Consider the following 113366-nt stretch of genomic DNA (forward strand, 5'->3'; position numbering starts at 1 on the left):
GGGGCCCCCCCCCGGGCGGGGGGCGGGGGGGCGCGGGCCTTCCGTCCCCACCCCGCCCGCTGTGGGTGGTCCCAACCCCCCCTAAACTTGGGGCGGCGCCCCCCCGGGCCCCCCCCGACTTCTTAAAGCGTTTCTTCGCTGGGCTGGTTCAGGTGACCAGAAAAGACGATGCGGTAATCGACAGATGCGGAGAGAGGCTCGCGAAATGGATCTGGTTTGCGCCTCCGACGCCGTCGCTGTCGAAAGAAAGAGCTCCCGTCGAACTGTTGTAGATAATGTGATCGGAACTGTCATGCGCGGCTTTGCCGGCAAAGAAAGCGTCCGACGAGAGGCCCCCCTGATCGAGACCGGCAAAGATGGAATGATCGAGGTGGATTTTGTCCTGGGCTTTGTTGAAATCAGTGATCTTGTCGACGTTTCCAGCACCAAGGGCGGTACTGAACACGAAGGCATCTCTGCCCCCACGCCCGCTCAACGTATCGGCTCCGCCGCCGCCGTCGATCTTGTTGCTACCGGCATTGCCTTGAATGGTCTGTCCGAATTCGTTGCCGGTCAGATTGATGGCGGCCTTGCTGGATGCCTTGGTGGTTGCGAGTTGCTCGATATGCGAGCCAGCCGAAAGAGCGAAGCTCACCGAGGCAAGAACCTTATCGGCGCCGCTTCCTCTCTGCTCCACCACCTTGTCGTGGGCATTGTCGACGTAATAGGTGTCATTGCCGCCATAGCCGGTCATCTTGTCGGCGCCACCGCCACCATTGATCTTGTTGGCGCCGCCATTCCCATAGATGGCTTGACCGAATTCGTTGCCGGTCAGGTTGATGGACGCCCTGCCACCCGAACTGGCGGTGGAGAGCTGCTCGATATGTGAGCCCGCCGTAAGAGCGTAACTCACCGAGGCCACGACCTTGTCGACCCCGCCGCTTGGCGCTTCCATCACCTTGTCATGGGCATTGTTGACGAGATATTTGTCATTGCCCGTGGTCGCGTGAAAAACGTCTGCGCCGCGCGTGCCATGGAATATATGATCGCTGTCCGACGGGGCCGGCGCGGCGGGAGCAGGGGCGCCGGCGTCGCTTGGCGGCGTGGTCGGGGTATCGATCGGATCGCTTGCTGGAGGGGCGGCAGAGCCACCGGTGCTTTGGAGGTTGTGCTGCTGGAAGAAGGCCTGCAGTGCCGGCGAATTCTCCAGAGCTGTGTCTCCGTTCTGCGAGCCCCAGGCATAGGCATAATCGAAGGCAGGCGACGGAACCAGTGCTGCCCAATGATCTATCATCGTTTGCATCTGTTCCGTCGTTGGCATCTGATGCTTCCCGCCCGTGTCGGTCGTCCAGTTGCCACCGCCAAAAGTCTGGTAGACCGGAATGATCTTGTCGATCGGGATGCCGGACTTCACTGCCGCGCCCACGGCCCTGTCGATCATGTTGTAGTCGACCGTGCTCACGTCATCGCGCACCGGGTACGGGTCCAACCCGTAATAGTCGATGCCTGTATTGGCCGGATTATAGGTGTTGGAAAAATCCGGATTTGTAGGAGACCCCATATTCATCATGGTGACGAAGGTCTTGGCGCCCGGAAAATGGGAATGGATCCAATCCGATTCCGCTTTCAGGTTTTCGGCAGTTGCATATGTGCCCCACCTGCCGGTGGGATCTGGCTCGTCCATCAGGAAAAATCCGAACACCTTCGGGTTGTTCAGAAATGGTGTAACTTTTTCAATGAAGGAGGAGGTGACGCCGTCATGCGCGCCGAGATAGACGAGGCCTTTCATGCCGTCCGGCAAAGCATTGACCTGCGAGAGATATTGAACATCGACCAGGTTGAACCCGGCGGTTGCGACTTCGGTGGCTGATCCACCGGACGCATAATGGAGTGTCATCCAATGATCCTTTGGTTGATTCGATTTATGCCCCGCGTCTGCTTAGGTGATTGCTACATTAGGATGAAATCAAATACGAAACACAGCGAGATAGAATGTTTGATTGATCTAAGTTGTTGCTCAGTAGCAGGTATTTTGCTCAGCCGACTGTGGCACCTTTGAAAGTGTTTGGGAGCAAGGACATACGCCTCTTTTGCCGGCTCCGTTCTGACCAGTTCCTTTAGCGAAAATCGTCATTTTTCGTGAAGTTATCCCCAGACAGGGAGACGTCGGCGGCCGCGTTTCGCCGGTTCATGCCACGAATCCGCTGCATTTTCCTCAAAGTCGACGTATGTAAGCAGAGCGTAATAAGGGGGGCGACGGATAGCGGCTGCTATGCGCATCAAGAAAGGTTTGAGCCATCACAACTTACGGAAGTAACGGCGCGGCAGTGTCGCGCGAACGACCGCTGGTCATGAAAACATCGGGGGCTGGTTCTCCCGAGCTACGTTCCGCCATTCTCGCCTGCATGCCTGGGCTGCTTGGCGTGGCGCTGTTCTCGGCAGTGATAAACATTCTCGCTCTGACCGGTTCGGTCTATATGTTGCAGATTTACGATCGCGTTCTGCCGTCGCAGAGCGTTCCCACCCTGGTGGGGTTCACGATCGGCATGCTGGGTCTGTATGCGGTCCATGGGCTTCTGGATTTCGTGCGGCTTCGCGTGTTGGTCCGCATCGGCAGCCGTCTCTATAGGAATTTGCAGCAAAAGGTGTTCTCCATCTCCCTGTCCTTGCCGCTCAAGGCAGGGCGTGATGCGGACCGTCTGCAGCCTTTGCACGATCTTGACCGACTGCGCGGCTTTCTCTCCGGAACGGGACCGACGGTCATCTTCGACGCCCCGTGGATCCCCTTTTATCTGCTGATCATTTATTTGCTCCATCCTTCGCTCGGCCTGCTGGCGACGGTCGGCGCGATCGCTGTGGTCCTCATAACAGCGATCGCGGAAGTGTTTAGCCGAGGCCCCGCCGCGCGTGCCTCGGAGGAGCTGCTGTCGCAGCGGGCGCTTGCCGATTCCGGCCGGCGCAACGCCGAAGTCGTTCACGCAATGGGGCTGTCTGGTCGACTGGCTCGACGCTGGAGCGACGTCAGCCGAGCCTATCTCGCCCAGCAGGAACGTCTCTCTGACGTCGTTGGTGGCGCCAGTTCGCTGTCGAAGGCCCTGCGGATGGCGTTGCAGTCCTGTGTTCTCGGTCTCGGCGCTTACCTGGTGATCGGCGGCGAGGCTTCACCTGGGGTGATCATCGCATCTTCCATTTTGCTTGGCCGCGCCTTGGCCCCGGTGGATGCTGCGATCGCAAACTGGAGAGGCTTTCTGTCGGCCCGGCGCAGCTATTCCGAGCTGGCAGCGGTCATGGCGGCATTCGGCCGCCAGGACGAGCCAATGGAGTTGCCTCGGCCGCAGGCGCGGTTTGCGGTCGAGCAATTGACCATTGCGCCGCCCGGCTTGCCAAAGCCAACCGTGGTGAATGTGAGCTTCCATCTGTCGAGAGGCGCTGGGATGGCCGTAATCGGCCCAAGCGGTTCCGGCAAGACAACTTTGGTGCGTTCGTTGGTCGGAGTGTGGAAGCCGCTCCATGGCTCGGTGAGATTGGACGGCGCCTCTCTCGATCAATGGAACTCGGAACAGCTCGGCGCCCATATCGGCTACATGCCGCAGGATGTGGAGTTGTTTGACGGCACGGTAGCAGACAACATTTCGAGGTTCCGAGGCAAGACGGATCCAAAAGGCGTCCTTGCGGCGGCAAGAGCAGCCGGCGTCGAGAAAATGATAATGCAATTCCCTCAGGGATTTCAGACCCGCATAGGCGAGGGCGGAGCGGCCCTGTCGGCAGGGCAGAGGCAACTCGTGGGTCTCGCCCGAGCACTTTATGGCGAGCCGTTTCTTGTCGTGCTCGACGAACCGAACTCGAACCTCGACGTGGACGGAGACGCTGCCCTGGCCGGCGCCATACGGACAGTGCGTCAGCGCGGGGGCATCGTCATTGTCGTTGCGCATCGTCCTTCGGCACTCGCGAATATCGATCAGGTGCTGGTTATGTCGAATGGGACGGTTCATGCCTTTGGCTCGCGCGAGCAGGTCTTGGCGAACGTGCTCCGACCTTCACCGCCTGTTTCACCTCGGCCATCTTCTTTGGCGCCGATACCGGGTGTTGCCGGACATGCATGAAGCTCTGCTCGAAACATTCGTCGCTTTCTCATCGTATGCTCGGACCCTTCGTGGCAGCAAACGGGCTGCCGTGAGCGCGCCAGATCTGTCGGACGGTATACGGGCCAACCTGATATTCGGTTTGGTGATTACAGGTCTGCTGGTCCTTGGCGGCGGCCTGTGGCTGGGGTTGACCAACATCGCCGGCGCTGTGGTTGCACCGGCCACCGTGGTGGTGGAAACCAACGTCAAGAAGGTCCAGCATCAAACCGGAGGCACAGTGGGCGGGATCTTCGCGCAGGACGGAGATCATGTACGAGCCGGCGACGTGCTGGTCAGACTGGATGACACGCTGACTCGCGCGAACCTGCAAATCATCAGTGAGGATCTCGATCGCGCGACCGTCCGGCTCGCTCGGCTGGAGGCTGAGCGAACGGGCCTGGCGGAAATGCAACTGCCGGTCGGCCTGAAGGCGCGAATGAACCAGCCGGAGCTGGCTGCGCTCGTCAATGGCGAGCGCGCGCTCTTTGAAACGCGCGCTTCGGCTTTGGCTGGACAGAAGGCACAGTTGAGAAGCCAATCCCAGCAACTTGAACGTCAGATCGACGGCCTCAAAGCGCAACAGAGCGCGGTGGATGAATCGGTTGCTCTGCTGAATAAGGATTTCGCCGACGTTGATTCCCTCTACGCCAAAAAACTCGTCTCCAAGGAGAGGGTGAGCAACATCAGGCTGGATGCCACCCGGGCCAGGGGAGAATCGGGGCGCCTCGCTGCCGCAGTAGCTGAAGCGCAGGCGCGCATTAGCGAAACGGGGTTGCAGATGCTGCAGCTGGATGACCAAAGGCGCACTGACGTGACGACCGAACTCCGCGAGACGGAAGCCAAGCAGACCGAACTCAACGAACGGAGGATTGTGGCCCAGGATGAATTGACCAAGACAACGATCCGCGCGCCGCAGTCCGGAACAATACAGGAATCGGCTGTCCATACCGTCGGCGGCGTTATCGCGCCTGGCGAGATGCTCATGACCATCGTGCCTGATGCCGACGATCTTGTGGTGGACGCGCTGATCCCTCCGTCGCGGGTCGACGACGTCCGGCCAGGGCAGCCGGTATCGATCCGTTTTCCGGCGTTCGACGTGGGAACCACTCCGGTCTGCCAAGGGTCAGTGAAACACATCTCGGCAGATCTGATTAAAGATCCGCAACGTCAGCTTTCCTATTTCTCGGCGCGGATCAAGGTCGAAAGCAAATCGAATTGCCTGACCGAAGCGAAGGTGCTGAGGCCAGGTATGCCCGCCGAGGTTCATATCCGCACCGATGAACGCAATGTCTGGTCTTATCTGTTGAAACCCTTTGCGGATCAGATGTCCAAGGCGTTTACGCAGTGATGGCGAGGAGGCGAGGCGAGTAGGATATCGGGATTTCTGGCGGCCCGACGGCTTTTTGGGGGCGGGCGGCCGTCGAGCCTAACCGGCGGCGCGGGGATGAAGCGCCTCCGGCTGGAGGAAACATGCGCGTTATGTGCCGCTACCGCATCATTCGAATAGCGAGGCAGTTTGTCCGCTGTCGGTAGTTTTTTGCCCAATGAAATAAACGAACGCGAATGGCGGATGGCGGGCGAGCGGAACCGCAACATTACCCATCAAAGATCAATGTTGCTGTGGTGCGAATTGCGGGGGCGGCCAATCCCCGTGGGCGTCGTGCTGGCAGGAGCTTGCGCAGCCATCGAGCATCACTGGACGGTGGCCTGAGGCGAGTTTGCCAGCCGTGATCTTGCAAAGACTTTTCTATCCCCGTCCAAAATATGCCTGGTACCACTCGACGAACCGCCCCACCCCTTCGGTCACTGTCGTCGTCGGGCGGTAGCCGACCGCCTGCTCCAGCGCCGAGGTGTCGGCGAAGGTATCGGGCACGTCGCCGGGCTGCAGCGGCAAGAGTTCGACGATGGCTTTGCGGCCCAGCGCGTTTTCCAGCGCCTCGACATAGGCGGTCAGCTTCACCGGGTTGTTGTTGCCGATGTTGAAGATGCGCCAGGGGGCGCTGCTTGTGGCCGGATCGGGACGGCTGGAGTCCCAGGCGGCATTGCCCGTGGCCGGGCTGTCGCTGGCGCGGATCACGCCTTCGGCGATGTCATCGACATAGGTGAAGTCGCGCGTGTGATTGCCGTTGTTGAACAGCTTGATCGGCGCACCGGCCAGGATGTTCCTGGTGAACAGGAACAGCGCCATGTCCGGGCGACCCCAGGGACCATACACCGTGAAGAAGCGAAGCCCGGTCGTCGGCAATCGGAACAGATGGCTGTAGCTGTGCGCCATCAGCTCGTTGGCGCGCTTGGTCGCGGCGTAGAACTGCAGCGGATGGTCGGCCGGACGATGTTCGGAAAACGGCATGTCGGTGTTGGCGCCGTAGACACTCGACGTGCTGGCATAGGTCAGGTGCGCGACGGCGCTGTTGCGGCAGGCCTCCAGCATGTTGGTGTAGGCGATGATGTTGCTTTCGACATAGGCATGCGGGTTTTCCAGGCTGTAGCGAACCCCGGCCTGGGCGGCGAGATGGATCACCCGGTCGAATGCATGGTCGGCAAAGCAGGCGTCGACCACGCTCTTGTCGGCGAGATTGCCGCGGATGAAATGATAGCCGGCATTGGTCTTGCGGCTCGCCTCGTCCAGGAGCCGCAGCCTCGCCTCCTTGATCTGCGGATCGTAGTAGTCGTTGACGTTGTCGATGCCGACGACCTCGTCACCGCGCTCCAGCAGCCGCTTGGCTACGTGATACCCTATGAAGCCGGCCGCGCCGGTGACCAGAACCCTCATCAGAAGCGCCCATCCGTAACATGCCTGGGGAACAGACCCTTGATGTCGTAGATGACGCCCGGGGTCTTGGAGGACATTAGCTGATCTGGTCGCGCGGAGTTACCCTCGCCGTGAGGTGAAGGCAAACCGGTGATAGGAGGCTCAACCAAGATCGATATTCGCACTTACAAACCTTCGGTCTCTTCGTCGTCGAGCATCTGTCACCTCAGCGCACCCTTGTCTGCGCGTGTGGGACGCCGGCTTTGTACCCAACCGAATACAGGCACGGGAGTTCCATTCCTGCACGGAATGGGGTGGGAGAGCCGCACTTCATTGCTGGCGATGCTGAATAGGCGCCATGAACCAGCTTCGCTGATCCTGGCGCTCACCGGCGTGCCCTTCAGCTCCTCAAATCGGGATCCCGTTCGGGAAAAACGAGACTGGCCAATGGACGCCCGATCGTCTCGCTGCTCCAAACGTCCGCTCCTGGCTCTTGGAGCTGTAAGGGGTGCCATGTCGGCTGGATTACCGCCCCCAGACGACGGCATTCTCGTGCCGTTTGATGATGTGCTTCAGATTCTCGAAGGCGGTCGTGACGTGGCCGGCGAAGCGCTCTGCCGCCGGCGAGCGCGGTCCGCTGACCCGGCGCAGGATGCCGAGTGAGCGGCTGGGCTGCGGAATTTCATAGGGCAGCACCGTCACCCGGTTTTCCTTGCGCTGCGCGAAGACCACGGAGAATGGCAGCACCGCCAGCGCATCGGTTTCGGCAAGGAAGTTGATCACGCTCATCAGCGAGCCTCCCGAATAGCGGACGTTGAGGTCCGACATGCCGATGCTCATCAGGATCATCTGCAGGTCCGACATCAGCGGAGAGCCGGGTAGGGGGGCTACCCAGGGAAAGCTGGTCAGGTCATGCGCCCTGAGGCGGCGATTTCGCAGCAGGGGATGGTCGGGCCGGCAAGCCACGACGTTGCGTCCGGGCAGGATTTCGGTGAATTCGAAGCCGGGTCCCAGGTCGAGCACGCCGATCGGCACGATCCCGAGATCGATCTGGTTGCTCTCCAGCGCCGCGACCATCTCGGGCAGGTTCATATAGCTTTGCTGAACGGTGACCTCGGGTTCGAGCTTCTGGAATTCTCCGATCATCCGGCTGATCATCGCATCCATGAAGAAGGGCACGCCGCCGACACGGACGACGCCCTTCGTGCCTTTCATGAAGCCCTGGACCGCATCCGACGCCTTGCGCGACGCGGTGATGATCGTGCGGCCCTGCGCCGCCAACTGGAAGCCGAGCGGTGTCGCCTGCAGCGGCCGGCGACCCTTGAGGAAAAGCGGCTCGCCCACCCGCGCCTCCAGCATGGCCAGCGATCGACTGACCGCCGGCTGGGTCAGGCCCAGCATAGCGGCTCCTTCCGACACGCCGCCGGCATCCAGCACCGCGGCGAGCTGCATGAGGTGGCGCTCGTTCAGCTTCATAGCAAAACGCTATACAAGGGACGCCACATCTCATCAAGCATCGCGTCGGGCCGTGCTATCCCGCTTGGCAAGGGGAAGGGAGGCCCCGGCGGAATGCACGGCCAGCACGACCCGAAGCGAGATGAATTCCCCAAGGCGATCTCGACGCAGGCCGAGGAATTCTCACGGCGCCTGACGGCAATGGGCCAGTCCCGCCTGGCGGCGGCGGCGCAGGCAGCCGTCGACGGTTTGCACGCGCTGATCGTCGAGCTGCGACCCTCGGGCGAGGAGTTCCGTCAGGCGATCGATTTTCTGACCGAGGTTGGCCACTACGCCGATGCGCGGCGCCAGGAATGGGTGCTGTTCGCCGACGTCCTGGGCGTGTCGTCGCTGATCGAGGATCAGAACAGCCCGCGCCCTGTTGGGGCGACCCCAAACACCCTGGCCGGCCCCTTCTACCGGGCCGACGTGCCGGTGATGCCGCTCGGCGCGAACATCTCGCGCGATCACAAGGGCGAGCCGCTGGAGGTTGCGGGCCGGATCGTCGCGCTCGACGGCGATGCGATCGGCGATGCGATGGTCGAGATCTGGCAGGCCAATGCCGAGGGTCTCTACGAGAACCAGGAACCCGACAGGCAGCCGGAATTCAATTTGCGTGGACGGTTCCGCACCGATCCGCAGGGACGCTTCGTCTTCGTGACGGTGAAGCCGAAGGGCTACACGCTGCCATCGGACGGACCGGTCGGTCAATTGATGTCGGCGCTTGGCCTTGGCCTCGAGCGGCCGGCCCATATCCATTTTCGCGTCTCGGCGGAGGGCTTCGAGACGCTGACGACCCACATCTTCGACCGGTCGGACCCTGCGATCGGCCGGGATGCCATCTTCGGGGTCAAACCCGAACTCATGGCCGAGTTCCGCGCGCTGCCGCCCAACGGAGGAAAACGGAAGCACGCGCTCGACCTCAACCTCGTGCTCTGTCCACAGCGGCGGGGCGAAACCGAAACCTCTGGGAGGAGATGACCGATGGCACGTGTCAGCGGCTACCACCATTTGACGCTCTCGACCGACAGCGCTCAGGAAGATTTTGATTTCTATACCAAGGCACTGGGCCTGCATTCGGTGAAGCGCACCGTCTTGTTCGACGGCGTCATCCCTGTCTATCACCTCTATTACGGCTCGCCCAACGGCGATGCCTCGACGATCATCACCACCTTCCCGTTCCGCAAGCCAGGCGTCTATGGCCGCCGCGGGTCCAACCAGTCGCGCACCATCATGCAGTCGATTCCCAAGGGGGCCGCGGATTTCTGGGTCGACCGGTTGAACGCGCGCGGCATCGAGGCCATCAAGATCACTCGTTTTGGCGCCGACCGTGCGGCTTTCGCACATCCCTGCGGCATTCCGCACGAGCTGGTGGAAAGCGACAGGGATACGCGCGCGCCGATCACCAACGAGGCGCAGGGCATCGGCAAGGCGCACGGCATCAAGGGAATATACGGCGCCGTGGTGGCGGTGATGGACCGCACTGCGATGGACGACTTCCTGACCATCGCGTTGCCGCTGGAGAAAGAGGCTGACGACCATGAGGGACTGGTGTTCCGCGTGCCCGACGCGACCGGCGTCGCTCAGCGCGTGGAGGTCATTGTCGACCGCGACAGCCCGCAGGGCACCTGGACGCTGGCGGGCGGTACGATCCACCACCTCGCCCTCAACACCGGCGACGAAGAGAACCAGCTGAAACTGCGCGCTCATATCGAGGGTCTCGGCTTCACGGATATATCGGAGCAGAAGGACCGCAACTACTTCAAGTCCTGCTATGTCCGCTCGCCCGGCGGCGCGCTGTTCGAAATTGCCTGGACCACGCCGGAAGGCTGGGCCAAGGACGAGCCTCCGGGCCAGATCGGCAAGACGCTGGTCTTCCCGCCGTGGTTCAAAGATCGTGAGAGCGAATTGCAGGTCGGCCTGGAAGAGGCGGACTTCACGTGAGTTCAGGCAGCGGTCCGCTCCGGCTTGGGCCAAGAGGCCCGGAGGCGAAGGCGATCTGCGTCTTCGTCCACGGCCGTGGCCAATCGCCCGAAGAGATGCAGTCCCATGTGCTGTCGCGGCTTTCCGCAACCGCCGTGGCCTTTATCCTGCCGCGTGCACCACACGGCATGTGGTGGGAGGCGCGTGCCGTCGACCCGTTGACGCCGGTCGCCCGGGCGCAGCTTTCCGACGCGCTCGACCACCTTGCGGCCGCAATGGTCGCGGCGCGGGCCGAACTGCCCGGACTGCCGCTTCTTCTCGCGGGCTTCTCGCAAGGGGCGTGTCTGTCGATCGAATACCTCTGCGCGGGGCTGCCGCCGCCGGATGCTTTGGCGGCCTTCACGGGCTGCCGTGTCGGCGTTCCGGCGGACGAAAGATCCGAGGCCGCGCCGGCCGGAATGCCGATCTATCTTTCCGGCGGCGATGCCGATCCCTGGATACCAGTCTCGGCGTTTGCCGATGCCGCGCAGTCGCTGGGCCGCATTGGCGCGAGCCTGCGGGCCGATCTCTTCCCGGGACGGGGCCATGAGGTCTCGGACGCCGAGATCGTCATGCTGGGCACGATCCTCGACGACCTCGCGGCCGGGCGCGGCCCGCGCATGGAGGCGGCGCGATGATGGACAGCTTCACCTTTCCGGGCCTGACGACACGGGTGGTCTTCGGTGCCGGCACCATAGCTCGCGTCGAAGAGGAAGTCCGGCGGCTCGGCCATGACAAGGTGATGGTGCTTTCGACACCGCATCAGATGGGCGATGCGGAAAGACTGGCCGTAAGCCTTGGTGGCCTCGCCGCCGGGATCTTTGCCGGCGCGGTCATGCATACCCCTGTCGAGGTCACGGAAAAGGCCGTCGGTGCCTTCCGCGGCAGCGGCGCTTCGGCGGTCGTCAGCCTCGGCGGCGGCTCGACCACCGGGCTCGGCAAGGCCATTGCCGTGCGCACGGGCGCCGACCAGGTGGTCATTCCCACCACCTATGCCGGCTCGGAAATGACCGACATCCTCGGCGAGACGGCGGCCGGCGAGAAGACTACCCGCCGCTCGCCGGACATTCGCCCCGAGACGGTGATCTACGACGTCGATCTGACACTGAGCCTGCCGGTAAGTCTCACCGTCACCTCGGCGATGAACGCGATCGCTCATGCGATGGAGGCCTTGTATGCCCCCGATCGCAACCCGGTGATCGTGCTCATGTGCAGGGATGCCATGATTGCCTTCAAGGACGGCATTCCAAGGCTGATCCGCGACCCGCAGGATCGCGCGGCGCGGACGCAGGCGCTCTATGCGGCCTGGTGCTGCTCGACCGCGCTCGGCTATGTCTCGATGGCGCTGCATCACAAGCTGGCGCATGTCTTCGGCGGCTCGTTCGATACGCCGCATGCCGAGACCCACGCCATCCTGCTGCCGTACACGACCGCCTTCAACGAAACGGCGGTGCCTGATCTGTTGCGTCCGATCACTAGGGCATTCGGTGGTGGCTCGGCGGGCGGCGGGCTCTGGGATTTCGCACAGTCGGTCGGCTCCCCGCTGAGCCTGAAGGCGATCGGCATCGAGGAGGCCGATCTCGACCGCGCGGCGGCGATCGCGGTCAAGAATGCCTATGCGAATCCGAGGCCAATCGATCCAGGATCGATAAGGGAACTCCTTCAGGCGGCGTGGGAGGGACGCCGTCCGGGGGCTTGAGAATAAAACAAGAGGGAGGAACTACACATGATCACAAGACGTAGCCTACTGAAAGCCTCGGCGGCGACAGGCCTGGCGCTGGCCGGTTCGCGCCTGGCGACGCCGGCCATCGCGCAAGGCGCCAAGATCCGCCTGGGCTATGTTTCGCCGCAGACCGGGCCGCTTGCCGGCTTCGCGGAGAGCGATGCCTACAACATCAAGGCCTTCCTCGCTTCCGAGGCAGGCAAGAACTTCGAGGTCATCGTCAAGGACAGCCAGTCGAACCCCAATCGCGCGGCCGAGGTGGCGAAGAGCCTGATCGTCGATGACGAGATCAACCTGATGCTCGTCGGCTCGACGCCCGAGAACACCAACCCAGTGGCCACCACCTGCGAGGCGGAGGGCGTGCCGGTCATCTCGACGATGGCGCCGTGGCAGCCCTGGTTCATCGGCCAGCAGGGCAGTCCGGCCGATCCGGCCTCGTGGAAGCCTTTCAACTTCGGCTATCATTATTTCTGGGGTCTCGAAGACATCATCGCCGTCTACACCGGCATGTGGAAGCAGCTTTCCACCAACGGCAAGGTGGGCGGGCTGTTCCCCAACGATGCCGACGGCAATGCCTGGGGCGACCCGAAGAATGGGTTGAAGCCCGGCCTCGACGCCGCCGGCTTCAGCCTTGCCGATCCTGGCCGCTATCAGAACCTTTCGGACGATTTCACCGCGCAGGTCAACGCCTTCAAAGCCGCCAATGCCGAGATCGTTACCGGGGTGGTCATTCCGCCCGACTTCACCACCTTCTGGAACCAGGCCCGCCAGCAGGGCTTCAAGCCCAAGGCGGTGACGGTGGCCAAGGCGATCCTTTTCCCGCAATCGGTCGAGACGCTCGGCGACGCCGGCCACAACCTCTCGTCCGAGGTCTGGTGGTCGGCCTCGCATCCGTTCAAATCGTCGCTGACGGGCGAGAGTTCGGCCGAACTCGCTGCGGATTTCACCGCCAAGACCGGCCGTCCCTGGACCCAGCCGATCGGTTTTGTCCATTCGCTGTTCGAGGTGGCGGCCAATGTCATGGGCCGCGTGTCGGATCCAACCAATGCCGAGGCGATCGCGGCGGCGATAGCGGCCACCGACATGACGACGGTAGTGGGCAAGGTGGCCTGGAGCGGTGCGGGATTGCCACCTTTCGCCGCGAAGAACGTCTGCAAGACGCCGCTCGTTGGCGGGCAGTGGCGCAAGAAGGCCGGTGGCGGCTTCGATCTGGTGATCGTCGAAAACGCCGGCGCCTCCCAGATACCCACCGCCGGCAAGATGGAAGCCCTGGCCTGACGCTGCCGAGGGCGGCTGATACCGCCGCCCTCGTTCGGCGCGACCCAAGGATGACAGTGATGATACTCAGGCTGGAAAACGTTTCGAAGTCCTTCGGCGCCTTGAAGGTTGCGGATTCCGTGACCGTCAGCGTGCCGCGCGGCGAAGCGCTGGGCATTATCGGCCCGAACGGCGCCGGAAAATCGACGCTCTTCAACCTGATCACCGGCAACTTGTTTGCAAATGAGGGTCGCATCGAATTGCTCGGCCGCGACGTGACCCGTGCTCCGGCGATGGAGCGGGTGCGCATGGGCGTTGGCCGCAGCTTCCAGATTCCGCAGCCTTTCGAGGGGCTGACCGTGTTCGAAAATCTCTTGACCGCTGCCGCCTTCGGCCGCGGCGCACGCGAGGCCGAGATGGTCGACGATTGCGCTGGTATCCTCGAGGAGACGGAGCTTCTCAGGAAGGCCAATTTCGTGGCCGGCTCGCTGAGCCTTCTCGACCGCAAGCGCCTCGAACTCGCCCGCGCCCTGGCGACAGGCCCTGAGCTTCTGCTCCTGGACGAGATCGCCGGCGGTCTGACGGAGGGCGAATGCAAGGCCCTGGTCGCGACGATCAAGGCGATCCACGCCAGGGGCACGACAATCATCTGGATCGAGCATGTGCTGCACGCCCTGAATTCGGTGGTCGAGCGGCTTCTCGTGCTGGATTTTGGGCGTGTGATCGGGATCGGTGCGCCTGATGAGATCATGGCCTCGAAGGCGGTTCGCGAAATCTATCTGGGGCTCGAGGTCTGATGCTGGAAACGCGCGGCCTCACCGCGAATTACGGCCAGTTCCGGGCGCTGTTCGGTGTGGATATCAGCGTGGCCGCGGGCGAATGCGTGGCGATCATCGGCGCCAATGGCGCCGGAAAATCCACGCTGATGCGCTCGATCACGGGCGTGATCGGCAACGAGCCCGGCATGGTGCTGCACAGGGGCGAGCCGATTGGCGCGCTGTCTTCGGCCGAGATCATGAAGCGCGGCATTGCCATGGTGCCGGAGGGGCGCCGACTGTTCCCTTCGCTGACCGTCGAGGAAAACCTGCTGGTCGGCGGGCAAGCGCGCAAGGTGCCGGGGCCGTGGAACCTCGACGCCGTCTATGACCTTTTCCCGATCCTGCGCGAGCGGCGCAAGAGCCCCAGCACCGCGCTCTCGGGCGGCCAGCAGCAGATGGTGGCGATCGGCCGGGCGCTGATGTCGAACCCCCAATTGCTGCTCTGCGACGAGATCAGCCTCGGCCTCGCGCCGGTCGTCATCCGCGATATCTACGCAGCCCTTCCCAGGATCCGCGAAGGCGGCGCCGCGATCGTGCTGGTGGAGCAGGATATCGGCAAGGCGCTGGCGGTGGCCGATCGCGTCTACTGCATGATGGAGGGTCGCGTCACGCTGGCCGCCAGGGCGGCTGAGGTCACGCGCGAAGACATCCATTCCGCCTATTTCGGAGTGGCGGCATGACGCGGCAACCGAGGCTCTGTCATCTGCTCGCGCAGCGCTCTTATGGCCTGATCGAGGTGGCGCGGCGATGATCTGGCTGGACACCCTCGTGCAAGGGATTCTGCTGGGCGGGCTCTATGCCTTGTTCGCAGCGGGATTGAGCCTCGTCTTCGGTATCATGCGGCTGGTGAACCTCGCCCATGGCGACCTCATCATTCTTGCCGCCTATCTGGTTTTGATGGGCGTCACGCTGCTCGGCCTGTCGCCCTGGATTGCCGCTCTGGTCGCCATGCCGGTGATGTTCGCGCTCGGCTGGCTGCTGCAGACCGCCGTTCTGAACCGCGTGCTGGGCAAGGACATCCTGCCGCCGCTTTTGGTCACCTTCGGCCTGTCGGTCGCCCTGCAGAACGGCCTGCTCGAGGCCTTCTCCGCCGACAGCCGCCGCATCCCGGTGGGCGCGTTGGAAGGGGCATCGCTCGATCTCGGGCTGGTCACGGTGGGGATCATGCCGCTGATGACCTTTGCCTCGGCGATCGTGATGATCATTGCGCTCAACGCGCTCTTCTACCACACCGCCCTCGGCCGTGCCTTCCGCGCCACCTCGGACGACGTCGTGACGGCGGGGCTGATGGGGATAGAGCCGAAGCGGATCTTCGCGATCGCCACCGGGATCGCCATGGTCGTCGTGACGCTGGCGGCACTCTATCTCGGCATGCGGGCGAACTTCGATCCTTCGATCGGACCGGCGCGGCTGATCTATGCCTTCGAGGCGGTGATCATCGGCGGCCTCGGCAGCCTGTGGGGGACGCTCGCGGGCGGGATCATCATCGGCGTGGCGCAGACGTTTGGCGCCGCGCTGAATCCGGAATGGCAGATCCTGGCCGGCCACATCGCCTTCCTGGCCGTGATGCTGCTCAAGCCGCGCGGGCTTTTTCCGCGCGCAGTGGATTGAGGGCGGCATGTATCGACTGACAACCCGCACCCGCGCCGGAACCGTGACCGCGATCATCGTGCCGATCTTCATCGTCGCCGCGCTCGCGCTGCCTGCCGTGGCCTCGCGTGGCGTCATACAGGATCTCTTCTTCATCCTCACCATGCTGACGCTGGCGCAGATATGGAACCTGCTGGCGGGCTATGGCGGCCTGGTGTCGGTGGGCCAGCAGGCTTTCGTTGGCATCGGCGCCTATGCGATGTTCGCCGGCGTGATCCTGCTCGGCTGGAATCCGGTCCTGGCGATCCCGCTGGGCGGCCTTGCCGCTCTGGTGCTGGCGGTTCCGACGGCCTTCTTCGCGTTCCGTTTGCAGGGCGCCTATTTCGCCATCGGCACCTGGGTGATCGCCGAAGTGACGCGACTGCTGGTCGCGCAGTGGAAGGCGCTCGGTGGCGGCACCGGCACCTCGCTGCCGCGCGAGGCGACGAGCAGTATCCTGGGCACCGATGCGGTCCGGGCGCTGTTCGGGGTCCGCGAGGCCGCGGCACGCGATGTTATGGCCTACTGGCTGGCTTTGGCGCTGCTCGTGGCCGTGACGGGAGGCATTTATTGGCTGCTGCGCAGTCGCCTCGGGCTGGCGCTGGCGGCCGTGCGCGACAATGTCGACGCGGCGCAATCGGTGGGCGTCGATACCGGCCGGCTCAGATGGGCGGTCTTTCTGATCGCCGCGGCCGCCACCGGGCTGACCGGCGCGCTGATCTTCCTGCAGACGGCCCGCATCTCGCCGAGCGCGGCCTTTGCCGTCACCGACTGGACCGCCAACGTCATCTTCATTGTCGTCATCGGCGGCATCGGCACCATCGAGGGGCCGATCCTCGGCGTGCTGGTCTTCTTTGCGCTGCGTTCGGCGCTGGCCGACTACGGCAGCTGGTACTTGATGACGCTCGGCCTCATCGCCGTCGTCGTGATGCTTTTTGCACCAAAGGGGCTGTGGGGCCTGATCGCGTCCCGCAATGGCCTGCACCTGTTTCCGGTTCGCCGCAGGCTGACCGGTCCGAAGATCGAGGGAGGAATTTGATGGCGGATATCGAAACCGACGTGCTGATCATCGGCACGGGCCCAGCCGGCTCGGCCACGGCGGCACTTCTGTCCAGCTACGGCGTGGCCAACATGATCGTCAATCGCTACCGCTGGTTGTCGAACACGCCGCGTGCCCACATCACCAACCAGCGCACCATGGAAGTGCTGCGCGACCTCGGTCCGGATGTCGAGGCGGAGGCCATGATGCACGCCTCGCCGCAGGAGCTGATGGGCGAGAACGTGTTCTGCGAAAGCCTGGCCGGCGAGGAGATCGGCCGCATGAAGAGCTGGGGCATCCACCCGCTCTCGAAGGCCGAACATCTCCTGTCGTCTCCCTGCTTCATGAACGATCTGCCGCAGACCTTCATGGAGCCGATCCTGTTCAAGTCGGCCTGCGCCCGCGGGACGCAGGCACGCATGAGCACGGAATATGTCAGCCATGTCCAGGATGCGGACGGCGTGACGACGACCTGCCACGATCGGCTGTCGGGCAAGGATTTCACCGTGCGGTCGAAGTTCCTCGTCGGTGCCGACGGCGGCAACTCGCTGGTGGCCGAGCATCTGGGCCTGCCGCTCGAAGGCAAGATGGGCGTCGGCGGCTCGATGAACATCCTGTTCAGGGCCGATCTCTCGAAGTATGTCGCCCACCGGCCAAGCGTCCTCTACTGGGTCATGCAGCCCGGCGCCGACGTCGGCGGCATCGGCATGGGCCTCGTTCGCATGGTGCGGCCCTGGACCGAGTGGCTGATCGTCTGGGGCTACGACATCAACCAGCCGCCGCCGGACGTGACGCCGGAACTGGCCACCAGCGTCGCGCGTCAACTGGTCGGAGATCCCGCGCTCGAGATCGAGCTCCTGGGCGCGAACACCTGGACCGTGAACAACTGCTTCGCCACGCACATGCAGAAGGGGCGGGTGTTTATCATGGGCGATGCCGCGCACCGGCATCCGCCCTCGAACGGGCTCGGCTCGAACACATCGATCCAGGACGGGTTCAACCTCGCCTGGAAGCTTGCCAAGGTCATCAAGGGGCAGGCGGGGGTCGGGCTTCTGGACAGCTTCTCGGCCGAGCGCGCACCGATCGCGCGCCAGATCGTGACACGGGCGAACCAGTCCATCGCCGAATTCGGACCGATCTTCGAGGCGCTCGGCATGGACGGCGGCGTGGATCACGACAAGATCCAGAGGAACATGGAGGCTCGCGCCGATGCGACGCCCGTCGCCGAAGCGCAGCGCGAGGCGCTCCGCAAGGCCATCGCCTTCAAGAAGTACGAGTTCGACGCCCATGGCGTCGAGATGAACCAGCGCTATGCGTCGGGCGCGGTGGTGACCGACGGCCAGCGCGAGCCGGCCTTCGAGAAGGATCGCGAGCTGCACTATGCGCCGACAACCTGGCCGGGCGCGCGCTTGCCGCATGTCTGGGTCTTCGAGCGCTCGGGCAGGAAGGTCTCGACGCTCGATCTTTGCGGGCATGGCGAGTTCACGCTGTTGACCGGCATTGGCGGAGAGGCGTGGGTCGCCGCGGCGGAGACGGTGGGCGCGGAGCTCGGTCTGCCGATCCGCAGCCATGTGATCGGCCCGCGCCGCGCGATCGAGGATCATACCGGCGACTGGGCCGGCGCACGGGAGATCCGCGACACCGGCTGCCTGATCGTCCGTCCCGACCACCACGTCGCCTGGCGCTCCGAAACGCTGGCGGCCGAGCCGGCGGCCGAACTGCGCCGGATCTTCAAATCCGTTCTGGCGCGCTGAGGAGGATCGCATGATCGACGAACACGAATCCGGCTATTTCACCGAAGCGAACTCGGCCGAGGTCGTGGTGGCGCGGAACAGGAACGCCAAGGACGAGCGGCTCAAAGAGGTGATGGAGGTCATCACCCGCAAGCTGCACGAGGCGGTGAAAGAGATCGAGCCGACACAGGAGGAATGGTTCGGCGCGATCATGTTCCTGACGCGGACAGGCCAGATCTGCAACGAGTGGCGGCAGGAATACATCCTGGTGTCGGATGTTCTCGGTATCTCGATGCTGGTCGATGCGATCAACAACCGCAAGCCGTCGGGCGCCTCGGAATCGACGGTGCTGGGACCCTTCCACGTCGCCGACGCCCCCGAACTGCCGATGGGCTCCAACATCTGCCTCGACCAGAAGGGCGAGCCCATGTTCGTGCATGGCCGCATCCTCGATACCGAGGGCAAGCCGATCGCAGGCGCCAAGATCGACGTCTGGCAGGCCAATGACGAGGGCTTCTACGACGTGCAGCAGAAGGGCATCCAGCCCGACTTCAACTTGCGCGGCGTCTTTCGCACCGGCACGGACGGGCGCTACTGGTTTCGCGGCGTGAAGCCCAAATACTACCCGATCCCGGATGATGGCCCGGTCGGCAAGCTGCTGGGCGCGCTGGGGCGTCACCCCAATCGTCCGGCGCATCTCCACTACATCGTCGAGGCCGAGGGCTTCGAAGCGCTGACCACGCACATCTTCGACCCGGACGACCCGTACATCGATTCAGATGCCGTCTTCGGCGTGAAGAAGAGCCTGCTCGCCGAATTCCGCAAGGTCGAGAACGCCGAAGCTGCCGCCAGGGTCGAGGTTGCGGCCCCGTTCTACGACGTGGAGTTCGATTTCGTGCTGTCGCACAAAGGAGGAAACTGATGGCCGCACTTGAGAAGATGTTCGATGTCAGAGGCAAGTCGGTGATCGTCACCGGCGGCGCCGGCGGCATCGGGCAGGCCTATGCCGAGATCATGGCCGAGCACGGGGCGAAGGTCTGCATCTTCGACCTGAACCCTGCCGGGCTTGACACGACCGTGGCCGCGATCAGGGCGGTGGGTGGCGATGTCTGGGGCCAGGTTGTCGACGTCGGTGACCGTGCGGCCATGGCCGCAGCCTTCGACAAGGTCGCCGGGAAGGCGGGCTCGATCGATGTCGTGTTCGCCAATGCCGGGATCGATGCCGGGCCGGGCTTCAACACCCCGACGGGCGAAAGGAACCCCGAGGGCGCCATCGAGAACCTGCCCGACGAGCACTGGGACAAGGTGATCGAGATCAACCTGACCTCGGTCTACACCACGATCAAACATGCCGTCCGGCACATGAAGCCGAATGGCGGCGGCCAGATCATCGTCACGTCGTCCATTGCATCGCTGATCAACGAGAGCATCGTGGGCACGCCCTACATGCCCGCCAAGGCCGCGGTGAACCATCTCGTTCGCCACATGGCGATGGAGCTTGGCGCCTACAACATCCGCATCAATGCCATCCTGCCCGGACCGTTCATCACCAACATCGCCGGCGGTCGGCTGCGCAATCCGGCGGACCGCGAGGCCTTCGAGGCCCAGTCGCTGCTCGGTCGGATCGGCGACCCGGAAGAGATCAAGGGCCTGGCGCTTTATCTGGCGTCGCCTGCCGCTTCCTACGTGACGGGCTCTCTGATCGTCATCGATGGCGGCTCGCTGCTGCGGATGACCTGAACACGCTTTGAACTGAGACCGGTCCCGTGGGCCGGAGAAACTTAACCCAGGGAGGAACCGACGATGAGCTACTACAACAGACTGGTGAAATCGGGCTTGCGGCCCAGCCGTCGAAGCGTGCTGAAGGGGATTGGAGCCGGCGTTGCCGCCAGCACGCTTGGCATGCCGGCCTATGTGCGCGCCGCGACCGCCGGGAAGATCAAGCTGGGTTACCTCAGCCCGACGACCGGACCGCTCGCCCTTTTTGGTGAAACGGATGGCTACACCTTGCAGAAGATCCGCGCCCTGCTCGGCGGCCAGCTGCAATGCGCCGACGGCAATACTTACGAAATCGAGATCCTCGACCGCGACAGCCAGTCCAATCCGAACAAGGCATCGGAAATCGCCGGCAATCTGATCCTGAACGACGAGGTTCATCTGCTCGTGCCGGCCTCGACCACCGACACGATCCTGCCCGCGGCCGAGCAGGCCGAACTTTATGAAACGCCCTGTATTTCCTCGGGCGCTCCCTGGCAAGCGGTGATCATGCCGCGCGGCGGCGGCAAGCAGACCTTCGACTGGACCTATCATTTCTTCTGGGGCCTCGACGAGGCGTTGAACACCTTCGTCGGGCTCTGGAACCATTTGGAGACCAACAAGAAGGTCGGGATGCTGTTCCCGCAGAACATCGACGGCGAGACCTGGGGCAACGACGAATATGGCTTGCCAGCGCCGACCCGCAAGGCCGGCTACGAGGTCGTGGTGCCCGGCTATTTCCAGCCCCGCACCAATGATTTTTCCGCACAGATCGCCGAGTTCAAGAAGCAGGGCTGCGAGATCATCGGCGGCATCACCTATCCCGACGATCTGAAGACCTTCGTCACCCAGTGCAACCAGCAGGGCTTCAAGCCGAAGGCGGTCACGGTGGCGGCGGCGCTGCTGTTTCCAGGCGGCGTCGAGGCGATGGGTCCTCTGGGCAACGGCATGTCCTCGGAGGTCTGGTGGACGCCGGCCTTCCCGTTCAAGTCGTCGCTGACCGGGCAGGTCAGCAGCGACATCGCCAGCCAATGGGAAGTCGATTCGAAGCGCCAGTGGACGCAGCCGTTGGGCTATTCGCATGCCTTGCTCGAGGTTGCGCTCGACATCCTGAAGCGCTCTTCCAATCCGCTTGACCGTACGGCCAACCGTGACGCTCTGGTCGCTACCGATCTGCAGACCCTGGTCGGTCATATCAAGTTCGACGGCTCGCCCCACAAGAACATCTGCAAGACGCCGATCTTCGGCGGCCAGTGGGTGAAGGGCGAGAAATGGCCCTATGACCTGAAGATCGTCGACAACACGGTCAATCAGCTTTTCGCACCCCAGCAGGCTATTCAGCCGATCGCCTGGTGACATGAGCGGGGACGCGGGCAGAGCTATGGATAGAGAAATCCTGCTGAAAGCGCACGGCGTGTCGAAGTCTTTCGGTGCTGTCCGCGTCCTGCATGAGGTGAGTTTCGACGTACATCGGGGCGAGGTGCTGGGCATCCTCGGCCCGAACGGGGCGGGCAAGACGACGCTGTTCAACATGATCAGCGGCGATTTGAAGGCGTCCGGCGGCGAGATCCAGCTCGGCGACACGGCGCTCCGTGGCGAGCCGCCCTTCCGGCGCTGCCAGATGGGGATCGGGCGGACCTATCAGATCCCGCGTCCCTATTCCGGCATGACCACCTTCGAAAACCTGCTGGTCGCCGCTGCTTTCGGCGGCGGCCGGTCCGAGAAGCAAAGCTATGCTTTCTGCGCCCAGGTCCTGCGCGATTGCGAGCTCTCCGACAAAGCCAATGTCTCGGCCGGCGCTCTGACGCTGCTCGACCGCAAACGGCTGGAGCTGGCGCGCGCGCTGGCGTCGGATCCGAAGCTGCTGCTGCTGGACGAGATCGCGGGCGGGCTGACCGACGATGAATCGAAGGCGCTGGTGGCGCTGGTGCGCCGCATCCGCGACCGCGGCATCACCATCGTGTGGATCGAGCATGTGCTGCACGCACTGCTGGCGGTGGCCGACCGGCTGCTGGTGCTGAACTTCGGCGAGAAGATCGCCGAAGGCGTGCCCGCCGAAGTGATCGCGCTGCCCGAGGTCCAGCGCGTCTACATGGGGATCGAGGTATGACGGCTGTTCTTTCCACCCACGGGCTCTTGGCCCGCTATGGCGACTTCCAGGCGCTCTACGGCGTCGACATCGAGCTGCACCAGGGTGAGGCCGTGGCTCTGATCGGCGCCAACGGGGCTGGAAAATCCACCCTCCTGCGTTCGATCATGGGCCTGCTCCCGGTTGGGCGCGAGATGGTGCTGCTGCACGGCGAGCCGGTCGGCGGCACCGCCACCGACCGCATGGTGCAGAAGGGCGTCGCTATCGTGCCGGAGGGCCGCCGCCTCTTCACCGGCATGTCGGTCGAGGACAATCTTCGCGTCGCCATCGACCAGGCCGCGCGCATGGGCGCCAAGGGCGGATGGACGCTGCCGCGGTTGCATCAGCTGTTCCCGATCCTCAAGGAGAAGGCCCGCACGCAGGTGCAGAGCCTCTCGGGCGGGCAGCAGCAGATGGTGGCCATCGGCCGCGCGCTGCTCTGCCAGCCGCGCGTGCTGCTCTGCGACGGATCAGCCTCGGTCTTGCGCCCAAGGTGATCCGCGAGATCTATGCCGCCTTGCCCGAAATCCGCGCCACTGGAACGGCGATGATCGTGGTCGAGCAGGATGTCGGTCTCGCCCGAACCGCCTCGGACCGCCTCTACTGCATGCTGGAGGGGCGCGTGACCCTGACCGGCAAGTCCGCCGAGATCACGCGCGAGCAGATCGGCAAAGCCTATTTTGGAGCGGGCCATGGAGTGGTTTGACGCCTTGGTGCAGGGGATCCTGCTGGGCGGCATGTATGCCCAGTATGCGCTCGGCATGGCGCTGATGTTCGGCGTCATGCGGATCGTCAACATCAGCCACGGCGATCTGGTGATCCTTTTGTCGCTGATCGGCATTTCGATCGCCACGGCCTGGGGTCTGGGACCGCTGCCTGTGCTGATCGTGCTGGTGCCGCTCGCGGTGCTGATGGGCTGGGTGCTGCAGAAGGCCGTGCTGAACCGCGTGGTGGGCAGCGATCCGCTGCCCTCGCTGATCGCGACCTTCGGACTGTCGATCGCGCTGCAGAACCTGATGCTCCAGATATGGTCCGCGAACAGCCGGTCGTTGCCGGGCCACGGGATCGAGAGCCAGTCCATCGAGATCGGCGGTATCTATATCGGCCTCCTGCCGCTGATCGTGCTGGCGGTCGCCACGGGACTGACATGGGGCCTCGACCTGACGCTGAAGCGCACGCGCTTCGGCCGGGCGCTCCGCGCCGCGTCGGCCGATGTCGAGGCGGCGGCGATGACCGGCATCAACCCGCGCGCCGTCTATGCGATGGCGACAGCGGCGGCGGTCGGCATCCTCGGCTTTGCCGCCGTCTTCCAGGCGCTGCGGTCGACCGTTGCGCCGGCCGATGGACCTGCCCAGCTTATCTACGCGTTCGAAGCGGTGATCATCGGCGGCATGGGTACGGTATGGGGCGCCTTCGCCGGCTCGATGGTCCTCGGCATCTCTCAGGCCATCGGCTTCCGCATCGATCCGGGCTTCGGCGTGCTTGCCGGACATATCGTCTTCCTGGTCGTGCTGGCGACCCGCCCGCAGGGTCTGTTCGGAAAGGCATTGTCATGAGTGCGATCCCCTATGTGGCAACAACCGAGGTGCCCGAGGTCCTGGTCCAGCGCCAGACCCGGTCCGGTCGCATCGCGATGACGCTGGCGGTGCTGGCGATGATCGGTGTTGCTGCCATGCCGTGGTGGGCCTCGACCGGCACCATCCGGTCGATTCTGGTGCTGTGCTCCTACATCGCCGTCGCGCAGATGTGGAACCTGCTCGCCGGCTATGCCGGCCTCGTCTCGGTGGGCCAGCACGCTTTCATGGGTGCGGCCGGCTATGCGCTTTTCGTGCTGGCGCAGACTTACGGCATCAATCCGTTTGTGGCGGTCTTCCTTTCGCTTCTGGTGCCGGCCGCGCTGGCCGTGCCGATCTACCTGCTGCTGCACCGCCTGGATGGCCCCTATTTTTCGATCGGCACATGGGTTGTGGCCGAGGTTTTTCGGCTGACCGCCTCGAACCTGCCGCTCGTCAATTCCGGCGCGGGCATGTCGCTTCGCGTGATGAAGGACTATTCGGCCTTCGAGCGGAATGTCGCCATGTCGCTGCTCTGCGCGGGGATGCTGCTCGTCACGCTGGGCGGCAGCTACTGGCTGCTTCGCTCGCGCTTCGGCCTTGCGCTGATCGCCATGCGCGACAATCCGGGCGCGGCCGCGAGCCAGGGCGTGAATGTCGTCAAGCTGCGCTTCCTGATCTACGTCGCGTCGGCGGTCGGCTGCGGTCTTGCTGGGGCGATCTATTTCATGGCGCAGCTCCGCATCACCCCGGGTTCGGCCTTTGATCCGATGTGGGCGAACGTCGCGATCTTCATCGTCATGGTCGGTGGAATCGGCTCCATCGAGGGCGTTCTGATCGGATCCCTGATTTTCTTCATCGCGGACCGCTGGTTCGGCGAATACGGCGCGACCTATTTCGTTGTCCTCGGCCTGATGACGCTTCTGGTCGCGCTCTACGCCCGGACGGGCATCTGGGGCCTGATCACGAAACGGTGGGATGCACCATGGTTCCCGATCCGACGCAAGCTTGTTGACCCGAACCGCTGACGAGGAGGATTCATGAAAGCCGCCATCTTCGATAGGGTCGGCGTCCCGCTGCGGATCGGCACGGTGCCGGACCCGACGCCGGCACCGGACGAGGTCGTCTTGCGTGTCGCCGCCTGCGGCATCTGCGGCAGCGATCTGCATATCACCGAGGATCCCGTGCCTTTCGGCATCGAGGCAGGCTTCGTGCTCGGCCATGAATTCTCTGGGGACATCGTCGCGGTCGGATCGGAGGCAACAGGCCTTCGGATCGGTGACCGTGTCGCCGTCGCGCCGATGCGCGGTTGTGGACACTGCGAGGCCTGTGAGCGAGGCGATCCGGCGCGCTGTCGCGAGATGGAGCTGATCGGCGGCGGCTATGCGCAATACGCGACTGTGGCCGCACGCCAGTGTCATATCCTGCCCGGCGATGTGGCGCTCGAGGATGGCGCGCTGGCCGAGCCGCTCTCGGTTGCGCTGCATTGCATCGTCCGCTCGGGCATGAAGCCGGGGGATCGGGTTGCCATCCTGGGCGCTGGGCCGATCGGGCTGCTCGTCGCCTTCTGGGCGCGGCGGATGGGCGCGTCGCGTGTCGTCGTCGCCGACATTCACGGCCATCAGCGCGAGCGTGCGCTTGCTCTCGGCGCGACCGGCTTCGCGCTTTCCGGCGAAAAGCTGGCGGAGAATCTCGCCGACCTCTGCGGCGGGGCGCCCGATATCGTCTTCGAATGCGTTGGCAAGCGCGGCCTCATCGGCGCGGCGGTCGAAGCGGTACGGCTGCAGGGCACGGTGGTCGGGGTCGGCCTCTGCCTTGGCGGAGACCAGTGGGACCCGTTCATTGCGCTGACCAAGGAGGTGAACCTGCTGTTCTCGGTCTTCTTCCATAAGCGAAACGAATTCGGCGTCGCCCTCGATGCGCTGCGCGGCGGACCTTTCGCACCGCAGGCGCTGATCACCGATCGGATCGATCTCTCACCGGTTCCGCAGATATTCGAGAGCCTTCGCCGCCGCACAACGCAATGCAAAGTGCTGATCCAGCCGGACCTTGTTTGAGGAGGAATAAAATGGCCGTTCAATTCGAAACGCTCAAATACGATGTCGCTGGCACCAAAACGGTGGTGAAGGCCATTGGTGAGGGAAAGCCCGTGCTGTTCCTGCACGGCGCCTCGACGCTTGAAGGTTTCGACTTCGCCGAAGGCCTCGCCGACCGTTTCCGCGTGCTTTGCGCGAGCCATCCGGGCTTCGGCTTTTCGGGCGCTGCGCCGCATGTGACCGGGATGTCCGACATGGTTCTGCACTACCTGAACCTGCTCGATGTTCTGAACCTGCCGGAGAAGCCTCATCTCATCGGCTTTTCCATGGGCGGCTGGATGGCGACGGAGCTCGCCGGCCTTGCGCGCGAGCGTTTCGACAAGGTGGTGCTGATCGCGCCGGCAGGGCTCAACGACCCCGCGCATCCGGCCACCGATCTGGGCGCGGTCGCGCCGCAGGAGCTGCCGGCCTATCTGGCGCATGACGTCTCGGTGGCGCTGCGCTATTTCCCGGACGGCTCGGATCCCGCCTTTGCGGAGGCCTTCGGCGCCGATCGCGCCCGCGAAGGAGAGACGCTCGGCCGGTTGCTGGCGCCGTTCGGCATGGGCCATCCGAACCTGCGGCGCTTCCTGGCGCGCATCGCCAATCCGACGCTGGTCGTCTGGGGCACCAGGGACCGTCTGCTGCCAGCTGGCCAGGCGCCGCTCTTCGTCGAAGCCCTGCCCGACGCACGCCTGATCCTGGTCGAGGATGCCGGCCATTTCGTCATGCAGGAGAAACCCGAAACACTCAGGAAGATCGGCGATTTCCTCGCCGGCTGACCGCATTTGAAAAGGAGGAGAAGACAATGAACAAACCCATCAAGCACGGCTCGTGGGGGACGACCACCGACTATCGCGACTTGCTCAGCAAGATCGCGGAGATCGGGCCGGCCCTGGAAGCCAACGCCACCACCGATGAGGAGAATGGCGAACTGACTGCGGCCACGTTCGAGCTGCTGAAGCCGCTGCGCATGTCGCATATCTTCGCCGCGGAGAGCCTCGGCGGTGCGCAGCTGCGACCCACCCAGGGTCTCGAACTGCTGGCGGCGATCACCTGGCACTCCGGGGCGGCCGGCTGGGTTTCAATGGTGCATTGCTGCATCGGTGCGATGTCGGCGGCCTTTCTGCCGGATAGCGCGGTCGAGCGGCTGTTCGCACCGGGCACCGACAACCGTTTCTCGGGGCAGGGCGCGCCGCTCGGCATGCTGAAGAAGGTCGACGGTGGTTACCGGCTGAACGGCAAGTGGAGCTATGGCAGCGGCTTCAGCCACGCCACCTATAGCCACAGTGCCGCCTTCGTCGACGACGGCACCGGCAAGCCCGCCAAGGACGACAAGGGCAATTTGATTATCATGTGCGCCCATGCCCCGATCTCCCAGCACAAGCAGCTCGGCAATTGGGACGTTCTGGGCCTCGGCGGTACCGGCAGCATCGACTATGCGGCCGAGGATGTCTTCATCGCCGACGATCTCGTCTTCCCGATCCTGACCGCACCACCGCTGCGCCAGAAGGAGTTCTTCAGTCTCGGGGTCGTTGGCCTCGCCGCCATCGGTCATACCGGCTGGGCGCTCGGCACCGGGCGGCGGATGCTGGACGAGATCGCCAAGTTCGCCCGCTCGAAGTCAGGCCGGGCCGGACTGATCGGCGAAAGCGAGAAGTTCTGGCACGACTATGGCCGCGCCGAAGCCCGCTATCGCGCTGCCCGCGCCTTTGTCTTCGAAGTCTGGCGCGACATCGAGGCGACGGTCGAAGCCGGCAACAGCGTATCGACGCGGCAGATCAGCCTTGTCCATCTGGCCAAATCCGAGATTCACGAGGTTGGCGTCGATATCTGCAACTTCGCCTACCGCGCCGGCGGCGGCGCGTCGCTGCGCGCCGGCGTGATCCAGCGCACCTTCCGCGAGATGATGGTGGCGGCCAACCATTTCACGATCGCGCCGTCGATCGTCACCTCGGCCGGTCGCGACATCGGCGGCCTGTGGAGCGATCGCACCTGGCAGTTCTACGACCTGATCGAGAAGAAGTAGCCCGCAAGGGCCGGACGGCGGACGCCGTCCGGCCCTTATTCACGCTGCAGAAGAGAGACGTCGATGAGCTTCCCGCATCCGATGACCAACGCCTTCCGCGAAGCCTTTCGCCACCATCCGGCCGGTGTTGCCGTGATCACGGCCGATCCCGGCGACAGGCCGGTGGCGATGACCGTATCCTCGCTGATCTCGGTAAGTGCTGCGCCGCCGGTCGTCGCTTTCTCGCTCTCCATGAAATCGACTTCGTCCGAGCCCTTGCTACGGGCCGAGACCATGGTGATCCACCTGCTGCGCTTCACTGATATCGACCTGGCGCAGCTCTGCGCGTCGAGCGGCGCGGAACGTTTCCCGCCGGGAGGCGCCTGGGCGCGGCTGCCTACGGGCGAACCCCGCTATATCGGCGTTTCGACCTGGTTCCGCGCCCGTCGGCTCGGCATCCTGCCGATCGAGGGCGCGACGCTGGTCGCGGCCGAACTCCTTGACGGCGAGGTGCAGCCGGACGAGGTCCCCCCGGAGGCGCATTCGCTTGTTTATCTCGACCGTCGCTGGCATCGCCTGCACAAGGAACTGGACGGGGTGGCTGAGCTTCTTGAGTCGTCGCGTTTTCTTTGAACGGCGCCGAAGCGCGGGTTGTCCGGTCGTTGCGCACGGAACTTGCAAAGCCAGTCGAAGCGCGTTCGGCGTCAGTCGTACCGCGCTCCCTGGCTCGCCGCGCAGGGTTGAGGGTCATCCGGCCAGTTGGGCATTGGCCGGAACTTCGTCCCGCATCGGATGCGGTACGAGTGGATGGCAATTTTTGTCGCAGATGACGTCAGACTTTTCCGCAAAATATCTCACATGTTGACGTTAACTTAACATGCTATTATGGTCTGTTTACCGCGTCGGATGCGTCGCTTTTGTATCACCGTTGCTCGTTGATTGTCGTCATGACTGTCCTCCCTATCCCAACCTGCAGGTTTGCCTTGCAGCGCCCTTCACCAGTTGCTGAAAGCGGCGGCGCCCATGCCCAGTTTGCTCGGAATCGATAACGGTCTCACGGTCACCAAGGCGGTGATCTTTGATGCCGATGGCACGCAGTTGTCGGTGTCGCGTCGGCGGGTTCCGCAATTGATGCCCCATGCGCGCTGGGTGGAGCGCGACATGGCAAGGCTATGGCAAGCCACCGCCGATGCCATCCGCGAAGCGATCGCATTGTGCGGCCGGCCCGCCAACGATATCAAGGCGGTGGCGGCGACCGCACACGGCGATGGTCTCTATTTGCTCGACAAGGATCGCCGGCCGCTAGGCCCCGGTATCCTGTCGCTTGACAGCCGCGCCGGCGAGATTGTCGAACAATGGTCGGCGGACGGGGTCTTCCAAAATGCGTTGGCGCGCACCGGACAGGCGCCGCACGTTTCGGCTCCGTCGGCGCTGCTGGCCTGGATCAGGAAGAACCAACCCGACCGCTATGGCCGCATCGGGCATATACTGGCCTGCAAGGACTGGCTGCGCTTTTGCCTGACCGGCACGATCGGCACCGACCGTACCGAGGCCAGCACCTCATTCACGGATTTCCGCACGCAGGATTACGCGCTGGAAGCGATGCGCATCTTCGAACTGGACGATCTTTTCGACGCGCTGCCGCCGATGGCGCATTCGGCCGAGATCGCCGGCCACGTTACCGCCGAGGCCGCCGACATGACCGGCCTTGCCAAGGGGACACCGGTCGCGAGCGGCCTGCATGACGTAACTGGCTCCGCACTTGGCATGGGCGGCCATGAGGAGGGCGTGCTCGCCATTGTCGCCGGGACCTATTCCATCAACGAAGTAGTCTCTTCGCAACCGCGCGTCGATCCGCGTTGGCTCTGTCGCAACGCCATCGACGCCGGCCGCTGGAACAACATGGCGATATCGCCGGCCTCGACCGCGAACTACGATTGGTTTCTCGACACGTTCTGCCGCTCGGAACAGGAGAGGGCATCGGTCGGTGGTGGCTCGATCCACGAGTTTCTGGCAGGCGAGATCGACGCGGCGCTGAAAAAGCGGTCGACCATCCTGTTTCATCCCTATCTGTTCGGCTCCCCCTTTGGCGATGTCGCCAGCGCCAGCTTTGTCGGCCTTCACGGCTGGCACGATCGCGGCGATATGCTCAAGGCGGTCCTGGAGGGCATTGCTTTCAATCATCGTACCCATGTCGAAGCCTTGCGCGACGGCTTTGCTATCAGCGAGATCCGCCTGACCGGCGGCGGCTCGCGCAATCCGGCCTTCGTCCAGATGTTTGCCGATGTGCTGAACGCCCCGGTCATCGTCACCTCGACCGACGAGGCCGCGGCCTTTGGCGCTGCCCTTTGCGCGGGTGCCGCGGTTGGCATCTTCGCGACGCCGCAACAGGGCGCCAGGCAGGTCGGCATGACGGCACGCCAATACGAGCCGAAGGCGGCCTCAAGTGCTGTGTTCAACGAGCGCTTTTCCCTCTATGGCCGCATAGCCGGTGCGCTCGAACCGCATTGGCCGGAGATCGAGAAGCTGGCGCGGCAAGACACTGGGGGAACCGCATGATCAAGGCCGACGAACGACGCGAAGAGATCGCCGACTATGTGATCAAGCTCGGCCAGGTGCGCATCGACAATCTGGTCGAGCATTTCGGCGTATCGCGCATGACCATCCACCGGCACATCGACCGGCTGGCGCAGCAGGGTGTGCTGCGCAAGCTGCACGGTGCGGTGACGGTTCAGCCGTCCGGCCTCTACGAAAGCGCTTTCCGCTACCGGGTGACGGTCAACCGGGCCGAGAAGGATGCCTTGGCGCGGGCAGCGCTCGATTATGTCGAGGCCGGCCAAGTGGTGATGCTGGACGATTCCTCGACGGCAAACGCCGTCGCGACGCTGTTGCTCGACATCAAGCCGTTGACCGTCATCACCAACTCCGTGGCGACGGCATCACTGCTGACCAATGTCGACGAACTCGACTTCATCTGTCTCGGCGGCCAGTACCACAACACCTACAACGCCTATATCGGCATCGTCTGCGAGAACGCCGTGGCGCAGTTGCGCGCCAATGTGCTGATCTGTTCGGCTTCGGCCATCACCGGAACCACGGCCTTCATCCAGGATCCCAATGTCGTGCGGGTCAAGCAGGCGATGATGGCCGCATCGGTGAAGCGCATCCTTCTGATCGACCATGCCAAGTTCGACAGGATCGCACTGCATGTGTTCGACGATCTGACCAGCTTCGACGTCGTCCTGGCGACCGAAGGCCTGGGCGATGCGCGGGCGCGAGTCCTCGAACGGGCCGGCGTGAAGCTGCGCATCGTCAAGACGAAAGCGCCATGAGCTCAAGCGAAGCAACATTTACGGAAAATCCCGCCGGGCGGTTGGCCGCCATGGCCGGGACGGGCGAGGTCGACGTCGTCATTCTCGGCGCCGGCATCAACGGGGCGGGCCTGTTCCGCGATCTGTGCGCGCAAGGCGTCAGCTGCCTGATCGTCGACAAGAGCGACTTCGGCTCGGGCACCAGCGCCGCGCCGTCGCGGCTCATTCATGGTGGCCTGAAATATCTCGAAACAGGCGAGTTCGGTCTCGTGGCGCAGTCGACGCTCGAACGCAACTTGCTTCTGAAAAACGCACCGCACTATGTCAGTCCGTTGCCGACCGTCATCCCGATCTTCTCCTGGAGCAAAGGCATGCTGGCGGCGCTGCGGACGCTGTTCGGCTCGACCAGCGCGCCGCGCAGCCGCGGCGCCATCCTGATCAAGATCGGCCTGATGATCTATGATTTCTACGGCTCGCGAAACCAGGTCATGCCGCGCCACCGCATGGTCGGGCGGCGCCAGGCGCTCAGCAAGATGCCGGCGCTCAACCCCTCGATCGTCGCCACCGGCACCTATTACGACGCCAAGATAAGCCATCCCGAAAGGCTGGTGCTCGAACTGATCCTCGATGGGCTGCAGGCAAATACGGCCTCGGCCAGCGCGAACTACACGGCGCTGGCGAAGTCCGCCGATGGCGTGCTGACCTTCCAGCCGAAAAAAAACGGCGCGGCCTTTTCGGTGCGGCCGAAGCTGGTGGTCAATGCCGCCGGTCCATGGATCGACGATGTCAACGATTTGCTAGGCGCGCCGTCGAAGATGATCGGCGGTACCAAGGGCTCGCACATCCTGCTGAAGCATGACGAGCTGGTCAAAAGCCTTGCCGGGCGCATGCTCTATTTCGAGGCCGATGACGGCCGCATCTGCCTTGTCTACGACTATCTCGGCCTGGCGCTGGTCGGCTCTACCGACATCAAGGCCGACAATCCCGACGCGGTACGCTGCGAGCCTGACGAAGTGGAGTACCTGCTCGACAGCGTACGCACGCTGCTGCCGGGGATGGCGTTCGAACGCGACCAGATCGTCTATGCCTATAGCGGCATCCGGCCGCTGCCGGCCTCGGATGCATCGGTGCCCGGCTTAATCAGCCGTGACCACTCGGCGCCAGTCGCCGAGCCGGATGGGAACAGACCTTTCGCAGTCATCTCGCTGATCGGCGGCAAGTGGACGACCTTTCGCGGCTTCGCCGAGGAAGTCGCCGACACCGTGCTCGGCCGCCTGCAGCGCAGCCGCAAGGTGACGACGCAGGCCATGCCGATCGGCGGCGGCAGGGATTTCCCGGCCGATGCCGCAGCGCGAGCAAGTTGGCTGGCTCTGGCTCACTCGGAAACGGGCGCTGGAGGACGGCGTCTCGAGGCGCTGCTGTCGCGATATGGCACCAGAGCCACGCAGATCGCCACGCATGGGTCGGGTGATGAGGGTCGGCTGCCGGATTCAGAAAGCTACAGCAAATCGGAAATCGACTACATCGTCCGCACCGAGTTCGTCGAACATCTGGCCGATATCGTCATGCGCCGCAGCACCCTGGCGATATCAGGGTCACTGACGGGCCGGGATCTGCAGGAGATTGCGACGATTGCCGGACGGGCGCTGGGCTGGAGCGCCGGGCGCCTCGCAGAGGAAGTCGAGGCCGCCGCCCTGGAACTCGAGGACCGGAACCTGATGCGGCTGGGCTGATCATTCCGTCGCCGATGCTCTTTCCCAAGGCAATCCGGTCGGTTTGCCTAAGGATGCGCCGCATCCCCAATCGCTCAACTCACAGGCGGGTTGGGATTTTGCGATATTAGATATTATTATTGAGAAACAGTTAGTTAGCAAAAAATTGGATAGCCGATGGCTGTGCAATTCTACTGGCTCAGACACGAAATAACACAGATTGACGTTAAATTAACATAGCCGTATGATCAAGTGACATGCTCACCTCCTAATAGGTCGATGTTGCCCGCCGAAATGCCGGCAGACCGGCGTTTCGGGAAGGGCGAGAACTGTGAATTCCCCGTATGTGCATGCGCCAAATCCGGCGAGGGATTGACAGCGATGCAGGGATGTGAAAATTTTTGCACACAAAGATAATAATATCATCCTGGGGAGGAGATGGCTTGAAATCCGGCGGAACCGCTAACCGCGACCATGAGTCCAGCCTCGCCACGCGCGCGGCCTGGCTTCACTATGCCGGGGGGCTCACACAGGCCCAGGTGGCCAAGCGGCTCGGCCTGACCAGCCTCAAGGCGCATCGGCTCATCACCCGGGCCACCCAGGATGGCCTTGTCAGGGTAATCATCGACGGCGATGTCGGCGAATGCATCGACCTCGAGCAGCAGCTGATCAATGCTTACGGGCTGGATTACTGCGAGGTCGTTCCTGATCTCGATCAGGACGAGCTGCCGCTGAAGGCCCTTGGCATCGCCGGCGCTCAGTTTCTGAAGCGGGAGATCGATCGCGGCGAGGACATGCTGATCGGCGTCGGCCATGGCCGTACCCTTGCCGCAAGCGTCGAGTATCTGACGCGCACCGCCGCTGCCCATATCCGTTTCGTCTCGCTGCTTGGCGGCGTGACGCGCAAATTCGCGGCCAACCCGCACGATGTCATGCATCGGCTGGCCGAGCGGACCGGCGCGCAGGCCTATGTGATGCCGGTGCCTTTCGTCGCCAACACCGCCGAGGACCGTGAAGTGCTGCTTGGCCAGCGCGGCATCAGCGATGTCTTCGACCTCGCAAGCCGGTCCGACCTGATGTTCGTCGGCATAGGCACCGCCGAACGGGAAGCCTCGCTGGTCGCTACCGCCATGATCGAACATTCCGAAATCGATGAGGTCAAACGGGATGGCGGCGTCGGCGAGCTGCTCGCCCACTTCTTCGACGACAAGGGACGCCCGGTGGAAACGGCGCTGTCGGACAGAATCCTGGCGCTTCCGCGGGACCAGTTGAAGGGCCGTCGGATCGTCGCAGTCGCCGGCGGCAAGGTGAAAATACGCGCCATCAAGGCGGTGCTCGAAAGCCGCTATCTGAGCGGGCTGATCACTGACGAGTCCACCGCCCGTGCCCTTGTCGAACAGAACAAACCCAATGGTGCGAAGCGCCATGTGAACGGAGGATCGTCAAATGCGTGACAAGCGCGGATCAGCCTTGCCGGCGGTTGCGTCATGAGCGCGAAGGCCGCCCCCGCACCAACCAGGCCGGCTTCGCCCGGCTTGCGTCGGGTACTTGCCGGCGCTGCGGTTGTCGTCCTGCTCGGCGCCATGGCGCTCGACACCAACGTGGTCAGGATCGGCTCTGCCGGCGATGTCCGCAGCGCCGTCTTTTCCGCCGCCGACTACGGCAAGTCGGAGTTTCCCAAGGTGCAGGCCGATGTCGAAGCGCGTGCCGCCGACGCGGCAACGGTGGCGACGGCGATCACCAAGGACAGGGCAACGGCGGAAAAGGAATACGGCGTGCCGGCGGGCGTTGGGCCGGTCATCTCGGTGAAGTTCACCGGCGTCGTCGGCGAAGGAAAATCGGGCATCTACAAAGTCGCCGTCGAAGGTGTGCCGGACACGCTGATGATCCGCGTGCAGACGGGACCGGCGATCAACGGCACCGAGCTTCGCGACGCCACCGGCAAGATCACATTCGGCCAGTTCACCAACCAGATCGAATACCAGGACGCCGGTTCGGCGCTGAACAACGAGATGAAGAAGGAAATCCTGGCCAAGGTCGATACGAGCACCTTGACCGGCAAGACCATATCGGTGGTCGGCGCATTCAAGCTGGTCAACCCGAAGAGCTGGCTGGTCACTCCGGTGAGGCTGGAGGTCAAATGAGCGCGGCTGCCGACACCGGACCCGCGAATGGCGACGCCGTGCTTTCGGCGCGCAACATCGTCATGTCGTATGGCGGCGTCCATGCACTCAAGGGCGTCAATTTCGACATCCATCGCGGCAAGGTCACCACGCTGTTCGGAGAAAATGGCGCCGGCAAGTCGACGCTGATGAAGATCCTCTCCGGCGTGGTCACGCCGACATCCGGCGACATCGTGCTCGACGGCAATCTCGTCAGTTTTTCCTCATCCTCGGACGCACGCGATCGCGGCATCTCGATCATTCACCAGGAACTGAGCCTGGCGCCCAATCTCAGCGTTCGCGACAACATCTTCATGGGCCGCGAACTGCGCACCAGGACCGGCCTCGACTTCGCCGAAGAATCGCGCCAGGCGCGCGCGCTGATGGCTGATCTCGAAGAGGACATCGACCCGATGACCCTGGTCGAGGATCTGCGCCTGGGCCAACAGCAGATCGTCGAGATCGCGCGGGCGCTGTCGGTCGATTCGCGCATCCTGATCATGGACGAGCCGACCTCGGCGCTCAGCGCCACAGAGGTGGAGGTGCTGTTCAAGGTGATCCGCGATTTGACCAGCCGCGGCGTTTCCATCGTCTACATCTCACATCACCTCGAAGAGGCGCTGCAGATCACCGACTACGCCGTTGTCCTGCGCGACGGGGCGATAACGGCGACGGCTGAAGCCAGAAACATCGACCTCGAGTGGATCGTCCGCAACATGGTCGGCGAGAACTTCGATCTCGGCTCGCCGCCGACCGGCCATGCGTTCGGTGAGGTCGCCCTGTCGATCGAGGATGTCAGCGTCGTCGACACTTCGGGCTCGGGCTATTCCGTCGTCGACCACCTGTCGCTGGATGTCCGGGCAGGCGAGATCGTCTGCATCTATGGGCTGATGGGCGCCGGGCGCACGGAATTGCTGGAAGCCGTCGCCGGACGGGTGCCGATGGCGGGCGGCCGCGCGCTTCTGGAAGGCGAGGACGTTTCGGGACTGAGCATTGCCCAGCGCATCTCCAGAGGTCTTGTGCTGGTCCCCGAGGACCGCCAGCGCGACGGGCTGGTGCAGACGATGACCGTCGGCCGCAATCTCTCGCTGGCCAGCATCGAGGCGTTCGCCAAGGGGCTGTTTCTGTCCCGTTCCAAGGAGCGTGGGCTGGTCGAGGATTCGATCCGCAAGGTGACCATAAAGACCGCAGGCGGCAATGCCATGATCGGATCGCTGTCGGGCGGCAATCAGCAGAAGGTCGTCATCGGCAAGATGCTGACGACCAACCCAAAAGTCATCCTTCTCGACGAACCGAGCCGTGGCATCGATGTCGGCGCCAAGGCCGAGGTCTTCCGCTTGCTGAGCGAACGCGCCGCGCAAGGGCTTGCGGTCGTCTTCTCGACCTCTGAGGTCAACGAATGCCTCAGCATTGCCCACCGCATCGTCGTCATGCGGCGTGGCAGGATTTCAGCTGAATTCGGCGCCAACGCCACCAAAGAGCAGATCATGGCCGCCTCTGGCGAAGCCGTGGTCGCCTGATCACCAGAATTTCGGAGCCCAGACCAATGACCGACGTCAGCCAGGCCAGAAAACAGTCCAGTCCAAGCGCGGGCGGCGAAGGCTTCGATCTCGCCAAGCTGCTGCTCGAGGGTCGCGCTTTCTTTGCCCTGATCGTCATCATCGTCGTGTTCTCGATCCTGTCGCCCTACTATCTCTCGGTGGCGAATTTCCTGACCATGGCCTCGCATGTCGCCATCTTCGGAATCCTCGCGATCGGCATGCTGCTCGTCATCCTCAATGGCGGTATCGACCTGTCGGTGGGGTCGACGCTGGGCTTGGCCGGTGTCGTTGCCGGGTTCCTGATGCAAGGCGTGACGCTGACCTGGCTGGGTGTCGTTCTCTATCCGCCGGTCTGGGTGGTCGCGGTGTTGGCCTGCATGCTCGGCGCCGTCGTCGGACTGATCAACGGCGTGCTCATCGCGCGCTTCAAGGTTCCGGCTTTCGTCGCCACGCTCGGCGTCATGTACATGGCACGCGGCCTGGCGCTGCTGATGACCAGCGGCCTGACCTATAACAATCTCGGCGGCAAGCCCGAGCTCGGAAACACCGGCTTCGATGCGCTTGGCTTCAACCGCCTGTTCGGCGTGCCGACGGGCGTCGTGGTTCTCGTGGTCATCGCGCTCATTGGCAGCATCGTCTTGAACCGCACCGCTTTCGGGCGCTGGCTCTACGCCTCGGGCGGCAACGAGCGCGCGGCCGAACTCTCCGGCGTTCCGGTCAAGACGGTGCAGATTTCCGTCTATGTGCTGTCGGGCATCTGTGCCGCCATCGCCGGCCTGATCCTGTCCTCGCAGTTGACGTCGGCTGGACCGACCGCCGGCACCACCTACGAACTGACGGCCATCGCGGCCGTCGTCATCGGCGGCGCGGCACTGACCGGCGGGCGCGGCAACATCCGCGGAACCCTGCTTGGGGCCTTCGTCATCGGCTTCCTGTCCGACGGTCTGGTGATCATCGGCATCTCATCCTACTGGCAGACAGTGTTCACGGGCGCGGTCATCGTGCTCGCCGTGCTCCTCAATGCCGTTCAGTATCGCCGCCGTAGCAAGCTCCCAAGCGCGTCAGGTGGCCAACCGACTTCTCAGAAACGGGGGAAGGCCGAACCGGCCAATCCTGCCCAAGGGAAGACTGCCAGGTGAACTGGCAGCAACACCGCGTAATCATTGGAGGAATGTACATGAAAACCATGCTGAAAAGTCTGCTCGCCGCCGCGATGGTCGTCGGGTTCACGGCCGCCGCGTCAGCCGCGGGCCTGATCTCGATCATCGTCAACGATCCGGCCAACCCCTACTGGCTGACCGAGGGCAACGTCGCCAAGGCCGAGGCTGAAAAGCTTGGCTATACGGCCAATGTCGGTGCCCACAAGGGCGATACCAATACCGAAAGCAATTTGATCGACACCGCCATCACCAACAAGTCGGTGGCGATCATCCTCGATCCGGCCAACGCCGACGGCTCTGTCGGTGCGGTGAAGAAGGCGATTGCAGCCAACATCCCGGTGTTCCTCGTCAATGCCGAGATCAATCAGGAAGGCCTCGCCAAGGGTCAGCTCGTTTCCAATAACGCGCAGGGTGCTGCTCTCGGTGCCCAGCAGTGGGTGCAGGCCGTCGGCGAAAAGGGCAAATATGTCGAACTGCTCGGCGCCCCGTCTGACAACAACGCCGCCACGCGCTCGAACGGGTACGCGACTGTGCTGAGCCAGTACCCGGATCTCGAAAAGGCTGCTTCGCAGGTCGCCAACTGGGATCGTACCCAGGGCCACGACAAGATGCAGAGCATGCTGCAGGCCAATCCCGACATCATCGCCGTGATCAGCGGCAATGACGAGATGGCGCTTGGCGCGGTTGCGGCGCTGAAGGAAGCCGGCAAGCTCGCCGGCATCAAGGTCGGTGGCTTCGACGGCTCCCCGGATGCGGTTGCGGCGATCAAGTCCGGCGAACTGCAGTACACCGTGCTTCAGCCGGTCGCCATCTTCTCGGCCAAGGCCGTGCAGCAGGCGGATTCGTTTATCAAGACGGGTGCCACCGGTGCGGCGACCGAGAAGCAGCTGTTCGATTGCCTTCTCATCACCAAGGACAATGTCGACAAGTACACCGCACCCTTCGTGTTGTCTGAGTAATACCTGTACAGGGGGTGTCCTTGCGGACACTCCCTGCCTCTTCTACGAAATGACTGCCCTCGTGAACCGCCTTCGCAACCAACCGGAATTTGCGGCATGAAAGACCTGCTGATCGGCATCGACGCGGGAACGTCGGTGATCAAATCGATCGCTTTCGACCTGTCCGGGCGGCAGCTCGCCATGACGTCGGTGCCCAATAGCTTCGTCACGCTGGAAGGCGGCGGCGCCGAGCAGGACCTCGACCAGACCTGGCGCGACATGGCGCGGACCGTTCGCGATCTCGCGGCCAAGGTTCCCGACCTCGCGCAACGAACCGCGGCGGTGGCCATCACCGGGCAGGGCGACGGAACCTGGCTGATCGATGGCGACGGCTTGCCTGTCTCGCGCGCCTGGCTGTGGCTTGATGCCCGAGCTGGACATCTGGTGGACGAGATGCGCGCCGATCCCCGGGATCGCAGGCGGTTCGAGCTGACCGGCACGGGGCTGAATTCCTGCCAGCAAGGCGCCCAGCTTGCCTTCATGAAAAAGAACCATCCCGACATGCTGGAGCGGGCGGCGACCGCACTGCATTGCAAGGATTGGCTCTACTTCAAGATGACGGGCGAACGCGCCACGGATCCCTCCGAGGGAACCTTCACCTTCGGCGATTTTCGGTCGCGCAGCTATTCCGACGAAGCCCTCGACATCCTGGATCTGACGACGCATCGCCGCCTGTTGCCTCCCATGCTCGAAGGCACCACCGACCATCATCCGCTGTCGCGATCGGCGGCGGCAGAGACTGGCCTGCTCGAAGGCACGCCGGTGGTGCTGGGTTACGTCGATATGGTCATGACGGCGCTCGGAGCCGGCCTCTATGATCCCTCGGGCAATGTCGGCTGCACGGTCATCGGCTCGACCGGCATACACACACGCTTTGCCGCCACTCCCGACGATGTCGTGCTGAACGACGATGGCTCCGGCTACACGATCGCCATGCCTATTCCAGGCGCCTTTGCACAATTGCAATCCAACATGGCGGCGACGCTCAACATAGACTGGGTGCTTGGCCTTGCGCGCGACGTGCTCGCGACGGCTGGCGGCAAGCCTTCTCATGACGAGTTGCTGAAGGCCCTCGACGCTTGGGTGGAAGCATCGGAGCCTGGTTCGCTGATCTACCAGCCCTATATATCGCTGGCCGGTGAAAGAGGACCGTTCGTCGATCCTGACGCACGCGCTGGCTTCATCGGCCTTTCGGTCAAGCACGGCTTTGGCGATCTGGCACGCGGCGTCCTCGAGGGACTGGCCTTCGCCGCACGCGATTGCTACCAGGCGATGGGCGCCGTGCCGAGCGAGATCCGCCTGTCGGGCGGCGCCGCGCGCAGCCCCTCCCTACGCCGCATCATCGCGGCGGCGACCCGGGCGCAGGTGCGCACCAGCAGTCGCCAGGAAGCCGGCGCGGCAGGCGCCGCGATGATGGCGGCCGTCGGCCTCGGCGTCTATGGCTCGATGGAAGACTGCGCCGCCGAATGGGTGACGCCGCTTCTCGGCGACTGCGATGCCTATGACGAGGCGCTTTCGCATACCTACGATGCCCTCTTTCCTTCCTTCGTTGCAGCGCGTCAGGCGCTTCGGCCGGTGTGGAAGGGCATGGCGCACCGCACAGGAGCAAGATCTTGAGCAATACAACAGATGTCGTCGATCTCTTCGTGATCGGCGGCGGCGTCAATGGAGCCGGCATAGCGCGTGATGCGGCAGGTCGCGGGCTGTCCGTCATCCTGTGCGAAAAGGACGATCTCGCGCAAGGCACGAGCTCGCGCTCCGGCAAGCTGGTGCATGGCGGCCTGCGCTACCTCGAATATTATGAATTCCGGCTGGTTCGCGAAGCACTGATCGAACGCGAGGTGCTGCTCGAGGCAGCGCCGCACATCATCTGGCCGATGCGCTTCGTTCTTCCGCACAGCCCGCAAGACAGGCCGGCATGGCTGGTCCGGCTCGGGCTGTTTCTCTACGACCACCTTGGCGGCCGTAAACGCCTGCCGGGGACACGAACACTGAACCTCAGGACTGCGCCGGAAGGCGCGCCGATCAAGGACGAATTCAAGCGCGGTTTCGAATATTCCGACTGCTGGGTCGACGATGCGCGCCTGGTGCTGCTCAACGCCCTGGATGCCAGGCAGCGCGGTGCCAGAGTGCTCACGCGCACCGCCTGTGTCGCGGCCCGCCGCGAAAACGGACTATGGTCGATCGACATGCAGGATGGTCGCACGGGTGCGGTGACGAAGGTCCGGGCGCGGGCGCTGGTCAACGCGGCCGGGCCGTGGGTCAACGACATTGTCAGCCGAGTCGCCGGGCAGAACTCCACCCGCAATGTTCGCCTGGTGAAAGGCAGTCATATCGTCGTGCCCAAATTCTGGGAGGGGCGGCAGGCCTATCTCATCCAGAACAACGACAAGCGAGTGATCTTCGTCAACCCCTACGAGAACGATCTGGCGCTGATCGGCACGACCGACATTCCCTACGAAGGCAGGCCCGAGGAAGTGGTCGCCGAGGCAAGCGAAGTCGATTACCTGATCAAGGTGGTCAATCGCTATTTCAAGCGACAGCTGACGTCACAGGACGTGGTCCATAGTTTCTCAGGCGTGCGTCCGCTCTATGACGACAATGCCGACAATCCAAGCGCGGTGACGCGCGACTATATTTTCGAACTCGACGCCTCCAATGGCAACGCGCCGCTGCTGTCGGTGTTCGGCGGCAAGATCACCACCTTCCGCAAGCTGTCGGAACATGCGCTGGAAAAGATCCAGCCGTTTTTTCCGATGATGAAGAAAGCCTGGACGGCCAAAATCCCCTTGCCGGGAGGCGACCTGCCCAATGCGGACTTCGAGCAGTTCCTGAGCGATCTGCATTCCGAGTTTTTATGGCTCAGCCCGTCGCTGGTGAAGCACTACGCTCGAAGCTACGGCACCCGTGCCAGGCAATTGCTCGCCGGCGCACAGCGCGAGGCGGATCTCGGCCGCCGCTTCGGTCCCGACCTGTATGAGCGGGAGGCAAGGTTCCTGGCCGAGACCGAATGGGCCGGCACATCAGCCGATATTCTGGAACGCCGCACCAAACATGGCCTGCATCTCAATGCGGCCGAGCGGAAAGCATTCGAAGACTGGTTCGATAACATCATGGCGACGGCAGACTGATGGCCTTCACGCTTTCCCTCAACACCAATCCGCTGGTCAACCGTTTCGCCGATCCGGACGATTTGATCGACGCGATTGCCTATGGCATCGGTATCCGCGACGTGCAGCTGACGCATGAATTCGTCAATCCGGGCTGGCCGGCGGCAACGATTGCCAAATTCCTGCGCCTGTTCGACAGGGCGCTTTCGCGGACCGGCGTGCGGATCACCTCCGGCATGACCGGACCTTATGGCCGGCTCAATCACTTCGGCCATCCGGACGCGGATGTCCGGCGCTACTATGTCGACTGGTTCAAGACCTTCGCCGATATTTCCGCGGAACTCGGTGCGTCGGGCATGGGCACGCAGTTCGCCATCTTCACCCACAAGGACTTTGACGATCCGCAACGGCGGGCAGTGCTTCTCGATATCGCCCTCGAATGCTGGCGCGAGGTGGCCGAACACGCCAAGGCGGCGGGTCTGACATACCTGTTCTGGGAGCCGATGTCGGTCGGCCGCGAGTTCGGCCACACGATCGAAAGCTGCGCCACGCTGCAAGGCGCCATCGACGCGGCGAAGCTGCCCATACCGATGAAAATGATGGTCGACATCGACCATGGCGACGTCACTTCGCCCAACCCTGCCGACACCGATCCCTATGCCTGGGCGAAAGCGTTTCCCTTGCAATCGCCGATCATCCACATCAAGCAGTCGTCGATGAATAAGGGCGGGCACTGGCCGTTCACGGCCGCCTACAACAAGGATGGCCGCATAGTGCCGCAGAAGTTGCTGGACGCGGTTCGGCAGGGCGGTGGAACCGACAATGAAATTTGCCTTGAACTTTCCTTCAGGGAGAGGGAACCAGTCGACCATCAGGTTATCGAGATGATCCGCGAGTCGGTGGATTTCTGGGCGCCTCATATCGACAGCGGTCGCGACAGTCTCAAGCCTCGGGCTTGAGTGAAATGCTGGCTAGACGCCGGCACCGATGGTGGCCAGGAAAAACGCGCGTTGAAGGAGAAAAGAATGACCCCATATTGGGTCGGCACGAGCTGGAAGATGAACAAGACGCTTGCCGAGGCGCTGCAGTTCGCCGATGCGTTGGCGGCCTTCGTGCCTGACTTCGATCAGGCGATACAGCCTTTCGTCATTCCGCCGTTCACCGCCGCGCGCCAGGTCAAAGCGGCGCTGGCCAACACCCGCGTGAAAGTCGGCGCCCAGAACATGCATTGGGCCGACGCCGGTGCCTGGACGGGAGAGATCTCGCCAGTGATGCTGAAAGACTGTGGGCTGGATGTGATCGAACTCGGCCATAGCGAGCGTCGCGAGCATTTCGGCGAAACGGACGCGACTGTGGGACTGAAAACGGCGGCCGCTGTCAGGCACGGGTTCGTGCCGCTGATTTGCGTCGGCGAGACGCTGGCTGAGCGTGAATCAGGCCGCGCCGAGGCGGTGTTGACGGCACAGGTTCTCGGCGCGCTGCAAGAGCTGAGCGGCGATCAACTGAAGGCTGAAATCCTCTTTGCCTACGAGCCCGTCTGGGCGATCGGCGAGAAGGGCATTCCCGCCAGCGCCGACTATGCCGACAGGCAGCAGGCGCTGATCAAGCAGGTTGCCGCCGACCGGCTGCCGGCTGCCCCGCCTGTGCTTTACGGCGGCAGCGTCAATCCCGGCAACGCGGCCGAACTCATCGGCCAGCCGCATATCGATGGCCTGTTCATCGGCCGCTCGGCGTGGCAAGCGGAAGGCTATATCGACATTCTGAAAAAGGCGTCGGCCGCCATCGCGCGCTGACCGCTAAAAGACCAAGCAAAGGAGCTCATCATCATGAAGATCGCACTCGGAGCCGACAGCGCCGGCAAGCCGTTGCTCGACGTCATCGCCAAGCATCTCGCCACCAAGCCGGAACTGCAGGTCGTCGACCTAAGCCAGGCCGGATTCTACGCCGATATCGCCGCCTCGGTCGGCCACGAAATTCTCGACGGCAATTACGACCGGGCCATCCTGTTTTGCGGCACCGGCATCGGCGTCAGCATCTCCGCCAACAAGGTCCCGGGCATTCGCGCCGCATTGACCCACGACACCTATTCCGCTGAGCGCGCCGCCAAGTCCAATAACGCCCAGATCATCACCATGGGCGCCCGCGTCATCGGTCCCGAACTGGCGAAATCGATCGCCGACGCATGGTTGGCCTCGGAGTTCGATCCGAATGGCCCCTCCGCCACAAACGTGCAGGCCATCGACAAGCTCGACGCCAAGCGCTGAGGCGCGGAAGGCCCGTTACTGATCAGGTGGTCAAGGCGACCCGCATCGCCTCGATCACGGTCACGGCGGAGGCGGCGCCCGGGTCCATGTGGCCAAGCGAGCGTTCGCCGAGGCGCGATGCCCGGCCCTTGGTGGCGACCATCGACTTGGTCGCCTCCGCGCCGGCGTTTGCCGCTTGTGCAGCAGCTTCGAGACTGCCCGCCAGATCCTTGCCGGAGGTCAGCGCTTCGCCCGCCGCCTGCGCAGCCGGCGCCCATGCATCGATCATCGTCTTTTCGCCTGGCTCGGCCTTGCCGCGATCCTGAATGCCTTTGGCCATCGCCTGGAACAGAGTGACCACGTCCGCGTCGTCGAGCGTCGTCTTGCCCTTGACGGCTGCCGCGGCGCGCATGAACGCGGTCGCATAGAGCGGACCGGAGGAGGCGCCAACCGCATTCAGGAACGACTTTGCCGCCGTGTTCAGCAAGGTGGTCGGATCAGTGGCCTCGGTGTCCAGTGCGGCGACTGCATCGCGTGCCGCGGAAAATCCAAGCTCCATCGCGATGCCGTGGTCGGCGTCGCCGATAACTCCGTCAAGCGCGCATAGTCGGTCCCTGTCGGCCGACATGGCGGTTGCGATCGCCGCGAACATCGCGACAAGGCGGGCGGTGTCGATTGTCGTCATGTCTTAGTCCTTGCCACAGAAGTGGGTTTAGCCGGCGCGAAACATGGCGCAGTCGCAGGGGTGGTCCAGCATCGTCTGCAACTCGCCGTCCAGCCGATGCAGAGTGATCGAGGCCCCGGCCATTTCGAGCGAGGTGCAGTAATTGCCGACCCAGCTTGCGTGTATGGACACACCGATCTCATCGAGCCTCTGCTTCACGCGCCGGTTCATGATGTAGAGTTCCATCAGCGGCGTCGAGCCCAGCGAATTGACGAGCACCGCGACCTTGTCGCCGCGCGCCGGCGCCATCTCGTCGAGAATCCTGTCCAGCATCTCGTCGGTGATCTCGTCGGCTGTTTTCAACTTTTCGCGCGCGATGCCGGGCTCGCCGTGGATGCCCATGCCGATCTCCATCTCGTCCGGGCCGATCTCGAAATTCGGCCGGCGGGTCTGCGGCAGCGAACAGGGCGACAGCGCCACGCCCATGGTGAAGGTATGGTCGTTGGCCTTGCCGGCGACGCGCTCGCATTCGTCGAAGGACAACATCCGGTCGCAGGCGGCGCCGGCCGCCTTGAAGATGAAGAAATTGCCGGCGACGCCGCGCCTCTTGTGCCGCTGGTCGCGCGGTGCCGAGGCGACGTCGTCGGTGCTCAGCACCGTGCGCACCTCGATGTCGTCCATGGCGGCCATCTCGGCCGCCATGTCGAAATTCATCACGTCGCCGGCATAATTGCCGTACATGAAGAGCACGCCGGCGCCGCCGCTGACTGCCTTGGCGCATTCGAGGATCGGGTCCGGCGGCGGCGAGGCAAAGACATTGCCGATGGCCGCAGCGTCAGCCAATCCCTTGCCGACAAAGCCGAGAAAGCTCGGCTCGTGGCCCGAACCGCCGCCAATCACGAGGCCCACCTTGCCCTGGCGCGGTCCGTCGCGGGCGATGATGGAGCGTGGACTGCCGTCCACGCTTTTGAGATGGCGGGGATGCGCTGCCAGGATGCCTTCCAGCATCTCGTCAACGGCGCGGTTGCCATCGTTGATGATCTTCTTGGTCTGCACCCGACGTCCTCCCGATTTCGGCATTTTCGCAGATAGTACCGGGTGTTACCGGGATTTCCACCCGGCAAGGCGCATTTCGCGTGTTGAAGTGCTCTCGCACAGCGGCTCCTGAAATCCAGGTGTCGGCTGGTTCAAGTGCCGAGGCCGTCGCGGATGGCTGAGAAATAGCGATCGGTTCCGACCTGGCCGCCCTTGAGCGCGACCTCCAAGCCGTCGATCGCCTTGACGCGCGAGTGGGCAACGCAGAGCGGCGAGCCAGGCGAAGCGGGCAGCGGCATGCGAATTGTCAGGGCATCGACACCCATCTCGCCGAGTGCGTGGCTCGACGTGTCGCCGCCGGCAATGACCACGCGCCGCAAATTCTGTTCGATCGTCAGGCTGCGAAGGATTTCTCCAAGGCCGCGGCCAAGCCTGTGGCGGGCGCCTTCCTGCCGGTCGATTTCGGCGCCCCTGTCGGCATCGGGGCCAAGCGCGGTGTAGAGGATGACGCTGCGCCCGGCTTGCAGACTGGCACGGCCGCTTGCCGTTGCGCGCGCGATCGCCTGCTGCGAAGACTCCGAAACCAGCTCGACGGGATCGACCTCGATGCCGTCGAAACCGTCGGTCAGGGCATGCCGGATCTGCCGCTCGGTGGTCGGCGAACAACTGCCCGACACGACGGCTATCCGCTCGGCTGCGCCCGGCGGCGTAAAACCTTGTCCAGCGCCGACAATGTCATTCGACGCCCATTCGGCCAGCAATGCATACTCGACCCCGGACGAGCCGACGACAAAAGAACCGCCTGGCTTGCGAACGCGCCAGATCTCCTTGCCGGCCAGAGCCTGCGTTTCCAGATTGTCGACATCGAGAAGCACGATGGGGGTGCCGTTTCCGGTCAGGCGATCGAACGCGGCCGATCGCGACGCGGACTGCAGCGTTGCAAGGTCGATCAGCCCGGAGCTCAGCGCCGTCTGCCGCGACAGATGGATCAGGAGATCGGCCTCATCCATCGGCGTCGTCGGATGGCGGCTCATCACAGGGTGGCGATCGATGCGGAAATATTGGTCGCGATAGGCGGCGAATAGATGGCCGAAGGCGGTGTAGCGCTTGAGCTGCGGCGCGCCGACCAGCAGCGGCACACTATCCTGCGCGAACACCGAGCGGCCGACCTCGATGGCCCGGCCGATGCTGCCGACCGTTGGGCTGGAATCGAAGGTCGAGCAAACCTTGTAGTGGCAGATCGCGGCGTTGAGTGTCTTCAGCCAGGCAAAGGCATCGCGCAGATGCATGTCCATCCACTGCGGCGTCTCGCTGCGGCTGGTGCCGGCGAGGCCGATCGCCCGGCAATGGGCAAACCGCGAAAGCAAGGCATCGTCCGGCTGGCGCATGAACAGCACGGTCGGCACGCCGCCGAGCTCAAGCGCCTCCATGACATCGGTCGAGCCGGTCAGGTCGTCGCCATAATAGCTGAGAAGCAGGTTCTGCATGGCTTCAGGCTGCCTTGCCGTCGCCGAATTTTTCGATCGACCGCGCCAGTTCAGGGTGGTTCAGGGCGAAGTCGGCAAGCGGAATGCCGTCGACCGCCGCCTGCCAGGCTTGCTGCACGGCACGCACGCCGGCGCCCGGCCCGTCCGGATGGCTGACGATGCCACCGCCGCAGAGATAGAGAAGATCGACGGTCCGGCCGGTCCGCGCATATGTCTCGGGCGCCTGCCCGCCCCACTGGCCGGAGCCGGCGACCGGCAAGGCGCAGTCCTCAGGTGAGAAGATCGGCGTCGTCACCGCCTTGAACGACTCGACGAAGGAGTCATCCGGCTCCCAATATTTCGAGGCGATGCCGTTGATCTGGAATTGGTCGACGCCGAGCAGTCGCCAGAATTGCTGCCAGACCTTGAAGCCCATACCTAGCCCGGGGTGCCGGGTGAGGATGTCCCAGCCGTTGCGGTGAGCATGCAGCACCAGACTGGAGCGCTTCCTCAGGAACGCCATGCCACTGAGCCCGATCGAATTGATGTTGACAACAGCGCAATTGCCGCCGGCCTTCGCCACCAGATCGTGGTTGCGCATCATCTCATCCGGGTCGGCATGCGAAATGCCGAAGGCATACATCACTTTCTTGCCGGTCTTCTGCTTATGGTCGAGGATCAGCGGCATGATTGCCTTCACCCGCTCCGACAGCGGCGAATAGGCCGGGCTCATCAGCTTCTCGTCATCCTTGATGAAATCGACGCCGGCGGCGATCAGTTCCGCCACCATTGCCGCCGTCTCGTGCGGCCGCAGCCCGAGCGCCGGCTTGACGATGGTGCCGATGATCGGGCGGTCCGTCACACCGGTCAGTCGGCGGCTGCCGGCGACACCGAACTGTGGGCCGGGATGCGCGCCGCGAAAATCCTCCGGCAGCTTCATGTCGACGACGCGGATCCCGGTGAGGCCCTTGATCGAATAGGTGCCGCCGATGGCGATGGTCATCAGCGCCGAAAGGTCGGTGCCGATGGCATCGAACGGAAAGGCGATGTCGACATCGGCGCGTTTGAACGGCCCGCTGCCGTCATCGGGAAGTGACGGCCGCTCGGCATCGGGCAGAGGCCGGATCGCCAGCACGCGCGCCGCCACCCGGGCCTTCAGCTCTTCGGTCTCGCCGGGCAGCGCGACGAAGGTGCCGGTCGACTGGTCGCTGGCGATCTTGGCGGCCAACGCTTCGATGCTTCCAGGCGTTTCGATGCGATAGGTGAGGGTGATCATGGTCTGCTGTCTTAAGCCGAGGCGTTCGAAAAAGGTTCACCGGTGTTCTAAATCTGGTATAATGAGTACATAAGTATTGCAAGGCATATCCGGCTAGAAGTTTTAGGCAGATCGACAGGCGGCAATTTCCGGGAAATGTGGCGGCAGTGTTAGATAGGGCCGGCTCAAGGGAGTGATTCGCGACGATGAACCGTTCGGAACCGATTGTCCGGCGCAAGCTTTCCGACGAGGTCTTCTTGCGGCTGAAGCGCCTGATCACCAGCGGCGAATTGATGCCGGGTGACGACATGCCGTCGGAGCGCGAACTGATGGAGCGCTTCGAGGTCGGCAGGCCGGCGATTCGCGAGGCGATGCAGGCGCTGAGCAATATGGGCCTGGTCGCGATCTCGCATGGCGAGCGCGCCAAGGTGCTGCAGCTCACGGCAAAGTCGATCATCAAGCAGGTCGATGGCGCCGCCAAGATCATCCTGTCGTCATCGAAGGACACGCTTGAGCACCTGAAGACCGCGCGCATCTTCTTCGAGCGCGGCATGGTCAGGGAAGCCGCCGAAAAGGCCACCGCCGAGGATGTGCAGCGCCTCAGGGCCACCGTTGCCGAACAGCGCGGCTTCCGTGGCGATTCCGAAGCCTTCATCTCCGCCGACATGAAATTCCATACCCAGATCGCCGCGATCTCAGGCAATCCGATCTATGTCGCCGTTAGTGAGGCGATGCTCGGCTGGCTGAAGGAATACCACACCGAAATGCTGATCTGGACCGGCAAGGAAAAGTTCACGCTGACCGAGCACGAAGAGATCATCGGCCGCATCGAGAAAAAGGATGCGGATGGCGCCGAGAAGGCGATGATCAAGCATCTCGAACGCTCGCGCGCGCTCTATGTGATGAATTCCGAAAAGTAACTTCAGCCGAGCCGGGTGATCGCGTAAGGCGTCATCACGAGATGGCCGCGGCCAAAAGCCGAAATGTCGACCGGCACTTCGTCCGCCGTCAGGTTCGCCAGCCACGCGATTGTCTTGCCCGAGGCGGAGCGCCCGGCCAGCGCCAGCACCTTGGTCTCATCGCTCGTCCTTGCCGACACATGCGCAAGGCCGGCCAGTTCGCAAAGCCCCTTGATGGCCCTGAAGAGCGGCCGGGGTGTTCCTTCCGCGACGGGTTCTCCAAATGACGCCAGCACGCCGAACGGTCCGGTGAAGCTGGAGAGCGTGAGCTGTTCCAGCCCAGCGGGCGCGATGCGCGCGGCATAGCCGATCGTCCATGCCGCCGCGAACTGGCCGGCATGGCGCGGGTCTCGGTCGGCCATGGCGATGCGCTGTCCCCCGGGATTGGGCTTGGTCGCGCCGCCATAGGGGTTCTGCCGCATGGCAATCGTCGATGGTCCGATCCGATAGGGTTTCGCCCCGAAGATCGCCCGCGCCGATTGGGTGATGAAAGGCAGCGCCTCCAGCGATTGCATGATGCTGAGATCGTCGGCGGCGTGAACGATCGGGCAAGTACAATGGGTGACGAAATCGAGCTGGTCCTCCGGCACGCGCTTGCGGTTGAGTTCGGTGAAATAGCTGAACATGCCGCCGCCGAGCCGGATGTCCGGAAAGGCGCGCCGCGCGGCCGCGTAAACGTTCTCGAGCGGCGGACAGTCCGGCCACGTGCTGCCCGGCGGTGTCGACTGCCGGTCGACCGAAGGCGACACGGCAATGGCCGAGAGTTTTAGCCCGGCCTCGCGCACCAGGCCGGCGACACCTGACATCTCGGCGTCGAGATCGCCAGCGCAGGCAACGACGCATTCGAGGGTCGTTTCGGCTGCGTAGGCAGTTGCCAGTCGGGCGAAAGCGCGCAAGGCGTCGAGCCCGTGGCCACGCGTCGGATCGTAGTGGAAGATCAGCTGTTGCGGGCCGAGCGCCGACAGCATCGAGAGCTTCGCAAGTGCGCTCTCGACATCCTCGGGATAGATGACCACGCCGATATCGGGCAGCCTTGGCCCGGCTTCGCCGAGTTCGACGCGGACCGGTTCGCTGACCATGGCGGCAGCCGGCGCGTTGCCTTTCCCTGTGATGCGCAGGCTGATCGTTTGGCGCAAGGGCTGGCCGGCAGGCAGCACATAGGGCCATGGCAACGCGAGCGGCCGCACATAGGTCTTGTAGGAGGCGTCTGACCAGTTGCGCTGGTCTTCCATCTCGAATGTATCGCCTTCCATTAGGCATTCGGCGGTGACACCAGGCCGAACCTGATGGGTGATGGCGCGGATATCCTTGAAAGGCTGCCACGGGTCGATCAGTTCGGGCAGTTTCGTCGCCACCACGATGCCGTCCGTATGCTCGACAGTGACTGGACTGCCGGCCAGCCCTGCGATCGGATGCAGGATGCAGAAGCCGCAGCGGTTGGTCTCGAAATCGCTTTCGGGGAGGGCGCCGACGTCGAAGACCAGACGGCCATCGGCGAAGCCTTTGATGGTTGCGTGGAAGCCGAGCCGGCTTCCATCGGGTCCGATGCAGCTTGCCGAATAGCTGATCGCGAAGCTCTCCGCGTCCTGATCGATGACGAGGCCCGTCAGCACCGGCTCATAGGTGCCCCAGTCGCGGTCACGTACGATATAGGCGATGGCGCGCAGCACTTCGGTGCCGCGATGGCGGATGGTGCGCAGATTGCCGTTGACGAAGTCGGCGCTGAGCGCGCCCGCGCTCAGCCTGACTGGCTCGGCCTCGAGAGCACGCGTGCCGTAGAGCAGGAAAGTGTCGGCGGTCATTTCAGCAAGGCGTCGAGTTGCACCGGTTGCCGGCTCGCGGCACCAGCATAGGCGGCCTCGACGAGCGCGAACGTCTTGAGATTGTCCGCTCCCGAGGTCGCCGGTTCGATCCCCTTTGCCAGGCAGTCTACCCAGTGCTGCTGGATGGCGACAACGCTTTCCTGGATGTTGTGCCAGGGCCGCGACGCCCATGGCAGCAGCGGCGGCGAGACGTCGGTGACGACCGTGCCGTTCTTGCCGGTGACGGTGAGCCGGTATCCCTGCGCCAGCCGGATCGTTCCGTCGCTGCCGTCGATCTCGATCAGCGTCTCGGGAAACGGCTCGGTGGCAAGCTTCGTCGCATAGCTGCAGTCGACCACGGAGGTCGCGCCGCTCTTGTGGTCCAGAAGCATCGTCGCCACATCCTCGCCCGCGATACTAGGATTGATGCGGGCGGTTCGCGACGTGATGGTCGAGACGTCGCCGAGCAGGAAGCGGGCGATGTCGAGGACATGGATACCGAGGTCCTCGATGATGAAGCGCTTTCCCGTCGCCAGATAGGGCTGGCCGGAAAACACGTCATAGCCGGAGCGGAAGGAGATGCGCCCGAAGAAAGACGTGCCGATCTCGCCGCTGTCGAGCACGGCGCGCACCGCCTGGATCGGCGACTGCCAGCGAAAATTCTCATGCACCATCAGCGGCACGCCGGCTTCCGCGCATGCCCCGACCATTGCCTTGGCGTCGGCGAGCGTCGGCGCGAACGGCTTTTGGCAGATCACCGGAACGCGATGAGCGGCCGCCATTTCGACAAGCGGACGATGGCTGGGCGCGGTGGTGGCGATGTCGACGAAGTCCAGGCTTTCGCCGGCAAAAAGTTCCGCCGCATCGGTATAGCGCTTCGCTATGCCGAACTGGTCGCCGACGATCTTGAGCCGTTCCGGGTCACGGTCGCAGATAGCAACGATCGAAGCGCCCGCAATGCCGCGCCAGGCGTGCATCTGGTTGACGGCAAAGAAGCCGCAGCCGATCAGCGCTCCACGCAACTCCGCCATGCTCAACCCGCCTTCGCCATCTGCATCAAGGTGACGCGCTGTTGAAGCCGGCGTTGTGCCTGGTCGACGACAACGGCGACGATGATGACGAGACCCTTGATCACCATTTGCCAGAACGAACTCACACCCATCATCACCAACCCGTCCGAAAGAATGCCGATGACGAAGGCGCCGACGATGGTGCCGCCGATCGTGCCGCGCCCGCCCGACATCGAGGTACCGCCGAGCACCGCCGCCGCAATGGCGTTGAGCTCGAAACTTTCGCCTGTTGCCGGATGCGAGGCCATCAGCTCGGACGAGATGATCAGGCCGACGATCGCCGCGCAGAAACCGGAGAACATATAGACGAACATCTTCACCATGTTGACACGGACGCCCGAAATCCGCGACGCCCGTTCATTGCCGCCGACGGCGAAGATATGGCGGCCGAGCGGTGTGTATTTGGCGAGATAGGCGGCTCCCAGTGCAACGACGATCAGGATCCAGATCGCCACCGGCAGGCCAAGCAGCCGGCCTGCACCGAGGAAACCGAAACCGGTGGTGCCAAGCTCCGGCTTGCCGACGAGGTTGGGAAAGGTGCGGCCATCCGACGACAGCAGCGCCAGGCCGCGCGCGACATAGAGCACGCCAAGCGTGGCGATGAACGGCGCGACGTTCAGCCGGGTGATCAGCAAGCCGTTGACGGCGCCGATCAATATGCCGACGGCAAGCGTGATCAGCGCGATCTCGAAGACGTTGAAATAGATGGTGTAGCCGATCTGCAGGTCGATGCCATTGAGCACGAGATAGCCGGCCACCATGCCGCACAGGCCGACGATCGAGCCGACCGAAAGGTCGATGCCGCCGGTGATGATGACGAAGGTCATGCCCATCGCCAGGAACGCGTTCAGCGCCACGTGCTTCGACATCAGGATCAGATTGGCGGTCGACAGGAAATTCGGCGCCGCGATCGAGAAGAAGATCAGCACGGCGATAAGCGCGATGAAGGTCCTGAGCTTCATCAGCGTCAACAGCACGGAGCCGCTGGAAGCGGAATGAGCGGCCGCCTTGGCTGGGATGTCAGTCATGGGCGGTGCTCTCCGTGTGTGGGACCGGTCCGTGGCCAAGCGCCGAAGCAGCGACGAGTGCCGCCTCCGTCGCCTCGGCACGGTCGAACATGCCGGTCAGTTTTCCGTTGCTCATCACCGCGATGCGGTCGGACAGCGCCATCACCTCATCGAGGTCGGAGGTGGCGAACAAAATCCCCAATCCGTCGCGGGACAGTTTGCGCATGGTGCGGAAGACGTCTGCCTTGGCGCCGACATCGATGCCTCGGCTGGGTTCGTCCATTAGCAGCACCTTGGGTTCGGTGAGCAGCGCCTTGCCGATCACCACCTTCTGCTGGTTGCCGCCCGACAGCGAAGACACTTCCTGCGCCGGGTCGGCGACCTTGATCGCCAGTTCCCGCACCATCTGCGTCACCGCCTGCCTTTCGTCGGCGCCACGGATATGGAACAGGCGGGCAAATCGCGACAGGCTGGCTAGCGTCAGATTGCTGGCGACCGAGAGGATCGACACCAGCCCTTCGCGCTGGCGATCCTCGGGGATCAATGCCAGGCCACGCCGGATGCGCCGCGTCGTGTCGCGCTCCTTGACCTTTTTACCGCCAATGAAGATCGCGCCTGTCGAATGGCCGTGGCGGCCCATGATGCAGTCGAACAATTCGCTGCGACCGGCGCCCATCAGGCCGTAGATGCCGAGGATCTCGCCGGCGCGCAGCGACAGCGAGACATGGTCGACGGCAAGCCCGCCGATAGCGCGCGGCAGGCAGATGTCCTCGGCTCGAAAGATCTCCTCGCCCGGAAGATGGCCGTCAGCCTTGGCGAAATCCTTGGCGTCGGAACCGATCATCTGGCGAACGATCCATTGCGTGTCGACGTTCTTCATCTCCTCCTGGCCGGTGATGCGGCCGTCGCGCAGCACGGTGATGTAGTCGCCGATGCGGATCAGCTCTTCCAGCCGGTGCGAGATGTAGACGATGGCCACGCCGCGCGCCTTGAGGTCGGCGATCACCTTGAACAGGATCTCGACCTCCGCAGCGCTCAGCGCCGAGGTCGGCTCGTCCATGATCAGGATTCGCGCATCGAGCGAAACCGCCTTGGCGATCTCGACCAACTGCTGCTGGCCGATGCGCAAATCCTCGACCAGCATGTCGGGCCGTATGCCGGCTTGCAGGCGTTCCAGAAATTCAGCCGCACGGCGCTCCTGTTCCTTGCGGTCGATCTTGCCGAAGCGGTTGGTGATCTCCCGGGTGGCGAAAATATTCTCGGCGACGCTCATGTTGCCGAACAGGTTCAGCTCCTGGAACACCATGCCGATGCCGCGGTTCACCGCATCGCCGGATGACGAGAAGGAGACCTCTTCGCCCTCCAGCAGGATGCGGCCGGCTGTCGGCCGTTCGACACCGGCGATAATCTTCATCAGCGTCGACTTGCCGGCACCGTTTTCGCCGACCAGCACGTTGACCGCGCCCTTGCGCACCTCGAAATTGGCGCGCTTGACCGCAACGGTGCCGGAATAGACCTTGGAGACGTCTTCGAGCTTCAGGATGATTTCGCGCTCTGCTGTCGCGCTCATGGCTTCGGCCCGATCTCTGCCTCCGCCGGCGTCACCAGCGGCAGGTCCTGGCCGCTCCCCAGCGTATAGGCGCCCAGCACTTTGGTACTGCGGCCTTCCAGCGCTTCGCGCGGCAGCTTGGAGAGCACCGTCTTGTCGGTGTAGCTGTTGAACGCCTTGCCGAACTGGGCGAAGTCGATCTGGTTGGTGAAGTCGTTGAACTGGATGAAGTCCAGGCTGTCGCGCAGCGCGGTACCGCGCACCGCCGGTCCGATCTGCACTCGTGCATCGGCTTTGCCGTCGCCGTCGACATCGACGTCGACGGTTGCCGCCCGCGACTGCGTGTTGGCCGCGACGATCTTGCCTTCCAGCCGAACCGCGAAAGTCCAAGGCGAATTCGCCTGCTTGTTCGGATTGCCGTATTTGGCGCCGGCAGCCGATGGATCGGTTGTCGCCAGGGTGTGAACCTGCGCAAACGGTCCGGCTTTCTGCTGGAGATAGGGCACGACCTTTGCCGCCCATGTCTCTTCGACCATCTTGTCTGGATTGAAGGCGGGAGCGTTGTCTCCGGCTTCCGATTTCGTAGGCAGGATCTTGCAGGCGGTCAGGCTGATGCTGACCATCACGGTAAGGATCGGCCAGTTCGGCTTGGTGTTCAGCATGGCGGCCTGTCGTTCAGCATCGTGGGCGACCCACGGAAAATGGCGGCGAGGGGCGAAAACCGATTTTCGCCCCTCGCTATTGAAATCACGCTGGCTCAGTTCGTCAGCGCGAAGGTCTCCAGCTTGGCGGCATTGTCGCCATTGATCAGAACGCAGTCCATCAACTGCTTTTCCTTGGCCGGCGACTTCTTGTTCTTGATGAAGTCGTTGGCCTGCTCGACCGCCATCTGCGCCTGCGCGAAGGCCGGCTGCAGCACGGTTGCCTTGATACCGCCCGACGTGATGGAGTCCCGTACGTCGTTCGATCCGTCGAAGCCGACGACGATGACGTCCTTGCGGTTCGCCGCGGCAAGTGCCGCATAGGCGCCCATCGCCATCGTGTCGTTGCCGGAGATCACACCCTTGATGTCGGGGTTGGCCTGCAGGATCGATTCCATCTTGGAATAGGCTTCCGTCTGGCTCCAGTTGGCCGACTGCTGGGCAACCATCTTCAGGTCCGGATAGTCGTCGATGACGTCGTGATAGCCCTTGGAACGAATGCCGGCATTGGTGTCGGATTCCTTGCCGACCAGCTCGACGAAATTGCCCTTCTCGCCCATCAGCTTGACGAATTCCTGCGCGCCGAGCTGGGCGCCCTGGTAGTTGTTGGAGACGATCTGCGCCACGGCGACGCCGGTGGCGTTGATCTCGCGGTCGATCAGGAAGGACGGGATGCCTGCGTCCTTGGCCTTCTGCACGGCGGCGACAGTGGCGTCGGCGCCGGCATTGTCGAGGATGATCGCCTTGGCGCCGCGGCCGATCGCGGTGTCGATCAACTCGGACTGCTTGTTGGCGTCATCGTCATGGACGAGCACCAGCGCCTCATAGCCGAGTTCCTTGGCCTTGGCTTCGGCACCGACGGCTTCCGCCTTGAAGAACGGATTGTCGTGTGAGGGCGTGATAATGGCGATGAGATCCGCCGCGTAGGCGGGCACGGCCGTGCCAAGCGCCAGCATGCCGGCGAAAGCCGCAAGCGTCATTCTGCGTGTGAGTTTCATGAAGTCCTCCCGTTTGAAAATTGCCTTGATCGGCCAATGGCTTCGTCTGCATCCGAACTCGTCAGGCAGCGCGGGCCGCGGATCGCTTGGGTCAAAAAACCGTTGCCGGCTTACCCCAGGCGGATCGTTGCTCCCCAGCCATCCTCCACTCGCCAGGCTTCGAACTCCCTGCGAAACCCTGTCGATCCGAGCCATGAACAGCTAAGCCAACTGGTATGATGAGTCAACCACTAATTCAGGTGACATGTACCTGATGAGCTACCAAAACCGAGGGTCGGCAATGACAGGCCGGGCCCTCGAGGTGCTGCGTCAAGCACCTGTCTTCTCTCAGGTGATCCGCTGAATGCTGGCGGCGATCTCTTCCGGTTCGAACACCCGCTTCCAGTCGTCACGCATCAGCACCGGCTTGCCGAACTCGATCGCCTTGTTGCAGGCGTCCGAGAAAACGCCCTTGGTCTCGCCGAAGATGACGGCGCCGAGCACGTTCATATGGCCGAGCAGGAAGTCGAGCGCCGCCTGCTTGTCGACACCGCGCGCCACGACTTCGTCGACGGCTTCCTTCATCACCACCAACAACGAGGCGCACACCGTCTCCGAAAGGCCAGGCTCGAGCAGCGCCATCTGTTCGACGCTGACGCGGTGCGAACGCATCACCGGCGCCCATATGATCTTCGCGATCGCCTCGCCCTTGGCGTAGTCCTCTTCCGGCCCCTGCATCAGGGCGCTGACCATATGCTGCTTGGCCTTCACGCCGCCGAAATAGTCCTTCTTCGCGGCCATGTCCGTCTCGTCATTGAAGATCGGCGGATGGCAGGGGTGGGTGACGAAATAGGTGAGGTCCGGCCGCTTCGGCAGATGGCCGGCGAAGGGTGCTGCCGCGTCTAGCACCACCACCATCGTGCCTGATACCAGCTTGCTCTCGATGCTGGCCGCTACCTTGCCGATATGCGTGTCGGGAACGGCCAGGATCACCACATCGGCGTCCTTGAGCGCCTCGTCGGCACTGACCGTATCGAAACCCAGTCCGGTCTTCAGCCGTTCGCGGCCGGCATCGCTGACCTCGACATGGCGTATCGTGTAGGGCGACCCGCGAAAGTTGGTCGACAGGCGGTAGCCCATTTTTCCGCCAGCCCCGAACAGCGCAATCGTTGTCATCTGGTCACCACTCCTGTTCTTCGCCGACGGCATCGCCCGTCGTCAACTGATCAACTGGTATAATCACGCTACCAGATTTTGGCAATCTGATAATGACCATGCGATGCGTGCGCCGCGTCATCGGCTGCCGACGGCAAGCTCCAGCACGAGAACCATGGATGGCGCGCTCTGGATACGATTTCTAGATCACCAGAAGAAGCCCGCGCTTGCCCGCTGAGTGCGCATGGGCGCTGCTCTGCCATCCCTAGAAATAGGAGGCATCTGTTGGGGGTTGGAGGTGGGGCCGGGCGCTACTTCAAAAGGTCGACCAGCATGTCGAAAGCCGCATCGATATCGCCGCGAACCGCCGCCTGAACTGCCTGCTCGTCCCGGTCGCGCAGGGCCGCAAACATCTGTTGATGGTATGTGTTCGCGGTCGAGTAGGACCCATGCAGCATATTGAAATAGGGGCTGATCTGCAGCCATAGGTCCTTGATGATCTTGAGCAGGGTTTCGGATCCTGCTGCTCGGTAGATTGCGAAGTGGAAGGTGTAATTCGCCCTCAGATAGGCCTTTACGTCGTCCGCGCCATTCGCGCGTTCCAGCGAGTCCAGATCGCGCGCGAAAATCGCAAGATCCGCATCACTCCGGTTCTGTGAGGCCCAGCCGGCGGCGATGGCCTCTATCTCAAAACGTACATTGCGCAAATCGGTGAGCCGCTCGCGGCTGAGCGCCGGAATACCAATGGAGCGCCCGGATACCACGGTCAGCGCGTTGGCTGCCGTCAGGCGCCGCAGCGCTTCCCTGACCGGCATCGGGCTGACGCCAAAGGCGTCGGCGAGGCTCTGAACCGTGACCATCTCGCCCGGTACGATGCTGCCGTCGAGGATCAGTTCGGTGACCTGATTATAGACCCGGTCCTGCAGAGTTTCCTTGGACAGTGGAATGATCTCGACACCAGGCTTCCTGAACGCCGATCCAGCCATCTCCGGTCAACCTTCCCGCCCAACGGCGACACTATTGCTTGTGTCGGAATGCAAGGTTCGTGGTGCCACGTCAAGCGGCTGACATAGCCGTTTTGATATAAACGATTTCATCATTGATATTTGATCAAATCATGTTACGGTCGCTGGCATCGAATGGCAAAGGTTACGTTTTGTGCCCTTGGGAGGCATTCGGTCGTTCTGTTTGGGAGGAGTTTCACATGGGTATCGGATCGAAAGTCCGGCGGCTCGCGCTGCTGGCTGGGATGGCTGCATGCGCCTTCGGCCTGTCCGCCGCGCAGGCAGCCGAGAAGCACAAGATCTTTCTCAGCATGAGTTACATCGGCAATGATTGGCAAGCGGAGGCGGCCAACATGGTCAAGGCCATGGCCGCCCACAAGAGCCTGGCCGACAAGGTCGACCTGCAGGTCCAGGTCGCTGGCCCCAACGCGCAACGCCAGATTCAGCAGATCAACGCAATGGTGCAAAGCGGCGCCGAGGCCATCGTCGTATATCCGATCTCGCCGACCGCGCTCAACCAGGTCGTCAAGAATGCCTGCGACAAGGGCGTGAAGGTCTTTGCCTACGACGCCGAGATCACCGAGCCTTGTGCCTACAACGTCCACATCGACCAGCTGGAAGCCGGCAGGGTGACCGCCGAATGGCTGGTCAAGAAGCTCAACGGCAAGGGCAACATCATCGCCATCACGGGTGTCCCGGGAACATCCGTCGACGATCAGCGGACAAAAGCCGCCAAGGAAGTCTTCGCCAAATATCCTGATATCAAGATCGTCGGCGAGGCTGTCGGCATGTGGAGCCAGGCGGTCGCCCGCACCGAACTTTCGAAAATCCTGGCCACCCGCAATTGGGACGACATCAACGGGCTGTGGATGCAGGTCGGCTGCTTCACCGCCAACTCGATGCAGCTCGAGGCCGGCAAGAAGACAAGCGAACTCCTGCCTTGCGCCGGCGAAGGTTCCAATGGCGGCCGCATCCAGATGCTGCCGGAGGGCACCGAAGTCGAAGGTGCGGCCGCCCCTTACGCGCCGGCCGGCGCACAACGCATTTCCTACGCCTCGCCGCCTTATTCGGGTGCGCTGGCGCTGAAGCTTGCCGTCGAGGCGATCGAAGGCAAGGACGTGCCGAAGACCACCATCCTGCCGCTGCCGCTCGTCACCAATGAGACGATCAAGCTGTGCGACGAAGGCACATGGGCGGAGATGAAGGCCGGCTGCAACGCCTTCAAGCCGTCGCTGGTCTCCAATCCGGGCTGGTTTGCCTCGATCTTCTCGGACCAGACACCCGAGGTCGGCCTTAATGCTGCCCTCGTCGGACAACCGGAGAACTAAGCCTCCCAAGGCGCGTGTGACGATGCACGGACTGTTGTCCGTGCATCGTCAATCCATGCCAAGCCCGGCGATCGAGGACAATGACAGAACATTCCGAGCTCCCCGCCATCGAGATCGACGGTATCAGCAAGGCGTTCGGCCCGACCGTCGCGCTGGACGGCGTGTCGTTTGCGATCGCGCCCGGCAGCGTCCATGCCCTGCTCGGTGAAAACGGAGCGGGCAAGTCGACACTGGTGAAGCTGCTGTCCGGACTGGTCCGGCCGAGCCAAGGCCATGTCCGTGTCTTCGGCAAGGAGATCGCTTGCGGCGCACCGCGCGCAGCACATGCGCTCGGTATGCAGACAGCATTCCAGGAGATGACCCTGGTGCGTGACCTCTCCGTCCTCGACAACATGATGCTGCCTTACGCCCCCGTCGGCATCTCCGGCCTGATCCGCCGCGGTGCCGCCCGCAAGGCCGTCCGCCGCCATATCGAAGATCTCGGTTTTTCCGTCGATCTCGATGCCGAGGTGAGTGAGCTCGAGCTTTCGGTGCGCCAGAAGATCGAGATCGCGCGTGCCGTCTACCGCAAGCCGCGCATCCTTTTGCTCGACGAACCGACCTCGACGCTCGCCGGCCGCGACGTCGACTGGCTGGGCGACATCATCGCCAGGCTGAAGGCGGCCGGCACCACCATCGTTTTCATCACCCATCGCATGCGCGAGGTCCGTGCCTTCTGCGAGACGTTGACGATCCTGAGAAACGGCCGCCACGTCGTCACCGCGCCGGTTGCCGATGTCTCGGATGGCGACGTCATCGAAAAGATCATCGGCCGCAGCATCGAGCAGACCTTCCCGCCCAAGCCGGACAGCGCCCAGGCCTTCGGCCCGCCGGTTCTGGGCGTGCGCGATCTCAAGGTCGGGCGCAAGCTCGACGGCGCTGGCTTCGATCTGCGCAAGGGCGAAATCCTCGGCGTCGCGGGGTTGCAGGGCATGGGCCAGCAGGACCTATTCCTGGCCTGCTTCGGCATGGCCGAAATCACCCGCGGCCACATCCTCGTCGACGGCCGCAAGGTCTGGCTCGGTTCGCCGGCCGATGCTTTGCGCCCCAACATGGCCATCGGCCTGGTGCCGGAAGACCGCAAATCCGAAGGCCTGTTCCTGAAACTGTCGGGCAGCCAGAACGCCACTCTGCCCGTGATATCGCGCTTCACACGGCTAGGTCTTGTCGACGGGCAAGCCGAGACCCGCTCCGTCGAGGCGGCATTCGCCACTGTCGAGGTCGACCGCCGCGCGCTTTGGACGCGGGCCGGTGCGTTTTCCGGGGGCAACCAGCAGAAAATCGCCATCGCCAAATGGCTGGTGGCGCAGAGCCGCATCCTGCTGTTGTTCGATCCCACCCGAGGCATCGACGTCGGCACCAAGCACGAGCTTTATGTGATGATGCGAAACTACGTGGCTTCGGGCGGTTCGATCCTGCTGCACTCGACCGAGATTCCCGAACTCGTCCATCAATGCGACCGGGTCCTGGTTCTCTACGATGGGCGCATCGCCGCCGAACTCGAAGGCGACGCCATCACCGAACCGGCCATCATGCGCCCGGCGCTCGGGCATGCCGGGGAAGCCGCCGCATGAGCAGCGCAGCAGCCTCATCCCCCGCTACCGGCGGCGTCGGACTGCGCCGTGCGCTGATGCGCAATCGCGGCGCGCTGATCGCCGCGGCCGTCCTGGCGATCCTGCTCTTCGTTGTCGACTGGATCAGCGCCGGGCCGCTGACATATTTCGACGTGTCGTTCCTGTCGAGCGGCGGCGCCACCTCGGCGCTCGCGGCGATCGGCCAGACCATCGTCATCCTGTCGGGCGGCTTCGACCTGTCCGCCGGCGCGGTGATATCGCTGGTCAATGCCGTGCTGGCATCGAGCATGGACCCGATGGCGCCGGGCGCCAGCATCATCCTGTGGACCGCCGTCGGCATCGGCGTCGGCATGGCGGTGGGCGCCTTCAACGGCTTCTTCATTGCGGTGCTGCGCATGCAGCCGATCGTGGTGACGCTGTCGACCATGTTCATCCTGCAAGGCGTGACGCTGCTGGTGATGGACAAGCCCGGTGGCTTCGTGTCGCCCGATCTCGGTACCTTCTATCTCGGCGACGCGATCGCCGGCTGGCTGCCGATGCCGCTGGTGGTGATCGGCGTCGTCCTGCTCGCCTGGTTCTGGCTGAAGGGAACCCGCTTCGGCACAGCACTTTATGCGGTTGGCAGCGATCCGGACTCGGCCGCTTCCGTCGGCATCAATGTCGTGCTGGTGCGCTTTGCCGTCTATGTCATCGCCGGCGGCTGCTATGGCCTTGCCGGCGTGTTCATCAGCGCCCAGACCGGCAGCGGCGATCCGCTGGTCGGCAATCCGCTGCTCTTGTCGATGTTCGCGGCGGTCGTCGTCGGCGGCACGCGCCTCGGTGGCGGGCAGGGCGGCCCGGTGGGCTCTGTCTTCGGCGCCTACATCCTGATGATCGTGGTGAACATCCTGCTGGTGCTCAACGTATCGGCCTATTATTCGACCATTGCCGAAGGCACCATTCTGGTGCTGGCAGCACTTGCCGGCTCGATCTCCCATGCATCGGTGCTTGCCGTGCAATTGCGCGCCACGCGCGCCCGGCTTGCCGCTTGGCGCGCCGGCATATTGCCCTCGCAACTCGAGCGCGTGGACCGGCGTCTCAAGATCGCCGAGCCAGCCCATGCCCAGCGCAATCCGGCATCGCCGCGCCCTGCCTTCCATCTACGCAACGCGGAAACGTTGCGCTATGCGCTGCCCGCCTATGTCTGCCTGTTGCTCATCGTGGTCGTCACGCAGGTCTGGCTCGGCCGCGCCATCCTCAATCCGGGTTACTGGAATTCGCTGCTGGTGCTGTCGTCCTTCCTCGCCGTCCTAGCGCTCGGGCAGGGAACCGTCATCCTGACCGGCGGCCTCGATCTCTCCGTGCCGTGGACGATCGGCATCTCCGGCATCATCCTGGCCGGCATGGTCAACGGCTCCGACGCGGCCCTTGTCTACGCCTTGCCGGTCGTTCTGGTGATGGCTTGCGCCATCGGCTTCGCCAATGGTTTCGGCATCGTCTATCTCGGCATATCGCCGATCGTCATGACGCTTGCCACCAACGGCATTCTGCAAGGCTGTGCGCTGCTCTATTCGCAGGGAACGCCGGCCGGGTTTTCCTCGCCGATGCTGCGCTGGGTCATGACGGCCAAGCTCGCCGGCCTGCTGACCCCAATCGTCCTGCTGATGGTCGTCTTTGTCGTCGCAGCGGTACTGCTGCTTGGCCGCACCCCGTTCGGACGACGCGTCTACGGCATCGGCAATGGGCTGCGCGCGGCGCGCTTGTCGGGCATCGGCGTCGAGCGCACGCTGATCCTGGTCTATATGCTTTCGGCCGTCTGCGCGGCTGTTGTCGGCGTCATGCTGACCGGCTTTTCGGGTCAGGCAAGCCTCGGCATGGGCGACGACTATCTGTTGCCGTCGATCGCCGTGGTGGTGGTCGGCGGCGCGCTGATCACCGGTGGGCGCGGCCACTATCTCGGCATGCTCGGCGGCGTGTTGTTGCTGACCGCGCTGCAGATGCTGCTCGCCGGCACCACGCTTCCCTATGCCACGAGGGCAATTCTTTACGGACTGGTCGTTCTGGGCGCCGTCATGGCGCTGCGCGAACGGCGGCTGCAATGAGAAGGACAGGACGATGAGCACAAGAGCCCCGGCATCTGCGGACGAATTTCTGACTGGGCTGAAAGGCCAGCGCGTGCTGGTGACGGCAGGCGCCGGCGGCATCGGTTTTGCCATAGCCGACACGCTGTCACGCCTCGGTGCCCGCATCGTCGTCTGCGACGTTTCCGACGAGGCGCTGGCCGCTGCTCCCGGCAAGATCGATCTGGTCGCCGCTGTGAAGGCGGATGTTTCGCGCGACGATGACGTCGACCGGCTGTTCGAGGCGGTCGAGAAAGAACTCGGCGGGCTCGACGCGCTGATCAACAATGCCGGCATTGCCGGGCCGACCGGCGGTGTCGACGAAATCGACCCGGCCGACTGGCGGCGCTGCATCGACATCTGCCTGACTGGCCAGTTCCTGTGCGCCCGGCGCGCCGTGCCGCTGATCAAGGCGGCGGGCGGCGGCTCGATCGTCTCGATGTCGTCGGCCGCCGGCCGCCATGGCTACGCCTTCCGCACACCCTATTCGGCGGCCAAGTTCGGTGTCATCGGTTTCACGCAGAGTCTCGCCAAGGAGCTCGGGCCGCACGCTATCAGGGTCAACGCCATCCTGCCCGGCATCATCGAAGGGCCGCGCATCGAAGGTGTTATCTCGGCGCGCGCCAAGCAGGTCGGTATCAGCCACGAGGAAATGACCGGACGCTATCTGCAGAATATCTCGCTGCGCCGCATGACTAGCCCCTATGATGTCGCATCGATGGTCGCCTTCCTGCTCTCCGATGCGGGGATCAACATTTCCGGCCAGTCGCTCGGCGTCGACGGCAATGTCGAAACACTTTGAGGAGCCGATCCATGGCCAATGTCGCAATTGTCGGAAGCGGGTTCATCGGGCGGGCCTGGGCAATCAGCTTTGCCCGTGCCGGCCATGACGTGCGGATGTGGGATCAGTCGCCCGCTGCGACCGGCGGCGCCCGCGACTACATTGCCGGCGTGCTCGGTGACCTTGCCGCAAACGACCTGCTGCGCGGTCAGTCCGTCGACACTGTGCTTGGCCGGATCACCATTGTCGCGGAGCTGGCAAAGGCGCTGGCGGGTGCGGTCCATATCCAGGAGAACACACCTGAAAACCTCGAGGTGAAGCGGGAGGTATTCTCGCTGATCGACACGCTTGCCGATCCGCGGACAGTCATCGCCAGTTCCACCTCGGCGCTGTTGCCGTCGAAATTCACCGACCATCTGCAAGGACGGCATCGCTGTCTGGTCGTGCATCCGATCAATCCGCCCTATCTCATTCCGGCGGCCGAAATCGTGCCGGCGCCATGGACGTCCGCCGAGACGGTCGAGAGAACCCGCGCCTTCCTCATCGACGCCGGTCATGCGCCCCTGGTGATGAAGCGCGAACTCGACGGCTTCATCATGAACCGCCTGCAAGGCGCATTGCTTGAGGAGGCTTTCCGGCTTGTCGCCGACGGCTACGCCAGCGTCGAGGATGTCGACATCGGCATCCGCGACGGGCTGGCGCTGCGTTGGTCGTTCATGGGGCCTTTCGAGACCATCGATCTCAATGCACCTGGCGGCGTGCGCGACTATGTCGAGCGTTATCAGTCGATCTATTCGAACATTTTCCCGCAGATGCTGCGGCGCGTCGACTGGGCGGGCGAGGTGATGAAAACCGTCGAAGCCGACCGCCGCGAACGCCTGCCACGCGAAAACCTCGGCGAACGGCAGGTATGGCGTGATCGTCGGCTGATGGCGCTGGCGGCACACAAGAAAAAATCGGACCAGGAGTACGGACAATGATCGAAACGAGCCGCAAGCCAGGTGCTGCGCAGACCAGGGGCAAGGTCATCATCACCTGCGCGGTGACGGGCGCCATCCACACGCCGACCATGTCGCCCTATCTGCCGATCACTCCTGACCAGATCGCTTCTGAGGCGATCGCGGCTGCCGAAGCCGGTGCCGCAATCCTGCATCTGCATGCGCGCGATCCGGAAACCGGCAAGCCCGACCAGACGCCGGAGGCCTTCGCTCGCTTCCTGCCGCGCGTCAAGCAAGGCACCAACGCCGCCATCAACATCACCACCGGTGGCAGCCCGTACATGAAGCTCGAGGAGCGCGTGCGCCCGGCCGCCCAGTTCAAACCGGAAGTCGCCTCGCTCAACATGGGCTCGATCAATTTCGGGCTCTATCACCTCGCCGACAAATACGAGACCTTCAAGTTCGACTGGGAAAAGCCGCATCTGGAAGCGACCCGCGACCTCGTCTTTCGCAACTCGTTCAAGGACATCGAGTACATCCTGGCGACCTGCTACGACAACGGCACGCGCTTCGAGTTCGAGTGCTACGACATCGCTCATCTTTACAACCTCTCGCACTTCGCCGACCGCGGGTTGGTGAAGCCGCCTTTCTTCGTGCAGTCGGTGTTCGGACTGCTCGGCGGTATCGGCACCCATCCCGAAGACGTCGCCCATATGAAGCGCACTGCCGACCGGCTGTTCGGCGACCAGTTCCGCTGGTCGGTTCTCGGCGCTGGCGCCAGCCAGCTCCGCATCGCCGCGCAATCGGCAGCGCTTGGCGGCAACATCCGCGTCGGGCTGGAGGACAGTCTGTGGGCGGGCAAAGGCAAGCTTGCCAAATCGAACGCTGAGCAGGTCTTGCTGGCCCGCAAGATCATCGAAGGGCTCGGCATGGAGGTGGCGACGCCCGATGAGGCACGCGAAATCCTGTCATTGAAAGGCGGGGACAAGGTCGCTTTCTAAATCGTTGCGTGGCGCCAATTCCGAGGAGGACGGCATGAAGATCGAAGTCGTGGTGGACGTGAAGACCACACTGGGCGAAGGACCGCTGTGGGACGTCGAACAGGAGCGCCTCTACTGGATCGACAGCTTCGACGGGCGCGTGTTTCGGGCGACCGCCGACGGACGCGAGATCCGGTCATGGGACGTGCCGATGAAGATCGGCTCAATGGCGCTGCGCAAGGACGGTAGCGGCGCCGTGGTGTCGCTGCAGCGCGGTTTCCATCTGCTCGATTTCGCCTCCGGCGACGTGACGCTGATCCACGATCCCGAGCCGGACAGGCCAATGAACCGGCTCAACGACGGCAAGGTCGACCGGCGCGGCCGCTTCTTCGCCGGCTCGATGGACACGATGGAAGAGGGGCCGTCCGGCGGTCTCTACAGGCTGGATCCGGATTTCTCCGTCACCCGGATCGATTCCGGCATCATCTGTTCCAACGGTCCATGCTGGAGCCCCGACGACCGCACCTTCTATTTCGCCGACACCTGGACCGGCGAGATATGGGCCTACGACTACGACATCGCCACCGGTGCCGCCACCAACAGGCGTACCTTCGTGCGCGTCGACACCAGCCGGGGCGGTGCGGCGGACGGCTCGACCGTCGATGCCGAGGGCTATCTGTGGAATGCGCTGGTCTATGACGGAAGACTGGTGCGCTATGCGCCCGATGGCAGCATCGATCGCATCATCGACATGCCGGTCAAGAAGATCACCAGCGTCATGTTCGGCGGACCGAAGCTAGATATCCTTTACGTCACCTCGATGGCCAAGCCGCCGTTGCCGCGTTTTCCCGGCGACGGCGTTTTGCGCGGCAGCCTGTTCGCCATCACGGGCCTTGGCGTCAAAGGCGTTGCGGAGCCCCGCTTCGGCAGCTGACGCCAGACAAGCGAAGCGCCCGTAGCATACGCGGATCAGGCCTTCGCGCAGGCATCCCAATGAGCGGTCAACGGATCATTGGCCAAACAGGTCCGGGCGAGCCACGTTGAGCCGTTGCACCGTGCGCAGCACTTCGCGCAGATGCGCCGCCATACGCGCGCCTGCCTGCTTTGCCTCGCCGGTCTCCACGGCCTCGAAGATCGCCACATGCTGAGCGAGCAGCGTTTCGAGGTGACCCGGCTCGGGCAGGCTCAGATAGCGCACACGGTCCATCTGCAGCTTGACCACTTGGATCACCCGCCAGCTCTTGGGCAGGCCGGCCTCTTCGCAAAGGCTACGATGGAAGCCCTCGTCGAGCTCAAGAAACAGCTCGCGGTCGCCCTCGGCCACTGCCTTGGCCTGCTGGGCAAGATTCACCCTGCCTGCCGCGATGAAGGCGCTCGAACCGTGTCCGGCCAGCTTCTGCACGACGGAGACCTCGAGTGCCTCGCGAATGAACTGCGCTTCCTCGACGTCACTTAGCCGGATCGGCGCGACGAAGCTGCCGCGTTGCGGCAGGATGTCGATCAGCCCTTCATCGGCAAGCCGGATCAGCGCCTCGCGCACGGGTGTCCGGCTGACACCGAGCTGCTGGGCTAGGTCCTGTTCGCTGAGCGCTTCCGACGGCAACATCGCCAGCGTCGTGATGGCGCGGCGCAGGCGCTCGTAGATCTGCGGTGAGATCGGCATGCGATTGTTGACCGGCTCCAGCACCCGCGAGGGTTCGCGCTGACCGGCGGTTTTCAGCCTGGCAGCACTGCCTGAAAATCTGGTCGCCCCCGAAAGCTTGGTCCCCATGACGAATCCGTTGCTGTGAATGGCGCTGCACTGCTCCGGTCATGACACCGCGCACGTCCCAACTCAAGCGGCAAGCAGGATTGAAGCTGTGTTGACATACTACCATGGTAGTGTGTATGACGCCAGCAGGCTAGGGGAGAGGAGCCGGCATGAAGATCACGGACATCAAGGCGACCACCATCACCGTTCCGCTGGAAGCAGCATTGCGGCACAGCAACGGTACGCATTGGGGACGCTTTGTCCGCACCGTGGTCGAGGTCGAGACCGACGAAGGCATTGTTGGGCTCGGCGAGATGGGCGGTGGTGGCGCCGGCGCCGAACTCGCTTTCGCCGGCCTGAAATCCTACCTGGTCGGCCATGACCCTTTCGATCTCAACCGGATGCGCTACGCCATCTGCAATCCGACGGCGTCGCTCTACAACAACCGCACGCAGCTGCACGCAGCGCTGGAATTCGCCTGTCTCGACATCATCGGCAAGAAGCTCGGCGTGCCGGTCTACCAATTGCTTGGCGGGCGCGTGCGCGACCGGATCGGCTTCGCCTCCTATCTGTTCTTCCGTTATGCCGACCGCCGCAGCGGCAAGGGCGAAGTCCGCACCATCGATCAATTGCTCGAGCATGCCCGCGCGCTCAAGGCCGAACATGGTTTTCACGCCCACAAGCTCAAGGCCGGCGTGTTTCACCCCGACTATGAGTTGGAATGTTTCAGGGCGCTCGCCGCCGAATTTCCTGCCGATACGCTGCGCTACGATCCGAACGCAGCCCTGTCAGTCGAAGAGGCGCTGCGTTTCGGCCAAGCCATCTCCGATCTCAGGAACGACTATTTCGAGGACCCGACCTGGGGCCTGGCCGGCATGCGCCGCTTACGCGAGAAGCTCTCCATCCCGCTGGCCACCAACACCATCGTCATCGATTTCGAACAGCTCGCCACCAATGTGCGCGACCCTGCGGTTGACGTGATCCTGCTCGACACCACCTTCTGGGGCGGCATCCGCGCCTGCGTGCGCGCGGCGCAGATCTGCGACACGTTCGGTCTCGGTATTGCGGTGCATTCCTCTGGCGAACTCGGCATCCAGCTCGCCACCATGCTGCATCTTGGCGCAGTGCTGCCCAACCTCGTCTTCACCGCCGACGCGCATTATCACCACCTTGCCGACGACATCATCGTCGGCGGCAAGATGCTCTACGAGAATGGTGCGATCGCGGTGCCGGAGGCACCGGGCCTCGGCGTCGAACTCGATCGTGACAAACTCGCCACCTATGCCGAACTCTATCGCTCGCTGGGCGGCTATGCCTACGACCGCGATCCCGGCCGTCCGGGCTGGTATCCGCTGCTGCCCAACACTAATTTCGCCGACCATTTGAACGATGCCGTGCCTGATCTCGGGCTGGGCTGACATTTCCCGTTCGAAAGGATCGTCGGGAGGACGCTATGACTTTCAACCGGAGGAGAACAACAATGAGCAAGACCACAGCCTTATTCATTGCAGCCATGCTCGGCTGCACCAGCTTTGCAGCGCTGGACGCGCGCGCCTATGAAGGCGTCGCCAAGGGCGACACTTCGGCCAAGAAGATCGCCTTCAGCAATTCCTACGCCGGCAATTCCTTCCGCCAGGTGATGATCAAGAGCTTCGAGGAAATGGGCGCCAAGGCCGTGGCCGACAAGCAGATCGCCGCAACAGCCGTCGTCAGCTCGAACAATTCGGTGACCGAACAGGCGAGCCAGATCGAGAACCTGATCCTGCAGGGCTACGATGCGATCATCGTCCTTGCCGGCTCCGACACCGCACTCAATGGCGCCATCAAGGATGCCTGCAATGCCGGTATCACGGTCGTCGCCTTCGCCAGCGGCGTCACCGAGCCTTGCGCCTATGTCGTCGACTACAACCTCGATTCCTATGCCAAGGCCGAACTGGATTTCATCTCCAGCAAGCTCGGCGACAAGCCGGCCAACATCCTCGAGATCCGCGGTATGGCCGGCGACGGTTTCGACAAGCGCCTGCATGAGGGCGTCGAGAAGGCGATGAAGGCGCACGCCAGCTACAAGGCTGTCGGCGAGGTCTATGGTCAGTGGACGGCCACCGTGGCACAAAAGGAAGTGTCGGGCATCCTGCCGTCGTTGCCTCAGGTCGATGCGGTGCTGACGCAGGGCGGCGACGGCTATGGCGCGGCGCAGGCATTCAAGGCCGCCAGCCGGCCGCTGCCGATCATCATCATGGGCAACCGCCAGGACGAATTGGCGCTGTGGAAGCAGGAGCATGATGCCGGCGGCTACGAAACCTTCTCGCTGGGCGCCACGCCCAGCGTCTCGCAGGTCGCGTTCTGGGTCGCGCAGCAGATCCTGGCCGGCAAGCAGGTGCCGAAATTCGTCGAGGTGCCGCTCCTGCAGATCAATCAGCCTGACCTCGACGCCTGGCTGAAGACGGTTCCCGCAGGCGGCGTGGTCAATGCCGAATACCCGCAGGAGCTGGTGGCCAAGATCATCGACGCCAACGTGAAGAAGGAGCCTCTGCCGGGCGTTCCCGCGCCGAAATGAGCAGCATGGCCGAATGATGAACGATCCCACGTCGCCCAAAAGGGACGCAGCAGAGACGGTCAATGCCGACGGCCTCCTCATCGAGGTGCGCGATGTCCGCAAGCACTATGATGCCGTGCATGCCCTGGGCGGCGTGGATTTTCATCTCAAACCCGGCGAGGTCGTTGGCCTTGTCGGTCACAACGGCGCCGGCAAGTCGACGCTGATGAACGTGCTGGCCGGCACCATCGAGCGCAGCAGCGGCAGCTTTCGCCTCGGCGGACGTGAGATCGGTGCCTGGAGTGCGGCCAGTGCCCAGCAGGCCGGTCTGCGCTGTATCTTCCAGGAACTGTCGCTCTGCGCCAATTTGACGTCGGCGGAAAACACCCGCATCGTGCACAGGTCCTTGCGTGGGTTGGGCTGGCGGCGGCGCGCGCGCCAGGTGATTGGTCCGGTGCTGGACGAGATCTTCCCTGGCCACGGCATCGATCTCGACAGGAAGGTCGCCGACCTGCCGATCGGCGAGCGACAGATGGTCGAGATCGCCCGCGCCTTCACGCAGACCAGCATCAAATTGCGCGCCGTCATTCTCGATGAGCCGACCTCGGCGCTCGGCCATGAGGCGACGGAACAACTGCTCGCCCACATTCGTCGTGCCGCAGGGCGTGGCATCGCCTGCATCCTGATCACCCATCGCCTCAACGAGATCCTCGCCGTCTGCGACCGCACCGTCGTCATGGTCGACGGCAAGGTCGTCGCCGAGCGGCCCACCGCCGGCCTGTCACGCGCCGCGCTGGTCGAGTTGATGGGAAGCATCGAACGGCCGCGTGAGCGCACGGCCGGCAAGGTGGCCTCGGTGCAAGCTCCGGTTATCCGGCATGCGGGTCGCGACACCACAGATCTGACCATCGACGTCGGCAAGGGTGAGGTCATCGGCTTCGCCGGGCTCGACGGCCACGGCCAGCGCGAGCGGCTGCGCGCGATGTTTTATGCCTCGCGCCGGCAACGCGAGGCCTTGCCGGGTGCCTATGTCGCCGGCGACCGCGGCTCGGAAGGCGTGTTTTCGCTGTGGTCTATCGCCGACAATCTGACCATCCGCAGCCTGAATGCACTGACGCGGGGCGGCATGATTTCAGGCGCCGCCGCCCGCAAGCTGGCCGAGACCTGGTCGAACAGGCTCAACGTCAAGGCGCCTTCGATCGACACGCCGATCCTGTCGCTGTCCGGCGGCAACCAGCAGAAGGTGCTGTTCGCCCGCGCGCTGTCGTCGGACGCCGAGGTGATCTTCCTCGACGATCCGATGCGCGGCGTCGATGTCGGCACCAAGCAGGAGGTCTACCGGCTGATCCGCGCGGAAGCCGAGAACGGACGCGCCTTCGTCTGGTACACAACCGAACTCGAAGAGCTGACCAATTGCGAGCGCATCTATGTCTTCCGCGAGGGCCGCGCCGTGACCAGGTTGGAAGGCGAGGCCATCGAGACCGGCCGTATCCTGCAGGCGTCGTTCGGAGGCGACCATGTCTGACGCGCCTGCCCGAGTTCCGGCCCGTTCTCCTTCCAATCCGCGCTCGGCCTTGCTCAATGCGATGCAGGTCGGCCTGCCGGCAATCGCGCTGCTGGTCATGCTGGCCATCATCTTCAGCATCCGCCCGGCGGCGATGAGCTATTTCGGCTTCCATCTGCTGTTCAAGCTCTCGGTGCCGCTGGTCTTTGCCGCACTGGCGCAGATGATGGTGATCATGCTGGGCGACATCGACCTGTCGAACGGCGCCTTTGTCGGGCTGATCACCTGCATCACGGCGCTCTATCTCGGGGATGCGCCGGCAATTGCGGCGCTGTGCTACCTGGTCCTGATCGCCGCCTATGCCGGCTTCGGCCTGCTTATTCATGCACGGCAATTGCCCTCGATCATCGTGACGCTGGGCATGTCCTTCATCTGGCTCGGCATCGCCGTCATCCTACTGCCGGCACCGGGTGGCTCGGCACCCGCATGGCTTGCCGCCTTCATGAGCTGGCAGCCGCCTTTGATGCCGCTGTCGATCTGGCTGGCGGCACTGGCGGCGCTTGCCGGCCATCTCGTCATCTCACGCTCCTCCTATGGCGTGGTGTTGCGCGGCGCAGGCGGCAATCCGCGCGCCGTCCAGCGCGCCGGCTGGTCCGTTGTCGGCATCCGCGTCGCTGTCTATGCCGCCGCCGGCCTGCTCGCCTGTCTGGCCGGGCTGACGCTGACCGGCCTCACCACATCGGGCGACGCCAATGTCGCGCCGGCCTATACGCTGCTCGGCGTCGGCGCGGTGATCCTCGGCGGTGGCGCTTTCACCGGTGGCGTCGTCTCGCCGGTCGGCACGGTGGTCGGCGCTCTGACGCTGTCGCTCGCGGGCTCGCTTTTGTCTTTCCTGCAGGTGCCGCCGACATGGCAGATCGGTGCCCAGGGCGTTATCCTGTTTCTCGTGCTGGCCGGGCGCGTGCTTTTGTCGGAGCGGGCGCGATGACCCGAAGATTGAGCCTCGCGCCGTGGACCTACGGCTTCATCGTGGCGCTCGCAATGTGGGTGGTGACATCAGCCTATTCCGGTATCGACAGCGCCGGCGCCACGCTCTCGGGGGCGCTCGCCTTCGGTGCCTTCAGCGTTGTGGTGGGAACCGGGCAGATGTTCGTCGTCGCCTCCGGGCCGGGCAATATCGACCTGTCCGTGCCATCCGTGCTGACGCTGGCCGCCTATGTATCGATAACGGTCATGCAAGGGTCCGACGGCATGCTGCTGCCTGGCCTGCTTGCAGCACTTGCCGTCGGCGCCGTCGCGGGTGCCGCTAACTTCCTTGCCATCGTCGCGCTCAGGCTGCCGCCGATCATCGCAACGCTCGCCTGGAGCTTCGTCTTCCAGTCGCTTGCCTTTAATCTCGGCGGCCAGGCGACACTGAAGCCGCCGGCCGGCCTTTCCCGGTTTACCTTGATGAACCTTGGCGGCGTCCAATTCATGCCGATCGCGGTGATGGTGCTGACGCTGGTCGCCATGGTCGTCCTCAAACGCACGGTCTGGGGCCGGCAATTGCTGGCCACCGGCCAGAGCGAACCGGCGGCGCGGCTCGCCGGCATCAACGTCGCCCGGGTGCGGTTGATTGCCTATATGCTGTGCGGCACGGCGGCAGCGCTCGCCGGCTTCCTGCTTGCCGGCTTCAGCGGCGGGGCAGCACTCAACATGGGTGACGCCTATCTGATGGAATCGATCGCCGTGGTGGTGCTTGGCGGCACCAGCGTCGCCGGTGGACAGGCCAACGCGGTAGGCATATGGGGGGCTGCGCTGTTCTTCAACCTGATGTCCACCATGCTCAACACCTTTGGCATCCAGGCAGGCGTGCGCTTCCTTTTGACCGGCGTGCTGATCATCCTGATCGTCGCTCTCGTGCCGAGGCCTCGCGTCAGATGACACCCGCCACCGATACGCTCGCCGGGCTGTTCGAAACAAAGGCAGTTTCCTTCGTCGACCTGACGCATCCGATGAAGCCCGGCATGCCGGTGTGGCCGACGCACCCGCATTACTGCCAGGAGATGGTGGAATCCTATGACCGCGGCGACGTCGCCTGCAACCATGCGTTGGCTATGAGCGAGCACACCGGCACGCATTTCGACGCGCCGGTCCATTTCATCCGCGGCGGTGCTGCCATCTCGGACATTCCGGTCGAGCGTTTCTTCGGCCGCATGGTGACGATCGATGCGCGGGACTGCGCGCCCCGGCAGGCGGTCGAGCCGGATTCTATCTTCGCTTTCGAGGCCGAACAGGGCTGCGTACGGCAGGGCGACGCCGTGTTCTTCCGTTTCGGCTGGGACCGGTTCTGGGACGATCCGGCCGCGTTTCTCGCCGACTGGCCCGGCCTGTCGCGGCAAGCAAGCGAATTGCTGGTCGAGCGCGGTGCGCGCATCGTCGGTTCGGACTGCCTGTCGATCGATTGTTTCGGCAGCGAGGATTTCCCGGCGCACAATACGTTGCTTTCAGCCGGCATCCTGATCGGCGAGAATTTCGCACGGCTTGGTGACTTGCCGCCTCGGTGCTTCCTGATCAGCTTGCCGCTGGCGATCGAAGGCGGCACCGGATCACCGCTGCGCGCCATCGCGCTGGTCGAGGGCTAAACCGGCTCAAGAGAAATCCAGCTGGACCTTGAGCGTGCGCTGAGGTTCCTTCTCGATCAGGTCGAAGGCGGCGCGCGCCTCCGTCGCCGCGAAGACCTGTGTGATCATGCCTTGCGGATCGAGCCGCTTGTCGGCCAGCCATTCGACGACGCGCGGCAACAGCCGGCGGTTCAGGCGCGAGCCGACGATGGTCAGTTCCTTGCGCACCACTTCCTGCTGGCTGAGGTTGGATGGGGCGTCCGAAAAGCCGAGCAGGCCGATGCGGCCCGCCGGGCTGGCCAGCCGGCAAGCCTCGTCAAGAAGTGCGGGAATGCCGGCGCCGTCAATGACCAGCGTCGGGCCAAGACCGTCATTTTCACCGCGCACCGCGGCCGGCACGGGATCGCGCACGGAGTGAATCACCCTGTCGGCGCCGAAGCGGAGCGCTCGCTCCAGGCGGGCTTCGTCGATATCGGCAACGATGCAGCGTGCGCCCTTGAGCTTGGCGACCTGCAGGACAGTGACGCCGACCGTGCCGGCGCCATAGATCAGCGCCGTGTCCTCGGGTCCGCAACCGGTACGATCAAGCACATTGGCGGCGATGGAAAACGGCTCGGCCAGTGCCGCCAGCCCAAACGGCATATCCCTTGGAACCGGTATGACATTTGCCGCCGGCACCGCCACGAAGGCGCGAAAACCGCCGTCGCGGTGAACGCCCATCACTTCGAGGTTGGCGCAGACATTGGAGCGGCCGACCCGGCAGGGATAGCAGTGGCCGCACGACACCACGGGATCGACCACCACGCGGTCTCCCACCGCTATGCCGGTCACATTGCGTCCGAGCGCTGTTACGGTGCCGGCGAATTCATGGCCGATGATGCGCGGATAGACGGCGAACGGATTGGAGCCGTGCAATATGTGAATGTCGGAGCCGCAGATGCCGGCACGGCTGACATGAACGACGACTTCGCCAGTGCCGGGCTCTGGCATGGCGCCCTGCCGGACTTCCAGCGACTGCGGTGCGCGAACGAGAACTTCAAGCATGGCCTCACCACTTGTATACTAGTCGACAAGTGGCTCAATCTCGCTGTGCCGTCAAGACGCAAGCGCTCATGGCGGCGGTAAGACGGCCTCTTACCTGACACGTTCCTTCACGAAATCGGGACGGGCGTCCGCTGAAACGCAAATGTGCCTGGCGACGGCAGTTCGGACTCCCAATGCGCTGTCCTGCCGATCTCCTCTCGAAGGGGTCGGCAGTCAAAATTTTTTGACTTCCATCAAAGAGGAAATGACTACCGCTTGCCTGCTTGTCGGACCATAAGACAGGCCGTGTGATCGGGCCTCGGCTGGCTTGCCGCACGGAAGGCGACCTTGCCTTTGAACGCGGACGCGCCACCTGGAATAGAGCAGCCGCTTGCATGACGGAATTGGCAATAGAATTGGAACAGCCTCAATTTGCCACCGAGCGCGACCCGAGGCTGAGATTGATCATCCCAATCATCGTCGCCATCGCCTTTCTGATGGAGCAGCTCGATTCCACCATCATCACCACCGCGATCCCCGCCATCGCACGCAGTCTCGACACGACGCCCGTCAGGCTGAACCTGGCGATCACCACCTACATTCTGACGCTGGCCGTATTCATTCCCGTCAGCGGCTGGTTCGCCGACAGGTTCGGTGCGCGAAAAGTGTTCGCGCTGGCGCTTTTCACCTTCACCCTCGGCTCGGCGCTGTGCGGCATGGCCAACAGTTTCGGCATGCTGCTGGCGATGCGCGCCCTGCAGGGGCTGGGCGGCGCCATGATGACGCCGGTCGGGCGGCTGATCCTGCTGCGCAGCTTCCCACGCAGCGGGCTGATCACCGCCATGACCTACACGACCTTGCCCGCCATCATGGGGCCTGTGATCGGGCCGCTGCTCGGCGGCCTGTTGACCACTTATGCCTCATGGCGCTGGATATTCTATGTCAACGTGCCATTCGGTTGCCTCGGCATTCTGGCGGCGCTGCGCTTCGTCGACGATTTCCGCGAGGAAGCGGTGCAACGCTTCGACTTTGCCGGGTTCCTGATGGTCGGATGCGGAGTCGCGCTGCTGCAGTTCGGACTGGAAAGCATCGGTAGGCCAATCATCTCCGTTTCGGCGACAGCGTTGGTGTTGGCCGCGGCGATCCTGCTGCTGCTCGCCTTCGGGCGCTATGCGCGCCGCGTCGTTGCACCGGCAGTCGATCTGACACTGTTTCGATTTCGCTCGTTCTGGGTCGGTACGCTCGCAGGCGGCCTGTGCCGCGTTGGCCTCAATGGCGTGCCTTTCCTGTTGCCGCTGATGCTGCAGGTCGGCTTTGGCATGAGCCCGGTCACCTCGGGCTCGCTGACATTCGTCGGCAGCTTCGGCGCCTTGCTCATTCGGCCGCTGCTGTCGCCGCTGTTGCGGCGCTTCGGTTTCAATGTCGTGCTGATCGGCAGCGCGGTGGTTGGTTCCGCCGCTGTCGGGGGCTTCGCCTTGATCGAAGCCGATACGCCGCACTGGATGATCGGCCTTTACGCCTTTGTCTTCGGGGTCATCCGGTCGGCGCAGTTCATGACCTCCAACACGCTTTCCTACGCCGACCTGCCGGCCGACAAGCTCAGCCGCGCCACCAGTCTCGGCGGCGTCCTGCAGCAACTCAGCGTTTCCCTGGGCGTTTCGATCGCCGCCATGGTGCTGGGCCTTGTCGCAGGAGAAACCCACATCGTGACAGCGGAACGCTTCCACCAGGTGTTCCTGCTGACCGCGGTCATCCCGTTGCTGTCCGTCCCCGGCTTCCTGTACCTGCGTGCCGAGGACGGCGTGCAGGTCAGCGGTCATGTTCGATCGGGTAATTCTCGCAAATGATGCCAGATGCATTCTGCGTTCAAAAAGGATTGCCTCGCCGGATCGGTCGATTATCATGAACGGCGATACCGTATGGCTGAGGGCAGCCCCACAGCGCTCTTGGCGGCGGATAGTGGGAAATGATCGCGCTGGCGAAACGGGAAAACGCGATGGTGTGGGTTAAGAAGCCTTCGGCTGACGAGAAGCTGGCCATGGCTGCCACTTGCGAGCGTTTCATCGCCGAGGTTCTGAAGCCTCGGTTCATCCACGGCCAGCCGAATCGGCTCGACCATCCGCTAGACATTTTCGGCAAGTGGCGAGGAAGCAAATACGGTTTCTCAGCGCGCTACCGTTCGGATGACGGTGAAGAATTCAACGCTCCCTTCGCCCGGCTCGATCATGTGGAGGAGCATCTCGCCGAGACCCGGTTCGACCTCATGTGGCACAGGCACACCGGAGCATGTGGGCGGCTGCATGCGACCGTTACGTTGGACGAAGCCCTGCGTCTCATCTCGGCTGACTCGAGGCTCCAGCCGCCACTATGAACCGCAAGAACAGCCGACCCCGTTTCGATGTCGATGCCCTGCGCGATCTTGTCGGCACCAAGGTGTACTCGCGCGGCGAGGCCTACTGGCGTGACGGGCTGGTGCAACTGCTGACCGTTGGGCCCAAGCGCGTGCTGGCGCAGGTTGCCGGCACGGAGGACTACCGTGTTGAACTGACGGGGCGTGGCGAGTCGGTCGACGGTTCGTGTTCCTGCCGCGCCTTCGGCGACTGGGGCTATTGCAAGCATTTGGTGGCGACGGCGCTGGCGGCAAACGCGATGGGCAGCGACACGGAAGCGCAAAGCATCGATGTGTTCACGCGTATACGCGAACATCTGGAAGGCAAGAACAAGGCGGCGCTTGTCGATATGATCATGGATGTCGTCGAGCGCGATCCTATCCTGTTGCGTAGGCTGGAAATGGCCACGCTGACTACGCAAGACGGCGACGAGGCGGCCATCGAGGCGCGTCTCGGCAAGATGATCGACGGCGCAACCGCCACGAATGGCTTCATAGATTACCGCGAGGCGCCCGACTGGGCCCAAGGTGTGGACGAGGCGCTCGATGTGATCGCCTCGGTCTCGAGCAAGCATGCGGGCATCGTTATACGGCTCGCTATGCGAGCCATCGATCGGATCGAGGCTGCCATCGAGGTCGTGGACGATTCCGATGGCCATTGCGCCCCACTTCTCGACCGGGCATGCGAAATTCACTGCAACGCTGTCTCGGAGGCGCCTTGCGAACCCTTGTCCCTGGCGCGTGACCTGTTCGCGCGCGAGATGAATGGTGGCTACGACACCTTCGGTGGCGCGGCTGAGCGCTATGGCGATATCCTCGGCGAGGAAGGATTGGCCGAATACCGTCGCCTGGCCAACGAAGCCTGGAATGAACTGCCCGCAACCGCCGGCAAGAATCGGATAGGTCACGGACTGTCCGGCGACCATTTCAGGCTGCAGGAAATCCTCGACTTCTTTGCTGACCGCGATGGCGACCTCGAGGCACGCATCGCCCTTCGCGCCAAGCATCTGTCCTCACAGCAAGCCTATCTGCAAGTCGCCAAATTCTGCCTCTCGCACGGTCGCGCCGAAGAGGCTTTGCGCAGGACCGAGGACGGCCTGTGGGTGTTCGAGGATGATCGACCCGACGAGCGGCTCATTTCCTTTGTAGTCGACCTGCTGACCACGGCCGGTCGCGATGCGGACGCCGAAGCGCATCTGTGGCGCGCATTCGAGAAGGCACCGAGCTTCGGACTGTATCAACGGCTGTGCAAGACGGGCACGGCGACGCGCGATCGAGTAATCGAGCGCCTCCAGTCCAGGCTAGCGCGCGAGAAGCCGTCCGCCTGGCATTATCCGGCCGATCTGCTCATCAGCATCTTGATTGAGGAGAAGCAGTTTGATCTGGCGTGGGCGAACACGCGCGCACATGGCGCTTCCGAAGGACTGAAGGAAAAGCTCGCGCAGGTCAGTGAAGCCACGCATCCGCGCGAGGCACTGAAGATCTATGCGGAACGCGTAAACCAACTGGCCCAGTTTGGCGGTAACGGCGCCTATGCAGAAGCGTCAACCCTGATCGGCCGTATGGCCGGCCTGCGCGGCGCGTCCGAACATGCCGCGTATCTGGCGGATGTGAAAGACCGCTTCGGCCGCAAGCGCAATTTCATGAAACTGTTGGCCTGACATGCGGCGCGCGGCGATTGACGAGCAAAATCGCTACATGCTGGAACGCCAGCAGCAGTTCCGCGCGGCGGCGGATGTCGTCACCGATGCTTGGACGCGTTTTCGAGAGGTGGGGGCGGTGGCCGTTATCGGCTCTGTCGCGAAGCCGCTTTGGAAAGAGGTGCCGCGCTTCAGCGAATTCCGGCGCGCTCGGATCGAGGTCTGGCATGAATGTAGCGATCTCGACCTGGCGCTTTGGCTTGACTCGCAGGCTCGTCTAGGCGAACTGCGTCGCGCCGCCGCTCTTGCCCTGCGTGAGGCGTTTGAGAAGGGAACAGGGATCAGCGTTGCCGATCACCAGCTAGACGTTTTTCTGATCGAACCCGGCAGCGACAGATATCTGGGCCGGCTCTGCAAGTTCAGTCAGTGTCCGAAGGGAAAGCTCGACTGCCTGGTTCCCGGGTGTGGCGAGATCGCCTTCAACAAGTGCGTTGCCGACTTCACGCCGCATGCTGATCTGCTCGCCCCAGCTCAAGGCGCGATGCTCTACAAGCGTGGTGTCGGGCGGATGCGCTCCGCGCTTGACCTGCCGCAGACTGGCTGAAAGCCCGCAGGGCTGGGCGAGCCGCGCCTTCAGTGCTTCAGACGATCGTCTCATATGCGCGAATCGGGACGTTGCCTTGCGGAGGCGGGTGGCGTCTTGCGGAGGAAGTCTGCTTGGCGCGGGCAGTGTGTATACGGGCATACCTATATCCGCATGGGTTTTTCAATTAGGCTCGATGCTGTGTGAAAACGGGGAGCATCGATTGCGAGGATTTGCGGAAAGCGTGATGCAGGGGCCGCGGACCGTGGCCGAACAGGTCGCCAATGTCCTGCGCGAAGCGATTGCCAGTGGAACCATCAGGGCGGGCACGCCGCTGCGCCAGGATGAATTGGCCGAGCAGTTTGGCTTCAGCCGCATGCCAATTCGTGACGCCCTTCGCCAATTGGAAGCCGAAGGTATTGTTTCCATTCATCCCACAAAAGGCGCGCAGGTCGCCCGGATGGACGGCGCCGAGATCAGTGAAATCTACGCGCTACGCGAGCTGCTCGAAAGCGAGGCGCTCCGGCTTTCGGTACCCAGCCTCTCCGGCGCGAAGTTCGACGAGGCCGAACAGGTGCTCGACCAGATCGACGCGGAGCGCAATGTCGGCCGATGGGGTGCGCTGAACCGTGCCTTTCATCTGGCTCTCTACGATGCCTGTGGCAACCATCGATTGCTCGGCCTGATCGAGGCGCACCACAATGCCGCCGATCGCTACGTCCGCATCCTGCTGTCGAACCTGGACTATCGCAGCCGCTCGCAGACGGAGCATCGCGAGCTGCTGGCCGCCTGCCGGCGGCGCGACGGCGACAGGGCCATAAGCATTCTGAGGCAGCATCTTCGCGAAGGAAGCGAGACGCTGGTCCGCGCGATCAGGGAAGATGGCCTGTCGCGAGAATCCTGACGGCGTGGCTCATGGGCATGCGATGGGCTTCAGCCCTGCGCCGGCCTGCGTTCGACGATGTAGACGTGGTCGGCCGCCAGCACCACTTCGCCGCGCTGGTTGATCACCTCGCAGCGTTCGATCACCCGTCCCGCCCCCGGCCTCTTCGGGTCGTCTTCCCTGGCCGTAATTGTCGTGCGCGTCCGGATCGTGTCGCCGATGAACACCGGCTTGATGAAGCGCAGCCGGTCATAGCCATAGGAAAAGGCAACAGGATTGATGACGGTTGCCGTCAGCCCGATGCCGACCGAGAACACCAGCGTGCCGTGCGCGATGCGCTGGCCGAATGGCGTCGTCTTCATGAACTCGGCGTCCATGTGGTGCGGGAAGAAATCGCCGGTGTGGCCGGCATGGACGATGAAGTCGGTCTCGGTGATGGTGCGGCCGCTGGTCAGGCGCGACGCGCCAATCTCATAGTCTTCGAAATACTGAATCCGTTCCATCAGGGTCTTTCCGCAATCGGCGTCGCCGGTGCCGCACTCGACTGATACGCCGCCTCGACCAGCGCCATCGTGCTCCACGCGTCCTCGACCGGGCTGATCAGCGTAGCATCTTCTCCGGTGGCAAAACGCTGGACATTGGCCATGCGGCCGACGAAGGCGTCGGGAAACCACTCGCCGGCCAAGGGCACTGCGATCCAGTCCGTCCCGCCTTTCGGATAGATTTCCAGCACATCCGGCTCACCTGTGGGATAATCGAGGTTGAGACCCAACTTGAGATAGGCTGCTCCCTCGGTGCCGCAGATGCGGAACTCGCAGGCTTGGTGCCGGCGGCCGAACTTGTGGTCGTGGTTGATCGACAGCGCGCAGCGCATGGTGTTGCCATAGTCGAGAATGGCGCTGGTGCGCGTCTGCGCCACGGCATGATTGGGATGGCCGAGCGTCTTAGCGTGCACGCCCTTGGGGTCGCCGAGCAATTGCCTGATCAGGTCGAGATAGTGGATCGAATGCATGGCGATCTCGACGCGCGGCGCCTTGAGCAGGAATTCCCAAAGCTGCCACGGTGTCGCCAGCGCCAGCCAGGCATCGAAGTCGACGATCTCGCCGAGCCAGCCCTTGCCGACGGCATCTTTGAGCGCCAGCATCATCGGCGCGAAGCGCAATTGGAAGTTCACCGCTGCGTGCAGCTTCCGGGCGCGGCAGATCTCGAGGATCGCGGTCGCCTCGGCAAGATTGCTGCCCATCGGCTTCTGGATCAGCGCCACCGCGCCATCAGGCAAGGACTTCAGCACATCGGCATGACGCGACGGCGGGGTGGCAAGGTCGAAGATCGCGCCCTCGACGGCAGAAGCTTCTTCGACCGACCCAAAGGCCGTCACGCCCCATTGGCTGGCCAGCTTTTCGGCCCTGGTATGATCAGGATCATAAAGCCCGGCAACCGGAAAGCCGGCCTTCCGGTAGGCCGGGAAATGCGCGTCGCCGACGATCGATCCGGCGCCGAAGGTGACGATCTGCCGGGGCTTGGAGGGTTTTGGCCAGGATTGAACGAGCAAGGCAGGGTCGAAACCGCCTTCAGTCATGATGGAAGACCTCATCCATCTCGGCCCACCACTCGCCCTCTTTGCGCGTCGCCAGCGGCTCCTGGCACGGCATGCAGACCGCCCACCATTCCTGCGTCTTCGGATCGGCCGCCATCTTCGCCATGTCGGCCTCGTAGTCGCTGCCGTGGTATTCGAAGGTGCTGAACAGCACGTTCTCCGGCCGCTTCAGGTAGATCGAGTAGTTCTTGATGTTGCAGGCGGAGATCATGGCCAGCACGTCGGGCCAGACGGCGGCATGGAGGCGGACATACTCCTCGACCTTTTCCGGCTTCAGCCCCAGAACCATTCCCATCCGCTGCATATCATTCTCCTATTTCGTGATCGCCGTGGTGAATTCGGCGATGCTCATGGCCTTGACCGCGTCCCAGTCCCAATCGATGCCGATGCCGGGTTCGTCGGGCGCCAGCGCCTGGCCATCCTCGATGCGGAGGCGCTTGCCGGTCAACTGGTCGAGTTGCGGAATGTACTCGACATATCGGCCGTTCTGAACAGCGCAGGTCAGGCTGACATGCAGCTCCATCAGGAAATGCGGGCAGACCGGAATGTCGAAGGCCTCCGCCGCGTGCGCGATCTTGAGCCAGGGCGTGATGCCGCCGATGCGGCCGACATCGACCTGCACGATCGAGCAGGCGCCTTTCTGCATGTACTCGCGAAAATGGCGAATGGAGTAGAGCGACTCGCCGATGGCAATCGGCGTCGGCGTCGAGTTCGACAACCGCACATGCCCGTCAATGTCGTCGGCCGGCAGTGGCTCCTCGATCCAGGCGAGGTCGAGGTCGCGTAATCTTGCCGCGCGCCGGATCGCCTCGTCGACCGAAAAGCCCTGATTGGCGTCGGTCATGATCTCGTAGCCGTCGCCGACCGCCTTGCGCACCGCCGACAGGCGCGCCAGATCTTCCGAGCCGTGCGGCCTGCCGATCTTCACCTTCGAGCCGCGAAAGCCCTTGGCCTTGGCGGCCAGCGCATCGTCGACCAGCGCCTGCGTCTCGATGTGCAGCCAGCCGCCTTCGGTCGTGTACAGCGGGCAGCGGTCCTTGGCGCCGCCGGCCAGCTTCCACAAAGGCAGGTTCTGCTTCTTTGCCCGTAGGTCCCACAGTGCTGTATCGATGGCCGCGATGGCGATGGCGGTGATGGCGCCGATGGTCGTGGCATGCGTGGCGAATTCGAGATCGTGCCAGATTGCCTCGATCATGTCGGGGTCGCGGCCGATCAGGCGCGGCACCAGATGGTCGGACAAAAGCCGCATCACCGACGAGCCGCCGGTGCCGATCGTGTAGCTGTAGCCGGTGCCGACCGCACCGTCGGAATCGGTGATGGTGACGATAGGCGTTTCCTGGCTGACGAAGCTCTGGATGGCGTCGGTGCGCTTGACCTTGGGCACAAGGTCCACCATCCGAAGGTCGACTTTCTCAATTTTGGCCATGCCGATCAGCTCCGCAATGTCTTTCCGGTCTCGGTGGCAAACAGGTGCGCCTGCGACATGTCGAGGCTCATGGCGACCCGCTCGCCCGGCCGCAGTGGCCTCGGGTTCAGCATGCGCGACACCCAGTCCGTACCGTTGAATTCGACGAACACCAGTGTCTCGTTGCCGAGCGGTTCGGTGACCGTGATCGGCAGTTCGATCTGGTGGACATCGGCCGCACCACCGGAGCTGATGCCATGGCCGGTCGGATAGATGTCGTCCGGCCGCAGCCCGAACACGACCTTGTCGCCGGTGGCGACGTTGGTCTTGAACTGGGCGGGCAGCGGCAGCTTTTCGCCGCTGGCGAAAACCATCTGGCCATCATCGATCGTGGCTTCATGCAGGTTCATCGGCGGCGAGCCGATGAAGCCTGCGACGAAGCGCGTCGCCGGCTGCCGGAACACCTCGTCGGGCGTGCCGACTTGTTCGATATGGCCGTCGCGCATGATGACGATGCGGTCGGCAAGCGTCATCGCCTCGACCTGATCATGGGTGACGTAGATCACCGTCGATTGCACCTTGGCATGAAGCTTCTTGATCTCGGTGCGCATCTGCGTGCGTAATTTGGCGTCGAGATTGGAAAGCGGCTCGTCGAACAGGAAGACGTCAGGATCGCGCACGATGGCGCGGCCCATGGCGACGCGCTGGCGCTGACCGCCGGAGAGTTGCGAGGGGCGTCGGTCCAGCAGTGTGTCGAGGCCAAGAATGGCCGAGGCCTCGGCGACACGGCGGTCCATGTCTTCCTTGGCGGCACCGGCGATCTTCAGCGAGAAGCCGAGATTCTCGCGCACCGTCATGTGCGGATAGAGCGCATAGGACTGGAACACCATCGAGATGTTGCGCGAGCGCGGCGGCAGGTCGTTGACGACGCGCCCGCCGATCTCGATCGAGCCGGCACTGATCTCTTCCAGCCCGGCGATCATGCGCAGCGTCGTCGACTTGCCGCAGCCGGACGGGCCGACCAGCGCGATGAATTCGCGGTCGGCGATGTCGAGATCGATGCCGTGCACGATCCCGATGTTGCCGTAGCGCTTGGTCAGCTTGGTGAGGGTAACGGTTGCCATGGTATCAGCCTTTCACCGCGCCGGAGGTCAGGCCGCCGACAAGGTGTTTCTGGACGACGTAGGTGAGGGTGAGCGCCGGAATGATCATCACCACGGCCAGCGCGCACATGCCACGCCAATCGATGGTGAACTCGGCCGTGTAATCGAGCAGGCCGACCGGCAGCGTCTTGGCGCTCACCGAGCGGGTCAGCTGCGAGGCCAGCGCGAACTCGTTCCAGCAGGTCAGGAAGGCGAAGATGGCGGCCGAAGCGATGCCCGGTCCGGCAAGCGGGAACTCGACCTGCCAGAACGCCTGCCAGCGCGTGCAGCCATCGATCTGCGCCGCCTCCGCGAGGTCCTTGGGCACCTGGCGGAAGAAGCCGTCGATCAGCCAGATGGTGAACGGCACGTTGAGCGCGACATAGGCAAGGATCAGCCCGAAATGCGTGTCGATGATGCCAAGCCGCACATAGAGGAAGAACAGCGGTAGCGAGAGCGCAATGCCCGGCACGGTGCGCGTCAGCATCAGGCTGAGGAAGACGCTGGATTTGCCGCGGAAGCGGTAGCGCGCGAAGGCATAGCCGCCGGCCATGCCGATGGCCACCGCAATGACTGTCGAGGTCACCGAGATGATCAGCGAGTTGCGGAAATATTCGATGACAGGGATGCCGCCCTTGCCGATGCCTGAGAACATGGCGACATAAGCGTCGAACGAGATCTCCTGAGGGATCCACACCGGTGGCTTGGCCATGATCTCGACCGCCGGCCGCAGCGACGAGATGACGATCCACAGGCCCGGCAGGCAGATGGTCAGCATCGCCAGGAACAGGCCGATGCGATAGACGACGCCCAGCAGCCGGCGCTTCAGGCGGGCGGAAGAATTCTCGTCCATCACCACTCCGCACCGATCTGCGTGCGCGCCGCGGCGAGCTTGTTGAAGAAGTAGACAGTGAAGGCGATCGACAGCAGGATCGAGAAATAGGCCATGGCGTTGGCCATGCCCATGCGCCCGTCGCTGTAGGCGGTGCGGGCCACCAGGGTCCATAGCAGTTCGGTGCGGCCCGCCGGTCCGCCATCGGTCATGATCTTGACGATGTCATAGGCGCGCGCGACGTCGAGCGAGCGAATGGTCATGGCGATGTACGCGAAAGGCATGACGAACGGCCACGTCACATAGCGGAATGTCTGCCACGGCGTGCAGCCGTCGACCCGCGCCGCCTCGATCGGCTCCTTGGGCATGGCGAGCAGGCCGGCGAGGATCAGGATGGCGAAGATCGCCGTCGACGACCAGATCTCGGCGATCGAGATGGCGATGAAGGCGAGATGGCCCTCGATCAGCCACGGTATGGCGTCTTGCGTGATGCCGAGCGACTGCAGCGCATTGTTCACCAGGCCGATATTGTCGTTGAACATAAACTTGAACTGAAAGCCGACCAGGATCGGCGAAAACATCATCGGAAACATCATCAGCGTGCGCAGGATGCGCTGGCCGCGTGTCGCTTTCTCGACCAGCATGGCAAGCCCAAGGCCAAGCAGCATTTCGAGATTGAGCGCGATGGTCAGCAGCAGCACCGTGCGACCGAACGCCCACCAGAAATCAGTGTTGGACAGGATCGAAAGATAGTTCCGGATGCCGATGAAGACGTAGAACGTTTCGGGCCGCGTCAGGCGGAACGGCGTGAAGCTGGAGTAAAGGGACAACAGCAACGGCACAACGACAACCGCCGCCAGCACGATCATGGCCGGAAGCAGCAGCAGGAATGGCGCGGATGGCTTGAAGCCCTTCATCAGAATCCTTGAGGTGTTTGCATTTGGACGGCCGTGAGTGGGCCGGGGGCGATGGGTTAGCGTAAATCGCTGGCCGCGAAACACGATCGCCTCCCCCATTTCCGATGGGGGAGGCAGCCTTGGGAGCCCGTTTCTAGAGCTTGCCGGCGTCCTGGAGGATTTGCGTCGCCTTGGCGGCCGCATCGTCCAGTGCCTGCTTGGAGGTCTTGTCACCGAGGATCGCCGCCTGCAATTCGGGATAGACGGCGTTCGAGATCTCGATCCATTCAGGCGTCTGCGGCACGGCAAACGCGTGCTTGGCCTCTTCCTGGAAGGCGGTAAGAACCTCCTTCTTGTAAGGATCGTTTTCGGCCTGCTTCAAATCCCAGTCCCACACCGCGGTGCGGGTCGGCAGCGGGCCTGCGGCGGCCTCGAGCTTCTGGCTGTCTTCGTTGGTCAGCCACCACACCAGGGAAGCCGCGGCCTCCTTGTTGGGGCAATTCTCGGTCACCGAGAAGCCATGGAAACCCGACCAGCCGGTGCGTTTGCCGGACGAGCCCTTCGGCGCGACTTTCACGCCGACATTGCCGGCGACCTTCGACGACTTCGGATCGTTGAAGAAGCCAGCCCAGCCCGGCCAGTCCAGGTTGATGGCGACGGTGCCGGACGCAAAGCCCTGGCCGAGATCGTCCCAGAGATAGTTGGTGGTTCCGGCCGGTACGGCCTTGGCCTTGTAGAGGTTGACGAACCAGTCGAGCGCCCGGATGCCGGCCTCGGAATTGAAGACCAGCTTGCCGTCCTTGTCGAGATACTCGCCGCCTTCAGCGACAACCATCTCGTAGAAGCGGCCGTTGATCGCCTCTTCCTTGCCGGCGAACTGCGTGCCGTAGAAATTGGGTGGGTTGGCGAAGAACTGGGCCTGGTCGGTCACTTCCTTCCAGGTGTCCGGCGGCACCAAATCATAGCCGTACTTCGCCTTGAACTTGGTCTTGTTGTCGGCGTTCTCGTACAGGCTCTTCTGGTAGTAGAGCGCCGAAACGTCGAACTGCGCACGCGGCAGCATCTCCAGCTTGCCGTCGATGGTTGCGGACGTGATCGTCGACGGCACGAAAGCGTCGATCTCTTCCTTGGGCAGCAATTTGCTGAGGTCGGTGTAAAGGCCCGTATATTGCGGCGCAAAGGACGAATGGTTCCAGCCGACGCACCAGTTGGTGCTGCCCGAGGCGATGTCGGACTTGAGCTCCTTGTCGATGTCGAAGCCGTTCTTCTTGGTCAGGATGTTGACCTTGGCGCCGGTCGCCCTCTCCCATTCGGGAATGCGCTCGTAGAGCTTTTCATATTGCTGGCCGCCGATCAGCTTCACGTCGACGGTCACGCCTTCGAACTTGCCGGGCAGGTCGCCGGCAAGGGCAGCGCCCGCACCTGACGCGAGCAACAATGCACCGGCGCACACGCCGGACAGCAGTCTGTTCATCGGTATCCTCCCTTGGTGCCGCCTCCGCGGCGACCGCAACTCGTCTGATGACAAGAAGTGCTACATTCATATACAAACAAAACATTCATAGACACGTCAAGGCGAAATTTGTTTCCGCCGCGCACGTTCCTGCATATATGAAGGGTGAAATTCACTGGAGGATGAGCCCATGGACGACAGCGAAGACGAGCGCTATCGCGCGCCGGCGCTCGACAAGGGGCTCGATATCCTTGAACTGCTGGCGGGCGTCGACGGCGGCCTGACCCAGGCAGAAATCGCCAAGAAACTCGACCGCAGCCCCAACGAATTCTACCGTATGCTCGACCGGCTGGTGCGGCGCGGCTATGTCACCAGGCTCGACGGCGACCGCTATTCGCTGACGCTCAAGCTGTTCGGTCTGGCACAGTTGCACGCGCCGGTTCGGCGGCTGGTCTCCTATGCGACGCCGCTGATGCGTGAGCTTGCCGAGACATCGCAGCAGGCCAACCAACTCGTTGTTTTTGATCGCGGTTCTGCCGTCGTCATCGGCCAGCAAGAAGCACCGAACTACTGGGGCATATCGATCCGGGTCGGCTCCCATATCAGTCTGTTCGACACCGGCTCGGGACATGTGCTGCTCGCTTTCCGCTCACCGGAAGAGCGCCAGATGATGATTTCCGAACACGTCCGCAGCACCGACAAGACGGCGCAATCGACCGAGTTCTTCACCCGTCTCGACCAGATCCGCGACCGTGGCTACGAGATGATGGCCTCGATGCAGACAGCCGGCGTCTTCAACCTGTCCGCCCCGGTGCGCAGTTCCGACGGCAAGGCGATCGCCGCGCTGTCGATTCCCTACATCACGGTGGTCAACGCGCCTTCCGCGCCCGACATCACCAGGACGATCGAACTGTTGCTGGCAACGTGTGAAAAGCTGTCGCACCTTGCTGGATCAGCAGTAGGCTCATCGGTGTGAATTCTTATTTGAATGAAGAATTCCCCCGTGAGATGATTTGAAAAGCCAGAGGGAGGAGCCTCACCATGATCATCGATACCCATCTGCATCTCATCGATCGCTCGGCCCTGCGCTATCCCTGGCTCGCCGGCGTGCCGGCGCTCAACCGCGATTTCTCCTATGAGGACTACGCCGTGGAGGCGCAGCGTGTCGGCGTCGAGCGCGTGCTGCATATGGAGGTCGATGTCGATGCGGCCGACATCGAGGCTGAAACCGCTCGGGTCGAAGGCCTGTCACGGCAGCCCAGCAGCATGCTGGCCGGGGTGATCGCGTCCTGCCGTCCTGAGGAAGGGGACTTCGCGGCCTATCTCGAACGGCAGCGGGCAAACCCGTTCGTAAAAGGCTTTCGCCGCGTCCTCCACGTCGTGCCCGACGAGCTCTCGGAAGGTGCGGTGTTTCGCGCCAGCATAAAGCGGCTTGGCGGCACCGGCCTGACCTTCGATCTCGTCGTGCTGCCGCACCAGATCCCCAGGGCGATCGTGCTTGCCGACCTGGCACCCGATGTGACGTTCGTCCTCGACCATTGCGGCGTCCCCGACATCAAAGGCAAGAGCGAACATCCATGGCGCGAGCATATGAGCGACATCGCCCGGCGCCCGAATGTCATGGCCAAAATCTCCGGTGTCGTCGCCTATGCCGATGCCGGCAGCTGGACGGTTGAGACGTTGCGGCCGTACGTCGAGCACACCATCAATTCATTCGGCTGGGACCGTGTCGTCTGGGGCAGCGACTGGCCGGTCTGCACGCTAGGCGGCGGTCTGTCGACCTGGGTGGCGGCGACCCATGCATTGCTCTCGGGCTGCAGCATCTCCGAGCGCGACAGGCTGTTGTCCGGCAATGCCCGCAAGCTGTGGCGGCTCGACTGACTGGTCCTTTCAGATGGTTGTCGAGACGTGCCGTTCGCGGCCATAGAGCGAAACCAGCAGCACGATGACGAAGCCGAGCGCGGCCTGCACCGCTGCGGGCTGGAAGCCGAGGCCGATCAGCAGCGTGTTGATCTCGGTCAGCACCAGCACGCCGGCGATCGTGCCGAGATAGCTTCCCCGGCCGCCGACAAGTGCTGCACCTCCTACGACAACGGCTGCGATGGTCTGGAACAGATAGGGCTGGCCGACATCGCCATAGGCCGAACCGGTGAAGCCGAGCAGCAGCACTCCTGCCACGGCGGCGAAGAAAGCGCTTGCCGCATAGGTGATGACCCACATGCGAACCGGGTCAATCAGCGCCAGCGGCGCCGCGCCCGGATTGCTGCCCAGCGCGTAAAGCCGGCGGCCATAGGGCGTTCGCTCCAGCACCAGGACGACGAGTGCCGCCAGCACGACAAGGCTCGGCACCAGCCACGGCACCGGCAGCGGTCCGGCCGATCCGCCGATCGAGACGAAGCTGGATACCGCTTGCGGTGCGGAGCCTGACGGGAAACCCGCCGTCCACAACAGCACCAGCCCTTGCACGACCATGCCGATGCCGAGCGTGACGATGAGCGGCTGGATGTCGAGGCTGCGCGAGATCAGCCCGTTCAGCCCGCCGATGATGATCGCCAGTACGCCGACGAGGCCGCAGACCAGGACAAAATGCCAGCCATCGCCATAAAGCTGCGCCGCCACGACATTGGCAAAGCCAATGACGAAAGGGATCGACAGGTCGATGCCGCCCATGATGACGACCAGCGTCTGCCCGATCGAGGCCACGGCGAGCAGCGAGGCGAGCACCAGCATGGCGCGTATGGCAAACGGCGCGGAGTAGCCAGGAATGAGGATCGTGCCGGCGAGATGCAGAAGGGCGGCGACGCAGAAGGCGCCGACGACGCGAGCGTTGGTTGTGGCGAAGAGGTTTTGGCGCAAAACCATGTCAGCGTCTCCCCATAGCAAGACGTTCCTGCAGCGCTGTCAGCATCACGGCCAGCACCAGGATCGCGCCGTAGGCGATCTGCAGCACGAAGGTCGAGACGTTGAACGTCGTCAGCACGCTTTGCAGCAGGAAGATGTCGATGGCGCCGATGGCGGCACCCGCCACCCCACCACGGCCGCCTGCAAGGCTGACGCCGCCGAGCGCTACCGCGGCGATGGCGATCAGTGTGTAAGTTGGCCCGATGTTCGGATCGGCGGAGCCGATCAGCGCGGTCAGCATCAATCCGGCGCAGCCGCCAAGGATGCCGGTCATGATATAGGCGATGAAGCGCACGCGCGTGACATCGACGCCGGCGGTGTAGGCGGCACGGTCGTCGCTGCCCACCGCCATAAGCTGGTCGTAGTAAGGGGTGCGCCGCACCAGCCACCAGACGATGAACATCGCCGCCAGCGGCAGCATCGACAGCGGACCGGACAGTGCCTTGAGCCAGGCCGGTGCGGGACCGATCGGCGCCGGCAGGATTGTTAACGTCACGCCGGTGAGGATCAGATAGGTGCCGAGCGTCGCGACGATCGGCTGAATGCGCACGATTGTCGCCAGAAAGCCGTTCGCAGCACCCACCAGCGCCCCGACGAGCAATGCAGCCGGAACGAGCACCGGGGGCGATGAGATGCCGGTGCCGAGGAACAGCACCTGGATCGTCAAAGCGTTGACGAAGCCCATCAATGGCCCGACCGAGATGTCGATTCCGCCACGCCCGGCGAGGATGACAGGCGTGGACGCAATGGCCGCACCGATCAAGGGCGCCGCCAATCCGACCAGCGCGCCCCAGGAACCCGGCTGGAACCGCCCGGGGCTGAGGATAAGATTGATCGCAAGCAGCACGACCAGCAGCACCACCGCGAAGCCGAAATTTCGCCCAAGGGACAGGAGGCGCGCAACAGGGTTCATGCCGCACGTCCGAACATGGCTGATATCACGCTGTCGGTGGTGAGCGCGTCGCCAGAGATCTCGGCCGCGACTTCATTCTCACGGAACACCAGCACGCGCTGGCACAGGAGAAGAATCTCCTCGATTTCACTGGATAGGATGACGAGCCCCATGCCGTCGGACGCCAGCCCGCGAAACACGTCGTAGAGCACATGCCGCGTCGCCACGTCGACGCCACGCGTCGGATCGTTGAGGAGCAGGATCGCGGGCTCCAGCGCCAAGGCACGCGCCAACAGCACCTTCTGCTGGTTGCCGCCCGAAAGAGTGGTGATCGGCGCATCGGGCCGGGGCGCCACTATCGAGAGTTTTTCGCGATAGAAGTCGTAGCGCGCCTTGCGTGCCGACGGGCTGATTAGCCCGAGCCGCGTGTCGCGCGACAAGGTCGAGACGGCGAAATTGTCGAGCACCGACTGTGTCGGGAAAATGCCGTTGGCGCGTCGGTCGCGCGGCAAATAGGCGATGCCGCTGGCGACAGCCTTGCGAAACCCGGTAATCTTTCGGGAGGCATCCGATGAACCGAGTTCGATCGAGCCGCCATGGGGCGGTTCCAGGCCGGCAAGCATCTTGAGAAACAGCTCCTGGCCATGACCATCGAGACCGGCAAGCCCGACGATCTCACCCGGAGCGATTGCCTGCGTGATCGGGCTGGCGCCGGGCGCGATGACAAGGTCCCGAACGGCAAGACCACCAAAATCGAGGGCGGCGCGATCAGCCATGCTGCAGCTCCGCCGCCGTGCGTGGCGCCATCGCCTTGAGAAGTTCAGCCGGCGTCGAAGCGCCGCGCTCCTCGGTGCGCACGACGCTGCCGCCGCGCAGGATCGAGATGCGATCCGACAGCGACATCACCTCGTCCATGCGGTGGGTGATGAACAGGATCAGGCAGCCTTCGCCGGCCTGCGCGCGCATCAGGGAAAAGACGGATTCGCGATCGGCGAAGTCGAGCGCGGCGGTGACCTCGTCGAGGATCAGGATCTTTGGGTTGCGCACGATCGCGCGGGCGAGAACGACCAATTGCTGCGCGGCAAGCGGCAGCAGGCCGGCTGGCTTGTCGAGGGGGACGTCGGTAACCGCGAAGCGCTTCAGCGCGGCTTTCGCCCGGTCACGGCGCTCGTTGCGGGGAACAGCGCGCCGGACCAGCCCGTCGAGGCCGAGCAGGATGTTATCGATGACGCTGCAGTCCGGCGCGATCAGCACCTCCTGGAACACCGTGGCAAAACCTTGCGCCTGGAAGGCCGAGGGCTTGGCACCCGAAAACGGCTTGCCGTGCAGCAGGATCGCGCCATTGTCCGGCTGGACGATGCCGGACAGCAGCTTGACCATCGTGCTCTTGCCCGAACCGTTCTCGCCCAGGATGGTGTGGATGGTTCCCGCCCGAAACGCGATCGATGCGTCCGCGAGCGCGATCGTCTCGCCATAGCGTTTGGATATGGTTTTGATTTCAAGCATGTCGCGTTTCGATGCTGGCAGGCCGGCTCCCTGAAAGGAGCCGGCCTGCTGAGAGACTAGCAGGCGTCACTTTGCACAGGCATCGGGCACCTTCGAATAATCCCAGCCCTTGGTCGGCGCCGGGTTCGAGAAATAGGCGTCGAGCCATTCCTCCGGCATCGGATCTTTCGGCGGGATCGGGAAGATCGACACGGCATCCGTCGTCATGCAGTCCTTGTACCAGGCACCGAGATCGGCGGTGTGGACAGGCGGGATCGGGATCAGCAGCGTGTTCAGCTTCGGCTTCTGGCCGTCGAGCATGCGCTCGCCGACGCGGAACAGTGTTTGCGCGGTCCAGTGCGGCAGCACCGCATGGCCTTCGAAGCGGTACTTGTCGGGGTTGGCCTTCCAGTAGCCCAGCGCGTCCCCGGTGATCGAGCCGGTGATCAATGGCGCCGGCCGGCCGGCTTCCGCGAAGGCTTCGGCGACGACGCGGCTTTCGCTGCCTGTCGTCCACACCGCATCGATCGGCGCCGGGTTGGTGGCGATCGCCTGCAGCACCACGGTCTTGGTGACGTTGGCTGTCCAGTTGCCGTTGACGTTGCGCGAGATCTTCAGCTTCGGATTTTCCGCCAGCGCCTTGTCCGCGCCCTGGCGTTCCTGGACCACGATCGGGTGGCCGGCGATGCCTTCGACCAGAAGGATGCTGGCGCCGTCCGGCTGCGCCTTGCCGATCGCCGTCATCATGTCATAGCCCCAGCGCGCATAGTTGGAATCGACATTGATGGCGTTCGGGCTGGTCACCGAGCCGGCGGCGGTGATGAACGGAATGCCGGCCTTGGCGGCAGCGTCGATGGCATCGTCGAGCGCCGTCGCCGAGCCCGGCACCGACGTGATGATAGAGCATTTCTTGTCGATGAAGGCGCGGATCTGGTTGATCTGCTGGCTGGCATCATTGTTGGAATCCGACACCTCGAAGCTGGAGACGGTGCCGTCGGCGATCAGCCCGTCGACAAGACGCTTCAACTCCTTGGTCACCGTGACCCGCCACGGGTTGCCCTGGTAGGATTCCGAGTGGCACCATTTCCACGGCTTTGGCGGCGCGTTGAAATTCTCCCAGGCCGAAGGCAATACCTTCTGGGGCGCTCCGTCATACTGCGCCTTGAGTTCGGTCGGCAGTCCACCGATGACGCCTTGCACATCCTGTGCAAAGGCGGCCGTTGCAAGCGAGGCAAGCGCCGTTGCGGCCAGCAGGCCGCGGATCATTCCTGTCATTCTTGTTCTCCTCCGTTCGGTTTGGTTCAGGCTCCTCCACCGGCAGCGCCGGACACCTGCACCGGGGAACTCTCCCGAAACAGGCGATTGAGATCGGCAACGACCTGTCGGGCTTGATGCCGGAAGGTCATGCCGGAAAGGATGCGTTCGGACGCGGCCTGCTGGAACGCCATGTAGCCGTCATGGCGCGGCCGCACCCATGCACCCGCCAGTGTCGCGCGCGTGTCCCGGTAGAAATTGCCGGTCGCTTCATTGACGGCCTGATCTTCCCAGGCCGCTGCATGGCCGGGCTGGCCGCCGGCGGCGGCATAGGCGCCGCGCTGGACATCGCCGCTCGAGACCCAATAGGCAAAGTTGATCGCGGCATCCCTGGCTTTGGAAAAGGCTGATACGGCTATGCCGGTGCCGCCGAGCGCCGAACCGATCGGGCCGCCGGAACCGATGACCGGAACATCGGCAAAGGCCAGCCGGTTCGCCCGAAAGCCAGTCGTCGCATAGGAAACATAGCCATAGATCAGTGGCGCGCAGACGAACCTGGAACCGGCCTCCGCCATGCGCTCCGAGACGGCAATCGGATCCATCTCCAAGCAAGCCGGATCAACGAGCGCTGCAATCTCGCGCATTGCTTCAAACACTTCGCTACCGGCGTCAACATCGATGAGATCGTGGGATGGATCGGTGGTGCAAGGACGGCCGAGATTGCCTGCGAATGTGTAAAACACCATCAACACGTGAGGCGGCCGCAGCGGCAGCAGCACACGGCCTTGCCGGGCGAGATCGAGCACCTCGCTCCAGCGCGCCGGTGGCGCCTCGATCGCATCCGGCCGCCATGCCTGGACCTGGGTTGCCGCATCGATCGGGAAAGCCCATTGCCGTCCTTGCCAGTTGTAGCTCGGATAGGACTGGCCGACGCTGCCCGAGGCAAGGGCCGTGCGTTCCGCCTCGCGTCCGGCGACATCCAGCGGCTCCAGGCAGCCTTCGGCCGTGATCTGGCCGACATGCGGATGGTCGATGACGATGAGATCATAGGCGCGCGCCAGTTCCTCGACCGGGAAGGATTCGAAATCCTGCAGCGAGCGCTTGTCCCATTCGATGGCAATACCGGTCTTCTGCTGCCACAGCGCCGAGCAGGCGACCATCGGATCGTAGCCACGCGGATGGCTCCAGGTCATGCCTTTGAGCTTGGGCACGCTCACAGGCCGAACTCCGCGCGGATGGCGGCACTGTGCTCGCCGATGCGCGGCGCCGCCCGATCGACCTTGGCCCGGATGCCATCGACCCGGAGCGGCGAACTCGTCGTGAGGATCGAGACGTCATCCTCGCGCGTCACCGTCTGCAGCATATCGAGCGATTGAAACCCCTCGCTTGCCAGCATCTCGGGCCAGGTCAGTACCTTGGCGCACCAGATGTCGGCCGGCTCGAGGATATCAAGCCATTCGTCGATGGTTTTGGTGGCGATCCGCTGCGCGATGATCGCCTTGATGTCGTCGCGCGCGGTGAACCACGATGCAGGCTTGTCGCGATAGGGTGCCAACTCGCTGAGCGACAAGAGGTCGGCCAGCTTGGGGATCGGCGTCATAGCGATGGCGAGGTAGCCGTCCTTGGCCGGGTAGACACCGTAAGGCGCCGACAGATAGGCATGCGCGCTTCGGAAGCTGGAGCGCCTGGGCAGCCGGCGGCCGTCATTGAGATGCGTCGTCAGCACCTCGAACTGGAAATCGACCAGCGCTTCCAGCAGGCTGGTTTCGATATGGCTGCCCTGACCGGTGATGCCGCGCCGCACCAGTGCGGCCAGAATGCCCTGCGCACAGGCGGCACCAGCCAGCATGTCGCCGATGGCGAGGCCGAACGGCACCGGTCCCTGATCCTCGTCGCCGTTCAGCCACATCACGCCGGAACGCGCCTGCGCCAAGAGATCCTGGCCGGGCCGTTTGACCCATGGCCCATCCTCGCCATAGCCGCTGATCGAAGCATAGACCAGCCGCGGGTTGATCTTGCGGACCGCTTCATAGTCCAGGCCGAGCCGTTCGATGACGCCCGGCCGGAAATTCTGGATCAGCACGTCAGCCCTGGCCAGGAGGCCGCGCAACGCTTCGAGATCGGCCTCGTTCTTGAGGTCGATGGCAAGACTTTCCTTGGCCCGGTTGATGGCGTGGAAGATGGTGGAATCGCCGCCGATCTCGGTGTCGCTGAGATAGAGCCGGCGCGACAGGTCGCCGCCATCCGGACGCTCGATCTTGATCACGCGGGCACCGAGATCGAGCAGCCTGAGTGAGCAGTACGGGCCCGACAGGAACTGGCTCATGTCGACGACGACGAGACCGGCGAGCGGCAATTCGGCTGCTGCCGGCATGCTATTTCTCCGTCTTGCCGACGAAGTCGGCCGGGTTGCGGTACTTCACCGTCTGCAGATGCTCGCAATAGAGAACGAGCTCGCCTTCGCCCTTGAAAACCTCATAGCTGGCGCGGATCAGCCCCATCTCCTTGTAGCGGGGCTTCTTGTCGAGGTTGGAGCGGATCGAATAGATCGTGTCGCCAATGAAGACAGGCTTTATGAAACGGAGCTTGTCGTAGCCATAGGAAAAGGCATTGACGCAATTGGTGGCGACCAGGCCGAGGCCAGCCGAGAAGACAAAGGCGCCGGCGATCAGCCGCTTGCCGAAAATGCCTTCGCTCTCGGCAAATATCTGGTCCTGCACATAGGGGTGGATGTCGAGCACCAGCGTGTTGAACAAATGGCTATCGCCTTCGGCCATGGTCCGTCGCAACGAGCGGATCTTCTGCCCGACCGGCCAATCCTCATAGAACCAGTTTTCGGCGTTCCACACCGGCAGCGCGGCGTGCTCCTCGGGCATATTTTTTGGGTGCGTCGAGGCGACGCCGACGGTGGGCGCAAAATCGTTCATGGTCGGCTCCACCAGCCCTGCCTGGAGCACGTCTCAGCTGTCGGAAAACGCATCAAGGCGTCGAAATGCAAGACGTCTCCTCCCGTCAATCTTCTTTTGTAAATAGTATTTTCACATATGGGGTTGCGTTGCAAGCGTGAACAGGCGAAATTTTGGTTGCTCCCGCGCGCCGAAGCGCAGGCGGGCAGGGGAGGAAATCATGCGCAAGGATTGTCTGGTCTTTGTCGGCAGCCTGAACCGCGAGGCGCCGTATTTTCAGGGCGCTCGGGGCGTCGGTCTCGGCGTCTACAGCTTTGACGAGACGACGCTGGAAACACGAAAACTGGCCGAGACCAACGATGTCGACAATCCGACATTCCTGTCGGTGACGCCAGACGGCTCGCACATCTATGCCAATTCGGAAGTCTTCACCTGGCGCGAGGGCACCGTCTCCGCCTACAGCTTCGATCGAGCTTCTGGTACGCTCATTTATCTGAACAAGCAGCCGTCGCTCGGCAGCATCACCGCCCACAACACCATCACCCGCGACGGGACGAGGCTGCTGGTCGCCAACTATGGCATGGGCGAGGGCGGTCCGGATTGTGCCGTGGCGGTTTATGGTTTCGAAAAGGACGGCGCGCTGTCGGCGCCGCTGGCCAGCGTATCGCATTCCGGCACCGGCCCGAATGCGGCGCGGCAGGAACGCTCGCATGCCCACAGCGTCACCGAAACCATTGCCGGTGGTGGCATGGCTATCGTCGCCGACCTCGGCATCGACCGGCTGGTGTCCTACCGCATCGGGCGAGATGGCGAGCTCAGCAAGCTCGCTGAATCCGCTCTGCCGCCGGGCGCCGGTCCGCGCCATCTTGCGTTGCATCCGAACGGACGCTTCGTCTTTGTCATGAACGAGCTGGATTCGACCATTGTCTCGATGGCGCTGGACGAGGCATCAGGCAAGCTGTCCATCATCGACGCAAAGCCGGCGGTGCCGGCCGAGGCGCGCGACAGCAACCATTGCGCCGATATCCAGATTTCGCCGGATGGCCGTTTTGTCTACGGCTCCAACCGTGGCCACGACAGCGTCGTCATCATGGCGGTCGATCAGCAGACAGGTTCGCTGGCCCTCGTCGGCTATGTCCCTTGCGGCGGTGCGACGCCGCGCAACCTGGCGCTGACGCCTTCAGGCGGCCATCTGTTCTCGGCTAACCAGAATGCCGACCGCATCTCGATTTTCGCTCGCGACGCCGAGACCGGCATGCTCAGCGACACCGGGCGCGCCATCGAGATCGGCACGCCGATGTGCATCAAGATCGTGCGCTGAACGCCCACAACTGTGAAGCCCTGGACAAAATCGCCCTGGGCTCAAGCCTGTTGTATTGCCGAGAGCTTCCAGTTCGAGCCATTCTCACGCACGAATGTCCACAGCTCGGTCGTCTCTGTCGGATGATCATCGTCGCCCGCGACGACCTTGCCGCTGGCCCGTTCGCGCGTCACGTCACGAGACTCGTAGCGCAATGCGGCCGTGGCGTAGTCGCGGTCATCCTCACGCCAGCTTTCAGCGACGTCGGCCTGCAGCAACGTGACGTCCGTTACCTCGTTCCTGAGACCTTTCTGGGCATTGTCGGCCAGCTCTTCCGACAGATAGGACACCATTTCGGGGGTAACAGCCCGGCGCAGAGCGGCATGGTCTTCGCGCCCGAATGCTTCCTGGACATCGGTCAACAGCTGCTGGAATGCGTCGAGGTCGGTCTGAGCCAGCGTGATCTCATCAGAACCGATGGCCGGAGAGCTTCCGCCCGAAACACCGCCAAAGCCAGGAATTGTGAAGGAGCCTGCAGTCTGCTGCCCTGCCGTTGCGCGGTTCTCAAATCTCGAAGCCTGGGCATTGCCGACACCGGCGAGCGCTGGCGCAGGACCACGCGCCGATTGCGAGCGGAAGAAGCGGATAGCCAGCATGATCGTGCCACCGATGAGCAGGGCCTGAAGCAGGAAACCGAACATGCCGGCCAGGCCGCCGAAGCCTTGGCCGACGAGCAGGCCGATCAGGCCGCCGAGCAGCAGGCCGCGCATCATCGTTCCACCGAAACCGCTCATGAAGCCGGGCCTCTGCGGGCCGGCCTGCGGCTGCTGGGCCGCGTTGTTCGCACCGGTGTTGGGCGTCATCGAACGCTCGACTGGAGCGGTCGGGGCCGGTGCGGTCCTGGTCGGCGGTGCCGATTGGAACGTGCGCATGCCACGACTGCCGAAACTGCCGCCGCGGCGCGCCTCGGCATGGTCTATCGCAACCATCGAAAACGCCAGGAACAGTCCTGCAAAGAGGGCTGCAAATCGGCTTGTACGGGAAGTCATCGGAGATGAACCTTTGTCTCTGCGGTTTCGGAAGTTTTCAGCCGCCGCCGGGTGCCGGCGTCATGCGGTCAATCGAACAACTCTTCGAAAAATGATTTCTTCCGCTTCGGATAGCGGTGGCCGTGGGAGCGGGAATAATCGTCGTCGCGGCCCTGGCCGTGTTGCGGCTGGGAGAATGCTGCCGGCTGTGGCTGCGGCGCGGGCGCCGCTTCCCTGCCGGAACGCTCGATGATTTTGTCGAGTTCTCCCCGATCAAGCCAGACGCCGCGGCACTGCGGACAGTAGTCGATTTCGATACCCTGGCGTTCGCTCATCACGAGCGCAACGCGGCAGGAGGGGCAAGTCATGCCAAGAAGAGAAGATGTCATACGGGGCTCCAAACCGAAAAAGATTGAGCCCGCTTGACCGAAAACATGGAAACGGGCCCGTTAAAGCGGTCCGACATCACGATCGCCAAAAGCGATAGTCAGAGGGGCCCGGCCCGCGTGAGACAGTTAGGAATGCAACTCGGCGCCTTCAAGAGCGATATCGCCCCCAGGAACGATTTGTTTGTCAACTCCGCTCAAATCATCACCACGATTTTGCCGAACTGCTCGTTTGATTCCAGATACCGATGCGCTTCGACGATCTGGTCGAACGCAAAGGTCCGGTCGATGATCGGTCTTAGTGCCCCACTCTGCAGGCCTTCGACGATGAACGCCTTGGCGGCCTCCAGCTTCACCGGGTCGCCGGTGATCTCATGCACGAGGTAGCCGCGCAGTGTCAGCGTCTTGCTCAGCACCGCTGGCAGCGGGAATGGCGTCGGCGCGTGGCTCAGTCCGCCATATTCGATGAGGATGCCGCTATGCGACATGGCCGCCGTCAGCGGCTCGAAGATCGGGCCGCCGACCGCATCAAACACGACGCGCACGCCTCGCGGCCCGGCGATCTGGTTCAATCGCGCCGCCAGATCCTCCTCCGTCGAGGCCACGACGTCGGCCGCGCCGGCCTCGAGCAGCGCCCGCATCTTCGCCGATGTCCGCGTCACCGCGATCGCGGTCGCGCCGACCTTGTTGGCGATCTGGATCGCCGCAAGCCCGACACTGCTCGATGCTGCTGTGATGACGACGGCGTCTCCGCTGTGCAGCCCGGCGATGTCGATCAGCGCGCCATAAGCGGTGAGATATTGCATCCAGACCGCCGCTGCCGTTTGCCAGTCAAGCGACTGCGGATGCTTGACGACAAGTCGGGCGGGGTAGGTGGCAAGATCGCCATAGGCCGGCCAGCGGATCATCGATTGCGGCGGGATGACACTGACGCTGTCACCTGGCGCGAAATCCTTCACGCCGTCGCCAATAGTCTCGACGACACCCGCCGCTTCAAGACCAAGCCCCGAGGGGAGCGTCGGCGTCTCGATATAGGCGCCCGCGCGCAGCAGCGCTTCGGCGCGATTGAGGCCGAGTGCCTTGACCCGGATTTGAACTTCGCCCGGCCCCGGTGGGGAAAGCGCGACATCCTCGATGCGCAGAACCTCCGGGCCACCATGCTGGTGAAAGCGAACTACGCGTGTCATTCGGGATACTCCAAATCATCTGAACCGAATGAGCTATGCAGCTAGGCTTGCCGGGGATAAATGGCTGTAAGGGAAGAACAGTAGAAACCAGGAGTTTTGAATATGGATCGGCTTGAGAGCATGTCCGTGTTCGTCAGGGCCGTCGACCTCGGCTCGTTCGCAGCCGCCGCAGTCGCACTCGATCTGTCCGGACCAATGGTTGGCAAGCATGTGCGGTTCCTCGAGGAGCGGCTGGGCGTGCGGCTGCTCAACCGGACCACGCGGCGGCAGAGCCTGACCGACTTCGGGCGCGCCTACTATGAACGCTGCCGGGTGGTGCTGGCCGAGGCCGAAGCCGCCGATGCGCTCGCCGCCGACCAGTTCTCCGAACCACGTGGAAAACTGCGGGTCACCATGCCGGCGCATTTCGGCCGCCATTGCGTTGCACCCGTGCTGCTGCGGCTGGCGCGGCAATATCCGATGCTGGAGCTCGACCTGTCGCTCACCGACCGCTTCGCCGATCTTGCCGAAGACGGATACGATCTCGCCATTCGAACCGGTGCTCTGGGCGACAAGGCGGGGTTGATCGCACGCCGCGTCGCGCGCCAGGACATGGTCGTCTGCGCGGCACCCTCCTATCTCAGAGTTCATAGCGAACCGCAGCGTATCGAGGACTTCGCTGATCATCAGGCGATTGTCTACCGCCGGCTCGGCCAAGTCGTTCAGCCGTGGCTGTTTGCGCGCGAGGGGCAATCCGTACAGGAGATTACGCCAACCGGGCGGCTGCGGCTCGACGATCTCGATGCCATCGCCGATGCGGCTGTTGAGAGCATGGGGCTTGCCTGGCTGCCCTGGTGGCTGGTGCGCGAGCGCATTGAAGCCGGTGCGCTGGTGGCGCTGTTGCCGGACCAGCCACGATATCTCTACGACTGCTACGCCCTTTGGCTGCAGACACCGCATCTGCCACTAAAGGTGCGGCTGGCCGTCGATGCGCTGGCTGCCGCCTTGCCGAGATCGATGGCCTGATTGCCAATCGCAGCCGCTTTCAGTTGAGGTCGCGCGGATACTCCTTGACCTCGCTGCGATCGACGACCACTTCATCTCTGTCATGGGCAGTGATGTGGGTCTCGATCCGCCAGACATCGCGCAGCGCGCGCACGGTCGCCTTCACCGAAAGGCGCGCCTGCCAGTCGCCGCGGCCATAGGACTTTTCCCAGGTGCAGGTGCCGACCGCCGAGTTCGGATCGTCGGGGTGGATGGTGAACCGGTCGACATGCCTCGCCGCAACGGTCATCTGCGTATGTGGATGCCGCACCGTGCCGCCATCATTGACGACCTGATAGACGGTCTCGCCGGTGACCTGGTCCGCCGACACCGAGCGCTGAAAGCCGTCGCCCTTGGCCAGAACCTCCTGCTCCATCGGCTTGGCGCTTTCAGGTCCCAGGAAGGCCCCTAGCGTGTCGTCCAGCTTCTGCGGTGGGCGTACCGGCAGGATCAGCCGGCTGTCGCCGCAATGGATCGACAGCGTCGCCTGTTCGGCGGTCGGGAAGACGATCGGCCAATGCGATGTCGCCAGTGCCAGCCGGATACGCTCGCCAACCTCGAAACGCTGCCCGCAGCAGCGCAGCTTGATGCGCACCGTTTCCGCCTGGCCCGGCACCATGGGTGCGGTGTCCAGATCATCGTTGCGATGGCTCAGGTTGAGGATGCCGTAGCTGATGCGCGAGGCAGCACCTTCAGGGAACACTTGCGACAGCGTGGCGGACAGAAGGGCGACGGGCTTGTCAGAGGAGAGCCTGACCTCGAATTCGGGGAAACCAAGGATCTCGATGGCTTCGGTCAACGGCGCGGTCTCGAAGATCAGGGCATTGCCTTCCTCCGTGCGCTGGTCGACCGGCAAAGTCGGCATGACGCCATAACCGCACCAGGCGCCGGACGACAGGCCGGCCGTCTGCGGCGACGAAATCTCCAGGATCGTATCTTCGCCCCTGGCCTCGCTCAGCACATGCGGCGCAAGGTTCAGCACCTTTTCGCCAACGCCTGGTCCCGGCCACGCCGGCTCCGCCACCCAGCGGCCGGGCCGCTCGTCATAGATCGCCGCCGGCCGTGCGGGGTCCTGAATCCAGGCGCGCAGCATCGGCTCGTCGGCAATGCCGGTGTCGATGCCCTTGAGATATTGATCCCACCAGCGCAGGCACTCCTGCAGGAAGCCGATACGCGGGCCGGGCATGGCGAAGTGCGGATATTTGTGGCCCCAGGGTCCGATCAGGCCCTTGCGAGGACCGCTCAGTTTTTCCAGCATCCGGAAGATCGGATTGGGATAGCCGTCGGCCCAGCCGCCGACGGCATAGACCGGGATTTCGACATCGGAATAGTCCTCGCAGATCGAGCCGTGCTTGTAGAAATCGTCGCGGCGCTGGTGTTCGAACCAGTCCTGCATCCAGATGCCGTTGCCGTTCAGCCGTTGCTCCCAAAGATCGCGCCAGCGATCGCCGACAATGAACGGGTCGGGCGGGGTCATGGCGATGGCCCAGGCGGTGGTTCCCCACATCAGATTGTCGCACATCATGGCGCCGCCGAGATAATGCACGTCATCATTGTAGCGATCATCCGTGGAGCACAGCGAGACAACCGCTTTCAGTGCTGGCGGTCGCCGCGCGGCGACCTGAAGCCCGTTGAAGCCGCCCCAGCTGATGCCGATCATGCCGACACTACCCGAGCACCAGGATTGCCGGGCCAGCCATTCGATGACCGCCAGACAGTCATCCTGCTCCTGCTTCAGATACTCACCCTTGCACAATCCCTCGCTGTCGCCTGAGCCGCGCATGTCGACCCGCACGCCGGCATAGCCGTGACCGGCAAAATAGGGATGCGTCAGCGCATCGCGCTCCACCGTTCCGTCGCGCTTGCGGTAGGGCAAATATTCGAGGATCGCCGGCACCGGATCGGCCTCCGCGTCTTCCGGCAGCCAGACACGCGCCGCCAGCTTGACGCCGTCAGGCATCGGAATCCACAAATTCTCGATCTCGCGGATTTTGCGCGGGAAATCGGTGACGACGCGGATATCTTGCATGGCGGCTCCTCTCGACGCCCCGGCCGACAACTTGCGCCGGTGGCGATCCTTATGTGTTCAGCGGGAAATGGCAGGTCAGGCGGCCGTTTCCGACCGCGACCGGGATGGGGACATCCACCGCGCAGCAGCGCTGGGCCTGCGGACAGCGTGTGTGAAATTCGCAGCCTGAAGGGCGCGCCAGCAGGGAGGGAACGTCGGCCGGCAGCGTGATGCGCTGGTGCACCCGATCTGGGTCCGGCTCGGGATTGGCGGACAGAAGGGCCGCCGTATAGGGATGATGCGGCGCGCGGAAGATCGCTTCGGTTTCACCCTGCTCGACGAAGCGCCCGAGATACATCACCGCCATGCGGTCGGCGATCTGGCGCACGACATGCAGATTGTGGGTGATGATCAGCATCGACAGGCCCATTCGGTCGCGCAGGTCGTTGAGCAGGTTCAGCACCTCTCCCTGCACGGAGACGTCGAGGCCGGCGGTCGGCTCGTCGGCGACGACCAGCACCGGGTCCAGAGCGATCGCCCGCGCCACACCGACGCGGCGCGCTTGGCCGCCGGAAAGCTGGTGCGGGTAGCGGTCGGCGAAATCGCGCGGCAGCCCGACCAGCGCAAGAAGCCGTGTGACTTCGGCGTTGAGATCGCGATCGGACAAGCCGTGAATGACGAAAGGCTCAGACAGCAGCGAGCGCACGCTGAGCCGTGGTGACAGCGATCCCACAGGATCCTGGAACATCATCGGCATGCGCCGCCGCACCGGTTTCATGGCGGTGTTAGACAGGCCTTGCAGTTCCTGCCCTTCAAACAGGATCGTGCCCGCCTTCACCGGCTGAAGACCGTTGAGCGTGCGCGCCAGCGTCGTCTTGCCCGAGCCGGATTCGCCGACCAGCGCGAAGGTGCTGCCTCGTTGAAGCGTGAAGCTGACGCCGGAGACCGCTTCGATCTCGGTGGCCCGCCCCGCGAGCCTGGCGGACAGGCCGCCAGCGCGGAACGCGACGCGCAAATCATTGACGCTGAGCAGGTCTTCGGAGCTCATGCGTTCATCGCTCCCAAGGGAATGTCCGCATGCCAGCAGTGGGCGATGTGAGACCCACCGAGGACTGCGCTGGGAGGCGTCGTCAGGCATTGGGCGTCGGCGCGATCGCAGCGCGGCTGGAAGACGCAGCCGCTCGGCCGGCGGCGCAAATCCGGCAAGGTCCCGGCAATGGTCGGCAGGCGAGCAACCCGCTGCGACAGCCGGGCGGGATCGCAAGCCAAAAGCTTCTGCGTGTAGGGATGACGCGCATCGTGGAATATCTCGCGGGTCGTGCCGCTCTCCACTACTTCGCCGGCATACATCACGATCATCTCGTCGCAGAGTTCGGCAATCACGCCCAGATGATGCGAGATGAACAGCACCGAGCAGCCGATGTCGCGCTGCAGATCCTTGAGCAGTTCGATGGTGGCCACCTCCAGCGTCGCATCGAGTGCCGTCGTCGGCTCGTCGGCGATCAGCAGCGCCGGCTCCATCATCAGCGCCATCGCAATGGCGATGCGCTGCTTCATGCCGCCGGAGAACTCGTGTGGAAACTGCGTCAGCCGGCTTCCCGGATCGGGAATGCGAACCTTGCGCAGCATGGCGACGGAGCGTGCATCCTTGTCCCGCTTCGACAGACCCGAGCGATACTGAATGTCGCGCATCTGCCGCCCCACCGACAGCACCGGGTTGAGCGCGCCCATCGGATCCTGGAACACAGTGGCGATCCTGAGGCCACGCAGGCCGCGCATCGCGGTCGGGTCGAGCCGGGCAAGGTCCTTGTCGCCCTCGAAGATGATCTCGCCCGATGTGATTTCACCATTGTCGGCGAGCAGGCCGAGAATGGCGTTGATGAGCGTCGATTTCCCGCAGCCGGATTCGCCGACCACGCCGACGCTGCGGTTGGCCGGCACGCAAAAACTCACCTGCTTCAGCGCCTCCAGTCGCCCGGCCTCGGTGTGGAAGGCGACGCTCAGATCCTTGACCTCGAGAACCGTCATGAGCGTCCCTTCAGCCTGGGATCGAAGAGGTCGCGTAGCGTCTCGCCGAAGAAGGTGAAGCCGAGCGTGGTCAGCACGATCGGCAGGCCGCCGGCAATCACGATCCAGTAGGAATCGCGGATGTTGGCGAAGCCGTCATTGAGGATCGCACCCCAGCTCGGCGTCGGCGGCCGCACGCCGAGCCCGAGGAAGCTCATGCCCGCCTCGATCGCCACCACCACGGGAATGTCCATCGAGATCAGGATCAGGATCGGGCCGATGATGTTGGGCAGGATATGGACACGCAGGATGCGGCCGGCGCTTGCCCCCATCGAGCGCGCCGCCATGACGTGTTCGGCCGATTTGAGCACCAGCGTCTGGGTTCGGATGATGCGCGCATAACCCGGCACATTGACCAGCATCACCACCAGCACCACCGCGTAGAGCGAGGGGCCGAACAGGGTGACCAGCGTCAGCGCCAGCATAACGGTGGGAAAGCTCTTCACGGCGTCGAAGATCAGCAGCAGCACATTGTCGAGCCAGCGCGGCCCATAGCCTGCGATCAGCCCTAGCACGACGCCGACAACCAGCGACACCGCTGTCGCGCCCAGCGCGATCAAAAGCGCGACGCGTCCGCCATAGAGCACCCGGGTGAGAAGATCGCGGCCGAGATGGTCGGTGCCGAGCAGATGCAGGAGGCTCGGCGAAGCGAAGCGTTCGGCCGGCGATATCTTGCTCGGCGCATAGCTGGTCAGGAGGCTGGCGAAGACCGCCGACAGCACCACGACCGTCACCAGCGTCAGGCCGATCGCGCCGAGCGGCTCGCGCATGATGCGGCGCAAGGTGCGCCATATCATGCCGAGACGGAAGCTGCGGGATGGCAGCTCAGTTGAAACTTGATCTGACACGGGGATCCAAGATACCGACGAGGATGTCGGCTGCTACGTTGACGAGAACGAAGAAGACCGTGGTGACCAGCACGGCTCCGGAGACGATGGGATAGTTGCGCACCGAGATCGCCTCATAGACCAGCTTGCCGATGCCGGGACGGGCAAAGACGATTTCGGCGAAGACGGAAGACGACAGCATGTGGCCGATGCCGACGCCGAGCAAGGTGATCGTCGGCAGCACGGCGATGCGGAGGGCGTAGGTGTAGACGATCCTGTGCTCGGTCAGGCCGAAGGCGCGCGCCGTGCGGATATGGCTGGCTTCCAGCGTCTCCAGCATCGAGGCGCGCACCATGCGCGAGATATAGCCGATCCAGCCAAGGCCAACCGCCAGCGACGGCAAGATGAGGTGCTGGAGCCGGCTGGCGAGGTCGCCCGGTTCGCCGGCGCCGATCGCCGGCAGCCATTGCAGGGCGACCGCAAACACCAGCAGCGAATAGATGGCGACGACGAAGGACGGCACGGCGATCATCGCCACCGACAGCACCCCGATCACCTGATCGACAAAGCCGCCGCGCCGCACCGCCGCGATGCAGCCAAGCGGAATGCCGAGCGCCACCGACCACGTGATGCCGCCGACCACCAGCGCCAGCGTGAACGGAAGCTGTTCCATCACCACGTCCAGAACTGGCCGATCTGACAGCACCTCTGTGCCGAGATCGCCGCGCAGGACCGATCCGTAGAAATGTAGGAACTGCCGCCACACCGGCTGATCGAGGCCCATGCGTACGCGCAGCGCCTCCATCATCTCCGGCGTCGCGCGCGGCCCCAGCGCAACGGAGGCCGGGTCGCCGGGAATGAGGTAAACCATGGCGAACATCATCATCATGGCCACGCTGATGATGATGGCGCCAAGCCACAGACGCTTGAGGGCGTAGCGGATCATTTCCAGTACCTGTCGGACGGTCTTTGGCGGGGACGAGCCCCGCCCGCCGATATCATGCGGGTTTGAAGTCGGTGAACACGGGTTCGCCGTTCGGCTTCAGGCCGGCCACAAGCGTATCTCGATTCATGATGCCGGTGACCTCATGCGTCAGGAAAACGTAGTTGCCGTTCTCCTCCATCAGGTCCTGCAGCTTCTTGTAGATGACATCGCGTTTTGCCGGGTCGAGCTCGACCATGCCTTCGGCATTGAGCTTGTCGAATTCCTCGCTGGAAAACCGCTCCCAGTTCCAGACACCGATCTGGTCGCGGGTAAACCAGGCAGTGGCCCAGCTCGGATCCGGCTGCATGGAGAAGCGGCTGATGATCATCTGCAGCTTTTTGTAGTAGTCGCCTTCCTTGGCGCCCAGCGTCCAGAAGGTGCCGCTGTCGTTCTGCTTGATCTCCACAGTGAGGCCGACATCCTGCAGGTTCGACTGCACGACCTGCGCCGCGGTCAGGCGCTCGGTCTTGTTGAGGATGTCGAGCGTGATCGTCGCGCCGGCCAGTCCTTCCTTGGCGATCATGTCGCGGGCGCGGTCCGGATCGAAATCGAACAGGTTCTTCTCGCGATGGCCGGGCAGGCCGGGCGCGATGATGCCGGTGGCGGTGGCGGCGGCGCCGAAATAGGCGGCATCGACCACCGCCTTGCGGTCCACGGCGTACTGAACCGCGCGGCGCATGTTCGGATTGTTGAAAGGCGCGACATCCTGGTTCATGCCAAGCCAGACAAAGGCCAGCGACGGCTTCTCGACCACGGTCGTCTTTGGCGGCGGTGTCTGCTTCAGGCGCGAGATCGAGGAGACCGCGGTCCAGGTGTAATCCAGGTCGCCGGCCTCATAGCCGAGTTCGGCGGTCTTCTCATCCTCGATCGGATGGATGTGGATCTCCGCGAAGGCACCTTGCTCGTACTTCCAGTCGGGATTGCGCACCAGCACCGTGCGCTGCTTGGGCAGCCATTCCTTCAGGATGTAGGGCCCCGACTGGGCCACCGGCTTGACACCCATCTTGCCACCGAGCTCGGTGATGGCGCGCTTCGACAGGATGGTGCCGGAAGGCGTCGGCAAGGTCGACGTCCACAGCGGCGCGAAGGCCTGCTTCAGGTGGATCAGCCCCGACAGCTTGTCCTTGACTTCGACCTCTTTGAGCGTCGCCCAGTCGCCGGAGTAGGGGCTCTTGTTGGCGGGATCGGCGATGCGTTCGATCGAAAACTTGACGTCTTCGGCCGTCATCTGGCCGTAGCCATCGGTGAAGCCGATATTGTCGCGCAGCTGGAAGGCGACGGTCAGCGGATCGAGCTGCTTGATCGTCTCCGCCGCCATCGGCCGCCAGCCCCAGCTGTCGCCCGGCGTGGTGACGACGAGGCCGGCGAAGATGACGCTGGTGATGTCGCCTTCGGGTGCCGCCAGCCGGAAGCAAGGGTCGAGCGTCTGGATGTCGGCGTAGGAGCGCACCTTGAGGATCGGCCCGTCGCTCGACCAGGACACTTTTGGATTGACCATTGAGGCGAGGCCGAAAGCGCCGGCTCCGGCGAGCAGGCTGCGGCGCGAAACCCTGGTGTCGGCTAGAATGGACATGCTCTACCCCTCTGCTGTTTTCGTTGTCTTGTTTCCGGCCGTTGGCCATTCTCCAAGCCGGGCCGAATGTGTCTGTCAGCTAAAACTGCTAATAATAGACATGTATGTCTAGCGAAAATTTTGCCGGCATGTCCGAATCTTGAATACGGACGATCTTGCGGGAAATATCGACATCTGTTCCGACCGCGCCAGCGCGTCGGCTTGGGCCCTACGCGGGCTAAATGTGATCGCCCACACGGCGCGGCTTGGCCCGCCATTCGGTGGGGCCTGGATCAAGAGCTGTAGCGGACATGCGCCTCTCCGCGGCCGATCACTTCCAGATTTCGGCCGCCAGGCGCACGAAATTGCCGCCCAGGACGTTGCGCACGGTCTGCTCGGACTGGCCGCGGCGCAGAAGCACATCGGTCAGTTCGCTCATCTGGCCGGGAGCCGCGTAGGTCGTCGCCCCTTCCGGATACTCGCTCCTGGGCCAGAATTGCGGGTTGTCGGAAATGATACGGTCGATGCCTTTGATGTCGACGGGGAAGGCGTAGTCCAGCCCGATGCCGACATGATCTGGGCCAGCCAGATCGACAAGATATTCGATGTGGTCGGCCAACCTGTCCGAGTCCGTGCGTCCCTCTCCCAGGAAACGATTGAGCCCGACGATCGCGACGATGCCGCCGGTGCGCGCGCAGGCCTTTATCTGCTCGTCGGTGATGTTGCGGCCATGGCCGCACAAGGCCTTGGCGTTGGAGTGCGAGAAGATCACCGGCCGGTTGGAATATTCCATCACCTCCATCGAGGTGCGATAGCCGGTGTGGGTGACGTCGACGAACATGCCGAGACGGTTCATCTCGTCGATGACCTGGCGGCCGAACGCCGTCAGGCTGGTCTCGACATCGTGGCAACCGCCGCCGGCGAGGTTGTTCCTGTTGTAGGCAAACAAGATCTGGCGCACACCCAGATGGTGATAGAACTCCACCATTTCGATGCGGCCGTCGAGCGCGTTCATGCCCTCGACGTCGAAGGTGATTGCCAGTTTGCCCTCAAGCTTTGCCTTGCGGATTTCCTCTACCGAGGAGACCAGCGTGTAGTGCTCGGGATTGGCAAGGATCCAGTGGCGGAAATTTGCGAGCGTCCGCACTGTCTGCTCCCAGGGCAACAGGTCGAAGCCGACATCAATCGACAGATAGTCGATGCCGGCGTCGCGCCAGATCTGCAGATTGTTCAGGTCCGCAGCCGGGTCCGGCATGAAGCCGGAATGCGCGTCCCATATGATTTCACTGTCGAAAATGGCCTTGGCGGCAGTCGAAACGCTCACTTTTTTCTCACTCTCTTGGCAACGCCAACACGACGGAAGGCCGGATCAAGCGGCGTTCCGGACGTGTGATCCAGATGCAGTACGCATCAAGTATCAGGCCACAGACACATGTGTCTATACAGCTCCGAACGGGCCTGTATGGTCGCCGTCGCTGCATGTCGCTCCGATCGGACCATCGGCAAAAGGGAGAACAAAGATGAGTTCAAACGGAAGCCATGGCGGGAGCGATAGCAGGCACATCGCGGTAATCGGCGGCGGCATCATCGGCTGCAGCGCGGCTTTCCATCTGCTGCGGTCCGGCGTGCGCCGGGTGACGGTCATCGATGCGGGTCAGCCGGGTGCCGCGACCACCAGCGCCGGCGCGGGATTTGTCTCGCATTGGTCCGCCGGCATGATTCCGCTTGGCGAAGAGGGTCTTCAGCTGCAGCAATATGGCCTCGATTTCTATCGCCGGCTGCACGAGGTCGGCGTCGAGATCGGCTATCGGCCGAACGGCACCTTGATCATGGCGCTGACCGAGGACGGGCGCGAGCGTTTTGTCCGCCCGGTGCTGGACTCTTCCTATGCCCCGACGGAAATGCAGGATCTGAACGCCGCGCAGATCGGCCAGAAGATGCAAGGTCTCATCGATCCGGCGCGGGTCCATTCGGCGGCCTACAATCCGCATGGCATCCAGCTCGACACCAAGCTGGCAATGGGTGTGCTGACCGGCCAGATCAGCGAGCTGGGCGGCGTATTCCGCAGCAACACACGCGTGACGGCCGTCCATGATGCCGACGACCGGGTGGCGATCGAGACCGATCAGGGCAGCCTTGAGGCTGACGGCGTGATCGTTGCCGCTGGCGCATGGGACAACCAGATCATATCGGGCCTCGGCTGGAAGTTGCCGCTGCTGCGGGTCGTCGCGACACGCATCGTCACCGATGATCGCGGGCTGCCGTCGACCATCCCCACCGTCCAGTGCCGCGAATTGCGGCTGTGGCTGCGCGAGACATTCGGGGCCGTCATGTGGGGAACCGGCCGGCACTACAAACCCCTGTACAAAACAAATGACAGCGAAATCGAACCCGGCCAACCGCACAATCTCGAACTGATGCAGGAGACATTCGAGCAGGAGCTTGCCGAGCTGCAGACGGTGTTCCCGCCGCTGCGCGGTTCGACGATCGCGAGTTGGGCGCAAGGTGTGCCGTGCTACACGCCCGACAACGGTCTTATCGTCGGCAAGGTCCCCGGCAGCGACAATATCGTGGTCGTCGGCGGCGATAATGAGAGCGGCGTCACCCATGGGCCGGGTCTTGGCCGGCTCTCCTGCGAACTGGTCCTCGGGCAGACCCCATTCGTTTCCGCGGAGCGGTT

102 protein-coding genes and 1 pseudogene (1 of these 103 running past the window's edge) are annotated in these 113366 nt (G+C 63.5%); 60 read left to right on the forward strand and 43 right to left on the reverse strand.

What is annotated here, in order from left to right; genetic code table 11:
* Positions 1–148: 148 nt before the first annotated feature.
* Positions 149–1768: a calcium-binding protein gene (locus tag NKI66_RS04970; protein WP_245273057.1), complete on the reverse strand. Its 1620-nt coding sequence runs from the start codon at positions 1766–1768 to the stop codon at positions 149–151.
* Positions 1769–2330: 562 nt separating this feature from the next.
* Between NKI66_RS04970 and NKI66_RS04975 the strand changes: the two genes are divergently transcribed.
* Together NKI66_RS04975 and NKI66_RS04980 are read left to right on the forward strand one after the other, a co-directional pair.
* Positions 2331–4082 (forward strand): type I secretion system permease/ATPase, encoded by a 1752-nt coding sequence (locus tag NKI66_RS04975; protein ID WP_352751124.1) that lies wholly within the window; start codon positions 2331–2333, stop codon positions 4080–4082.
* Positions 4075–5451 carry an HlyD family type I secretion periplasmic adaptor subunit gene (locus tag NKI66_RS04980; RefSeq protein ID WP_023808938.1) on the forward strand — a complete coding sequence of 459 codons (1377 nt, stop codon included), beginning with the start codon at positions 4075–4077 and terminating at the stop codon, positions 5449–5451. The genes NKI66_RS04975 and NKI66_RS04980 overlap by 8 nt, the downstream gene beginning before the upstream one ends.
* A 399-nt stretch (positions 5452–5850) precedes the next feature.
* Here the strand turns inward: NKI66_RS04980 and NKI66_RS04985 are convergent, their stop codons facing one another.
* Positions 5851–6876 carry an NAD-dependent epimerase gene (locus NKI66_RS04985; RefSeq protein WP_352751126.1) on the reverse strand — a complete coding sequence of 342 codons (1026 nt, stop codon included), beginning with the start codon at positions 6874–6876 and terminating at the stop codon, positions 5851–5853.
* A 504-nt stretch (positions 6877–7380) separates the two neighbouring features.
* The gene (locus NKI66_RS04990; protein ID WP_023808937.1) at positions 7381–8331 is read right to left on the reverse strand and encodes a LysR family transcriptional regulator; all 951 of its coding nucleotides are present in this window, start codon (positions 8329–8331) and stop codon (positions 7381–7383) included.
* Positions 8332–8424: 93 nt separating this feature from the next.
* Here NKI66_RS04990 and NKI66_RS04995 point away from each other — a divergent pair, with 93 nt between their 5' ends.
* The 34 genes and pseudogenes from NKI66_RS04995 (at position 8425) to derI (ending at position 44287) form a co-directional block, all read left to right on the forward strand.
* Positions 8425–9330, forward strand: a complete 906-nt coding sequence (locus NKI66_RS04995; protein WP_023808936.1) for a dioxygenase family protein — start codon at positions 8425–8427, stop codon at positions 9328–9330.
* Positions 9331–9333: 3 nt separating this feature from the next.
* Entirely contained in the window at positions 9334–10293 is a 960-nt protein-coding gene (locus NKI66_RS05000; protein WP_023808935.1) for a VOC family protein, read from the forward strand.
* On the forward strand, positions 10290–10949 hold the full coding sequence (locus NKI66_RS05005) for an alpha/beta hydrolase (protein ID WP_023808934.1): 660 nt from the start codon (positions 10290–10292) through the stop codon (positions 10947–10949). The genes NKI66_RS05000 and NKI66_RS05005 overlap by 4 nt, the downstream gene beginning before the upstream one ends.
* On the forward strand, positions 10946–12010 hold the full coding sequence (locus NKI66_RS05010) for a maleylacetate reductase (RefSeq protein WP_023808933.1): 1065 nt from the start codon (positions 10946–10948) through the stop codon (positions 12008–12010). Before NKI66_RS05005 ends, NKI66_RS05010 begins: the two co-directional genes overlap by 4 nt.
* 27 nt (positions 12011–12037) lie before the next feature.
* A complete protein-coding gene (locus NKI66_RS05015) occupies positions 12038–13312 on the forward strand; it encodes an ABC transporter substrate-binding protein (protein ID WP_023808932.1) in 1275 nt (424 codons plus the stop codon).
* 59 nt (positions 13313–13371) lie between these two features.
* Positions 13372–14088 (forward strand): ABC transporter ATP-binding protein, encoded by a 717-nt coding sequence (locus tag NKI66_RS05020; RefSeq protein WP_032908626.1) that lies wholly within the window; start codon positions 13372–13374, stop codon positions 14086–14088.
* Positions 14088–14789 carry an ABC transporter ATP-binding protein gene (locus NKI66_RS05025; protein ID WP_023808930.1) on the forward strand — a complete coding sequence of 234 codons (702 nt, stop codon included), beginning with the start codon at positions 14088–14090 and terminating at the stop codon, positions 14787–14789. The genes NKI66_RS05020 and NKI66_RS05025 overlap by 1 nt, the downstream gene beginning before the upstream one ends.
* A gap of 67 nt (positions 14790–14856) precedes the next feature.
* Positions 14857–15720: a branched-chain amino acid ABC transporter permease gene (locus NKI66_RS05030; RefSeq protein WP_023808929.1), complete on the forward strand. Its 864-nt coding sequence runs from the start codon at positions 14857–14859 to the stop codon at positions 15718–15720.
* Between the two features lie 7 nt (positions 15721–15727).
* On the forward strand, positions 15728–16777 hold the full coding sequence (locus NKI66_RS05035; protein ID WP_352440111.1) for a branched-chain amino acid ABC transporter permease: 1050 nt from the start codon (positions 15728–15730) through the stop codon (positions 16775–16777).
* Complete coding sequence (locus tag NKI66_RS05040) at positions 16777–18531, forward strand: FAD-dependent oxidoreductase (protein WP_352751129.1); 1755 nt, start codon at positions 16777–16779, stop codon at positions 18529–18531. The genes NKI66_RS05035 and NKI66_RS05040 overlap by 1 nt, the downstream gene beginning before the upstream one ends.
* 10 nt (positions 18532–18541) lie before the next feature.
* Positions 18542–19432: an intradiol ring-cleavage dioxygenase gene (locus NKI66_RS05045; protein WP_352751131.1), complete on the forward strand. Its 891-nt coding sequence runs from the start codon at positions 18542–18544 to the stop codon at positions 19430–19432.
* The gene (locus tag NKI66_RS05050; RefSeq protein WP_023808925.1) at positions 19432–20250 is read left to right on the forward strand and encodes an SDR family NAD(P)-dependent oxidoreductase; all 819 of its coding nucleotides are present in this window, start codon (positions 19432–19434) and stop codon (positions 20248–20250) included. Before NKI66_RS05045 ends, NKI66_RS05050 begins: the two co-directional genes overlap by 1 nt.
* A 63-nt stretch (positions 20251–20313) precedes the next feature.
* Positions 20314–21621 carry an ABC transporter substrate-binding protein gene (locus tag NKI66_RS05055; RefSeq protein ID WP_023808924.1) on the forward strand — a complete coding sequence of 436 codons (1308 nt, stop codon included), beginning with the start codon at positions 20314–20316 and terminating at the stop codon, positions 21619–21621.
* 25 nt (positions 21622–21646) lie between these two features.
* A complete protein-coding gene (locus NKI66_RS05060; protein WP_023808923.1) occupies positions 21647–22375 on the forward strand; it encodes an ABC transporter ATP-binding protein in 729 nt (242 codons plus the stop codon).
* Positions 22372–23099, forward strand: a pseudogene (locus NKI66_RS05065) (ABC transporter ATP-binding protein). Before NKI66_RS05060 ends, NKI66_RS05065 begins: the two are co-directional and overlap by 4 nt.
* Entirely contained in the window at positions 23086–23949 is an 864-nt protein-coding gene (locus NKI66_RS05070; RefSeq protein WP_023808921.1) for a branched-chain amino acid ABC transporter permease, read from the forward strand. Before NKI66_RS05065 ends, NKI66_RS05070 begins: the two are co-directional and overlap by 14 nt.
* Positions 23946–24974 (forward strand): branched-chain amino acid ABC transporter permease, encoded by a 1029-nt coding sequence (locus NKI66_RS05075; RefSeq protein WP_023808920.1) that lies wholly within the window; start codon positions 23946–23948, stop codon positions 24972–24974. The genes NKI66_RS05070 and NKI66_RS05075 overlap by 4 nt, the downstream gene beginning before the upstream one ends.
* Positions 24975–24986: 12 nt before the next feature.
* Positions 24987–26003: a zinc-dependent alcohol dehydrogenase gene (locus NKI66_RS05080; RefSeq protein ID WP_023808919.1), complete on the forward strand. Its 1017-nt coding sequence runs from the start codon at positions 24987–24989 to the stop codon at positions 26001–26003.
* Between the two features lie 11 nt (positions 26004–26014).
* Positions 26015–26803, forward strand: a complete 789-nt coding sequence (locus tag NKI66_RS05085) for an alpha/beta fold hydrolase (RefSeq protein WP_023808918.1) — start codon at positions 26015–26017, stop codon at positions 26801–26803.
* Between the two features lie 26 nt (positions 26804–26829).
* Positions 26830–28050 carry an acyl-CoA dehydrogenase family protein gene (locus tag NKI66_RS05090; RefSeq protein ID WP_023808917.1) on the forward strand — a complete coding sequence of 407 codons (1221 nt, stop codon included), beginning with the start codon at positions 26830–26832 and terminating at the stop codon, positions 28048–28050.
* A 63-nt stretch (positions 28051–28113) separates the two neighbouring features.
* Complete coding sequence (locus NKI66_RS05095) at positions 28114–28662, forward strand: flavin reductase family protein (RefSeq protein ID WP_023808916.1); 549 nt, start codon at positions 28114–28116, stop codon at positions 28660–28662.
* A gap of 390 nt (positions 28663–29052) precedes the next feature.
* The gene (locus tag NKI66_RS05100) at positions 29053–30588 is read left to right on the forward strand and encodes an FGGY-family carbohydrate kinase (protein ID WP_128302316.1); all 1536 of its coding nucleotides are present in this window, start codon (positions 29053–29055) and stop codon (positions 30586–30588) included.
* Positions 30585–31361, forward strand: coding sequence for a DeoR/GlpR family DNA-binding transcription regulator (locus tag NKI66_RS05105; protein WP_128302317.1), 777 nt, complete (start codon positions 30585–30587; stop codon positions 31359–31361). Before NKI66_RS05100 ends, NKI66_RS05105 begins: the two co-directional genes overlap by 4 nt.
* On the forward strand, positions 31358–33073 hold the full coding sequence (locus NKI66_RS05110) for a glycerol-3-phosphate dehydrogenase/oxidase (protein WP_128302318.1): 1716 nt from the start codon (positions 31358–31360) through the stop codon (positions 33071–33073). Before NKI66_RS05105 ends, NKI66_RS05110 begins: the two co-directional genes overlap by 4 nt.
* A gap of 422 nt (positions 33074–33495) precedes the next feature.
* Positions 33496–34506: a sugar-binding transcriptional regulator gene (locus NKI66_RS05115; protein WP_128302319.1), complete on the forward strand. Its 1011-nt coding sequence runs from the start codon at positions 33496–33498 to the stop codon at positions 34504–34506.
* A 33-nt stretch (positions 34507–34539) separates the two neighbouring features.
* Positions 34540–35196, forward strand: coding sequence for a DUF2291 domain-containing protein (locus tag NKI66_RS05120; protein ID WP_127296544.1), 657 nt, complete (start codon positions 34540–34542; stop codon positions 35194–35196).
* On the forward strand, positions 35193–36734 hold the full coding sequence (locus NKI66_RS05125; RefSeq protein WP_127296543.1) for a sugar ABC transporter ATP-binding protein: 1542 nt from the start codon (positions 35193–35195) through the stop codon (positions 36732–36734). Before NKI66_RS05120 ends, NKI66_RS05125 begins: the two co-directional genes overlap by 4 nt.
* A 26-nt stretch (positions 36735–36760) precedes the next feature.
* On the forward strand, positions 36761–37894 hold the full coding sequence (locus tag NKI66_RS05130) for an ABC transporter permease (protein ID WP_128302320.1): 1134 nt from the start codon (positions 36761–36763) through the stop codon (positions 37892–37894).
* A gap of 38 nt (positions 37895–37932) precedes the next feature.
* Complete coding sequence (locus NKI66_RS05135) at positions 37933–38874, forward strand: D-ribose ABC transporter substrate-binding protein (protein WP_013533072.1); 942 nt, start codon at positions 37933–37935, stop codon at positions 38872–38874.
* 96 nt (positions 38875–38970) lie between these two features.
* Positions 38971–40530 carry an FGGY-family carbohydrate kinase gene (locus NKI66_RS05140; RefSeq protein ID WP_128302321.1) on the forward strand — a complete coding sequence of 520 codons (1560 nt, stop codon included), beginning with the start codon at positions 38971–38973 and terminating at the stop codon, positions 40528–40530.
* Positions 40527–42044, forward strand: a complete 1518-nt coding sequence (locus tag NKI66_RS05145) for a glycerol-3-phosphate dehydrogenase (protein ID WP_128302322.1) — start codon at positions 40527–40529, stop codon at positions 42042–42044. The genes NKI66_RS05140 and NKI66_RS05145 overlap by 4 nt, the downstream gene beginning before the upstream one ends.
* Positions 42044–42982 (forward strand): sugar phosphate isomerase/epimerase family protein, encoded by a 939-nt coding sequence (locus tag NKI66_RS05150; protein WP_023808905.1) that lies wholly within the window; start codon positions 42044–42046, stop codon positions 42980–42982. Before NKI66_RS05145 ends, NKI66_RS05150 begins: the two co-directional genes overlap by 1 nt.
* Before the next feature lie 66 nt (positions 42983–43048).
* On the forward strand, positions 43049–43816 hold the full coding sequence (locus NKI66_RS05155) for a triose-phosphate isomerase (RefSeq protein WP_023808904.1): 768 nt from the start codon (positions 43049–43051) through the stop codon (positions 43814–43816).
* Between the two features lie 33 nt (positions 43817–43849).
* A complete protein-coding gene (derI, locus tag NKI66_RS05160; protein ID WP_013533067.1) occupies positions 43850–44287 on the forward strand; it encodes a D-erythrulose-4-phosphate isomerase in 438 nt (145 codons plus the stop codon).
* A gap of 22 nt (positions 44288–44309) precedes the next feature.
* Here the strand turns inward: derI and dhaL are convergent, their stop codons facing one another.
* The 4 genes from dhaL to oiaX form a co-directional block, all read right to left on the reverse strand.
* A complete protein-coding gene (gene dhaL / locus NKI66_RS05165; RefSeq protein ID WP_023808903.1) occupies positions 44310–44951 on the reverse strand; it encodes a dihydroxyacetone kinase subunit DhaL in 642 nt (213 codons plus the stop codon).
* 27 nt (positions 44952–44978) lie between these two features.
* On the reverse strand, positions 44979–45986 hold the full coding sequence (locus NKI66_RS05170) for a dihydroxyacetone kinase subunit DhaK (protein ID WP_023808902.1): 1008 nt from the start codon (positions 45984–45986) through the stop codon (positions 44979–44981).
* 131 nt (positions 45987–46117) lie between these two features.
* Positions 46118–47452: a four-carbon acid sugar kinase family protein gene (locus NKI66_RS05175; RefSeq protein ID WP_023808901.1), complete on the reverse strand. Its 1335-nt coding sequence runs from the start codon at positions 47450–47452 to the stop codon at positions 46118–46120.
* 4 nt (positions 47453–47456) lie between these two features.
* Positions 47457–48707, reverse strand: a complete 1251-nt coding sequence (gene oiaX / locus NKI66_RS05180) for a 3-oxo-isoapionate-4-phosphate decarboxylase OiaX (RefSeq protein WP_023808900.1) — start codon at positions 48705–48707, stop codon at positions 47457–47459.
* A gap of 185 nt (positions 48708–48892) precedes the next feature.
* Here oiaX and NKI66_RS05185 point away from each other — a divergent pair, with 185 nt between their 5' ends.
* On the forward strand, positions 48893–49606 hold the full coding sequence (locus NKI66_RS05185; protein WP_023808899.1) for a transcriptional regulator NanR: 714 nt from the start codon (positions 48893–48895) through the stop codon (positions 49604–49606).
* Between the two features lie 2 nt (positions 49607–49608).
* Here NKI66_RS05185 and apnL read toward each other — a convergent pair whose 3' ends face one another.
* The 8 genes from apnL to NKI66_RS05225 all read right to left on the reverse strand — a co-directional run bounded on the left by apnL (position 49609) and on the right by NKI66_RS05225 (position 58892).
* Positions 49609–51447: a D-apionate lactonase gene (apnL, locus tag NKI66_RS05190; RefSeq protein ID WP_023808898.1), complete on the reverse strand. Its 1839-nt coding sequence runs from the start codon at positions 51445–51447 to the stop codon at positions 49609–49611.
* Positions 51444–52478, reverse strand: a complete 1035-nt coding sequence (locus NKI66_RS05195; RefSeq protein ID WP_023808897.1) for a Gfo/Idh/MocA family protein — start codon at positions 52476–52478, stop codon at positions 51444–51446. Before NKI66_RS05195 ends, apnL begins: the two co-directional genes overlap by 4 nt.
* 2 nt (positions 52479–52480) lie before the next feature.
* On the reverse strand, positions 52481–53545 hold the full coding sequence (locus NKI66_RS05200) for an ABC transporter permease (protein WP_023808896.1): 1065 nt from the start codon (positions 53543–53545) through the stop codon (positions 52481–52483).
* A complete protein-coding gene (locus NKI66_RS05205; RefSeq protein WP_023808895.1) occupies positions 53538–55094 on the reverse strand; it encodes a sugar ABC transporter ATP-binding protein in 1557 nt (518 codons plus the stop codon). The genes NKI66_RS05200 and NKI66_RS05205 overlap by 8 nt, the downstream gene beginning before the upstream one ends.
* Positions 55091–55735, reverse strand: a complete 645-nt coding sequence (locus NKI66_RS05210; RefSeq protein ID WP_023808894.1) for a DUF2291 family protein — start codon at positions 55733–55735, stop codon at positions 55091–55093. The genes NKI66_RS05205 and NKI66_RS05210 overlap by 4 nt, the downstream gene beginning before the upstream one ends.
* A 95-nt stretch (positions 55736–55830) precedes the next feature.
* Positions 55831–56772: a D-ribose ABC transporter substrate-binding protein gene (locus NKI66_RS05215; protein WP_023808893.1), complete on the reverse strand. Its 942-nt coding sequence runs from the start codon at positions 56770–56772 to the stop codon at positions 55831–55833.
* Positions 56773–57099: 327 nt separating this feature from the next.
* Positions 57100–57927: a phosphogluconate dehydrogenase C-terminal domain-containing protein gene (locus NKI66_RS05220; protein ID WP_023808892.1), complete on the reverse strand. Its 828-nt coding sequence runs from the start codon at positions 57925–57927 to the stop codon at positions 57100–57102.
* Between the two features lie 290 nt (positions 57928–58217).
* A complete protein-coding gene (locus NKI66_RS05225; RefSeq protein WP_013533053.1) occupies positions 58218–58892 on the reverse strand; it encodes a GntR family transcriptional regulator in 675 nt (224 codons plus the stop codon).
* A 218-nt stretch (positions 58893–59110) separates the two neighbouring features.
* On the opposite strand from NKI66_RS05225, the gene NKI66_RS05230 reads away from it, so the two are divergent.
* From NKI66_RS05230 to NKI66_RS05260, 7 genes are all read left to right on the forward strand, one after another.
* Positions 59111–60238 carry a sugar ABC transporter substrate-binding protein gene (locus NKI66_RS05230; protein WP_023808891.1) on the forward strand — a complete coding sequence of 376 codons (1128 nt, stop codon included), beginning with the start codon at positions 59111–59113 and terminating at the stop codon, positions 60236–60238.
* Positions 60239–60318: 80 nt separating this feature from the next.
* Positions 60319–61851, forward strand: coding sequence for a sugar ABC transporter ATP-binding protein (locus tag NKI66_RS05235; RefSeq protein ID WP_023808890.1), 1533 nt, complete (start codon positions 60319–60321; stop codon positions 61849–61851).
* On the forward strand, positions 61848–63932 hold the full coding sequence (locus NKI66_RS05240; protein WP_352751137.1) for an ABC transporter permease subunit: 2085 nt from the start codon (positions 61848–61850) through the stop codon (positions 63930–63932). The genes NKI66_RS05235 and NKI66_RS05240 overlap by 4 nt, the downstream gene beginning before the upstream one ends.
* Before the next feature lie 13 nt (positions 63933–63945).
* Positions 63946–64752 carry an SDR family oxidoreductase gene (locus NKI66_RS05245; protein ID WP_023808888.1) on the forward strand — a complete coding sequence of 269 codons (807 nt, stop codon included), beginning with the start codon at positions 63946–63948 and terminating at the stop codon, positions 64750–64752.
* An 11-nt stretch (positions 64753–64763) separates the two neighbouring features.
* Entirely contained in the window at positions 64764–65711 is a 948-nt protein-coding gene (locus NKI66_RS05250; protein ID WP_128302338.1) for a 3-hydroxyacyl-CoA dehydrogenase, read from the forward strand.
* Positions 65708–66670, forward strand: a complete 963-nt coding sequence (gene kce / locus NKI66_RS05255; RefSeq protein ID WP_352722209.1) for a 3,5-dioxohexanoate:acetyl-CoA acetone transferase — start codon at positions 65708–65710, stop codon at positions 66668–66670. The genes NKI66_RS05250 and kce overlap by 4 nt, the downstream gene beginning before the upstream one ends.
* 34 nt (positions 66671–66704) lie before the next feature.
* The gene (locus NKI66_RS05260) at positions 66705–67583 is read left to right on the forward strand and encodes an SMP-30/gluconolactonase/LRE family protein (RefSeq protein WP_023808885.1); all 879 of its coding nucleotides are present in this window, start codon (positions 66705–66707) and stop codon (positions 67581–67583) included.
* A 75-nt stretch (positions 67584–67658) separates the two neighbouring features.
* On the opposite strand, the gene NKI66_RS05265 is transcribed toward NKI66_RS05260, so the two are convergent.
* On the reverse strand, positions 67659–68420 hold the full coding sequence (locus NKI66_RS05265; RefSeq protein ID WP_128302340.1) for a GntR family transcriptional regulator: 762 nt from the start codon (positions 68418–68420) through the stop codon (positions 67659–67661).
* Positions 68421–68569: 149 nt separating this feature from the next.
* On the opposite strand from NKI66_RS05265, the gene NKI66_RS05270 reads away from it, so the two are divergent.
* The 6 genes from NKI66_RS05270 to NKI66_RS05295 all read left to right on the forward strand — a co-directional run bounded on the left by NKI66_RS05270 (position 68570) and on the right by NKI66_RS05295 (position 75063).
* Positions 68570–69817, forward strand: a complete 1248-nt coding sequence (locus tag NKI66_RS05270) for an enolase C-terminal domain-like protein (RefSeq protein ID WP_023808883.1) — start codon at positions 68570–68572, stop codon at positions 69815–69817.
* A gap of 62 nt (positions 69818–69879) precedes the next feature.
* Positions 69880–70956 (forward strand): ABC transporter substrate-binding protein, encoded by a 1077-nt coding sequence (locus NKI66_RS05275; RefSeq protein WP_023808882.1) that lies wholly within the window; start codon positions 69880–69882, stop codon positions 70954–70956.
* 13 nt (positions 70957–70969) lie between these two features.
* Positions 70970–72460 (forward strand): sugar ABC transporter ATP-binding protein, encoded by a 1491-nt coding sequence (locus NKI66_RS05280; protein WP_023808881.1) that lies wholly within the window; start codon positions 70970–70972, stop codon positions 72458–72460.
* 61 nt (positions 72461–72521) lie between these two features.
* Complete coding sequence (locus NKI66_RS05285) at positions 72522–73427, forward strand: ABC transporter permease (RefSeq protein WP_352440117.1); 906 nt, start codon at positions 72522–72524, stop codon at positions 73425–73427.
* Entirely contained in the window at positions 73424–74362 is a 939-nt protein-coding gene (locus NKI66_RS05290; RefSeq protein ID WP_023808879.1) for an ABC transporter permease, read from the forward strand. Before NKI66_RS05285 ends, NKI66_RS05290 begins: the two co-directional genes overlap by 4 nt.
* A complete protein-coding gene (locus NKI66_RS05295) occupies positions 74359–75063 on the forward strand; it encodes a cyclase family protein (protein WP_023808878.1) in 705 nt (234 codons plus the stop codon). The genes NKI66_RS05290 and NKI66_RS05295 overlap by 4 nt, the downstream gene beginning before the upstream one ends.
* Positions 75064–75069: 6 nt before the next feature.
* Here the strand turns inward: NKI66_RS05295 and NKI66_RS05300 are convergent, their stop codons facing one another.
* On the reverse strand, positions 75070–76086 hold the full coding sequence (locus tag NKI66_RS05300; RefSeq protein WP_128302346.1) for a Zn-dependent oxidoreductase: 1017 nt from the start codon (positions 76084–76086) through the stop codon (positions 75070–75072).
* Positions 76087–76481: 395 nt separating this feature from the next.
* Between NKI66_RS05300 and NKI66_RS05305 the strand changes: the two genes are divergently transcribed.
* The 5 genes from NKI66_RS05305 to NKI66_RS05325 all read left to right on the forward strand — a co-directional run bounded on the left by NKI66_RS05305 (position 76482) and on the right by NKI66_RS05325 (position 81581).
* Complete coding sequence (locus tag NKI66_RS05305; protein WP_245486006.1) at positions 76482–77912, forward strand: DHA2 family efflux MFS transporter permease subunit; 1431 nt, start codon at positions 76482–76484, stop codon at positions 77910–77912.
* Positions 77913–78031: 119 nt separating this feature from the next.
* Positions 78032–78436: a DUF3024 domain-containing protein gene (locus NKI66_RS05310; protein WP_245273055.1), complete on the forward strand. Its 405-nt coding sequence runs from the start codon at positions 78032–78034 to the stop codon at positions 78434–78436.
* Positions 78433–80115 (forward strand): SWIM zinc finger family protein, encoded by a 1683-nt coding sequence (locus NKI66_RS05315; RefSeq protein ID WP_352751140.1) that lies wholly within the window; start codon positions 78433–78435, stop codon positions 80113–80115. The genes NKI66_RS05310 and NKI66_RS05315 overlap by 4 nt, the downstream gene beginning before the upstream one ends.
* A 1-nt stretch (position 80116) precedes the next feature.
* A complete protein-coding gene (locus NKI66_RS05320; protein WP_023808873.1) occupies positions 80117–80698 on the forward strand; it encodes a hypothetical protein in 582 nt (193 codons plus the stop codon).
* A gap of 244 nt (positions 80699–80942) precedes the next feature.
* Positions 80943–81581: a GntR family transcriptional regulator gene (locus NKI66_RS05325; RefSeq protein ID WP_502895155.1), complete on the forward strand. Its 639-nt coding sequence runs from the start codon at positions 80943–80945 to the stop codon at positions 81579–81581.
* Between the two features lie 29 nt (positions 81582–81610).
* Here the strand turns inward: NKI66_RS05325 and NKI66_RS05330 are convergent, their stop codons facing one another.
* The 8 genes from NKI66_RS05330 to NKI66_RS05365 all read right to left on the reverse strand — a co-directional run bounded on the left by NKI66_RS05330 (position 81611) and on the right by NKI66_RS05365 (position 88906).
* Positions 81611–82063 carry a MaoC/PaaZ C-terminal domain-containing protein gene (locus NKI66_RS05330; RefSeq protein WP_023808871.1) on the reverse strand — a complete coding sequence of 151 codons (453 nt, stop codon included), beginning with the start codon at positions 82061–82063 and terminating at the stop codon, positions 81611–81613.
* Positions 82063–83139, reverse strand: a complete 1077-nt coding sequence (locus NKI66_RS05335; RefSeq protein WP_352751142.1) for a Gfo/Idh/MocA family protein — start codon at positions 83137–83139, stop codon at positions 82063–82065. The genes NKI66_RS05330 and NKI66_RS05335 overlap by 1 nt, the downstream gene beginning before the upstream one ends.
* Entirely contained in the window at positions 83132–83461 is a 330-nt protein-coding gene (locus tag NKI66_RS05340; protein ID WP_023808869.1) for an L-rhamnose mutarotase, read from the reverse strand. The genes NKI66_RS05335 and NKI66_RS05340 overlap by 8 nt, the downstream gene beginning before the upstream one ends.
* Before the next feature lie 9 nt (positions 83462–83470).
* Positions 83471–84583: a mandelate racemase/muconate lactonizing enzyme family protein gene (locus NKI66_RS05345; protein WP_023808868.1), complete on the reverse strand. Its 1113-nt coding sequence runs from the start codon at positions 84581–84583 to the stop codon at positions 83471–83473.
* Positions 84584–84588: 5 nt separating this feature from the next.
* Entirely contained in the window at positions 84589–85686 is a 1098-nt protein-coding gene (locus NKI66_RS05350; protein ID WP_023808867.1) for an ABC transporter ATP-binding protein, read from the reverse strand.
* Between the two features lie 4 nt (positions 85687–85690).
* Positions 85691–86557, reverse strand: a complete 867-nt coding sequence (locus tag NKI66_RS05355) for a carbohydrate ABC transporter permease (RefSeq protein WP_023808866.1) — start codon at positions 86555–86557, stop codon at positions 85691–85693.
* Positions 86557–87453, reverse strand: coding sequence for a carbohydrate ABC transporter permease (locus tag NKI66_RS05360; protein ID WP_023808865.1), 897 nt, complete (start codon positions 87451–87453; stop codon positions 86557–86559). The genes NKI66_RS05355 and NKI66_RS05360 overlap by 1 nt, the downstream gene beginning before the upstream one ends.
* 133 nt (positions 87454–87586) lie before the next feature.
* A complete protein-coding gene (locus tag NKI66_RS05365; protein WP_352751146.1) occupies positions 87587–88906 on the reverse strand; it encodes an ABC transporter substrate-binding protein in 1320 nt (439 codons plus the stop codon).
* Positions 88907–89075: 169 nt separating this feature from the next.
* Here NKI66_RS05365 and NKI66_RS05370 point away from each other — a divergent pair, with 169 nt between their 5' ends.
* Together NKI66_RS05370 and NKI66_RS05375 are read left to right on the forward strand one after the other, a co-directional pair.
* Complete coding sequence (locus tag NKI66_RS05370) at positions 89076–89861, forward strand: IclR family transcriptional regulator (RefSeq protein WP_023808863.1); 786 nt, start codon at positions 89076–89078, stop codon at positions 89859–89861.
* A gap of 65 nt (positions 89862–89926) precedes the next feature.
* Positions 89927–90766: an amidohydrolase family protein gene (locus tag NKI66_RS05375; RefSeq protein WP_352609312.1), complete on the forward strand. Its 840-nt coding sequence runs from the start codon at positions 89927–89929 to the stop codon at positions 90764–90766.
* A gap of 9 nt (positions 90767–90775) precedes the next feature.
* Here the strand turns inward: NKI66_RS05375 and NKI66_RS05380 are convergent, their stop codons facing one another.
* From NKI66_RS05380 to NKI66_RS05415, 8 genes are all read right to left on the reverse strand, one after another.
* On the reverse strand, positions 90776–91747 hold the full coding sequence (locus NKI66_RS05380; protein ID WP_023808862.1) for an ABC transporter permease: 972 nt from the start codon (positions 91745–91747) through the stop codon (positions 90776–90778).
* Position 91748: 1 nt separating this feature from the next.
* Positions 91749–92699 (reverse strand): ABC transporter permease, encoded by a 951-nt coding sequence (locus NKI66_RS05385; protein WP_023808861.1) that lies wholly within the window; start codon positions 92697–92699, stop codon positions 91749–91751.
* Complete coding sequence (locus NKI66_RS05390; protein ID WP_023808860.1) at positions 92696–93454, reverse strand: ATP-binding cassette domain-containing protein; 759 nt, start codon at positions 93452–93454, stop codon at positions 92696–92698. Before NKI66_RS05390 ends, NKI66_RS05385 begins: the two co-directional genes overlap by 4 nt.
* Entirely contained in the window at positions 93447–94184 is a 738-nt protein-coding gene (locus tag NKI66_RS05395; protein WP_023808859.1) for an ATP-binding cassette domain-containing protein, read from the reverse strand. The genes NKI66_RS05390 and NKI66_RS05395 overlap by 8 nt, the downstream gene beginning before the upstream one ends.
* A gap of 66 nt (positions 94185–94250) precedes the next feature.
* On the reverse strand, positions 94251–95438 hold the full coding sequence (locus NKI66_RS05400; RefSeq protein ID WP_023808858.1) for an ABC transporter substrate-binding protein: 1188 nt from the start codon (positions 95436–95438) through the stop codon (positions 94251–94253).
* A 26-nt stretch (positions 95439–95464) separates the two neighbouring features.
* Complete coding sequence (locus NKI66_RS05405) at positions 95465–96634, reverse strand: extracellular solute-binding protein (protein ID WP_023808857.1); 1170 nt, start codon at positions 96632–96634, stop codon at positions 95465–95467.
* The gene (locus NKI66_RS05410; RefSeq protein ID WP_023808856.1) at positions 96631–97791 is read right to left on the reverse strand and encodes a CaiB/BaiF CoA transferase family protein; all 1161 of its coding nucleotides are present in this window, start codon (positions 97789–97791) and stop codon (positions 96631–96633) included. Before NKI66_RS05410 ends, NKI66_RS05405 begins: the two co-directional genes overlap by 4 nt.
* Position 97792: 1 nt before the next feature.
* Positions 97793–98344: a MaoC family dehydratase gene (locus NKI66_RS05415; RefSeq protein WP_352440082.1), complete on the reverse strand. Its 552-nt coding sequence runs from the start codon at positions 98342–98344 to the stop codon at positions 97793–97795.
* Between the two features lie 199 nt (positions 98345–98543).
* Here NKI66_RS05415 and NKI66_RS05420 point away from each other — a divergent pair, with 199 nt between their 5' ends.
* Complete coding sequence (locus NKI66_RS05420; protein WP_352722187.1) at positions 98544–99644, forward strand: lactonase family protein; 1101 nt, start codon at positions 98544–98546, stop codon at positions 99642–99644.
* 41 nt (positions 99645–99685) lie between these two features.
* Here NKI66_RS05420 and NKI66_RS05425 read toward each other — a convergent pair whose 3' ends face one another.
* The 3 genes from NKI66_RS05425 to NKI66_RS05435 all read right to left on the reverse strand — a co-directional run bounded on the left by NKI66_RS05425 (position 99686) and on the right by NKI66_RS05435 (position 102224).
* Positions 99686–100672 carry a Tim44 domain-containing protein gene (locus tag NKI66_RS05425; RefSeq protein ID WP_023808854.1) on the reverse strand — a complete coding sequence of 329 codons (987 nt, stop codon included), beginning with the start codon at positions 100670–100672 and terminating at the stop codon, positions 99686–99688.
* Between the two features lie 68 nt (positions 100673–100740).
* Positions 100741–101040, reverse strand: coding sequence for a TFIIB-type zinc ribbon-containing protein (locus NKI66_RS05430; protein WP_023808853.1), 300 nt, complete (start codon positions 101038–101040; stop codon positions 100741–100743).
* Between the two features lie 194 nt (positions 101041–101234).
* Positions 101235–102224, reverse strand: coding sequence for a zinc-dependent alcohol dehydrogenase family protein (locus NKI66_RS05435; protein ID WP_352554891.1), 990 nt, complete (start codon positions 102222–102224; stop codon positions 101235–101237).
* A 102-nt stretch (positions 102225–102326) separates the two neighbouring features.
* On the opposite strand from NKI66_RS05435, the gene NKI66_RS05440 reads away from it, so the two are divergent.
* Positions 102327–103229, forward strand: coding sequence for a LysR family transcriptional regulator (locus tag NKI66_RS05440; protein ID WP_352751150.1), 903 nt, complete (start codon positions 102327–102329; stop codon positions 103227–103229).
* Positions 103230–103248: 19 nt separating this feature from the next.
* On the opposite strand, the gene NKI66_RS05445 is transcribed toward NKI66_RS05440, so the two are convergent.
* From NKI66_RS05445 to NKI66_RS05475, 7 genes are all read right to left on the reverse strand, one after another.
* The gene (locus tag NKI66_RS05445; protein WP_352751151.1) at positions 103249–105276 is read right to left on the reverse strand and encodes a CocE/NonD family hydrolase; all 2028 of its coding nucleotides are present in this window, start codon (positions 105274–105276) and stop codon (positions 103249–103251) included.
* Between the two features lie 49 nt (positions 105277–105325).
* Positions 105326–106303 (reverse strand): ABC transporter ATP-binding protein, encoded by a 978-nt coding sequence (locus NKI66_RS05450; protein ID WP_023808849.1) that lies wholly within the window; start codon positions 106301–106303, stop codon positions 105326–105328.
* Positions 106300–107283: an ABC transporter ATP-binding protein gene (locus NKI66_RS05455; protein ID WP_023808848.1), complete on the reverse strand. Its 984-nt coding sequence runs from the start codon at positions 107281–107283 to the stop codon at positions 106300–106302. Before NKI66_RS05455 ends, NKI66_RS05450 begins: the two co-directional genes overlap by 4 nt.
* A complete protein-coding gene (locus NKI66_RS05460; protein ID WP_031212293.1) occupies positions 107280–108119 on the reverse strand; it encodes an ABC transporter permease in 840 nt (279 codons plus the stop codon). The genes NKI66_RS05455 and NKI66_RS05460 overlap by 4 nt, the downstream gene beginning before the upstream one ends.
* 28 nt (positions 108120–108147) lie before the next feature.
* The gene (locus NKI66_RS05465) at positions 108148–109095 is read right to left on the reverse strand and encodes an ABC transporter permease (RefSeq protein WP_023808846.1); all 948 of its coding nucleotides are present in this window, start codon (positions 109093–109095) and stop codon (positions 108148–108150) included.
* Between the two features lie 52 nt (positions 109096–109147).
* Positions 109148–110707 (reverse strand): ABC transporter substrate-binding protein, encoded by a 1560-nt coding sequence (locus tag NKI66_RS05470; RefSeq protein ID WP_023808845.1) that lies wholly within the window; start codon positions 110705–110707, stop codon positions 109148–109150.
* A 310-nt stretch (positions 110708–111017) separates the two neighbouring features.
* On the reverse strand, positions 111018–112010 hold the full coding sequence (locus tag NKI66_RS05475) for a dipeptidase (protein ID WP_023808844.1): 993 nt from the start codon (positions 112008–112010) through the stop codon (positions 111018–111020).
* 196 nt (positions 112011–112206) lie between these two features.
* Between NKI66_RS05475 and NKI66_RS05480 the strand changes: the two genes are divergently transcribed.
* Positions 112207–113366, forward strand: partial view of an NAD(P)/FAD-dependent oxidoreductase gene (locus NKI66_RS05480; RefSeq protein ID WP_023808843.1) — the 5' portion only. 112 nt of this gene lie beyond the right edge of the window; 1160 of the gene's 1272 nt are visible here — the first part of the coding sequence; the start codon lies at positions 112207–112209; its stop codon lies off the right edge, out of view.

Origin of the sequence: Mesorhizobium sp. M0518, from assembly GCF_040321125.1 — a bacterium.
In the GTDB taxonomy this organism is placed as follows: Bacteria; Pseudomonadota; Alphaproteobacteria; order Rhizobiales; family Rhizobiaceae; genus Mesorhizobium.

What these genes read in the sequence shown, in the direction of transcription:
- NKI66_RS04970 (WP_245273057.1), bottom strand. Translation starts at nt 1,768, where the DNA reads ATGAAAGGCCTCGTCTATCTCGGCGCGCATGACGGCGTCACCTCCTCC.
- NKI66_RS04975 (WP_352751124.1), top strand. Translation starts at nt 2,331, where the DNA reads ATGAAAACATCGGGGGCTGGTTCTCCCGAGCTACGTTCCGCCATTCTC.
- NKI66_RS04980 (WP_023808938.1), top strand. Translation starts at nt 4,075, where the DNA reads ATGCATGAAGCTCTGCTCGAAACATTCGTCGCTTTCTCATCGTATGCT.
- NKI66_RS04985 (WP_352751126.1), bottom strand. Translation starts at nt 6,876, where the DNA reads ATGAGGGTTCTGGTCACCGGCGCGGCCGGCTTCATAGGGTATCACGTA.
- NKI66_RS04990 (WP_023808937.1), bottom strand. Translation starts at nt 8,331, where the DNA reads ATGAAGCTGAACGAGCGCCACCTCATGCAGCTCGCCGCGGTGCTGGAT.
- NKI66_RS04995 (WP_023808936.1), top strand. Translation starts at nt 8,425, where the DNA reads ATGCACGGCCAGCACGACCCGAAGCGAGATGAATTCCCCAAGGCGATC.
- NKI66_RS05000 (WP_023808935.1), top strand. Translation starts at nt 9,334, where the DNA reads ATGGCACGTGTCAGCGGCTACCACCATTTGACGCTCTCGACCGACAGC.
- NKI66_RS05010 (WP_023808933.1), top strand. Translation starts at nt 10,946, where the DNA reads ATGATGGACAGCTTCACCTTTCCGGGCCTGACGACACGGGTGGTCTTC.
- NKI66_RS05015 (WP_023808932.1), top strand. Translation starts at nt 12,038, where the DNA reads ATGATCACAAGACGTAGCCTACTGAAAGCCTCGGCGGCGACAGGCCTG.
- NKI66_RS05020 (WP_032908626.1), top strand. Translation starts at nt 13,372, where the DNA reads ATGATACTCAGGCTGGAAAACGTTTCGAAGTCCTTCGGCGCCTTGAAG.
- NKI66_RS05025 (WP_023808930.1), top strand. Translation starts at nt 14,088, where the DNA reads ATGCTGGAAACGCGCGGCCTCACCGCGAATTACGGCCAGTTCCGGGCG.
- NKI66_RS05030 (WP_023808929.1), top strand. Translation starts at nt 14,857, where the DNA reads ATGATCTGGCTGGACACCCTCGTGCAAGGGATTCTGCTGGGCGGGCTC.
- NKI66_RS05035 (WP_352440111.1), top strand. Translation starts at nt 15,728, where the DNA reads ATGTATCGACTGACAACCCGCACCCGCGCCGGAACCGTGACCGCGATC.
- NKI66_RS05040 (WP_352751129.1), top strand. Translation starts at nt 16,777, where the DNA reads ATGGCGGATATCGAAACCGACGTGCTGATCATCGGCACGGGCCCAGCC.
- NKI66_RS05045 (WP_352751131.1), top strand. Translation starts at nt 18,542, where the DNA reads ATGATCGACGAACACGAATCCGGCTATTTCACCGAAGCGAACTCGGCC.
- NKI66_RS05050 (WP_023808925.1), top strand. Translation starts at nt 19,432, where the DNA reads ATGGCCGCACTTGAGAAGATGTTCGATGTCAGAGGCAAGTCGGTGATC.
- NKI66_RS05055 (WP_023808924.1), top strand. Translation starts at nt 20,314, where the DNA reads ATGAGCTACTACAACAGACTGGTGAAATCGGGCTTGCGGCCCAGCCGT.
- NKI66_RS05060 (WP_023808923.1), top strand. Translation starts at nt 21,647, where the DNA reads ATGGATAGAGAAATCCTGCTGAAAGCGCACGGCGTGTCGAAGTCTTTC.
- NKI66_RS05070 (WP_023808921.1), top strand. Translation starts at nt 23,086, where the DNA reads ATGGAGTGGTTTGACGCCTTGGTGCAGGGGATCCTGCTGGGCGGCATG.
- NKI66_RS05075 (WP_023808920.1), top strand. Translation starts at nt 23,946, where the DNA reads ATGAGTGCGATCCCCTATGTGGCAACAACCGAGGTGCCCGAGGTCCTG.
- NKI66_RS05080 (WP_023808919.1), top strand. Translation starts at nt 24,987, where the DNA reads ATGAAAGCCGCCATCTTCGATAGGGTCGGCGTCCCGCTGCGGATCGGC.
- NKI66_RS05085 (WP_023808918.1), top strand. Translation starts at nt 26,015, where the DNA reads ATGGCCGTTCAATTCGAAACGCTCAAATACGATGTCGCTGGCACCAAA.
- NKI66_RS05090 (WP_023808917.1), top strand. Translation starts at nt 26,830, where the DNA reads ATGAACAAACCCATCAAGCACGGCTCGTGGGGGACGACCACCGACTAT.
- NKI66_RS05095 (WP_023808916.1), top strand. Translation starts at nt 28,114, where the DNA reads ATGAGCTTCCCGCATCCGATGACCAACGCCTTCCGCGAAGCCTTTCGC.
- NKI66_RS05100 (WP_128302316.1), top strand. Translation starts at nt 29,053, where the DNA reads ATGCCCAGTTTGCTCGGAATCGATAACGGTCTCACGGTCACCAAGGCG.
- NKI66_RS05105 (WP_128302317.1), top strand. Translation starts at nt 30,585, where the DNA reads ATGATCAAGGCCGACGAACGACGCGAAGAGATCGCCGACTATGTGATC.
- NKI66_RS05110 (WP_128302318.1), top strand. Translation starts at nt 31,358, where the DNA reads ATGAGCTCAAGCGAAGCAACATTTACGGAAAATCCCGCCGGGCGGTTG.
- NKI66_RS05120 (WP_127296544.1), top strand. Translation starts at nt 34,540, where the DNA reads ATGAGCGCGAAGGCCGCCCCCGCACCAACCAGGCCGGCTTCGCCCGGC.
- NKI66_RS05125 (WP_127296543.1), top strand. Translation starts at nt 35,193, where the DNA reads ATGAGCGCGGCTGCCGACACCGGACCCGCGAATGGCGACGCCGTGCTT.
- NKI66_RS05130 (WP_128302320.1), top strand. Translation starts at nt 36,761, where the DNA reads ATGACCGACGTCAGCCAGGCCAGAAAACAGTCCAGTCCAAGCGCGGGC.
- NKI66_RS05135 (WP_013533072.1), top strand. Translation starts at nt 37,933, where the DNA reads ATGAAAACCATGCTGAAAAGTCTGCTCGCCGCCGCGATGGTCGTCGGG.
- NKI66_RS05140 (WP_128302321.1), top strand. Translation starts at nt 38,971, where the DNA reads ATGAAAGACCTGCTGATCGGCATCGACGCGGGAACGTCGGTGATCAAA.
- NKI66_RS05150 (WP_023808905.1), top strand. Translation starts at nt 42,044, where the DNA reads ATGGCCTTCACGCTTTCCCTCAACACCAATCCGCTGGTCAACCGTTTC.
- NKI66_RS05155 (WP_023808904.1), top strand. Translation starts at nt 43,049, where the DNA reads ATGACCCCATATTGGGTCGGCACGAGCTGGAAGATGAACAAGACGCTT.
- derI (WP_013533067.1), top strand. Translation starts at nt 43,850, where the DNA reads ATGAAGATCGCACTCGGAGCCGACAGCGCCGGCAAGCCGTTGCTCGAC.
- dhaL (WP_023808903.1), bottom strand. Translation starts at nt 44,951, where the DNA reads ATGACGACAATCGACACCGCCCGCCTTGTCGCGATGTTCGCGGCGATC.
- NKI66_RS05175 (WP_023808901.1), bottom strand. Translation starts at nt 47,452, where the DNA reads ATGCAGAACCTGCTTCTCAGCTATTATGGCGACGACCTGACCGGCTCG.
- oiaX (WP_023808900.1), bottom strand. Translation starts at nt 48,707, where the DNA reads ATGATCACCCTCACCTATCGCATCGAAACGCCTGGAAGCATCGAAGCG.
- NKI66_RS05185 (WP_023808899.1), top strand. Translation starts at nt 48,893, where the DNA reads ATGAACCGTTCGGAACCGATTGTCCGGCGCAAGCTTTCCGACGAGGTC.
- apnL (WP_023808898.1), bottom strand. Translation starts at nt 51,447, where the DNA reads ATGACCGCCGACACTTTCCTGCTCTACGGCACGCGTGCTCTCGAGGCC.
- NKI66_RS05195 (WP_023808897.1), bottom strand. Translation starts at nt 52,478, where the DNA reads ATGGCGGAGTTGCGTGGAGCGCTGATCGGCTGCGGCTTCTTTGCCGTC.
- NKI66_RS05200 (WP_023808896.1), bottom strand. Translation starts at nt 53,545, where the DNA reads ATGACTGACATCCCAGCCAAGGCGGCCGCTCATTCCGCTTCCAGCGGC.
- NKI66_RS05205 (WP_023808895.1), bottom strand. Translation starts at nt 55,094, where the DNA reads ATGAGCGCGACAGCAGAGCGCGAAATCATCCTGAAGCTCGAAGACGTC.
- NKI66_RS05210 (WP_023808894.1), bottom strand. Translation starts at nt 55,735, where the DNA reads ATGCTGAACACCAAGCCGAACTGGCCGATCCTTACCGTGATGGTCAGC.
- NKI66_RS05215 (WP_023808893.1), bottom strand. Translation starts at nt 56,772, where the DNA reads ATGAAACTCACACGCAGAATGACGCTTGCGGCTTTCGCCGGCATGCTG.
- NKI66_RS05220 (WP_023808892.1), bottom strand. Translation starts at nt 57,927, where the DNA reads ATGACAACGATTGCGCTGTTCGGGGCTGGCGGAAAAATGGGCTACCGC.
- NKI66_RS05225 (WP_013533053.1), bottom strand. Translation starts at nt 58,892, where the DNA reads ATGGCTGGATCGGCGTTCAGGAAGCCTGGTGTCGAGATCATTCCACTG.
- NKI66_RS05230 (WP_023808891.1), top strand. Translation starts at nt 59,111, where the DNA reads ATGGGTATCGGATCGAAAGTCCGGCGGCTCGCGCTGCTGGCTGGGATG.
- NKI66_RS05235 (WP_023808890.1), top strand. Translation starts at nt 60,319, where the DNA reads ATGACAGAACATTCCGAGCTCCCCGCCATCGAGATCGACGGTATCAGC.
- NKI66_RS05240 (WP_352751137.1), top strand. Translation starts at nt 61,848, where the DNA reads ATGAGCAGCGCAGCAGCCTCATCCCCCGCTACCGGCGGCGTCGGACTG.
- NKI66_RS05245 (WP_023808888.1), top strand. Translation starts at nt 63,946, where the DNA reads ATGAGCACAAGAGCCCCGGCATCTGCGGACGAATTTCTGACTGGGCTG.
- NKI66_RS05250 (WP_128302338.1), top strand. Translation starts at nt 64,764, where the DNA reads ATGGCCAATGTCGCAATTGTCGGAAGCGGGTTCATCGGGCGGGCCTGG.
- kce (WP_352722209.1), top strand. Translation starts at nt 65,708, where the DNA reads ATGATCGAAACGAGCCGCAAGCCAGGTGCTGCGCAGACCAGGGGCAAG.
- NKI66_RS05260 (WP_023808885.1), top strand. Translation starts at nt 66,705, where the DNA reads ATGAAGATCGAAGTCGTGGTGGACGTGAAGACCACACTGGGCGAAGGA.
- NKI66_RS05265 (WP_128302340.1), bottom strand. Translation starts at nt 68,420, where the DNA reads ATGGGGACCAAGCTTTCGGGGGCGACCAGATTTTCAGGCAGTGCTGCC.
- NKI66_RS05270 (WP_023808883.1), top strand. Translation starts at nt 68,570, where the DNA reads ATGAAGATCACGGACATCAAGGCGACCACCATCACCGTTCCGCTGGAA.
- NKI66_RS05275 (WP_023808882.1), top strand. Translation starts at nt 69,880, where the DNA reads ATGAGCAAGACCACAGCCTTATTCATTGCAGCCATGCTCGGCTGCACC.
- NKI66_RS05280 (WP_023808881.1), top strand. Translation starts at nt 70,970, where the DNA reads ATGATGAACGATCCCACGTCGCCCAAAAGGGACGCAGCAGAGACGGTC.
- NKI66_RS05285 (WP_352440117.1), top strand. Translation starts at nt 72,522, where the DNA reads ATGCAGGTCGGCCTGCCGGCAATCGCGCTGCTGGTCATGCTGGCCATC.
- NKI66_RS05290 (WP_023808879.1), top strand. Translation starts at nt 73,424, where the DNA reads ATGACCCGAAGATTGAGCCTCGCGCCGTGGACCTACGGCTTCATCGTG.
- NKI66_RS05295 (WP_023808878.1), top strand. Translation starts at nt 74,359, where the DNA reads ATGACACCCGCCACCGATACGCTCGCCGGGCTGTTCGAAACAAAGGCA.
- NKI66_RS05300 (WP_128302346.1), bottom strand. Translation starts at nt 76,086, where the DNA reads ATGCTTGAAGTTCTCGTTCGCGCACCGCAGTCGCTGGAAGTCCGGCAG.
- NKI66_RS05310 (WP_245273055.1), top strand. Translation starts at nt 78,032, where the DNA reads ATGATCGCGCTGGCGAAACGGGAAAACGCGATGGTGTGGGTTAAGAAG.
- NKI66_RS05315 (WP_352751140.1), top strand. Translation starts at nt 78,433, where the DNA reads ATGAACCGCAAGAACAGCCGACCCCGTTTCGATGTCGATGCCCTGCGC.
- NKI66_RS05320 (WP_023808873.1), top strand. Translation starts at nt 80,117, where the DNA reads ATGCGGCGCGCGGCGATTGACGAGCAAAATCGCTACATGCTGGAACGC.
- NKI66_RS05330 (WP_023808871.1), bottom strand. Translation starts at nt 82,063, where the DNA reads ATGGAACGGATTCAGTATTTCGAAGACTATGAGATTGGCGCGTCGCGC.
- NKI66_RS05335 (WP_352751142.1), bottom strand. Translation starts at nt 83,139, where the DNA reads ATGACTGAAGGCGGTTTCGACCCTGCCTTGCTCGTTCAATCCTGGCCA.
- NKI66_RS05340 (WP_023808869.1), bottom strand. Translation starts at nt 83,461, where the DNA reads ATGCAGCGGATGGGAATGGTTCTGGGGCTGAAGCCGGAAAAGGTCGAG.
- NKI66_RS05345 (WP_023808868.1), bottom strand. Translation starts at nt 84,583, where the DNA reads ATGGCCAAAATTGAGAAAGTCGACCTTCGGATGGTGGACCTTGTGCCC.
- NKI66_RS05350 (WP_023808867.1), bottom strand. Translation starts at nt 85,686, where the DNA reads ATGGCAACCGTTACCCTCACCAAGCTGACCAAGCGCTACGGCAACATC.
- NKI66_RS05355 (WP_023808866.1), bottom strand. Translation starts at nt 86,557, where the DNA reads ATGGACGAGAATTCTTCCGCCCGCCTGAAGCGCCGGCTGCTGGGCGTC.
- NKI66_RS05360 (WP_023808865.1), bottom strand. Translation starts at nt 87,453, where the DNA reads ATGAAGGGCTTCAAGCCATCCGCGCCATTCCTGCTGCTGCTTCCGGCC.
- NKI66_RS05365 (WP_352751146.1), bottom strand. Translation starts at nt 88,906, where the DNA reads ATGAACAGACTGCTGTCCGGCGTGTGCGCCGGTGCATTGTTGCTCGCG.
- NKI66_RS05370 (WP_023808863.1), top strand. Translation starts at nt 89,076, where the DNA reads ATGGACGACAGCGAAGACGAGCGCTATCGCGCGCCGGCGCTCGACAAG.
- NKI66_RS05375 (WP_352609312.1), top strand. Translation starts at nt 89,927, where the DNA reads ATGATCATCGATACCCATCTGCATCTCATCGATCGCTCGGCCCTGCGC.
- NKI66_RS05380 (WP_023808862.1), bottom strand. Translation starts at nt 91,747, where the DNA reads ATGGTTTTGCGCCAAAACCTCTTCGCCACAACCAACGCTCGCGTCGTC.
- NKI66_RS05385 (WP_023808861.1), bottom strand. Translation starts at nt 92,699, where the DNA reads ATGAACCCTGTTGCGCGCCTCCTGTCCCTTGGGCGAAATTTCGGCTTC.
- NKI66_RS05390 (WP_023808860.1), bottom strand. Translation starts at nt 93,454, where the DNA reads ATGGCTGATCGCGCCGCCCTCGATTTTGGTGGTCTTGCCGTTCGGGAC.
- NKI66_RS05395 (WP_023808859.1), bottom strand. Translation starts at nt 94,184, where the DNA reads ATGCTTGAAATCAAAACCATATCCAAACGCTATGGCGAGACGATCGCG.
- NKI66_RS05400 (WP_023808858.1), bottom strand. Translation starts at nt 95,438, where the DNA reads ATGACAGGAATGATCCGCGGCCTGCTGGCCGCAACGGCGCTTGCCTCG.
- NKI66_RS05410 (WP_023808856.1), bottom strand. Translation starts at nt 97,791, where the DNA reads ATGCCGGCAGCAGCCGAATTGCCGCTCGCCGGTCTCGTCGTCGTCGAC.
- NKI66_RS05415 (WP_352440082.1), bottom strand. Translation starts at nt 98,344, where the DNA reads ATGAACGATTTTGCGCCCACCGTCGGCGTCGCCTCGACGCACCCAAAA.
- NKI66_RS05420 (WP_352722187.1), top strand. Translation starts at nt 98,544, where the DNA reads ATGCGCAAGGATTGTCTGGTCTTTGTCGGCAGCCTGAACCGCGAGGCG.
- NKI66_RS05425 (WP_023808854.1), bottom strand. Translation starts at nt 100,672, where the DNA reads ATGACTTCCCGTACAAGCCGATTTGCAGCCCTCTTTGCAGGACTGTTC.
- NKI66_RS05430 (WP_023808853.1), bottom strand. Translation starts at nt 101,040, where the DNA reads ATGACATCTTCTCTTCTTGGCATGACTTGCCCCTCCTGCCGCGTTGCG.
- NKI66_RS05435 (WP_352554891.1), bottom strand. Translation starts at nt 102,224, where the DNA reads ATGACACGCGTAGTTCGCTTTCACCAGCATGGTGGCCCGGAGGTTCTG.
- NKI66_RS05440 (WP_352751150.1), top strand. Translation starts at nt 102,327, where the DNA reads ATGGATCGGCTTGAGAGCATGTCCGTGTTCGTCAGGGCCGTCGACCTC.
- NKI66_RS05445 (WP_352751151.1), bottom strand. Translation starts at nt 105,276, where the DNA reads ATGCAAGATATCCGCGTCGTCACCGATTTCCCGCGCAAAATCCGCGAG.
- NKI66_RS05450 (WP_023808849.1), bottom strand. Translation starts at nt 106,303, where the DNA reads ATGAGCTCCGAAGACCTGCTCAGCGTCAATGATTTGCGCGTCGCGTTC.
- NKI66_RS05455 (WP_023808848.1), bottom strand. Translation starts at nt 107,283, where the DNA reads ATGACGGTTCTCGAGGTCAAGGATCTGAGCGTCGCCTTCCACACCGAG.
- NKI66_RS05460 (WP_031212293.1), bottom strand. Translation starts at nt 108,119, where the DNA reads ATGATATGGCGCACCTTGCGCCGCATCATGCGCGAGCCGCTCGGCGCG.
- NKI66_RS05465 (WP_023808846.1), bottom strand. Translation starts at nt 109,095, where the DNA reads ATGATCCGCTACGCCCTCAAGCGTCTGTGGCTTGGCGCCATCATCATC.
- NKI66_RS05470 (WP_023808845.1), bottom strand. Translation starts at nt 110,707, where the DNA reads ATGTCCATTCTAGCCGACACCAGGGTTTCGCGCCGCAGCCTGCTCGCC.